The organism is Massilia sp. MP_M2, from assembly GCF_039123635.1.
In the GTDB taxonomy this organism is placed as follows: domain Bacteria; phylum Pseudomonadota; class Gammaproteobacteria; order Burkholderiales; family Burkholderiaceae_D; genus Telluria.
In genome coordinates this window covers 113,784-227,012 of record NZ_JBCHJF010000004.1, presented here as the reverse complement: position 1 = coordinate 227,012, position 113,229 = coordinate 113,784, and the positions used below count along the sequence as shown (strand labels likewise).

General features: G+C 64.9%; 104 protein-coding genes, 1 tRNA gene and 1 pseudogene (2 of these 106 running past the window's edge). 57 read left to right on the top strand and 49 right to left on the bottom strand.

Features of this window, described 5'->3' with window-relative positions; translation table 11 throughout:
• Together RCH14_RS11345 and RCH14_RS11340 are read left to right on the top strand one after the other, a co-directional pair.
• A protein-coding gene (locus RCH14_RS11345; protein WP_343026221.1) for an ATP-binding protein crosses the window boundary here: on the top strand, positions 1–767 show its end. It extends 1,270 nt beyond the left edge of the window; only the last 767 of its 2,037 coding nucleotides appear in the window; its start codon lies off the left edge, out of view; it ends in the stop codon at positions 765–767.
• Positions 764–3,403: an EAL domain-containing protein gene (locus RCH14_RS11340; protein WP_343026220.1), complete on the top strand. Its 2,640-nt coding sequence runs from the start codon at positions 764–766 to the stop codon at positions 3,401–3,403. Before RCH14_RS11345 ends, RCH14_RS11340 begins: the two co-directional genes overlap by 4 nt.
• Here the strand turns inward: RCH14_RS11340 and thiL are convergent.
• A complete protein-coding gene (thiL, locus tag RCH14_RS11335; RefSeq protein ID WP_343026430.1) occupies positions 3,385–4,353 on the bottom strand; it encodes a thiamine-phosphate kinase in 969 nt (322 codons plus the stop codon). The genes RCH14_RS11340 and thiL overlap by 19 nt on opposite strands.
• A gap of 149 nt (positions 4,354–4,502) precedes the next feature.
• Between thiL and RCH14_RS11330 the strand changes: the two genes are divergently transcribed.
• The 5 genes from RCH14_RS11330 (at position 4,503) to RCH14_RS11310 (ending at position 11,425) form a co-directional block, all read left to right on the top strand.
• On the top strand, positions 4,503–6,815 hold the full coding sequence (locus RCH14_RS11330; protein WP_343026219.1) for an NADP-dependent malic enzyme: 2,313 nt from the start codon (positions 4,503–4,505) through the stop codon (positions 6,813–6,815).
• 290 nt (positions 6,816–7,105) lie between these two features.
• Entirely contained in the window at positions 7,106–8,146 is a 1,041-nt protein-coding gene (gene gmd, locus RCH14_RS11325) for a GDP-mannose 4,6-dehydratase (protein WP_343026218.1), read from the top strand.
• Position 8,147: 1 nt separating this feature from the next.
• Positions 8,148–9,098: an NAD-dependent epimerase/dehydratase family protein gene (locus RCH14_RS11320; protein WP_343026217.1), complete on the top strand. Its 951-nt coding sequence runs from the start codon at positions 8,148–8,150 to the stop codon at positions 9,096–9,098.
• Entirely contained in the window at positions 9,095–10,234 is a 1,140-nt protein-coding gene (locus RCH14_RS11315) for a glycosyltransferase family 1 protein (protein WP_343026216.1), read from the top strand. The genes RCH14_RS11320 and RCH14_RS11315 overlap by 4 nt, the downstream gene beginning before the upstream one ends.
• A 12-nt stretch (positions 10,235–10,246) precedes the next feature.
• Positions 10,247–11,425, top strand: a complete 1,179-nt coding sequence (locus RCH14_RS11310; protein WP_343026215.1) for a glycosyltransferase family 4 protein — start codon at positions 10,247–10,249, stop codon at positions 11,423–11,425.
• 395 nt (positions 11,426–11,820) lie between these two features.
• Here RCH14_RS11310 and RCH14_RS11305 read toward each other — a convergent pair whose 3' ends face one another.
• Together RCH14_RS11305 and RCH14_RS11300 are read right to left on the bottom strand one after the other, a co-directional pair.
• Positions 11,821–12,816 (bottom strand): HD domain-containing phosphohydrolase, encoded by a 996-nt coding sequence (locus RCH14_RS11305; RefSeq protein WP_343026214.1) that lies wholly within the window; start codon positions 12,814–12,816, stop codon positions 11,821–11,823.
• A complete protein-coding gene (locus RCH14_RS11300; protein WP_343026213.1) occupies positions 12,813–16,175 on the bottom strand; it encodes an MHYT domain-containing protein in 3,363 nt (1,120 codons plus the stop codon). Before RCH14_RS11300 ends, RCH14_RS11305 begins: the two co-directional genes overlap by 4 nt.
• A gap of 253 nt (positions 16,176–16,428) precedes the next feature.
• On the opposite strand from RCH14_RS11300, the gene RCH14_RS11295 reads away from it, so the two are divergent.
• The 8 genes from RCH14_RS11295 to RCH14_RS11260 all read left to right on the top strand — a co-directional run bounded on the left by RCH14_RS11295 (position 16,429) and on the right by RCH14_RS11260 (position 22,495).
• Positions 16,429–17,184 carry an ABC transporter substrate-binding protein gene (locus RCH14_RS11295; RefSeq protein ID WP_343026212.1) on the top strand — a complete coding sequence of 252 codons (756 nt, stop codon included), beginning with the start codon at positions 16,429–16,431 and terminating at the stop codon, positions 17,182–17,184.
• Positions 17,185–17,299: 115 nt separating this feature from the next.
• A complete protein-coding gene (locus RCH14_RS11290) occupies positions 17,300–17,524 on the top strand; it encodes an acyl carrier protein (RefSeq protein WP_343026211.1) in 225 nt (74 codons plus the stop codon).
• 4 nt (positions 17,525–17,528) lie between these two features.
• Positions 17,529–18,566, top strand: a complete 1,038-nt coding sequence (locus RCH14_RS11285; protein ID WP_343026210.1) for a ketoacyl-ACP synthase III — start codon at positions 17,529–17,531, stop codon at positions 18,564–18,566.
• Between the two features lie 19 nt (positions 18,567–18,585).
• Entirely contained in the window at positions 18,586–19,332 is a 747-nt protein-coding gene (locus RCH14_RS11280) for an SDR family oxidoreductase (protein WP_343026209.1), read from the top strand.
• Positions 19,329–20,081, top strand: coding sequence for an SDR family oxidoreductase (locus tag RCH14_RS11275; RefSeq protein ID WP_343026208.1), 753 nt, complete (start codon positions 19,329–19,331; stop codon positions 20,079–20,081). The genes RCH14_RS11280 and RCH14_RS11275 overlap by 4 nt, the downstream gene beginning before the upstream one ends.
• Entirely contained in the window at positions 20,072–20,719 is a 648-nt protein-coding gene (locus RCH14_RS11270) for an acetyltransferase (protein ID WP_343026207.1), read from the top strand. The genes RCH14_RS11275 and RCH14_RS11270 overlap by 10 nt, the downstream gene beginning before the upstream one ends.
• Positions 20,719–21,867: an aromatic ring-hydroxylating dioxygenase subunit alpha gene (locus tag RCH14_RS11265; protein ID WP_343026206.1), complete on the top strand. Its 1,149-nt coding sequence runs from the start codon at positions 20,719–20,721 to the stop codon at positions 21,865–21,867. The genes RCH14_RS11270 and RCH14_RS11265 overlap by 1 nt, the downstream gene beginning before the upstream one ends.
• Positions 21,857–22,495, top strand: a complete 639-nt coding sequence (locus tag RCH14_RS11260; protein WP_343026205.1) for a hypothetical protein — start codon at positions 21,857–21,859, stop codon at positions 22,493–22,495. The genes RCH14_RS11265 and RCH14_RS11260 overlap by 11 nt, the downstream gene beginning before the upstream one ends.
• Here the strand turns inward: RCH14_RS11260 and RCH14_RS11255 are convergent.
• The 4 genes and pseudogenes from RCH14_RS11255 to RCH14_RS11240 form a co-directional block, all read right to left on the bottom strand.
• The gene (locus tag RCH14_RS11255) at positions 22,492–23,676 is read right to left on the bottom strand and encodes an FkbM family methyltransferase (protein ID WP_343026204.1); all 1,185 of its coding nucleotides are present in this window, start codon (positions 23,674–23,676) and stop codon (positions 22,492–22,494) included. The genes RCH14_RS11260 and RCH14_RS11255 overlap by 4 nt on opposite strands.
• Positions 23,677–23,745: 69 nt before the next feature.
• Positions 23,746–24,981, bottom strand: coding sequence for an FkbM family methyltransferase (locus RCH14_RS11250; RefSeq protein WP_343026203.1), 1,236 nt, complete (start codon positions 24,979–24,981; stop codon positions 23,746–23,748).
• An 8-nt stretch (positions 24,982–24,989) separates the two neighbouring features.
• Positions 24,990–26,174 carry a DegT/DnrJ/EryC1/StrS family aminotransferase gene (locus RCH14_RS11245; protein WP_343026429.1) on the bottom strand — a complete coding sequence of 395 codons (1,185 nt, stop codon included), beginning with the start codon at positions 26,172–26,174 and terminating at the stop codon, positions 24,990–24,992.
• A 144-nt stretch (positions 26,175–26,318) separates the two neighbouring features.
• Positions 26,319–28,343 (bottom strand): annotated as a pseudogene (locus RCH14_RS11240) (tetratricopeptide repeat protein); the annotation flags it as partial.
• A gap of 222 nt (positions 28,344–28,565) precedes the next feature.
• Here RCH14_RS11240 and RCH14_RS11235 point away from each other — a divergent pair.
• Both RCH14_RS11235 and RCH14_RS11230 read left to right on the top strand, forming a co-directional pair.
• Positions 28,566–30,119, top strand: coding sequence for an ATPase domain-containing protein (locus tag RCH14_RS11235; RefSeq protein WP_343026202.1), 1,554 nt, complete (start codon positions 28,566–28,568; stop codon positions 30,117–30,119).
• Positions 30,116–31,384, top strand: a complete 1,269-nt coding sequence (locus tag RCH14_RS11230; RefSeq protein ID WP_343026201.1) for a HAMP domain-containing sensor histidine kinase — start codon at positions 30,116–30,118, stop codon at positions 31,382–31,384. The genes RCH14_RS11235 and RCH14_RS11230 overlap by 4 nt, the downstream gene beginning before the upstream one ends.
• A gap of 159 nt (positions 31,385–31,543) precedes the next feature.
• On the opposite strand, the gene RCH14_RS11225 is transcribed toward RCH14_RS11230, so the two are convergent.
• From RCH14_RS11225 to hutC, 21 genes are all read right to left on the bottom strand, one after another.
• Entirely contained in the window at positions 31,544–32,131 is a 588-nt protein-coding gene (locus RCH14_RS11225; protein WP_343026200.1) for a hypothetical protein, read from the bottom strand.
• The gene (locus RCH14_RS11220; RefSeq protein WP_343026199.1) at positions 32,112–32,495 is read right to left on the bottom strand and encodes a CHAP domain-containing protein; all 384 of its coding nucleotides are present in this window, start codon (positions 32,493–32,495) and stop codon (positions 32,112–32,114) included. The genes RCH14_RS11225 and RCH14_RS11220 overlap by 20 nt, the downstream gene beginning before the upstream one ends.
• A gap of 7 nt (positions 32,496–32,502) precedes the next feature.
• Complete coding sequence (locus RCH14_RS11215) at positions 32,503–32,820, bottom strand: hypothetical protein (protein ID WP_343026198.1); 318 nt, start codon at positions 32,818–32,820, stop codon at positions 32,503–32,505.
• Between the two features lie 1,232 nt (positions 32,821–34,052).
• On the bottom strand, positions 34,053–35,300 hold the full coding sequence (locus RCH14_RS11210) for a phage major capsid protein (protein ID WP_343026197.1): 1,248 nt from the start codon (positions 35,298–35,300) through the stop codon (positions 34,053–34,055).
• A gap of 90 nt (positions 35,301–35,390) precedes the next feature.
• On the bottom strand, positions 35,391–35,600 hold the full coding sequence (locus RCH14_RS11205; RefSeq protein ID WP_343026196.1) for a hypothetical protein: 210 nt from the start codon (positions 35,598–35,600) through the stop codon (positions 35,391–35,393).
• Positions 35,597–36,151 carry a hypothetical protein gene (locus tag RCH14_RS11200; RefSeq protein ID WP_343026195.1) on the bottom strand — a complete coding sequence of 185 codons (555 nt, stop codon included), beginning with the start codon at positions 36,149–36,151 and terminating at the stop codon, positions 35,597–35,599. The genes RCH14_RS11205 and RCH14_RS11200 overlap by 4 nt, the downstream gene beginning before the upstream one ends.
• Positions 36,148–38,601: a DUF3987 domain-containing protein gene (locus tag RCH14_RS11195; protein ID WP_343026194.1), complete on the bottom strand. Its 2,454-nt coding sequence runs from the start codon at positions 38,599–38,601 to the stop codon at positions 36,148–36,150. Before RCH14_RS11195 ends, RCH14_RS11200 begins: the two co-directional genes overlap by 4 nt.
• Positions 38,598–38,930: a hypothetical protein gene (locus RCH14_RS11190; protein ID WP_343026193.1), complete on the bottom strand. Its 333-nt coding sequence runs from the start codon at positions 38,928–38,930 to the stop codon at positions 38,598–38,600. The genes RCH14_RS11195 and RCH14_RS11190 overlap by 4 nt, the downstream gene beginning before the upstream one ends.
• Positions 38,927–39,148: a hypothetical protein gene (locus RCH14_RS11185; RefSeq protein WP_343026192.1), complete on the bottom strand. Its 222-nt coding sequence runs from the start codon at positions 39,146–39,148 to the stop codon at positions 38,927–38,929. The genes RCH14_RS11190 and RCH14_RS11185 overlap by 4 nt, the downstream gene beginning before the upstream one ends.
• Positions 39,145–39,345 (bottom strand): hypothetical protein, encoded by a 201-nt coding sequence (locus RCH14_RS11180; RefSeq protein ID WP_343026191.1) that lies wholly within the window; start codon positions 39,343–39,345, stop codon positions 39,145–39,147. Before RCH14_RS11180 ends, RCH14_RS11185 begins: the two co-directional genes overlap by 4 nt.
• 581 nt (positions 39,346–39,926) lie before the next feature.
• Complete coding sequence (locus RCH14_RS11175; RefSeq protein ID WP_343026190.1) at positions 39,927–40,130, bottom strand: AlpA family phage regulatory protein; 204 nt, start codon at positions 40,128–40,130, stop codon at positions 39,927–39,929.
• 153 nt (positions 40,131–40,283) lie between these two features.
• Entirely contained in the window at positions 40,284–41,006 is a 723-nt protein-coding gene (locus tag RCH14_RS11170; protein ID WP_343026189.1) for a hypothetical protein, read from the bottom strand.
• A complete protein-coding gene (locus RCH14_RS11165) occupies positions 40,996–42,204 on the bottom strand; it encodes a phage integrase central domain-containing protein (RefSeq protein WP_343026188.1) in 1,209 nt (402 codons plus the stop codon). The genes RCH14_RS11170 and RCH14_RS11165 overlap by 11 nt, the downstream gene beginning before the upstream one ends.
• 164 nt (positions 42,205–42,368) lie before the next feature.
• Positions 42,369–42,453, bottom strand: a tRNA-Leu gene (locus tag RCH14_RS11160).
• Between the two features lie 110 nt (positions 42,454–42,563).
• The gene (locus RCH14_RS11155) at positions 42,564–43,031 is read right to left on the bottom strand and encodes a hypothetical protein (RefSeq protein WP_343026187.1); all 468 of its coding nucleotides are present in this window, start codon (positions 43,029–43,031) and stop codon (positions 42,564–42,566) included.
• A 266-nt stretch (positions 43,032–43,297) separates the two neighbouring features.
• Entirely contained in the window at positions 43,298–45,016 is a 1,719-nt protein-coding gene (locus tag RCH14_RS11150) for a glycosyltransferase (RefSeq protein ID WP_343026186.1), read from the bottom strand.
• Positions 45,017–45,156: 140 nt separating this feature from the next.
• Positions 45,157–45,426, bottom strand: coding sequence for a type B 50S ribosomal protein L31 (locus RCH14_RS11145; RefSeq protein ID WP_343026185.1), 270 nt, complete (start codon positions 45,424–45,426; stop codon positions 45,157–45,159).
• Positions 45,427–45,614: 188 nt separating this feature from the next.
• Entirely contained in the window at positions 45,615–46,877 is a 1,263-nt protein-coding gene (gene rho / locus RCH14_RS11140) for a transcription termination factor Rho (RefSeq protein WP_183556196.1), read from the bottom strand.
• Positions 46,878–47,025: 148 nt separating this feature from the next.
• The gene (gene trxA / locus RCH14_RS11135; RefSeq protein WP_343026184.1) at positions 47,026–47,352 is read right to left on the bottom strand and encodes a thioredoxin TrxA; all 327 of its coding nucleotides are present in this window, start codon (positions 47,350–47,352) and stop codon (positions 47,026–47,028) included.
• Between the two features lie 234 nt (positions 47,353–47,586).
• Positions 47,587–47,997, bottom strand: a complete 411-nt coding sequence (locus RCH14_RS11130; protein ID WP_343026183.1) for a response regulator — start codon at positions 47,995–47,997, stop codon at positions 47,587–47,589.
• Positions 47,998–48,076: 79 nt separating this feature from the next.
• A complete protein-coding gene (gene hutC / locus RCH14_RS11125; RefSeq protein ID WP_343026182.1) occupies positions 48,077–48,817 on the bottom strand; it encodes a histidine utilization repressor in 741 nt (246 codons plus the stop codon).
• A gap of 131 nt (positions 48,818–48,948) precedes the next feature.
• On the opposite strand from hutC, the gene ada reads away from it, so the two are divergent.
• From ada to hutI, 8 genes are all read left to right on the top strand, one after another.
• Positions 48,949–50,094 (top strand): bifunctional DNA-binding transcriptional regulator/O6-methylguanine-DNA methyltransferase Ada, encoded by a 1,146-nt coding sequence (gene ada, locus RCH14_RS11120; RefSeq protein ID WP_343026181.1) that lies wholly within the window; start codon positions 48,949–48,951, stop codon positions 50,092–50,094.
• A gap of 97 nt (positions 50,095–50,191) precedes the next feature.
• Entirely contained in the window at positions 50,192–51,859 is a 1,668-nt protein-coding gene (locus RCH14_RS11115) for an amidohydrolase (RefSeq protein ID WP_343026180.1), read from the top strand.
• A gap of 181 nt (positions 51,860–52,040) precedes the next feature.
• Entirely contained in the window at positions 52,041–53,750 is a 1,710-nt protein-coding gene (gene hutU, locus RCH14_RS11110) for a urocanate hydratase (protein ID WP_343026179.1), read from the top strand.
• 4 nt (positions 53,751–53,754) lie between these two features.
• Complete coding sequence (hutH, locus tag RCH14_RS11105; RefSeq protein ID WP_343026178.1) at positions 53,755–55,296, top strand: histidine ammonia-lyase; 1,542 nt, start codon at positions 53,755–53,757, stop codon at positions 55,294–55,296.
• 18 nt (positions 55,297–55,314) lie between these two features.
• Positions 55,315–56,103 (top strand): N-formylglutamate deformylase, encoded by a 789-nt coding sequence (gene hutG, locus RCH14_RS11100; protein ID WP_343026177.1) that lies wholly within the window; start codon positions 55,315–55,317, stop codon positions 56,101–56,103.
• Complete coding sequence (locus RCH14_RS11095; RefSeq protein WP_343026176.1) at positions 56,100–57,458, top strand: formimidoylglutamate deiminase; 1,359 nt, start codon at positions 56,100–56,102, stop codon at positions 57,456–57,458. The genes hutG and RCH14_RS11095 overlap by 4 nt, the downstream gene beginning before the upstream one ends.
• Before the next feature lie 12 nt (positions 57,459–57,470).
• Positions 57,471–58,085, top strand: a complete 615-nt coding sequence (locus tag RCH14_RS11090) for a HutD family protein (RefSeq protein WP_343026175.1) — start codon at positions 57,471–57,473, stop codon at positions 58,083–58,085.
• Entirely contained in the window at positions 58,078–59,280 is a 1,203-nt protein-coding gene (gene hutI, locus RCH14_RS11085) for an imidazolonepropionase (RefSeq protein WP_343026174.1), read from the top strand. Before RCH14_RS11090 ends, hutI begins: the two co-directional genes overlap by 8 nt.
• Positions 59,281–59,528: 248 nt before the next feature.
• Here the strand turns inward: hutI and RCH14_RS11080 are convergent, their stop codons facing one another.
• From RCH14_RS11080 to RCH14_RS11065, 4 genes are all read right to left on the bottom strand, one after another.
• Positions 59,529–60,023, bottom strand: coding sequence for a GNAT family N-acetyltransferase (locus RCH14_RS11080; RefSeq protein WP_343026173.1), 495 nt, complete (start codon positions 60,021–60,023; stop codon positions 59,529–59,531).
• The gene (locus RCH14_RS11075) at positions 60,020–60,958 is read right to left on the bottom strand and encodes an EamA family transporter (RefSeq protein WP_343026172.1); all 939 of its coding nucleotides are present in this window, start codon (positions 60,956–60,958) and stop codon (positions 60,020–60,022) included. The genes RCH14_RS11080 and RCH14_RS11075 overlap by 4 nt, the downstream gene beginning before the upstream one ends.
• A gap of 81 nt (positions 60,959–61,039) precedes the next feature.
• Positions 61,040–61,486, bottom strand: coding sequence for an Mpo1-like protein (locus RCH14_RS11070; RefSeq protein WP_343026171.1), 447 nt, complete (start codon positions 61,484–61,486; stop codon positions 61,040–61,042).
• A gap of 61 nt (positions 61,487–61,547) precedes the next feature.
• Positions 61,548–62,501: a LysR family transcriptional regulator gene (locus RCH14_RS11065; RefSeq protein WP_343026170.1), complete on the bottom strand. Its 954-nt coding sequence runs from the start codon at positions 62,499–62,501 to the stop codon at positions 61,548–61,550.
• A gap of 139 nt (positions 62,502–62,640) precedes the next feature.
• Between RCH14_RS11065 and RCH14_RS11060 the strand changes: the two genes are divergently transcribed.
• From RCH14_RS11060 to RCH14_RS11030, 7 genes are all read left to right on the top strand, one after another.
• Complete coding sequence (locus RCH14_RS11060) at positions 62,641–62,865, top strand: hypothetical protein (RefSeq protein ID WP_343026169.1); 225 nt, start codon at positions 62,641–62,643, stop codon at positions 62,863–62,865.
• Positions 62,862–63,707, top strand: a complete 846-nt coding sequence (locus RCH14_RS11055) for an alpha/beta hydrolase (protein WP_343026168.1) — start codon at positions 62,862–62,864, stop codon at positions 63,705–63,707. The genes RCH14_RS11060 and RCH14_RS11055 overlap by 4 nt, the downstream gene beginning before the upstream one ends.
• Positions 63,708–64,155: 448 nt before the next feature.
• Positions 64,156–65,355: an efflux RND transporter periplasmic adaptor subunit gene (locus RCH14_RS11050; protein ID WP_343026167.1), complete on the top strand. Its 1,200-nt coding sequence runs from the start codon at positions 64,156–64,158 to the stop codon at positions 65,353–65,355.
• Between the two features lie 6 nt (positions 65,356–65,361).
• Positions 65,362–68,544, top strand: a complete 3,183-nt coding sequence (locus RCH14_RS11045; RefSeq protein ID WP_343026166.1) for a multidrug efflux RND transporter permease subunit — start codon at positions 65,362–65,364, stop codon at positions 68,542–68,544.
• Positions 68,544–70,037 carry an efflux transporter outer membrane subunit gene (locus tag RCH14_RS11040; RefSeq protein ID WP_343026165.1) on the top strand — a complete coding sequence of 498 codons (1,494 nt, stop codon included), beginning with the start codon at positions 68,544–68,546 and terminating at the stop codon, positions 70,035–70,037. The genes RCH14_RS11045 and RCH14_RS11040 overlap by 1 nt, the downstream gene beginning before the upstream one ends.
• Positions 70,038–70,294: 257 nt before the next feature.
• Positions 70,295–71,566 (top strand): glucan 1,4-alpha-maltotetraohydrolase domain-containing protein, encoded by a 1,272-nt coding sequence (locus tag RCH14_RS11035; RefSeq protein ID WP_343026164.1) that lies wholly within the window; start codon positions 70,295–70,297, stop codon positions 71,564–71,566.
• A gap of 85 nt (positions 71,567–71,651) precedes the next feature.
• Complete coding sequence (locus RCH14_RS11030; RefSeq protein WP_343026163.1) at positions 71,652–72,161, top strand: DNA-deoxyinosine glycosylase; 510 nt, start codon at positions 71,652–71,654, stop codon at positions 72,159–72,161.
• Between the two features lie 45 nt (positions 72,162–72,206).
• On the opposite strand, the gene RCH14_RS11025 is transcribed toward RCH14_RS11030, so the two are convergent.
• From RCH14_RS11025 to RCH14_RS11015, 3 genes are all read right to left on the bottom strand, one after another.
• Positions 72,207–72,491, bottom strand: a complete 285-nt coding sequence (locus tag RCH14_RS11025; RefSeq protein ID WP_343026162.1) for a hypothetical protein — start codon at positions 72,489–72,491, stop codon at positions 72,207–72,209.
• Between the two features lie 29 nt (positions 72,492–72,520).
• Positions 72,521–73,717: a tetratricopeptide repeat protein gene (locus tag RCH14_RS11020; protein ID WP_343026161.1), complete on the bottom strand. Its 1,197-nt coding sequence runs from the start codon at positions 73,715–73,717 to the stop codon at positions 72,521–72,523.
• Between the two features lie 65 nt (positions 73,718–73,782).
• Positions 73,783–74,640: an HDOD domain-containing protein gene (locus RCH14_RS11015; RefSeq protein ID WP_343026160.1), complete on the bottom strand. Its 858-nt coding sequence runs from the start codon at positions 74,638–74,640 to the stop codon at positions 73,783–73,785.
• Between the two features lie 161 nt (positions 74,641–74,801).
• Between RCH14_RS11015 and RCH14_RS11010 the strand changes: the two genes are divergently transcribed.
• A complete protein-coding gene (locus tag RCH14_RS11010) occupies positions 74,802–75,374 on the top strand; it encodes a DNA-3-methyladenine glycosylase (RefSeq protein ID WP_343026159.1) in 573 nt (190 codons plus the stop codon).
• Here the strand turns inward: RCH14_RS11010 and RCH14_RS11005 are convergent.
• Positions 75,371–77,077, bottom strand: coding sequence for a methyl-accepting chemotaxis protein (locus RCH14_RS11005; RefSeq protein ID WP_343026158.1), 1,707 nt, complete (start codon positions 77,075–77,077; stop codon positions 75,371–75,373). The genes RCH14_RS11010 and RCH14_RS11005 overlap by 4 nt on opposite strands.
• Positions 77,078–77,157: 80 nt before the next feature.
• Positions 77,158–77,619, bottom strand: a complete 462-nt coding sequence (locus RCH14_RS11000; protein WP_343026157.1) for a cache domain-containing protein — start codon at positions 77,617–77,619, stop codon at positions 77,158–77,160.
• Positions 77,620–77,907: 288 nt separating this feature from the next.
• On the opposite strand from RCH14_RS11000, the gene RCH14_RS10995 reads away from it, so the two are divergent.
• The 3 genes from RCH14_RS10995 to RCH14_RS10985 all read left to right on the top strand — a co-directional run bounded on the left by RCH14_RS10995 (position 77,908) and on the right by RCH14_RS10985 (position 82,020).
• Positions 77,908–79,302 carry a lysine 2,3-aminomutase gene (locus RCH14_RS10995; RefSeq protein WP_343026156.1) on the top strand — a complete coding sequence of 465 codons (1,395 nt, stop codon included), beginning with the start codon at positions 77,908–77,910 and terminating at the stop codon, positions 79,300–79,302.
• A 29-nt stretch (positions 79,303–79,331) separates the two neighbouring features.
• Positions 79,332–80,615, top strand: coding sequence for an MFS transporter (locus RCH14_RS10990; protein ID WP_343026155.1), 1,284 nt, complete (start codon positions 79,332–79,334; stop codon positions 80,613–80,615).
• A 79-nt stretch (positions 80,616–80,694) separates the two neighbouring features.
• Positions 80,695–82,020, top strand: a complete 1,326-nt coding sequence (locus RCH14_RS10985; protein WP_343026154.1) for a sorbosone dehydrogenase family protein — start codon at positions 80,695–80,697, stop codon at positions 82,018–82,020.
• A 146-nt stretch (positions 82,021–82,166) separates the two neighbouring features.
• Here RCH14_RS10985 and RCH14_RS10980 read toward each other — a convergent pair whose 3' ends face one another.
• Genes RCH14_RS10980 through RCH14_RS10965 form a run of 4 tightly spaced genes read right to left on the bottom strand, consistent with a single transcriptional unit; the run spans position 82,167 to position 86,418 of the window.
• Positions 82,167–82,493 (bottom strand): hypothetical protein, encoded by a 327-nt coding sequence (locus RCH14_RS10980; protein ID WP_183556231.1) that lies wholly within the window; start codon positions 82,491–82,493, stop codon positions 82,167–82,169.
• A gap of 4 nt (positions 82,494–82,497) precedes the next feature.
• Complete coding sequence (gene ctaD, locus RCH14_RS10975; protein WP_343026153.1) at positions 82,498–85,002, bottom strand: cytochrome c oxidase subunit I; 2,505 nt, start codon at positions 85,000–85,002, stop codon at positions 82,498–82,500.
• Positions 84,999–85,970, bottom strand: a complete 972-nt coding sequence (coxB, locus tag RCH14_RS10970) for a cytochrome c oxidase subunit II (RefSeq protein WP_343026152.1) — start codon at positions 85,968–85,970, stop codon at positions 84,999–85,001. Before coxB ends, ctaD begins: the two co-directional genes overlap by 4 nt.
• Before the next feature lies 1 nt (position 85,971).
• Positions 85,972–86,418 carry a c-type cytochrome gene (locus tag RCH14_RS10965; RefSeq protein WP_343026428.1) on the bottom strand — a complete coding sequence of 149 codons (447 nt, stop codon included), beginning with the start codon at positions 86,416–86,418 and terminating at the stop codon, positions 85,972–85,974.
• A gap of 120 nt (positions 86,419–86,538) precedes the next feature.
• On the opposite strand from RCH14_RS10965, the gene RCH14_RS10960 reads away from it, so the two are divergent.
• The 3 genes from RCH14_RS10960 to RCH14_RS10950 are packed head-to-tail and all read left to right on the top strand — an operon-like array spanning position 86,539 to position 88,400.
• Positions 86,539–87,141: a cytochrome c gene (locus RCH14_RS10960; RefSeq protein WP_343026151.1), complete on the top strand. Its 603-nt coding sequence runs from the start codon at positions 86,539–86,541 to the stop codon at positions 87,139–87,141.
• On the top strand, positions 87,138–87,494 hold the full coding sequence (locus RCH14_RS10955) for a cytochrome c (protein WP_343026150.1): 357 nt from the start codon (positions 87,138–87,140) through the stop codon (positions 87,492–87,494). The genes RCH14_RS10960 and RCH14_RS10955 overlap by 4 nt, the downstream gene beginning before the upstream one ends.
• A gap of 57 nt (positions 87,495–87,551) precedes the next feature.
• On the top strand, positions 87,552–88,400 hold the full coding sequence (locus tag RCH14_RS10950; protein ID WP_343026149.1) for a fumarylacetoacetate hydrolase family protein: 849 nt from the start codon (positions 87,552–87,554) through the stop codon (positions 88,398–88,400).
• 6 nt (positions 88,401–88,406) lie between these two features.
• Here RCH14_RS10950 and RCH14_RS10945 read toward each other — a convergent pair whose 3' ends face one another.
• Entirely contained in the window at positions 88,407–88,964 is a 558-nt protein-coding gene (locus RCH14_RS10945; protein ID WP_343026148.1) for a carboxymuconolactone decarboxylase family protein, read from the bottom strand.
• 130 nt (positions 88,965–89,094) lie between these two features.
• On the opposite strand from RCH14_RS10945, the gene RCH14_RS10940 reads away from it, so the two are divergent.
• Entirely contained in the window at positions 89,095–90,441 is a 1,347-nt protein-coding gene (locus RCH14_RS10940) for an aspartate aminotransferase family protein (RefSeq protein WP_343026147.1), read from the top strand.
• A 98-nt stretch (positions 90,442–90,539) separates the two neighbouring features.
• On the opposite strand, the gene RCH14_RS10935 is transcribed toward RCH14_RS10940, so the two are convergent.
• Genes RCH14_RS10935 through yjgA form a run of 3 tightly spaced genes read right to left on the bottom strand, consistent with a single transcriptional unit; the run spans position 90,540 to position 92,417 of the window.
• Positions 90,540–91,208 carry an alpha/beta hydrolase gene (locus RCH14_RS10935; protein ID WP_343026146.1) on the bottom strand — a complete coding sequence of 223 codons (669 nt, stop codon included), beginning with the start codon at positions 91,206–91,208 and terminating at the stop codon, positions 90,540–90,542.
• On the bottom strand, positions 91,205–91,834 hold the full coding sequence (gene mog / locus RCH14_RS10930; RefSeq protein WP_343026145.1) for a molybdopterin adenylyltransferase: 630 nt from the start codon (positions 91,832–91,834) through the stop codon (positions 91,205–91,207). Before mog ends, RCH14_RS10935 begins: the two co-directional genes overlap by 4 nt.
• On the bottom strand, positions 91,812–92,417 hold the full coding sequence (gene yjgA / locus RCH14_RS10925; RefSeq protein WP_343026144.1) for a ribosome biogenesis factor YjgA: 606 nt from the start codon (positions 92,415–92,417) through the stop codon (positions 91,812–91,814). The genes mog and yjgA overlap by 23 nt, the downstream gene beginning before the upstream one ends.
• A 93-nt stretch (positions 92,418–92,510) precedes the next feature.
• Between yjgA and pmbA the strand changes: the two genes are divergently transcribed.
• From pmbA to RCH14_RS10910, 3 genes are read left to right on the top strand one after another with little or no spacing between them, the layout of a single operon-like run.
• A complete protein-coding gene (pmbA, locus tag RCH14_RS10920) occupies positions 92,511–93,863 on the top strand; it encodes a metalloprotease PmbA (protein ID WP_343026143.1) in 1,353 nt (450 codons plus the stop codon).
• A 9-nt stretch (positions 93,864–93,872) separates the two neighbouring features.
• Positions 93,873–94,112, top strand: coding sequence for a hypothetical protein (locus RCH14_RS10915; RefSeq protein ID WP_258835712.1), 240 nt, complete (start codon positions 93,873–93,875; stop codon positions 94,110–94,112).
• A 19-nt stretch (positions 94,113–94,131) separates the two neighbouring features.
• Positions 94,132–95,028 (top strand): DUF4214 domain-containing protein, encoded by an 897-nt coding sequence (locus tag RCH14_RS10910; RefSeq protein WP_343026142.1) that lies wholly within the window; start codon positions 94,132–94,134, stop codon positions 95,026–95,028.
• A gap of 69 nt (positions 95,029–95,097) precedes the next feature.
• Here RCH14_RS10910 and RCH14_RS10905 read toward each other — a convergent pair whose 3' ends face one another.
• Positions 95,098–96,231 carry a M14-type cytosolic carboxypeptidase gene (locus RCH14_RS10905; RefSeq protein ID WP_343026141.1) on the bottom strand — a complete coding sequence of 378 codons (1,134 nt, stop codon included), beginning with the start codon at positions 96,229–96,231 and terminating at the stop codon, positions 95,098–95,100.
• Between the two features lie 56 nt (positions 96,232–96,287).
• The gene (gene paaX / locus RCH14_RS10900) at positions 96,288–97,208 is read right to left on the bottom strand and encodes a phenylacetic acid degradation operon negative regulatory protein PaaX (protein ID WP_343026427.1); all 921 of its coding nucleotides are present in this window, start codon (positions 97,206–97,208) and stop codon (positions 96,288–96,290) included.
• Positions 97,209–97,308: 100 nt separating this feature from the next.
• Between paaX and paaA the strand changes: the two genes are divergently transcribed.
• The 12 genes from paaA (at position 97,309) to paaZ (ending at position 109,061) form a co-directional block, all read left to right on the top strand.
• Positions 97,309–98,286, top strand: coding sequence for a 1,2-phenylacetyl-CoA epoxidase subunit PaaA (paaA, locus tag RCH14_RS10895; RefSeq protein WP_343026140.1), 978 nt, complete (start codon positions 97,309–97,311; stop codon positions 98,284–98,286).
• A gap of 70 nt (positions 98,287–98,356) precedes the next feature.
• Complete coding sequence (gene paaB / locus RCH14_RS10890; RefSeq protein ID WP_332532214.1) at positions 98,357–98,641, top strand: 1,2-phenylacetyl-CoA epoxidase subunit PaaB; 285 nt, start codon at positions 98,357–98,359, stop codon at positions 98,639–98,641.
• 20 nt (positions 98,642–98,661) lie between these two features.
• Entirely contained in the window at positions 98,662–99,414 is a 753-nt protein-coding gene (paaC, locus tag RCH14_RS10885; protein ID WP_343026139.1) for a 1,2-phenylacetyl-CoA epoxidase subunit PaaC, read from the top strand.
• Entirely contained in the window at positions 99,414–99,926 is a 513-nt protein-coding gene (paaD, locus tag RCH14_RS10880) for a 1,2-phenylacetyl-CoA epoxidase subunit PaaD (protein ID WP_343026138.1), read from the top strand. Before paaC ends, paaD begins: the two co-directional genes overlap by 1 nt.
• A gap of 8 nt (positions 99,927–99,934) precedes the next feature.
• Positions 99,935–101,011: a 1,2-phenylacetyl-CoA epoxidase subunit PaaE gene (gene paaE / locus RCH14_RS10875; RefSeq protein WP_343026137.1), complete on the top strand. Its 1,077-nt coding sequence runs from the start codon at positions 99,935–99,937 to the stop codon at positions 101,009–101,011.
• Positions 101,012–101,044: 33 nt separating this feature from the next.
• A complete protein-coding gene (paaG, locus tag RCH14_RS10870; RefSeq protein WP_343026136.1) occupies positions 101,045–101,836 on the top strand; it encodes a 2-(1,2-epoxy-1,2-dihydrophenyl)acetyl-CoA isomerase PaaG in 792 nt (263 codons plus the stop codon).
• 2 nt (positions 101,837–101,838) lie between these two features.
• Complete coding sequence (paaH, locus tag RCH14_RS10865) at positions 101,839–103,365, top strand: 3-hydroxyacyl-CoA dehydrogenase PaaH (RefSeq protein WP_343026135.1); 1,527 nt, start codon at positions 101,839–101,841, stop codon at positions 103,363–103,365.
• Positions 103,358–103,819: a hydroxyphenylacetyl-CoA thioesterase PaaI gene (paaI, locus tag RCH14_RS10860; RefSeq protein WP_343026134.1), complete on the top strand. Its 462-nt coding sequence runs from the start codon at positions 103,358–103,360 to the stop codon at positions 103,817–103,819. The genes paaH and paaI overlap by 8 nt, the downstream gene beginning before the upstream one ends.
• 18 nt (positions 103,820–103,837) lie before the next feature.
• The gene (paaK, locus tag RCH14_RS10855) at positions 103,838–105,151 is read left to right on the top strand and encodes a phenylacetate--CoA ligase PaaK (RefSeq protein ID WP_343026133.1); all 1,314 of its coding nucleotides are present in this window, start codon (positions 103,838–103,840) and stop codon (positions 105,149–105,151) included.
• A 14-nt stretch (positions 105,152–105,165) separates the two neighbouring features.
• Entirely contained in the window at positions 105,166–106,368 is a 1,203-nt protein-coding gene (gene pcaF / locus RCH14_RS10850) for a 3-oxoadipyl-CoA thiolase (protein ID WP_343026132.1), read from the top strand.
• Between the two features lie 4 nt (positions 106,369–106,372).
• On the top strand, positions 106,373–106,972 hold the full coding sequence (locus RCH14_RS10845; RefSeq protein ID WP_343026131.1) for a phenylacetic acid degradation protein PaaY: 600 nt from the start codon (positions 106,373–106,375) through the stop codon (positions 106,970–106,972).
• A gap of 16 nt (positions 106,973–106,988) precedes the next feature.
• Entirely contained in the window at positions 106,989–109,061 is a 2,073-nt protein-coding gene (gene paaZ, locus RCH14_RS10840; RefSeq protein WP_343026130.1) for a phenylacetic acid degradation bifunctional protein PaaZ, read from the top strand.
• A 263-nt stretch (positions 109,062–109,324) separates the two neighbouring features.
• On the opposite strand, the gene RCH14_RS10835 is transcribed toward paaZ, so the two are convergent.
• A complete protein-coding gene (locus tag RCH14_RS10835) occupies positions 109,325–109,990 on the bottom strand; it encodes an HAD-IA family hydrolase (protein ID WP_343026129.1) in 666 nt (221 codons plus the stop codon).
• A gap of 75 nt (positions 109,991–110,065) precedes the next feature.
• A complete protein-coding gene (gene argH / locus RCH14_RS10830; protein WP_343026128.1) occupies positions 110,066–111,463 on the bottom strand; it encodes an argininosuccinate lyase in 1,398 nt (465 codons plus the stop codon).
• Between the two features lie 187 nt (positions 111,464–111,650).
• On the opposite strand from argH, the gene RCH14_RS10825 reads away from it, so the two are divergent.
• A complete protein-coding gene (locus tag RCH14_RS10825) occupies positions 111,651–112,088 on the top strand; it encodes a GNAT family N-acetyltransferase (protein ID WP_343026127.1) in 438 nt (145 codons plus the stop codon).
• Positions 112,089–112,155: 67 nt separating this feature from the next.
• On the top strand, positions 112,156–113,229 hold the 5' portion of the coding sequence (locus RCH14_RS10820; protein ID WP_343026126.1) for a cyanophycinase. The gene runs 183 nt beyond the window's last position; only the first 1,074 of its 1,257 coding nucleotides appear in the window; it begins with the start codon at positions 112,156–112,158; its stop codon lies off the right edge, out of view.

The following is a 113,229-nucleotide window of genomic DNA, read 5'->3' as shown; positions in this document are numbered from 1 at the left end:
ACCGCGACGAGGGCGCCGTGGTGCTCACGTGCGACCAGTCCACGCCCACGCGCATGCGCCTGTCAATCCAGGATACCGGCAACGGGCTCAATCCCGAGCAGGTCGCAGGCCTGTTCCAGCCGTTCAACCGGCTGGGCCAGGAGTCGGGCACCCAGGAAGGCACCGGCATTGGCCTGGTGGTCACCAAGCGCCTGGTGGAACTGATGGGCGGCGAGATCGGCGTGACCAGCAGTCCCGGCGTGGGCAGCGTGTTCTGGATCGAACTGGCCAGCACCGCGCCGCGCACGTCCAGCCTGGTCGAACGCGCCGCGCCCGCTGGCAGCGGGTCCACGTCGTATGCCTCCGGGTCCGACGCCGCACCGCGTTTGCTGCTGTACGTCGAGGACAATCCTGCCAACCTGCGCCTGGTCGAAGAAATCGTGGCGTTCCGGCGCGACCTGCGCCTGCTGGCGGCGCACGACGGCCACCTGGGCCTGCAACTGGCGCGGGCCCACCGCCCCGACATCATCCTGATGGATCTGAACCTGCCGGGCATGAGCGGCTTCGAGGTGCTGCGCCAGCTGGGCGCGGACCCGGAAACGGCGGACATCCCGGTGATTGCGCTGACGGCCAACGCCATGCCGCGCGATATCGAGCGCGGCATGGCGGCGGGCTTTTACCGCTACCTGACCAAGCCGATCGACATCGAAAAATTTACTGAAGCGATCAACAGCACCCTGGCGGAGAGGCCCGATCTGGCCGCGCCAGGCGAAAGGATCCACCCATGATTTCCCTGTCCGACATGAGACGAGCCCGCATTTTGGTCGTCGATGACGAACCGGTCAACGTGCAGCTGCTCGAATATCTTCTCAAGACCACCGGCTACGAAAACGTCATCTCGACGTTCGACCCGCGCCAGGTCGTCGCGCTGCACCTCAAGCACCGCTTCGACCTGATCATCCTCGACCTGCACATGCCCGGCATGGACGGCTTCGACGTGATGGAGGCATTAAAGCCGCTGGAGAGCGATTCGTGGCTGCCGGTGCTGGTGGTGACGGCCGAACCGGACAAGAAACTGGCGGCGCTCGAAGCCGGCGCGCGCGACTTCATCGGCAAACCGTTCGACACGGTCGAGGTGATGACGCGCATCCGCAACCTGCTCGAGGTGCGCCTGCTGCACCGCGAGTCCCTCGACTACGGCAGCGAACTCGAACGCCAGGTGCGCGAGCGCACCGCTGAACTGGCCCGCTTTCGCGGCGCGATGGACGCCACACCCGATGCGCTGTTCCTGATCGACACGGCCAGCATGGCGATGGTCGACGTGTCCGAAGGCGCCTGCCGCATGCTGGGCTTTTCGCGCGACGCGCTGCTGCGCATCGATCCGGTGGCGCTGGGCCTGGCCTCGCGCACGCAGCTCGAGCGCCATATGGGCGTGGCCGCGCAGGGCGGGCGGCCCGAACCCGACATCGTCGAAACCGACCTGCTGCGCGCCGGTGGCGAAGGCTCGGTGCCGGTGGAAATCAGCTGGAAGCTGCAAGACCCGGAAGGCCAACGCAACGCCCAGCGCATGCTCATTGCCGTGGCGCGCGACATCAGCGAGCGCCTGCAGGCGCAGGAGCGGCTGCGCCATGCGGCCAGCTACGACGCGCTGACCGGTCTGCCGAACCGCACGCTGTTCTTCGAAAACCTGCGCAGCACGATCGAGCTGGCGCAGGACAAGAACTGGCGCGTGGCGGTGCTGTGCATCACGCTCGACCGCTTCAAGGTGATCAACGATTCGCTCGGCACCGCGCCAGGCGACGAGCTGCTGCGCCAGTTCAGCACGCGCCTGGTGCGCTGCGTGAAGGTGCGCGATTCGGTCGGGCGCCTGGGGGGCGATGAATTTGCGCTGATCCTGACCATGCCGCGCGAGCAGCAGGACGCCGTGAACATGGCCAATGAAGTGCGCGAAGCGCTGCGGCTGCCGTTCGACCTGGATGGCCAGCAGGCCGCGCTCACGGCCAGCATCGGCATCGCGATGTACCCGGACGACACGATCGACCCGGGCACGCTCGTCAAGTACGCCGACACGGCGATGGTGCGGGCCAAGGAAGCAGGCCGTGACGGCTACCGCTTCTTCACCGCCGGCATGAACGTACAGGTGCTGGCGCGCCTGGACCTCGAACTGGCGCTGCGCGGCGCCCTTGCGGACAACCAGTTCGTGCTGCACTACCAGCCCAAGATGGAGCTCAATACCGGCCGCATTGCCGGCAGCGAAGCGCTGTTGCGCTGGAACCGGCCCGGCTATGGCCTGGTGTATCCGGCCGAATTCGTGCCGGTGATGGAAGAAACCGGCCTGGTCGTGCGCGTGGGCGACTGGATCATCGACGAAGCCTGTCGCCAGATCGCGGCCTGGAACGCGGCCGGCGTGCGCGACGTGAGGGTGGCGGTGAACGTCTCGAGCCGCCAGTTCGTCGAGGGTGACCTGGAAGAAGTGGTGCGCAGCGCGCTCGAACGCCACGGCGTCGAGGCGGGCCTGCTCGAACTGGAGCTGACCGAAAGCGCGCTGATGCAAAATGCCGAGCGCACGACGGTGGTGCTCACACGCCTGAAGGCGCTGGGGATTCGCATCGCGATCGACGACTTCGGTACCGGCTATTCGAGCCTGGCCTACCTGAAGCGCTTCCCGATCGACAAGCTCAAGATCGACATCGCGTTCGTGCGCGACATCATCACCAATCCGGACGACGCCGCGATCGCGCTGGCCATCATCAGCATGGCGCACAGCCTGCACATGCAGGTGGTGGCCGAAGGCGTCGAGACGCGCGCACAGATGGCCTACCTGCGGCGCAACCGCTGCGACGAGATCCAGGGTTTCTACTTTTCACGCGCGCTGCCGGCCGCCCAGCTGGCTACGCTGGTGGTATCGAACCGCGCCAATCCGGACGAGCCGCCGGAAGTGATCGACAATGTGCAGACGCTGCTCATCGTCGACGACGATATGAACGTGCTGGCCGCGCTGCACCGATTGTTCCGGCGCGACGGCTACCGCGTGCTGACGGCATCGTCGTCGAGCGAAGGCTTTGAATTGCTGGCGCTGTACCACGTGCACGTGATTCTGTGCGACCAGCGCATGCCGGTGATGAGCGGGACCGAGTTTCTCAGCAAGGTCAAGGAGATGTATCCGGAGACGATCCGCATCATCCTGTCGGGCGACACGGGCGTGGAGGCGGTGCTCGATTCGATCAACCGCGGCGCGATCTACCGCTTCTATACCAAGCCGTGGGACGACATGGCGCTGCGCGACAATATCCGGCTGGCGTTTCACCATTACTGGATGACGCATGGACCGTATGACGACCGCAAGGTGCCGCGTGAAGACGGCGATGCCGCGCACGGGGACGCCCCGCACCCGGGCAGCGCACATCACGCACCGCTGAAGTGATCCCAGCCTGACAGCACCAAATCGAGCGCCACGCCGTGCGCATCGACCAGGCGCAGGCCGGGTGCGGCGTCGATGGTGCCAACCCGGGTGACGGGCGTGCCGGCCTGCACCCCCGCCGCCAGCACGGCGGCGCGCGCGGCGCGCGGCGCGGTAAAGCACAACTCGTAATCGTCGCCACCGGCCGCCGTGAAACGCCGCCGCAGTGCCTGTGCCTGCTGCGCCAGCACAGGGCCGGCGGGCAGGGCATCGACGTCGAGCGTCGCACCCACACGCGACACTTGCAGGATGTGGCCAAGGTCGCCCACCAGGCCGTCCGAGATATCGAGCGCCGCATGGGCAACCGGCAGGCTGGCCAGCGCCAGGCCCAGCGCCACGCGCGGCGTTGGCAGGTGCATGCGCGCGGCCGCCTGCGCGTGCAGCAGGGCATCGAGTTCCAGCTCTTTCCAGTAGCCCGCCAATGCCAGCCGCGCGTCGCCCAGTGTGCCCGAGATCCAGATGTCGTCGCCCGCCTGCGCCGCATCGCGCCGCAGCGCGTGGCCCGGCAACAGTTCGCCGAACACGGTGATGCAGATGTTCAGCGGTCCTTTGGTCGTGTCGCCCCCGATCAGTTCGCACCCGTGCGCGTCGGCCAGGGCGAACAGGCCTTGCGAAAAACCGGCGAGCCAGTCCGGGTTGGCTTCGGGCAGCGCCAGGGACAAGGTAAATGCCACGGGGCGGGCGCCCATCGCGGCCAGGTCGGACAGGTTCACGGCCAGCGCCTTGTGGCCCAGCATGCGCGGGTCGGCGCCGGCAAAGAAGTGGCGATTCTCGACCAGCATGTCGGACGAGATGGCAAGCTGGTGGCCCGGCGTGACGGCAAGCAGCGCGCAATCGTCGCCAATGCCCAGGGGCGCGCGGCCAGGCTGGTCGCGCTTGAAGTAGCGCTTGATGAGGTCGAATTCGGAGAGCATGGCCACGATTGTACCGTGGCCCCAATGGCCGGCCAGCACTGGCGATTTTGCTGCAACCGCACATAATCATGTTGAAAATACGTAGTCGTTGCCTAGACCCTGTCTGATAGAATCGAAAGCCCCGTTTCGCACCAGGAAGGCCTCTCAGCATGGATTCGTCATCTGACAAAAAAGAAGAATTGCGTCAGCAATTGCGCCAAGCAGCGCTCGAATATCACCAGTTCCCACGTCCCGGCAAGATCAGCGTCACGCCCACCAAGGGCCTGCTGAACCAGCGCGACCTGGCACTGGCCTACTCGCCGGGCGTCGCGGCGCCATGCGAAGAGATCGTCAAGGATCCGGCCAACGTCTACAAGTACACGGCGCGCGGTAACCTGGTGGCGGTCATCACCAACGGCACCGCCGTGCTGGGCCTGGGCAATATCGGCCCATTGGCCTCCAAGCCGGTGATGGAAGGCAAGGGCGTACTGTTCAAGAAATTCGCCGCGATCGATGTGTTCGACATCGAGATCAACGAAACCGATCCCGACAAACTGGTCGACATCATCGCTTCGCTCGAGCCGACCTTTGGCGGCGTGAACCTCGAAGACATCAAGGCGCCCGAGTGCTTCTACATCGAGCGCAAGCTGCGCGAGCGCATGAAGATCCCGGTCTTCCACGATGACCAGCACGGCACCGCGATCATCGTTGGCGCCGCGATCATGAATGGCCTCAAAGTCGTGGGCAAGGACATCACGGCCTGCAAACTGGTGGTGTCCGGCGCCGGCGCGGCCGCGCTGGCCTGCCTCGACCTGATCGTCGATCTGGGCTTCCCGATCGAAAACATCTACGTGACCGATCTGGCCGGCGTGGTCTACAAGGGCCGCGTCGAACTGATGGACCCGGACAAGGAACGCTTCGCCCAGGACACGCCGCACCGCAGCCTGGCCGAAGTCATCCCGGGCGCCGACATCTTCCTGGGCTTGTCCGCTGGTGGCGTGCTCAAGAGAGAAATGGTCGCGTCCATGGGCCCGAGCCCGCTGATCCTGGCGCTGGCCAACCCGAATCCCGAGATCTTGCCCGAAGACGTCAAAGCCGTGCGCAGCGACGCGATCATCGCCACCGGCCGTTCGGATTATCCGAACCAGGTCAATAACGTGCTGTGCTTCCCGTACATGTTCCGCGGCGCGCTCGATTGCGGCGCGACGACGATCACGCGCGAAATGGAAATTGCCGTGGTCCACGCGATTGCCGACCTGGCCCACGCCGAGCAGTCGGACATCGTGGCGTCGGCGTATGGCATCTCGAACCTGTCGTTCGGTCCGGAATACCTGATCCCGATGCCGTTCGATCCGCGCCTCCTGACCCACATCGCGCCGGCCGTGGCCAAGGCCGCGATGGACGGTGGCGTTGCGGCCCGACCGATCGAGGACCTGGGCGCTTACGCCGAGAGCCTGCAGCAGTTCGTCTACCGCAGCGGCACCTTCATGAAGCCGCTGTTTACGATCGCCAAGAGCGCGCCGGATGAGCTCAAGCGCATCGTCTACGCCGAAGGCGAAGAAGAGCGCGTGCTGCGCGCCGTGCAGGTGGTGGTCGACGAGAAACTGGCGCGCCCGATCCTGGTCGGTCGCCCGGCCGTGCTCGAGCAGCGCATCGAGAAATTTGGCCTGCGCCTGAAACTCGGCGTGCACTTCGATGTCATCAATCCCGATTTCGACGAGCGTTACCGCGATTACTGGCAGAGCTATCACCAGATGGTGATGCGCAAGGGCGTCACGCAAGACCTGGCCAAGCTGGCCATGCGCCGCCGCCACACGCTGATCGGCGCGATGATGATCCACAAGGGCGAAGCCGACGGCATGATCTGCGGCACCTACGGCACCACCCAGATGCACCTGGAATTCATCGACCAGGTGCTGGGCAAGCGCGCCGGCGCCAAGGTGTATGCGGCGATGAACTTCGTCATCACGCCGGAGCGCCAGCTGGCCATGGTCGACACCCACGTCAACGAAAATCCGAACGCCGAGCAATTGGCCGAGATTACGGTGATGGCGGCCGAAGAAATGGAACGCTTCGGCATCGTGCCGCGCGCAGCGTTGCTGTCGCACTCGAACTTCGGCAGCGCCAATTCGGAATCGGCGCAAAAGATGCGCGCCGCGCTGGCGCTCGTGCAGCAGAAGAAGCCCGACCTGGAAATCGATGGCGAGATGCATGGCGACACGGCGCTCGACGCCAAGATGCGCGCCAAGATCATGCCGAACTCGACGCTCAAGGGCGATGCCAACCTGCTCGTGATGCCGAACATCGACGCTGCGAATATCGCCTACAACCTGGTCAAGACGGCAGCCGGCAACGGTATCGCCATCGGCCCGGTCCTGCTGGGCTGCGCGCGCCCGGTGCACATCCTGACCCCGTCGGCCACCGTGCGCCGGATCGTCAACATGACGGCGCTGGCCGTCGTCGAGGCAGTCTCGCTGCGCTGAGCGGTGCTCAATGACACGCGTGGATGGCACCGCCGTCCACGCGCTTGACGACATACTTTGTCTCGGGCTGTCGCCCTTTGTCGCGGCCCGGGGACACTCGTAACAAACCGTAAGCGAGCGGTTTGCCGCGTCATTTTCACGTCATAATTGTTTGCATAACCGTTGTCTGAATTGCACCAAACTCCGGAGCGCGAGCCAATCTGGCGACCCCCTCTGTTACAATCTTCGTTTGGCTGGGCGCGTTTTTCACCATATTGCGCCTGCAAGACCAACTTCAAATCATCCATCATATGCATAACAAACGAGCTCTCATCACCGGCATCACCGGCCAGGACGGTGCCTATCTGGCACAACTGCTTCTCGAAAAAGGCTATCACGTCACCGGCACCTATCGCCGTTCGAGCTCAGTCAATTTCTGGCGCATGGATGAGCTCGGCGTTACCTCGCATCCGAACCTGTCGCTGGTCGAATACGACCTGACCGACCTGGCTTCGAGCATCCGTCTGCTTGAAACGGCGCAGCCGGCCGAGGTCTATAACCTGGCCGCGCAAAGTTTCGTCGGCGTGTCGTTCGACCAGCCGCTGGCCACCGCATCGATTACCGGCCTGGGCGCTGTCCACCTGCTCGAGGCGATCCGTATCGTCAATCCGGCCATCCGCTTCTACCAGGCGTCGACGTCGGAAATGTTCGGCAAGGTGCAGGCGATCCCGCAAATCGAAGAGACCCCGTTCTACCCGCGCAGCCCGTACGGCGTGGCCAAGCTGTACGCGCACTGGATGACGATCAACTACCGCGAGTCGTACGACATCTTCGGTTCGTCGGGCATCCTGTTCAACCACGAGTCGCCACTGCGCGGCCGCGAGTTCGTCACGCGCAAGATCACCGATACCGTCGCCAAGATCAAGCTGGGCAAGCAGGACGTGCTCGAGCTGGGCAATATGGATGCCAAGCGCGACTGGGGTTTTGCCAAGGAATACGTCGAAGGCATGTGGCGCATGCTGCAGGCCGACAAGCCTGACACCTATGTGCTGGCAACCAACCGCACCGAGACCGTGCGTGATTTCGTCAGCATGGCCTTCAAGGCCATCGACGTGACGCTCGACTGGAGCGGCAGCGGCGACAACGAAGTGGCCCACTGCACCGTCAGCGGCAAGCAACTGGTGCGCGTCTCGCCGAAGTTCTACCGTCCCGCCGAAGTCGAGCTGCTCATTGGCGATCCGGCCAAGGCCAGGCGCGAGCTGGGCTGGGAGCCGAAGACCACGCTTGAAGAGCTGTGCCAGATGATGGTCGATGCCGACCTGCGTCGCAACGAACTGGGCTTCTCGTTCTGATATGACGCGCCTGGCCACGGACGATACCAGCGCATTCCCGGGGCTTGCCCCGCTGCGTGAAGGCGAAGGGCGGCGCGCCCTGATCACGGGCCTGCGCGGCTTTACCGGTGACTACCTGGCGCAAGAACTGACGGCTGCCGGCTACCGCGTATTCGGCACCGTGATGCCGGGCGAAGAAGTGGGCCCGGACATGTTCACGGTGGATCTGTGCGACCGCGATGCGGTCGCTGCCATGGTCGCCGAGGTGCGGCCCGATGTCGTGGCGCACCTGGCCGGCATTGCGTTTGTCGGCCATGCCAACGTCGAAGCCATTTACCGCGTCAACGTGGTGGGCACGCGTAACCTGCTCGAGGCGCTTGCCTCGGGCAGTCACCGGCCAAGCAGCGTGCTGCTGGCGTCGTCGGCCAACATCTATGGCAATGCCAGTGTGCCTGTCATCGATGAAGATGTTCTGCCTTCGCCGGCCAACGATTACGCAGTGAGCAAGCTGGCCATGGAATACATGGCGCGCCTGTGGATGGACAAGTTGCCGATCACGATCGTGCGGCCGTTCAACTACACCGGCGTGGGGCAGGCAGACAATTTCCTGCTGCCTAAAATTGTCTCGCATTTCCGCCGCAACGAAGCGCGTATCGAACTGGGCAATCTTGCCATCGCGCGCGATTTCTCGGATGTGCGCATGGTGGCGCGCGCCTACCGCCGCATCCTGGCGGCAGCGCCGGCCGGCGAAGCCTTCAATGTCTGCTCGGGCACGCCGCACTCACTGTCGAACGTGATCGAGATGATGGGCGAGATCGCCGGCTACCGCATCGAGGTGCAGGTCAACCCGGCCTTCGTGCGCGCCAACGACGTGCTGCAACTGACTGGCAGCAATCGCAAGCTCACTGCCGTGGTGGGCGACCTGGCCCCGATGCCGCTGTACGAGACCTTGCGCTGGATGTACCTGGCGTGAACGCCGCAGCGATCAACGTCGGCCTCGGGACGACCATGATCGAACCCGGGCTGACGGGCGGCCGTCTCGATGGCATCGGCGTCTACACCAAGGCACTGCTGCGCCACCTGCCGGCGACCGGCTGCGCCGTCACGCCGTGGTCCTGGCCGCGTGCACGCGGCGGGGCGGCCGGCATCAGCGTCGGCCAGGCCTTTCCCTATTCGTTCGAAACGGCCACGCTGCTCGACCTGGTTACGCCGGCGGCGCACCGCGTTCATATGCCCCTCGACGTGTTCCACGTGACCGACTATCGGGTGGTACGCATGGATTGCCCGGTCGTGGCCAGCCTGCACGACGCGTTGCCGATCAAGCACCCGGAGTGGTGCAATCCGCGTTTGCGCGCGCTGAAAAACCGGCTGCAGGGCAAGGCTGCGCGCAAGGCCGACCACGTGATCGCGCTGTCGCACTTTGCCATTCCCGAGCTGGTCGAGTGCTTCGGCATCGACGAGCGGCGCGTGACGGTGGTGCCGTGCGGCGTCGAAGAAAGCTGGTTGACGCCGCCCGCGCCGGAGGCCACGCGCGCCACGCTGGCGGCCTACGAGCTGCAGCCCGGCTATTTCCTGTTCGTGGGTACGCTGCAGCCGCGCAAGAACGTCGAGCGTTTGCTGGCCGCCTGGCTGATGCTGCCGGCGGCCGTGCGCGCCGAGCGCGCGCTGGTGATCGTCGGTGCGCCCGGCAGCCGCAGCGAAGCCCTGGTGGCCAGCATGGGGGCGGCGCGCGCAGCGGGCGAGAACCTCGTCTGGCTCGATCGCCTGACCGACCAGGAGCAATTGCGCCACTTGTATGCCGGCGCCGGCGTGTTCGTCTTCCCCTCGCTGTACGAAGGCTATGGCATTCCGGTGCTCGAAGCGTTTGCATCGAACGTGCCGGTGGTGGCATCGAATACGACCTCGCTGCCCGAAGTGGCGGGCGATGCGGCCTTGCTGGTCGACCCGCTGTCAGCGGGCGAACTGGCCGAGGCGATGCGCACGCTGGCACAGGACAGTGTTGCGCGCACGCGCTGTATCGCAGCCGGGCGTGCACGTGCCGAACAACTGACATGGCAAAACACCGCACGCCTGACGGCAAACGTGTACCGTGCCGTACTTTCGCAGTAAGCTGAGTTGATTATGCGCGTCCTTCATTTTTACAAGACCTACCACCCGGATTCGGTCGGCGGTGTCGAGCAGGTGATCCGCCAGATGGCCGTGGGCACCGGGCGCCTTGGCGTGACCAACACCGTGCTGTCGCTGTCGCGCCAACAAGACCTCGCGCCGTTCGAGTTCGAAGGCCATATGGTGCACCGGGTTCCGCTCAATGCCGAGATCGCGTCCAACGCCATTTCGGTCCAGTCGATCGGCGCGCTGGCGCGCCTGGCGCGTCAAGCCGACGTCGTGCACTACCACTTCCCGTGGCCGTTCATGGACCTGGCGCACTTCATGGCGCGCGTAAACAAGCCGACGGTGGTCACGTACCACTCCGACATCGTGCGCCAGCGCCACTTGCTGCGCCTGTATCAGCCGCTCAAGCACCGCTTCCTGCGCAGCGTCGACGCCATCGTCGCGACCTCGCCCAATTATCTGGGCTCGTCGACCGTGCTGGCGCGTTATCCGGGCAAGACCAGCGTCATCCCGTTCGGCCTGGACCGCACCACTTACCCGCAGCCCGACCCCGATCGCCTGGCGCACTGGCGCGAGCGGGTCGGTCCCAAGTTCTTCCTGTTCGTGGGCGTGCTGCGCTATTACAAGGGCCTGCACATCCTGCTCGAGGCCGCGGCCGGTACCGATTACCCCGTCGTCATCGTCGGCGCCGGGCCGATCGAGCAAGAGCTCAAGGAACAAGCCGCGCGCCTGGGCCTGAAAAACGTGATGTTCGTCGGCGCGATCGATGAACCCGATAAAGCTGCGCTGCTGACGCTGTGCTACGCGGTCTCGTTCCCGTCGCACCTGCGCTCGGAAGCATTCGGCATCTCCTTGCTCGAAGGCGCCATGTACGGCAAGCCCATGATCTCGAGCGAGATCGGCACCGGCACCACGTACATCAACATCGATGGCGACACCGGCCTGGTGGTCCCGCCATCGGACGCGCTGGCATTACGCGCAGCAATGCGCACGCTATGGGACAACCCCGAGCTCGCCCGCGCGATGGGCCGGCGCGCCGAAGCGCGCTTCGAAGAACTTTTCACCTCCGAGCAGATGGCGGCCAACTACACCGCGCTCTACCACGACCTGATTGCCCGCCGCGCAACCGGCTCGAGCACCACCGTCCTCGAACAAACAGGCGTGAGTTTGTCGCAGACGAAAGTCTGAGACGACGCATCGCAGACGAAAGTCTGAGACGACGCATCGCAGACGAAAGTCTGAGACGACGCATCGCAGACGAAAGTCTGAGCATCAATTTCTTCCTGCTCCAACAATCTCGGCAACACAAATCATGCTCAAAAGCTTTTGAAAAACAATTAGGGTCAGAGTCGAATTGTTTGACAACTTTGAGGAATTGCCCAACAAATCGACTCTGACCCTAATTGTTTTTAGCCAGTTTGGCAGGTAATCTGATGCTCCAAAAAAATTCAATTACCAACGGCATCAGAAACCCCACGCACCGTCGAAAAACCGCCCAAAATAATTAGGGTCAGAGTCGAATTGTTTGACAACTTTGAGGAATTGCCCAATAAGTCGACTCTGACCCTAATTGGGGTTTGGGGTTAGGTTGTTTCGGCCCAGCGGGTGCGGATTTCGCGGATGGCGGGCATGCGGGCGATGAAGAGGTCTACCAGGTGGGGGTCGAAGTGGCGGCCTTTCTGGTCGTGCAGGAAGGCGATGGCGTCGTCTTCGGTCCAGGCTTTCTTGTAGGGTCGTACCGAGGTCAGTGCGTCGAAGACGTCGGCGATGGCCACTATGCGGCCTACCAGCGGAATCGCTTCGCCGACCAGCCCGTTCGGGTAGCCGCTGCCATCGTATTTTTCGTGATGCGTGAGCGCGATCTTGCGCGCCAGCGCCAGCATGCCGCTGGCGTGCTCGCCGATGATCTCGGCGCCGATCGTCACGTGGCTCTGCATGATTTTCCATTCGTCGGCGTCGAGCGGTCCCGGTTTTTGCAGGATGCGATCCGGGATGCCGATTTTGCCCACGTCGTGCATTGGCGCTGCGTGCAGCAGGTCGTCCGCTTCCAGCTCGTTCATGCCGGCCGCGATGCCGAGGATGTGCGAAAAATGGCTCATGCGGATCACGTGCAGACCTGTCTCATTGTCCTTGTACTCGGCCGCCAGGCCCAGGCGCTGGACGATCTCCAGGCGGCTCGCGCGCAGTGCTTCCATGCGCACCAGCGACAGGTGGGTGCGTACGCGTGCGCGCACCACCGGCGGGCTGACCGGCTTGGTGATGTAGTCGACGGCGCCGGCCTCGAACCCTTCCACTTCGTCGGCAGTCTCGGTCAGGGCCGTCACGAAAATCACCGGCACCGAGGCCGTGGCCGGATGGGCCTTCAAGGCCGCGCACACTTCGTAGCCCGACATCCCCGGCATCATCACGTCCAGCAGCACCAGGTCGGGCTGCTCCTGGCGCGCCAGTTCCATTGCGCGGGCGCCATCCTTGGCGAACAGCAGGCGGTAGTGGTCCTGCAGGATCTGGCGCAGCAGTTGCAGGTTGCTCGCTTCGTCGTCGACGGCCAGGATCAGCGGGCGGGTATTCGGTTGATTCATGCGGAAGGATCGTTGGTGGCGTCGCCAGGCGCGCCGTCAGAGGACCCGGTCCCGAGGATGGCCATCACGGCCTCCAGGTGATCGAGGGCGAGATCGAAGTCGAAATCGGCGACCGCCGACTGCACCTGGACCACGCGGGTGATCGCCGGGTGAGCCGCCAGCGCCACGGCCAGGCTGGTCATGGCGCCGTCGTTCAGGGCCCCGCGGCGCAGTGCATCGAGCAGCACGCCGCCGGCGCGCCGCGCGCGCGCCAGGTCGACCATGCCGCCTGACGCCACCGGGGCCGGTGTGGCGTCGGCATTGCCGATCGCGGCCAGCGCCGCCTCGAGCGCATGCGTCGCCACGCCGAGCGCCTCGGCGGCCTGCCGCTCATCGGTCGGCACCGCGTTGGTCGCCTGTTCCAGCGTGGCCAGCGCGTCGGACAAGCGTTCCAGGCCGATGTTGGCGGCGGCGCCGCGCACCTTGTGCGCGAGCATGCGCAGCTGCACGTGCTCGCCGCCCGCGGCATGCAGGCGCATCGCGCCGTCAAGCTGCGCGTACTGGCGGTGGAAGTGTTCAAGGGCCTCGGCGTAGGCATCTTCGCGGTTGCTCCAGCGGTGCAGGCCGGCGCGCCGGTTGAGCACTTCGCGCGGCGCCATCGATACGGCGGCCGTCTCCGCCGGCACGCCGCCTTCAAGGCCGAGCACGCGCGCGATCTCGTGCGACAGCGTGAACCAGTCGACCGGCTTGCTGGCAAAGCCGTCCATGCCGGCGTCCACGCTGGCCTGGCGGTGCTCGGCCAGCACGCTGGCGGTCATCGCGATCACCGGCAGGCGCGCCGTTCCATGGCGCGCCTCGTAGTCGCGAATGGCGCGGGTCGCGCCCAGGCCATCCATCACCGGCATCTGAAAATCCATCAACGCCACGTCGTACTCGCCGCTGGTGGCCAGTTCGACGATTGCGCCACCGTCGCGCGCGGCCGTCATCGTGTGCCCGCGGCGCGTCATCAGGAGCTGCATCAGTTCGAGATTCTGCGGCACGTCGTCGGCCACCAGCACGCGCAGCGGCGGCAGCACGGCGGCGCTGCGCACGCGCGGCGCCTGATTGCCGAAGCGCGCCAGGATCAACGGTACGCGCACGTGGAACGTCGCGCCCTGGCCCGGCTGGCTCTCGGCCCAGATCCGCCCGCCCATCAATTCGACCAGCTGCTTGCTGATCGTGGTGCCAAGACCCGTGCCGCCGAAGCGGCGCGTCATCGATGCGTCGGCCTGGGTGAACGGATCGAAGATCGCGGCCAGGCGATCGGGCGCGATGCCGATGCCGGTGTCGATCACGGCGATGCACAGCTGGTCGCCGTCGGCGCCCACGGTCAAGGTCACGCCGCCGGTGGCGGTGAACTTGATGGCATTGTCGAGCAGGTTGGTGAGCACCTGCCGCATGCGCAGCTCATCGCCACGCAGGCCGGTGGGCAGCGCCGGGTCATACTGGATGTCCAGGTGCAGACCCTTGGCGCGCGCATTGGCCGCCAGCGTCGACGACAGTTCATCGATCAGGGACAGCAGGTTGTAGTCGTTCTGTTCGAGTTCGACCGCACCTTTTTCGAGCTTGGCCGTGTCGAGGATTTCATTGAGCAGCCGTAGCAGGGCGCGGCCGGCGCTGCGCACGGTGTCCAGGTGGTGGCGCTGTTCGACATTGAGTTCGCCATCGAGCAGCACGTCGGTAAAACCCAGAATCGAATTCATCGGCGTGCGGATCTCGTGGCTCATATTGGCCACGAAGGTGGCGCGGGCGGCCGCAGCCTGCTCTGCCTTCTCCTTGGCGCAGCGCAGCGCTTCTTCCATCTCGCGCCGCTCGGTGATGTCGAGGATGACACCATCGAGGTACTGGACGTTGCCTGCCTCGTCCTGCACGCCGGTGCCGTTTTCCCAGAGCCAGCGCACGCTGCCATCGGCGTGCAGCAGGCGGTATTCGACCAGGTACGGCTGGTGTTCGCGCATCGCCGCGCTGGTTGCCTTGCCCACCCGCAGGCGGTCTTCCGCATGGATCATCGCGCCGAACACGCGGCGCGGGGGGCTGCCCAGGAAGTCGCGCGCCGGGTAGCCGGTGACCCGTTCGACCGCTTCGCTGATGAAGATCAGCGGCCAGTCGTCGTTGATCGCGCTGCGGTACGAAATGCCGGGAATATTGCCGATCAGGGAGCGGAACTGCTGCTCGCTGGCCCGCAGTGCGCTTTCCATCGCACGCCGCTCGCTAATGTCGGTCACGAAGCAGACGAACAGGTCCTGCTCGCCCAGCCGTGCATGGCCGATCGCGCCGCGTACCGGGACTTCGTGGCCATCCTTGTGCAGGCACCAGGTCTCGGTGCTGGTGCTGACGCCTTCCAGACTGCCACGCGCCAGCACGGTCAGCACGTTGAAGTTGGCGGCGCGACCACGCTCGGTGAGCAGCAGTCCGATGCTGCGCCCGACGATCTCGCCCTTGCGCCAGCCGAAGATGCGCTCGGCCGAGGCATTGAATTCGGTGATGATGCCATCGCGTCCGACCGTGATCACGCCGTCGACCGTGGTGGTGAGCAGCGCGCGCATCCAGGCTTCGCTGCGAGAGAGATTCTGGAACATCTGGCGATAGCGCAGCAGGCCGTTCACGCCCAGCACGGCCACCGACAGCGCCACCGTGGTCACCGTGATCGACAGCGCCAGGAAGCCGCTGTTGGTATCGGCCGCGCCGCCCGGATCGACCGTGCCCGAGAAGCGGGCAGCGGCCATGCCGGTGTAGTGCATGCCGGCGATTGCGCAGCCCATCACGCAGGCCGACAGCAGCAGGCGGCGTGATTCGGACACCGACTTGAACCGCGACAGGCCGTGGCGCACGCTCAGGGCCAGCGTGGCCAGGATCACGGCCACCAGGATCGAGACCGCGAACGTGAACGGATCGTAGTGCAGCGACAGGCGCATGCGCATGCCGTCCATCCCCGTGTAATGCATCGCGCCGATGCCGGCGCCAACCAGGACGCCACCCACCAGCAAATTCGGCAGGCGCATCTCGGGGCGCGAGATCAGGCTGAGCGCCACCCACGAGGCACCGATGCTGGGCAGCGCTGACAGCAGCGTCGTCCAGTGGTCGTAATGCACCGGCGTGCACAGGTCGAAGGCAAGCATGCCGATGAAGTGCATCGCCCAGACCCCGGCACCGAGCGCCAGGCTGCCCGTGCCAAGGGCGATGGCACGGTGTGTCGGATGGGCGCCGGCCTGGCCGGTCACCTGCAACCCCATCCACGACGAGAAGATCGCCAGCAGCAGTGACAGCGCCACCAGGGTCGGGTCGTACATCCCGTACGTCAGCAGGGATGGATCTTCAGGGACAGCAAACGATGGCAGCATAATGAAAGTCGAGTTGTTATGGAGTAAAAAAAACTTCCATATGGCATTAAAGCAAAGTATCGCATTTTCCGAATTTTCTATGTTGTTGCACGTGAGAATGTTGGATGAATTGTTGTGTTTTGTAGCGTCCAAGCGACCATTTCAGGCTGTTCATTGCGTAAAAATCATGCTCGCTGGTATGCTGGGGGCGCAGTAAACTACCTCCCGTTGCCCTGGTGCGCAGCACCCGTGGCGGTCATTCCAAGAGAATCGAATGCGATTTCAGCAACTCTGCATTGGTCTTGTCATCCTGTCGGGCAGCCTCTCGGCAATGACCGCGGCGGCCACGCCGGCGGCCCCATACCTATCGATCACCACCGAGAGCTCGGCGCCGTCGAGCATGCTCGAGGACGGGCGCGTGGTCGGCATTGCCACCGACAAAATCCGGGTTGTCATGGAACGGGCCGGTGTCACCCACGACATCACGCTGCTGCCCTGGAAACGCGCGTACGCAGCAGCACTTCAGCATGCCAACGGCTGCGTGTACTCGGCCACCCGCACGCCGGAACGGGAAGCCTTGTTCAAGTGGGTCGGGCCGACCGACGTGGCGCAGTGGGTCCTGATGGGGCGCGCCGACCGGACCTGGCGCATCACGAACCTGGAAGACGCGCGCGGTCTGCGCATCGGCACCTACGCGGGTGATGCCCGCGACAGCTATCTGCGCAGCCGCGGCTATGTCGTCGACACGTCGCCCCACGACATGCTCAATCCGCCCAAGCTCCTGCAGGGCCGCATCGATCTGTGGGCCGCCAGCTGGCGCGCGGACAGTGACGTGCTGATCAAGCAAGGCTGGGACAAGCAGATCGTGCCGGTGTTCGTGTTCAACCAGGTCGCCGTCTACCTGGCCTGCAACCGGGACGTGCCCGATGCGCTGATCAAGCGCCTGAATGCCGTGTTTGAAACGATCGAGCGCGATGGCACGGCGCGTGCCATCGAGCGGCGCTACGAGCGGCGTGCTACTTCACGGTGACAGGGCCTTTCGTTTTGATTTATAGTGCGTCTTGATTGTCGCCAATCAAGCGAACTTGTCTTTGGCAACGCTGTTGGCGCTACTTTTCGCATGTACACGATTTCATTAGGTTGCAATGGACACACTCGAGCAATTCGTCGAAAAATTCAAGAACGCGGTCGACTTCCAGGACGATGTGCACCTGACCGGCGAGACCAATCTCAAGACGCTGTCCGAATGGGACTCACTGGCGGCGCTGGGCGTGATCATCATGTTCGACATGGAGTACGACAAGGCGATCACCGGCAAGGATCTGGTCGAGTGCCAGCTCGTGAGCGACGTCTACAAACTGATCGGCTGATCCCATGGCCCAGGCGACTATCCGCAACGTGCGCTATGCCGGCATGGCGTCCTGCGTGCCACGGCGCGTCCTGTCCAACCTGCACGACTGTCCGCCGCAGATCAGGAGCGCGCGCGAACGCGTGGTGCGCAATATCGGCATCGAGACGCGCCGCATCTGCCCCGAATGGCAAACGTTTTCGGACCTGGCCTTCGACGCCAGCGAGCGCCTGCTGGCCGAGCTGCAGTGGAACAAGGACGAGATCGACGCGCTGATCGTCATCACCCAGTCGCCCGACTACCTGATTCCCGCCACCGCCATCATCCTTCAGGACCGCCTGGGCCTGAAGCCCGGAACGATCGCCTTCGACATCAACCTGGGCTGCTCGGCCTATGCCTTCGGCCTGCACGTGCTGGGTGCGATGATGGCCTCGGGCGGTATCAAGAAAGCGTTGCTGCTGGTGGGCGACAAGGCCGCTACCGTGGTCGAGCCGCTGTTCTCGGATGCCGGCACCGCCACCGCGCTCGAATACGATCCGGCGGCCCCGCCGATGTACTTCGACCTCAATAGCGACGGCAGCGGCTACCGCGCCATCATGTTGCCGGCCGGCGGCCATCGCGAGCCGATCGGCCCGCAGCATCTGCTGCCATACAAGGACGAGGACGGAATCCTGCGCAGTCCGGCCGCGCTGGTGCTCGACGGCCCGGCGGTGCTGAGCTTCTCGACGCAGCGCGTGCCGCCCGCCGTGCGCGCGCTGCTGGCGTATGCCGAATGCCCGATCGAGGATGTCGACTACTTCATCTTCCACCAGGCCAACCGGATGATCAACGACACCATCCGCAAGAAGCTTGGCCTGCCGGTCGAGAAGGTGCCGTCGACGCTGCACGACTTCGGCAATACCAGCGGGGCCTCGATCCCGGTGACGATGACGGCGCGCATCCGCGACGCTCTCCAGGGCGGCAAGCACAAGGTGTTGATGTCGGGCTTTGGCATCGGCCTGTCGTGGGGCAGCTGCATCGTCGACATCGACCGCGCCGTGTTCCCGGCGCTGGTCGAATCATGAGCCAAATCGTGAGTCGATCATGAATGCATCGCCGTTCAGCCTTGTCGGCCGGACGATCCTGATCACCGGCGCGTCGTCGGGCATCGGCGAAGCCACGGCCCGCCTGTGCGCAGACATGGGCGCACGCATCCTCGCCTGCGGCCGCGACCATGAGCGCCTGGCGCGCGTCGTTGCCGGCCTGGCCGGCGCAGGCCACCAGAGCATCATCGGCGACCTGACCGATCCGGCCGCGCGCCAGGAGCTCGTCGATGCCGCGCCCAGCCTGGACGGCTGCGTGTTCAGCGCCGGCGCCGCGCAGCTCGCGCCGATGCGCATGGTGACCCAGCGCCACCTCGACCAGCTGTTTGCCGTGAACTATGACGCGCCCGTGCTGCTCACGCAAGCCTTGCTGGCCAAGCGCAAGATCGCCGCCAATGCGTCGCTCGTGTACGTGACGGCGGTGGCCGAACACGTCGCGCCGCACGCCACCGGCATCTATTCCGGCGCCAAGGCGGCGCTGACCGCCACCGTGCGCACGATCGCGGTCGAACATGCGAAACAGGGCGTGCGCGCCAACTGCGTCTCGCCCGGCTACGTCGCCACGCCGATGCTCGATGGCCTGCAAAACGTCATGAGCACGGGCGACAAGGCAGCCCTTGCGCCACTGGGCATGATCGAACCGGGCGACGTGGCCGGCGCGATCGCCTGGCTGCTGGCCCCGGCCAGCCGCTGGGTCTCCCGCACGTCCCTGGTCATCGATTCGGGCTTGACCCTGCACGTGCGATGAACGACGCATCCCTGTTCCAGCATCCGTTCCACCTGCGCGGCAAGACCGTGCTGGTCACCGGCGCGTCGAGCGGCATTGGCCGCGCCGTCGCCGTCGAATGCGCCCGCGCCGGCGCGCGCGTTGTCATCAACGGCCGCGATGCGGTGCGCCTGGCCGCCACGCTCGCCCTGCTCGAAGCGGGGCTTGATCACGTGGCCTGCGCGGCCGACCTGACCGACCCGCCGCAGATGGCGCGGCTGGTGGCCGCGTGCGGCGAGCTCGATGGCGTGGTGCACGCGGCCGGCGTGCATGGTGTGACGCCGCTGCGCATGCTGCGCCAGAGTTTCATGCAGACGGTGCTCGATGCGAATTTTCTCGCGCCGCTGATGCTCACCCAGCAGCTGCTGGCCAAAAAGACGCTGCGCAACGGCGCCTCGCTGGTGTTCATGTCATCGATCGCGGCCCACACCGGCACCGTCGGTGTGGGCCCGTATTCGGCCTCCAAGGCGGCGCTCGAAGGCATGATCCGCCCGCTGGCGCTGGAAATCGCGCCGCGCGCCATGCGCGCCAACGCCATCGCACCGGGCCTGGTCGATACGCCGCTGGTGAACGACGACCGCGCCTGGCTCGACGAAAAGGCCAAGATGTACCCGCTGGGCCTGGGCAAGCCCGAAGACGTCGCGTACGCCGCCATCTACCTGCTGGCCGATATCAGCCGCAAGGTGACGGGCACGCAGTTGCATCTGGACGGAGGCATTCCATGGACGTGACGCCGTGCCTGAAAGAAGCGCTGATCATCAGCGCCGGCGGCTTTGGCCGCAGCGTCTACAACATCATGCAAAGCGACGTCGCCAATGGCGTCGACTGGAAGGTCATCGGCTTTCTTGATAACCGCAGCGACCTGGCGGGTGCCACGCCGCTGCCGGTGCTGGGCGATCCGCTGACCTGGCAGGCGAGAGCGCACGAAGAATTCCTGTGCGCGCTGGGCGAGCCGGCCCAGCGCCGCCGCTTCGCCGCGCCGCTGCTGGCGCAGGGCGCGACCTTCATGAGCCTGCGCACCGGCCTGCACAAGGCGATCGGTGTCGAGATGGGCGCCGGCTGCCTGTTCGAGCCCGAGGTGCGCATGGGCGTGGACACGCGCCTGGGCGACTTCGTGTTCGTCCAGTCGACCAGTGTGATCGGCTACGAAGTGCAGATCGGCGACTACACCACGATCGGCAGTTTCGTGTTCGTGGGCGGTGGCGCGCGGATCGGCAGCGACGTGATCATCCATCCGCACGCGACCATCCTGCCGCGCGTGACGGTGGGCGATGGCGCGATCATCGGCGCCGGCGCCGTCGTCATGGCCGACGTGCCGCCAGGCGTGACGATGATCGGCAACCCGGCCAAGATTTTCAGGTTCAAGTAATGCGTTCACGCATGCCGCCGCAGGCGTACATCGACGAGGCCTGGTTCGCGCGCGAACGCGAACTGCTGTTCAAGCCGTTGTGGCAGTTCATCGGCCTGAAGGTCATGCTCGAGAAGCACAACGCTTTCATTGCGCGTACGCTGTTCGGCATCCCGGTCGTGATCCAGAATTTCCATGGCGAGCTGCGTGCCTTCGAGAACATCTGCCCGCACCGGCAAAATCCCATCCAGGTTGCGCCGCATGGCGTGCGGCCGCTGTTTTGCGGCTACCACGGCTGGAGCTTCGACCGCGAGGGCGCCACACGCATTCCGCACGAAGACGCGCTGTACCGCTTCCCGCAAGAAGAGCGGGCCTGCATCCACCTGCGCCGCTTCGCGCTGGAAGTCGTCGGCAACCTGGTGTTCGTGTGCCTGGCCGAGACGCCCCTGCCGATCAAGCAGCAGTTCGGCGCGGCGATGCTGGCCTCGCTCACGGCGTCGTCACTGGCTTACGACAGCGAAGTGATCATGACGACCTACGAAGGGCACTTCAACTGGAAGCTGGCCTACGAAAACCTGCGTGACGGCCACCACCCGCGTTACCTGCATGCGCGCTCGCTGTACCAGGACGTCAAGTTCGAGGCCAGCATCAGCGAAGAGGGCGTGGCGGGCCTGCGCAGCCTGCAGCAGGCCGGCATCGCCGACCGCAACCGCGCGCTGGGCCTGATGCGCAGCTTCAGCGGCGGCGGGCGCGATGCGCCGATGGCCTCGCCCCCGGACGAGCCGTACCACGCCCACGTCGAGCGTTACCGCGACCAGGACTGGTACTACAACTGGCTGGCGTTCCCGAACCTGCACATCGCGTCGGCCAATGGTGGTCACGCGTTCATCGTCGAGCACCATATCCCGGTGGCGCCCGGGCGCACCGACCTGGTGGTGTACTACCTGACGGCGAAGAAGAAGCAGCCCTACGCGTCGTCGGCAGCGGTTTTGCACGCGCACATGATGGGCACCGATGTCGTCATGCGCGAAGATATCGCGGTGATGGAACAGATCCAGCGCACGCTGCACCCGGGCGCGCGCTCGCCCCACCTTGGCGATTACGAATTCATCAACGCCAGCCTGGAATTCTGGTACCTGGACCTGATGGAGGGGAAATTTGCCTTGTAAGCACGTGATCGGTCATGGGCCGGAACTGGCGCGCGCGCTGGCGGCGTGGCGCTCAGTCGCCCCAGCGGCAGCGCTGGAGCTGCGGCCGCTGGAGATCGACCCGGCCGCCGGCCAGGCCGCGCTGGCGGCAGCGCTGGACGGTCTGGATGGCCTCAATGGCGAGGGCGCCAGCGCCTTCGTCGCGCTCGACGCGCGCTTCCTGAATGGGATGCGCCTGGACCTGATGGCGAGCCTGCGCCTGCGCGGCATCGCCATGCCGGCGCTGGTCGAACCAGGCGCCCTGGTGGCCGCTGGCGTGCGCATGGACGACAATTGCTGGATCGGCGCCGGCGCGATCATCCAGCATGGCAGCCGGATCGGCTTCAATACCGTGATCGGCGCCGGCGCCATCGTCGCTAGTAGCGTCACGGTCGGCCACTCGGCCTGGATCGACGAAGGCGTGGTGATCGGACGCGGTGCACGCATCGGCGCCCAGGTCACGCTCGGCCTGGGCGTGATCGTCGGTCATGGCCGCCAGATCGGCAAGCTGTGCATCGTCGACAAGGCTGGGCGGATCGAGCATGACATCGCCGCCAGGACCTTCATCCACGCGACCCACGCCCAGCCGATCGTGATCATCGGCGCTTAACTGAAGTCCTGGCGGTCCGAGAACAGCAGCTGCGTGTCGTACAGGCTCGATGAGTAGTGGCGCATCGCCACGTGCTGGTAGCGGGTGATCTCGTCCATCGTGGCCAGCAGCTCCGGGATGTCCTTCGCATAGTGGTAGGCCGAGATGGTCATGTCCGGCTTGCAGGCGGCGATCGTGCGCGCGCCGCCCTTGAGCACTTGCGCTTCCCAGCCTTCCACATCGATCTTCATGATCGTGGCTTCGTCGACGACGCTGTCGATGGCCATGATCTTCATCGTGGTCTTGATGCCGCCGCCCGCGAAGTTGCTGCCGAAGCGGTTGTCCGGGTTTTCGTAGAAATCGACTTCGCCATCTTCTGCGCCCAGGCCGGCGAAATACGGGTGCACGTCGGGCAGGTGCGCAGCCAGGTTGCGCAGCGCGGCGAAGTTGGTTGCATCGGGCTCGAATGCATGCACCGCGCGGTACTGGCCGCGCGCGATATGGCAGAAGTGGGCAACCGTGTCGCCGTGCGCCGCCCCGGCATCGATGAAGATGTCGTTCGTGCCGACCTTCAGGCCGGCCTGGGTCGAAAAGCCGTTCATGAATTCACCAAGCGGGAAGGCCGCTTCGATCAGCGGGCGGCGATCGAGCGTCAGGAACGCGCGCAGGCGCGCCAGCAGCGTGGTGCGCGACCAGTCGTCGCTGAAACGTCCTGCCAGCGCGATGAACTGGTCGAGGTTGGCCAGCACGTGTTCGCGTTCCTGGCGCACGGTCTGGTAGGTGTGCACGTTATCCAGCTGGTGCATCGCGTACAGGCAGTCGCGCACCGGCACGCCCTGCGCCGCGATTTTCGCGGCGACCTGCTTGCCCGTCAGGTTGTCGTTGAAATCGATGACGACGACGCGTTTGCTGGCCGAGCGCGCCACCAGGTCGGCGATCTCGATGAAACGCCAGTTGACCCGCAGGGGCAACTGCTGCGCGATGCGGGTGCGCTTTTCGGGCGAGACCGAGAACACGGCGATGCCGGCAAAATTGGGCAGCGATTTGGCGATCGTGTTGGCGCGCAGCGCAAAGCTGCCGGTGTGGTCGCCCAGGAAGTAGACCTCGTCGAACGCGTGCAGGTCGTCGAGGGCGGTATCGGCGTGGCTGGAGAGCGCGCTGAAATCGGCAAGCGTCGCATGGCGAAATGGCTGGATGGTCATGGTGTGTCCTGTGGTTCGTAAGGGTGCGGTCGGGCCAAGATGGCCGTCGGGTTGGTCGTTCGCGGTCGCTCAGTAAAAATACAGACAGGTGTCCCAGCGGTCTTCCGTGTGGTGGCGCAGGCCAATGCGGTAATCCGGGACCAGCGTGTCGATCAGGCGCGGCATGTCGAGCAGGTCGGCCGCGCGGTGGTAGGCGGACAGCATCAGTTTCGGCCGCGCCGTGCGGATCGTTGCGACCGCGCCGCGCAGCGCTGCCATCTCAAAACCTTCGATATCCATCTTGATGATGGTCGGCGCGTCGTCGACGATATCGTCGATGCGCTCGATCTGCACATAGTCGGCCGGAGGGCACAGGTGCGCCCACTCTTTGGTCAGCACCACACCGCCGTGGCTGCCGATATGGCTGAACGGTACGCGGTCCCGATGCTCGCCGACGGCGACCGGATGCAGCGACAGCTTCGCCGCATGCGCGGTGCCGGCAAACTTGCGGATAAAACCCTGGAGGGTAGCGATATTGATCTTGTCCGGCTCGATCATCCAGGCGCGGTCGAAGCGGCCCCCGGTCACGCCGAGCAGCGCGCCAGTGGATTCGCCGATCGAGGCACCGCAATCGACCATCTTTTCGTGCGTCGACAGCGCGAACAGTCCGGAACGGACATACAGCGTCGAATACGGCCGGGCGACATGCAGGAACCACTCGGGATTGCAGGTCAGGTGGAAGGTCAGCACGGCAAACAGTGTCTCGGCCGACGCCGGATCGGCCATGCGCCGCGCGAGCGCCAGGTAGTCGTCGCAGCGTTCGGCGATCGTCGGGCCCCAGTCGGCCACCCGCTCATCGAGCGCGGCGCTCAGGCCGAAGGCCCGTGTGGCCTGTTCGAAGTTCAGGTGGGGCACGCCGTGCTGGCGACACGCCTCGTCGAAAAAGCGGCGCGAATCGTCGGTGCGGCAGGCGTTGACAGCGATGAGGTCCGGATCGCGGCCTGCCATCTCGAGAAAGCGGTCGGTGGAGATGAAGTCGACGCGCAGGAACTGCTCGCCACGGTCGCAGCGAAAGTCGTCGACCACGTGCAGCACGCGCGCGCGGCGCTTGAAGCCGTGCAGCAGGTGCGCGCCGAAGTCGCTGCGCCCGAGCAGCACGACCGGGGTGTCGGCCCCGCGCCGCGCCATGATCTCGCGCACCCGCGGTGGCACGCAGAACAGCGGATCGGCGCGGTATAGCGCCACCGCAGCGAGGAAGGCGGCGCCGGGATCGAACACGCCCAGATCGAGTCGGGTGAGCAGTGCGTCAGGCGTCGGTGAATGCATCGTGGGATTCAGGATGCTGCGAGCAGGCCGACGATGCGCTCGACGTCCTGCGCGTCGAGCGCCGGATAAATCGGAAGGCAGATGACCTGGTTCGCGATCACGTTGGCGTGGGGCAGGTTGGCGGGCGCCGCGGACGGGATGGCGCTGTACATCGGAAAATGGGTGATCAGGGGGTAGAAATACCGGCGCGCGTGGATCCCCGCGTCGTGCAGCTTCTGGTGCAGCGCATCGCGGCTGATGGGATAGGTGTCGCGCACCAGCACCGCGAAGTAGCTGTTGTTGGCGTCGTCGCCCATGTCCGGCATCGGATCGATGCCGGGCACCGCCGCCAGCAGGCGCCGGTAGTGCGCCGCGATCTGCCGGCGCTGCGCGAGCGCGGCGTCGATGCCGCGCAGCTGCAGCAGGCCGAAGGCGGCGCTGACCTCGTTCATCTTGCCGTTGATGCCTGCCGCGACGACCGTCTGCTCGTCCTGGATGCCGAAGTTCTTGAGCAGGTCGATGTGGCGTTTGGTGGCCGCATCATGGCAAATGATCGCGCCGCCTTCGAAGGTATTGAATACCTTGGTCGCATGAAAACTCAGCACCGACAGGTCGCCGTGGCGCAGGATGCTGGCGCCGTCCTGGCGCACGCCGAACGCATGGGCCGCGTCGTAGATGACCTTCAGGCCGTGCCTGCGGGCGATGCGTTCGATGGCCCGGACGTCGCAAGGAATTCCGTAGCAGTGCACCGGCATGATGGCCGTGGTGCGTGGCGTGATCGCCGCTTCGATGCGGGCCGGATCGAGGTTGAACGTGACCGGGTCGATGTCGGCGAAGACCGGCTGCAGGCCGTTCCACAGCAGCGCATGGCTGGTGGCGACGAACGAATACGGGGTCGTGATTACCTCGCCTTCGATGCCCAGCGCCTGCAAGGCCGTCATCAGGGCCAGCGTGCCATTGGCGAACAGCGAGATATGCGCGACGCCCAGGTACTCGCACAGCGCCGCTTCGAGCTGCTGGTGGAACTGGCCGCCATTGGTCAGGAATTTGCTCTCCCAGATCTGCTCGAGGTAGGGAATGAATTCGTCCAGCGGCGGCAGGTGCGGCTGGGTGACGCGGATCAGGGGGGGCGTCGGAGCCAGGGCCGGCGCCGGCGCCGGGCCATTATCCGGTTGCTGATTCAGCGTTTGCTGCGGCTTGTGCTCCGGCGGCATCGGCACGCCGAAGCTGGCGGCCGGCTGGCCCGCGCACCAGCGCCGCCACATCAGGCGCAACGCGTGCTCGACGCTGTCGGCGATCCGGTTCATGTGGCCGGACGTGGTAGGCGGGAAGCGGCCGCGCATGCCGGCGCGTAGCCCGGCCAGCGCGGGCAGGTCGCTGCAGGCGGCCAAACCTTTGGCGGCAAAGGCGGCGGTATCGTGCGCGATGAACTGCGGCAGCGCATTGTGTTCGAGGATGCAGGCCGTCTGGCGTCCGGCGGCGGTCTCGCCCGCGAGCGTCAGCGTCGGCACGCCCATCCACATCGCGTGCAGCGTCGTCGTGCCGCCCGAATACGGGAAGGTATCGAGGCAGATATCGACGTCGTTGTGCAGGGCCAGGTAGTCGTGCATGCCGCTGCGGCCATGAAAGCGCAGGCGCTCCGGCGCGATGCCTTCTTCGTCGAACCACGGCAGCAGGCTCTCGTCGCCGTGATCTGGCAGGCCGGCCACGATCAGCCGCGCAGTGGGCACGGCGCGCAGCAGGCCGGCCCAGGCGGCGACCACGTCGCGGCTGATCTTGCTGAGGCGATTGAAGCTGCCGAACGTGACGTAACCATTGGCCAGCGCCGGGGGCGCGACCACGTCGGGCGCGCCGGCGGCCGGCTGGAACGGCGTCGAGACCGGCAAGCGCACGAGTTTTTCGGTGAACAGGTGGTCGTACTGGCCGGCCGGCAGGATGAAGCGGTCGGTCAGGTAGTAATCCATCGCCGCCAACCCCGTGGTGCCCGGATAGCCGATCCAGGTCGCCTGCAGCGGCGCCGGCTTGCGCGCAAACACCGGCAGCCGGTTGTGGGCGGTATGGCCGGCCAGGTCAATCAGGATGTCGATGCCATCGGCGACGATCTGCGCGTCCAGCGCAGTGTCGTCCAGGCCGGCCACGTCGCGCCACTGTGCCATGTGGCCGCGCAGGCGCGCGGTCACGGCATCGTGCACCGGATAGTTGTAATAGGCGTGCAGCGCCAGGCCGGGCCGGCCCGCCAGGCGCGCCAGCAGCGGCTCGATGAACGCGGCCACCGCGTGGTTGCGCAGGTCGCCCGAGACGAACCCGATGCGCAGGGCGCGCTCGGGCTCAGGCGTGTTGACCCAGGCAGTGCGCGGCGCATCGATGCGCGCTTCGAGCTGCCGCCCGAACGCGCGGTGCGCGGCAAACAGCGCGTCGGGACCGATGCTGCTCACCTGGCTCATGCAGAACAGCATATTGCTGTGCGCATCGGTGTTGTGCGGATCGCGCGCCAGCACGCCGCGGTAGGCCTCAACCGCTTCGAGCGCGCGGCTCTGATGCTGCAGGATCATCGCGAGCGTATTGCCGGCTTGCGCATGGCCCGGATCGAGCGCGAGTGCAGTGCTGGCGCTGGCATGCGCTTCGTTCAGACGCCCGGCATCGAGCAGCGTGAGCGCCATGTGGTTGTGGGCGTTGGCATCGTCGGCCTGCAGCGCAACGGCGCGTTCGAGCACCGCCTGCGCGTCCGCCAGCCGGCCCGCGCCCCGCAGCAGCAAGCCCAGGTTGCTCAGCGCCTCGGCGTCGTCCGGCGCGTACTGCACGGCGACCTGCATCGACTCGAGCGCCTGCAGCAGGTTGCCTTGCAGGTGATGGATGCCGCCCAGCAGCTTGTAGCCGAAAGGATGCTGTGGAAACTGATCGGTCAGGAACTGCGCCGCATAGCCGGCTTCGTCCAGGCGGCCGGACGCAAACAGCGCGGCGGCAGCGTCGATCGTTTCGGGATCCGGCGCGCCGGCCGTGGCCAGCTGCTGTTCGAACGCATCGACCTCCGGCCCGGTCAGGCCGTGGCTGCGCCCCAATGCGATCAATTCGTGCGCAGTAGCGAACTGGCGCGCGGCGATCAGCGCCTCGATGTAGGCCAGCCAGTAGCGCGCTTCGTCCGTGGCGCCCTGCAGGGCCTCGGTCAGGTGCGGGATCGCGGCAGCCAGATCGCCGGCCTCGCGCGCCAGCATGCCCAGGCCAAAGTGGGCTTCGGCATGGCCGGGGGCGAGGTCGAGCACGGCGCGGTACAGCGCCTCGGCCTGCGCCGGCTGGCCGGCGGAGGCTTCGCTTGCGGCGGCCTGCAATGCTTCATCGACGATTTGCCGGACCGCGTCGCTGAGGGGAGTGCGCTGTTGTTCCATGGATGCGGGCGGCGGCCTTTGCGTATCGAGAGAGCGTACAAGAGGTGCAGATGCGACAACCGGCGCGCGGTGGTCGGGGGCGCTGGCGGGATTGTTCTACAGCATCATTCAACACAATAGATCATGGGCTTGCCAGGGTCAAGAATTGGCCGCATGCGACTGTCTTGGGAGCGCAGCATGTGTACATGATAAGCTTCCGCATTCTGCAGAAAAGGTGGGTTCATGAGCGCGTTGGTCAAGACAGGGATTGTGGGGCTGGACGAGATCCTGCACGGTGGTATTCCACGCAATAACAACCTGCTCGTCGAAGGGCCGCCCGGCGCGGGCAAGACGACGCTGGGACTGGGTTTCATCTACCGCGGCGCCGTCGACTTCGATGAGCCGGGTGCCATCGTCTCGTTCGAGCTCGACCCGGCCAAGCTGTTGCGCGACGCCGCCGGCTTCGACTGGGACCTGCAGGGCATGATCGATCAGGGCCGGATCAAGATCATCCAGACCAGCCCGGCCGTGTTGATGAGCGAATTTCGCAGCAGCGACGGCGCGTTCTCGGCCGCGCTGTTGGCGATGGGCGCCAAGCGCCTGCTGATCGACGGCCTGACGCCACTGCGCCTGTACGCCGAAGGCAACGACATCCCGTTCCGCGAAGACGTGCACCTGTTGATCGAGGGGCTCACGCGTCTGGGCGTGACGACGATGGTCACGGCCGAAAAGGACGCGTCGCTGGGCGGCGTGTTGGCACATGAGCGCTTCGTATTCGACACGATCATCTCGCTCACGCTCGAAGAATCGCGCCGCCGCATGCATCGCCGCCTGACGGTGGCCAAGTCGCGCGGCCAGGATTTCATCGGCGGCAGCCACACCATGCGCATCGAGCCGCACGAGGGCGTGCACGTGTACCGCCGCGCCCAGTCGCGCCCGGTCATGTCGCCCGACCAGCCGACCTCGGAAGAACGCCTGTCGACCGGCTCGCCCGCCATCGACAAGATGATGGACGGTGGCATCTACAAGGGCTCGGTGACGCTGGTCAGCGGCATTTCCGGCACCGGCAAGACAGTGCTCAGCGTGCAGTTCCTGAGCGACGCCATCAAGAACGGCCACAAGGCCCTGCTGATCAGCCTGGACGAACACGCACGCCAGTTGATGCGCAACGCCAAGCCCCTCGGCTTCGACCTGCAGGCACTGGTCGATGCGGGCGACCTGTTCATCCATTACGAGTCGCCGCTCGAACTCGAGCTGGACGTGCACTTCGACCGCATCATCAAGCTGGTGGAAAAGGAAGGCATCGACTGCGTGGTGTTCGATTCGATCGCCGTGTATGAGATGACCAGCCGCAGCGAAGTGGCCGATTACCTGTACGCGCTGGCCAGCTTCTTCAAGAACCGGCTGGCCACGACGCTGTTTAATTACGAAAGCCCGGAACTGCTGGGCGTGTCGCAGATCAGCGAAGAACTCAAGGGCTCGCACCTGGTCGACAACATCATCCTGCTCAATTACGTCGAAATTTCCACCGTGCTGCGGCGCGCGCTGGCGGTGCCGAAAGTGCGCGGCAGCCGCAACCTGCAAGTCACGCGCGAATACACGATCGGCGTGGGCGGCCTGAGTCTGTTGGACGACAGCGACAGCAATACCCAGGCCGTCCCGCAACTGCCGTTCTCGTCGTATTACGGCCTGTTGTCGCGGTCCCCATCGCGCCAGAGTCCGATGATCGAGGAAGCCGTCGCCAATGGCGACCCGATGCCCGAGTCGACGCATCAACCGGCTGAAACGAACCGGTGATCGCCGTCGACCTGCCCGACAAGCCGCCCATCGACTGGGACGACTGGCGCGCGCCGCTGCGCCAGTACGCCGAGGCGACCGGACTGGTGACGTCGGTCTACAACACGACCGGCGTGCGCCGCATCGGGCCACTGACCAGCTCGCGCATGTCGACCTTTCTCGCCGGGCAGTCGACGCTGTGGGCCGAGGACGGCCCCGGCACGGCGCTCGAGCGCAGCCTGGTGCGCGACGTCTGCCAGCAGGGCGCACCCACGGCCAGCCAATTCAGCGAAGGCTTCTGCGTGCGCGCGCTGCCGCTGCTATTGCACGGCAATGTGTATGGCGTGCTGGTGTTCGGCTGGCGCTTTGCCGATTTCAGCTCGCCCCTGGCCTGCGAGCGCATCGGCCGGCAGATCGGCGTGTCGGGCCATTTGTTATGGAGCGAGGTGCGACTCGACGCGCCGGTCTCCGCCCAGCGCATGGCCACCTACGAAACCCTGCTGCTTACGCTATCGAGCACGCTTGACCGGCAGCGCGAAACCATCGCCGACCTGACGCGCGTGAGCCGCACGCGCGAGCTGTTCCTGGCGACCGTCTCGCACGAGATGCGCACACCGCTGTCGGCGCTGTCGATGCGCATCGAACTGATGCTGCGCACGATTCCCGACCTGCCAGAGAAGGCCGTCAGCGGCCTGGAATCGATGCGCGTGCACGTGCGCCAGGAGGCCGGCATGGTCGACGACCTGATCGACGCGGCGCGCACGCTGACCGGGCAGATGTCCATCGTGCGCAAGCCGATCGTGCTGGGACAGGTGCTGCGCGAAGCCATCGCCACGGTGGAGCCGCATGCGCATGCCAAGCAGATCCTGATGCAGGTGACACCGGCCGATTACGGCGCGGACATCCGCTTCGAGGCCGATGGGCAGCGCCTGCAGCAGGTGTGCTGGAACCTGCTGTTCAATGCGGTCAAGTTCACGCCGGTCGGCGGGGTGATCCGCATTGGTATCCGCTGTACCGGGGGATGGATCGAGATCGATATCGCCGATTCTGGGCAGGGCATCGAGGCGGACGATTTGCCGCATGTGTTTGGCGCGTTCAAGCTGCAGCAGCATGACAATGCCACCGGGCTGGGACTGGGGCTGTATATCGCGCGGCGGATCGTGGAGCTGCATGAGGGGACGCTCAGTGTCAGCAGTGAAGGGCGGGGACGGGGGGCGACGTTTGCGATTCGGTTGCCGGCTGGGTGGATTGGGCCGTTGGTGCCTGGTGCTCTCGAGGCCAGATAGCAAAAAACCCGCGGCTTTTGGCAAGTGGCACGTCCACGCGCGTTAGCGCTCTTTACGCACGACGGCTTTCGACAAGGTCATGTCGACGAGCGAGTGACTGCAGCGCGATGGAGCTCGAACCGGATCGAGTGGAAGGAGGTGCCGATTGCTTCCGGAAAATCACCGCGTCGCTGCGCGGATCTCTTTGAGAGCATGCCGAACTTCTTCGGGCTGGGCCTCGACACGAATGCGTTGTTTGACCAGCTCTCGCCGGAGCGCGTCTGCGCCACCGTAAGCCTTCGCGAGCCGGGCAGCGAAGTCCGCAGCAAGACGCTGCATCATGTCGAACGGGAACTCGTCGTCGAACACTCTCGCTGAGAAGAGTTGCCGGGCGTCGCCGTCCAGAACTTCGCACTTGTCCCCATTCACGCCAAGAATGAAACCGGAGCCTCCGGCCGTGTACTGCTGGTCAGCGCTTACCGGTTTGCTGTCGACATCGTAACCGTTGAGCAGATAGTACGTCCGCCCGGAAGCGTCGCTCGCTTTGGCGAAGATAAACCACACGCCGGAAATCTCTTCGCTATCGTTCAGCGCATGGCATCCAGACGCCAGCTTGGTGGGGAGCGGCTCGAACTTTACCCGCTCGCGATCATATTGCAAGCCCAACAGCGGCTCTTGAAGCATGCGGGGCGGCGGCGCGCCCAGAGCCGATGCGCACACCATAACGAGCAAAAACGGGGTGAGAAGCTTACGGACGGTAGAAGACATGTGGTGGCCTTTGTTTACGGTATTCCGCTCCGCCCCAAAAATCACGCTGCTTGAAGTCGGATATCCAGATCCGGCCGTCGAATGCCGCGATGTGCCCTGACACGTTCCCTTTGGGGTAAGGTTGAATGACAACGATGTCTCCTTTCATCGGAATAAATGTATCGGAATTCGCCACGTTCAGCCTGTGAAATCCCAGCCTCAGCAGTGTTGGGCCCCAGTTCTTGGCATCGATTGGGTGCGTGCCCCTGGCATGGGCGCCGCCCGCTTCGAGGGCCTCCCGCACATACATCGCGCAACGGGCGATGCTTCGCGGTCTGGCTTTTGTCCTGAGGTGGTGAGTGTAGCGTTCAATATCGACTGGCATGATGACGCTACCCGATCTTGTTCTGCGAGAGATCCCAGCCACACAGCGTCTGACCACCGGCGCCGCCTCCGATCTTTTGCTTGCTGTATTTCCATTTCACCTTCGCGAACGTCAAAGAGAAGGGGTTCTCAGGCAGGCGCGAGGCAGATTCAATGCAGGGAATTGCTTGGCTGACCAACAGGTTTTTGAGCCCGGGCTCGACATGTTTGGGCTCTTTATCGTCACCGTCAGTACGTGTGAACTCGAACTTCGTCTTTGAAACGTAAACGCTGTTTTCCGGTTTCCTTTTGATTCCATTGGTTCGTAGATAAAGGTCGGTCGCCATGGCTTCTCCTACGCATGTATTGAGAAAGCCATTCTTGCGCCTATATGCGAGCTCGTTTTTGGATTGCCTCAAGGAAATCTCACATGTAGCTCGTGTAGCTAGGTAGCTAGTCTCAGGTCTGACATTCGGACACAGCCTCAGCTATGAACGAGTCAAGTCCAGCCTCCAGATTTTCGTTTTGCCCCGGCGCCAATGCCAAGTGATGCAGTTGGAAAAGCTGCTACCTCCTTAGCTGCGCCCTTGAAAAAACGAGCGAGTTTGACTACATCAGAGTTGGTGTCAAAATATCAGACCTGCCCCACAGTGTGTGACCCGCAGTGTGTGTCGCAGAAGACCATGACCCCACAGTGCCATGCGATTCGATTGCCGGTGGGGCGCGCTTGGCTGACGGCGCTTGATGATGCGGAGCCCAGATAGCAAAAAACCCGCACTTCCTGAGAAGATTGCGGGTTTTTAGCGTAATACGAATGCGTGATGCGAGTAGGTGGTGCTCCGGCCGGAATCGAACCGTCCTATGAAGATCGCTCTATGCCTGGGAAAATACCAGCAAAAATACCAGCAACGTATTTTGCTGCTGAGCGCCAGGGGCTAGCGTCACCTGCAAGGCTTGTAGGTTTGCTGCTCTGCGGCGATCGCCTAGAATTTTAGGTGATTGCGAGGCGCTACCCCCGCGCTGGCGCCTGTCGACTAAATTCAAATGATTTGCTGATTTTTAACACGGTTTTAACACGTTTTAACATGCCTATTTTTCGCGCTTTTCAGTTCGTTTCCCCTATGAAGATCGGGTAGTCGCCGGGCCTCATCAGGCCATTTGCTGATTTGATTAACAAAGCCCAAAAGGGGGATTTTTTCTGCGCGTGGGAGGGAACGTGGTGTCGGTCGGAGAGGGTGTTTAAGTTTTGACGCCCCCCGTCATTGCTTCGGGGGTAACTGTCCTTGTTTCAGCCTAGGTGCCTAGCCGATCAGGTGAGCCGGCTTGCCGCGCCTGGCGGCTTGTATGGTGCCTTGGCGCCGCTCAGTGGTGGTCGTTGCTCTGGGTAGGGCGGGAAGGTAGGGGTGCGTGCCACGCGGGAAAGACAGCCGCTGCACGCTCTCGGGGTTTGATGCTGCTGGGCCACTCACCGAGTAACGCCCTGAAACTTTGCTATTGCTGATGACCGTTAATCAACCGTAGTGCCTGCATTGACGGGCGCGCTTTGGCGCCCTGTGTCACTTTTGTGGCACGCCTGCAATCAGCGCACGCCGGTCACTACCGCGAGCGCCTTCGGGTACATCACAGCGATATCGGCGCGCACGTGGCAGATGAAGCCGACTTCACCGGTGCCAGCGAACAGCTCCTTCGCTGGCTGGATGCTGACCTGTTCGCGCATCATGAACAGGACCTTGGAGAAGTCGCCCACGTAGATTTCGCTGCAGTCCGTCGCCGTGCCCACGGTCAGGTTGTTTGGCACCTGGCTGGTGGCGATCATGTTCCAGCTCTCCAGCATCGATGGCTTCTCGATCGGATGGCCGAGGTTGTCGGTCAGGCCGGCGAGGCGCACCAGGGAGCGAGGTGACATGATGGCGGCAGCCGGTTGCGATGCGTCTGCCTGCAGGATGGCTTGCGTTGCTGCCAGCAGGTTGGCATAGCCGTTCAGGGCGGTGCCGTTGGTGCCGTTGGCAACCTTCTGGATGCCTGGGGTATTGACGATGCCGAGCGGCTCGGGCGCGATGCCAGACCCGCGCAGGCCCACGCGGTCCAGCTCCTTGGCGAAGGCCTGGGCGATAGCGATGTTGAGCGCCTCGGCCATGTTCGACGCATCGGCCAACAGCTCGCGGCTGACCTTGAAGATGAACGCCAGGCTCTTGGGCTGCGCTACCACGGCGCGGAAGGTGGCGTCCGACATGGCCACTGCGCCCGACTCCAAGCGCCATTGCGCGTTCGGGATCGTGTCGATGGCGGCGGTGGTGAAGCTCTTGGCGCCGCCGTCCAGCGGCACGATGCCAGCGCCAGCAGACAGCAGGGAGGATGCCGGGACCAGGGCTTCCAGGATGCCCGGCATGACCACACTCGGCAGCAGGAAGCCGCCAGCGGTATCGGTGCCGCTGGACAGGGCGGCTTGCACGGCCGCGTTGGACTTCATCCCGGCCACTCCCCGCACGAAGTCATCGATGCGGATCTCATCGCCAGGCCGGCCGCTGTTCATGGCGCCATACTGCGCGCCGTTGTTCATGGCGCTGTAGTGGGCGCGGATGTCCTTGCTGTTGCGAAGGACTTTGACGTCGCCGCCAGCGTGGTTACTGGTGGGCTCGATCAGATTTTGCATGCCTTTCTGGATTGTCTGGAGCTCGGCTTTGATCGCGTCTCCGCGCGCGACCTCTTTATCGAATTCGATTTGATTCTTTTGACTCCAGCTGGCGGCCGGGGTGGCCTCGAGCATTTTGTTGCAGTTCGTTTGAATCTGGTCGAGTTCGATGCGCAGGTCTTGTAACGACTTCATGGTATTCCCTCTAAGAAAGTGTCTTAGCAGAATCGCGCAATCCGTACTGCGCCACAAGTTGCTATGGGCCGCAGGACGGAGCCAGTCGGTTCAGTACGGTGCAGCTATGGACGCAAGGCGCTTAGCACGTAGCCAATGGTCGAAGTCAGCGCGCGCAATGACCGCGATACCTGGCGTGATTTCAAAGAACCGAGGGAACGAGGAATCCGCTTTGACCATGCGCGCCAGCGTGTGGCGGCTGATCCCGAGTTCGTATGCGACCACTTGGCGCCGCATGTATTGGCTGATGATGGCTGTCATGGGGTAACTCCTTCAATTCTTGTTGCCGGCCTGGTGATGCTGACCGGATTCGTGTGATGTGTGGCCCCGAAGCCCTTGCAGCGCTGCAGGAGGATTGGCAGTTCTCGCGGTACCTCTTGACTACCTAGCCCCGCCTGGCGCCACTGCGAGCAGCGCCGTGATGCCGTTGCGCCCGAGAGGTGCGCGCACTCCAGGCACACGCGCCGATCGTCACGCTGACAGTCCCGTAGCGCCAGGCGATCAGCCAGTGCCGTTGCAGTGACCAGGTTCAAGTCGCGATCGGTGAACAGCGCCAGCCGGGCGGTGTAGATATCGACTGCATCGAAATTCTGGATATGGTCAGGCGGGGTACCTACAGAAACTACAGAAACCCCCTCCGTCGTTTTCGTAGGGTCGCTATCCGGCGCTGCTTTTTCAGGCATCGAAAACCGGATACGCTCAGGCGGGGTACCTACAAAACCTACAAAAACCCTTTTCGTAGGTTCTGTAGTTTTTGTAGGGTCGCTAATTTCTGAGGAATCCGCGTCCTTCAGGCGGGCCAGCCAGCTCATGGCTCGCCCCCTGGCAGTGCCGCTGGGTTGACCACGTAGCGCGCGCTTGGCCTGCCACGCCCGTGTGCATCGGTCGACGTTTGAACGTCTTGGCGCAACCAGTCGTATTCGCACAGCGTGTCCGCTGCTTTGCGCACCGCGTCGGGGCTGTTCAGTCCGGACCATCCTTTCTGCGCTACCTGGCGTGGCGTGAACTCGTTGCCGAGTGCGCCGGCCCGGATGCGCTTGAGCAGCACGACAGCGCCACCGATTTCCGGAACCATCGCCGCCGAGTACAGCCGGCCCGCATGGCTGCGCAGGTACTCACTCCAGGCCAGCGCGCGCAGCAGCTCTTGCACATCAATCAGGCCACCGCTGTCCGGCGTGTCGACCAGGGCGAACACCAGCGCCAGCGCCGGCACCAGCTTGCGGTACTTGGCCAGGTGCGATTCCATCGCCGGGTGCAGCTCGCCAGTCTTGAGCTCCTGTTCGAAGGGAATCCGCCACTCCACGAAAATCTCCTGCGCTGCCGGCGTGAACCGCCATACGGCCGGGTCGGTGTCGCTGGCAGACTCGAGCGTGGACAGGCGATTGAACACGTCCCATGCGGCCTGCTTGGCCGGCGTGTCGGGCCATTGGTCGACGTGCCGGAATTCGCCGTGCGTGTCAGGCCATACCGTCAGGCCGAAGCGTTGCAGCAGACCATCGTCGGCGCTGCCGCCCGATACCGCGCCGCGCACATACTCTTGAACGCGGCCAGGCTGAATCCCGCCGATCATCGACAGGCACACTCGCGGGATATGGATCGTGCCGCGCCCGATTCGGTCGAACGTGTAGCCCTGGTTGCCGTCATAGCTTTGCAGGTAGAACGCCCTCGATCCCTCCTGGCCCTGGCGGTCCATGCCAGTGAGCAGCCCGTACAGCTCATCCCGATAGGACAGCGTGCCCCACGTGTTCACGCGCAGCAGCTCGCCCAGTTTCTCCACGGTTGCATCGTTGACGATGAAGCGCCGCGGCGCCGGCTCTCCCTCGACCTCGACCGGCTGCAGCAGCGCGCGCGCAGCGTCCGGGTTCTTGCTGGCCAGCGCCTTTGCCTTCTTCTCGTTGTCGGCGCCCTGCATCTCGGCCACGCGTTGATCGATCGTCCAGGCATCGTGTGCGGCCTGCCACCGGTCGAACTCGTCCACCTGGAGCCGGTTCAACGGCTTCAAGGCCTCACTGAGCGCGGGACTCTTCATCACGCCAGGCCGGCCGACGATCAGGCCCCACAGGTTCGGCACTACCTGCCAGTCGTCACGCTCCTTCGGCCGCACCACGGCGCGCGCGCCAATCAGGCTGGATAGCGCCACCACGGCGCCCACCGCTGCGAAGTCAGGCGGGCACTGCATCCGGTGCGCGATGTCCATTACCCAGCCACGCAGCGCCAGCGGCAACAGTTCGGCATCGAAGGGCATCACGGGCGGCAGGGTGTCCGGCAGCGGCGTTGGCTCTGGCCAGGTATCCGAGTGGATCATCGATCGTTCGGCCGTCACGCTCGTAGCTGAGCGGATTTTTCCGGTGAGCTGGACGGCCGCGCTGACCGCCTCTGCAACTGCCTGTTTCCCTGAACTGGCGAGCATGTCGTTGAAGTCGGTCGAGTCGCGGTCGTCAGCATGGAAATCCGGTACCGCCAGCCAGCCGCCCACCGCCTGCGCAGCAGCTTTCGCGCAGGCCATGCCCTTGTTGCCGCTGGCGCTGTAGCGATCGTCATCGGCGCACACGATTATGCGGACGCCGGGCAGTTTGTCGCGCAGCGCCCGGGTGACTGGCTCCAGGTTCCCGGCATTGAAGGCCACCGCCACGGGATAGCCGGTAGCAGCGTGCAGGCTGGCGCCAGTGGCGAAGCCTTCGCAGACCAGCAGCGTATCGGTGCGCTCGCCGAAGCTGTAATAGCAGCCCTTGACCCTGCCATGTGACTTGAGGCGCTTGGTGCCGTCCTCATAGATAAACTGCAGGCTCGTGACCGTGCCGGCGGCGTCACGGATCGGGACAATCAGGGTGCGCTTGTCCTTGAACTCTTTCAGGCCGTACGGCTTGATCTGCTTGCGCACGCAATACGGGTTGTCGTCCGTGGCATCGCGTGCATTGGCCAGAACCTGCACGCACACCGCCGCTGCTTCCTGCTCAAGCTGCAGGCGCGTGAACTCGGCAATTTGGCGAGCCTTGGCTATCTTGGCCTGATACTCGGCGCGCTCGGCCGGCGTCAGCACCTGGTCGGACTTGCCGCACCACTTTTCTGACAGGTCGGTTTTCCAGTTGCCGAACGCGCCGGCCGGCACGCCGTCCGCGTACAGGATGTACCAAGCCGACTTCTTTCCCTTCTCGTCAGCAGCGTCAAAGCGGTGGCGCTCGCCATCAGCAACGATCTCGGGCGGCGCCAGGTCATAGGCGGCCATCGCAGCACCGAACTGAGCTTCGATATTGGTCATCATTTGCGCTCCTTGACGCCGTATTTATTCAGCCAATCGAGGCGGTCGGAAGCGTGGTTAGCGAGCAAGCACGCCGTAGCAGCAGCGAAGCGAGTCAGGTAATCGGTGTCCACCGAGTCAAGCGTGGGCGATTCTTCGTCACCGGCGTTGCAGTCTTCGTTCATCTCGCGCGTCAGGTTGCTGGCGCTGGTCATCTCGATGCAGACCTGCAGGCCCCGAGCAACGTCCATCGTCAGGGCGACGAACTGCGCCGCGCTGTCACCCCTGAGCTCTTCGCGCAGGAAGGAGTAGGGCTTGTGCGATGCTGGTGTTGTTGGGATGCGGGCGCTCATGCTTTCACCCCCATCATGCCGGCGACAGTGGCCACAACTTCATCGGCCATCTGCTGGGCGAGCCACAGGGTGTCGTCGGGGCCGTCCTTCGGCTGGATCAGCACCAAGAGGTTGGCCAGCTGGCGCGCGCGCATCAGCGCATGGTCGCCTACGTCCACGGCTGCAATGCGCAGCTGGGCGTAAGGCGTCGTCACGATGGTTTCGATAGCGGCGTTCATGCTGCACCGCCGTTCAGGGCGGCCAGCGCCAGCGCCAGGTCGTCGGCCAGGCTGGCAGAGACGGCGATTGCGTCATCTTGGCCAGCAGGCGGGAGGATTGCATAGACGCCGAGCATGGCGCCAATGGTGTCAGCGATGCCGGCGAGGCGGCGGATGTGTTCGATGTGGGAAATTACGGGCGTGATGGTGCTTGGCATGGTGATACCTCTTCGGGTGGCGTTTACACCGCCTTCCGTCGCCAAACGGGGGGGGCGGCAAATAGTAAGGTTGGCGAACCGGCACCCAAAGCCACCGGCATACCCGAAGGTATCCCTACTACTGCCGCCCATTGAATGGGCGAACGAGGTCAACACACGTAAAAAAACCGCCTTGCGCGGTCTGTGCGCTTTGGGTAATGTCCGGTCGCCAAACCAGGTTCCCTCTTTTTCGGGAACGCTTTTAGCATAGGCGGGGGACGTTGTGCCGTCAACAGAATTTTTTTGTATTTGGTCAGGCGGGGTGCCTACAGAAACTACGAAAAGGGTTTTTGTAGGTTTTGTAGGGTGGTCGCCTGACCATATCGGGGAAAATGAAGGGTCGTTTGCGCGGGAATCGACATTTCTGGCCGAACCTGCCATGGAGCCTACGAAAACTACGGAAAGGGTTTTCGTAGTTTCTGTAGGTACCCCGTTAGGCACATCCTTAAAAATCGAGCGGTGCTGCTTCCGGCCGGCTGACCCGCCGCGAAGGGTCGAGTTTGAAACGCAACCCTTCGGACGAAATTCGTACGCAGTGCACATCATGCTGCACCGCCTGCGCGCTTGGCCAGGAACGCATCGACCTCGGAGGCGTCCCAGACCGTTACGGACTCGCCCAGCTTGAATGGCTTCGGGAACTTGTTCTCACGAACCCAGCGCCAGATGGTTGCTGGGCTCACTGGCAGCTTGCCGGGCTTTCCCTTGGTGGTCGCCAGTTCGGCAATTCGAATAACTTGTTGTGACACGATGCACCCCTAAAAGATACTCCGCAATCTGCTGCGGCACGGGATGAATCATTGTCGAAATTAATAAGGCAGAACAGGTGGGTGGGCTTAGAAAACTCACCCGGCCGCATTTCGAACAACGGGGGGTGAGTTTTAAATGGAGGGGTGGATGAGTTAGGCGTCGGGGGTGGGTGGGGGGCCACCGTCCACTTTCCAATTGCATATCTTTGCCACCTCTTCGATAGCGGTTTTATTCATGTCGCCGGCATTGTGGCCATGGGCTTTGCTGCCACGTTTATGCGCCAGATTGAGCGCCACGTAATTGTGCTCTAACCATGCTTTCATAGCCGCTTGAGGCATTTTTCCCCTGTGGAGAGATCCATCTTCCATTGCCTCCCAAGCCAGAACCGCCGCAGCCAATTTTGCCGAATATCTCGGGTTGGATGGGTCGAGGTAAGCCGGGCGGGTCGCAGATTTTTGGTGGGTTATATTGGGGTAGTCCGTGTACTCAATTTCGCTACGCTCTTGAAGGGATTCAGGTAGTGCGTAGTCTGGCAACTGATATTTGAACAGGTGAAATAGTTCCTCTCTCATCCAGCCTACCAGTGCAGGATCAATTTCCCCGACGTTGGTTTTTACGACTTCTAATTTATTAGTCTGGATAATGGCCTCTAACAATATTAAAAGATCGAAGGCAGATTCTTCGTCATCCAGTTCCTCTTCCTTTGCATCCCAATAAACATCGGGAGTGTTTTTGGATATTCTTTTTAATGTACGAGCAATATCGGAGAATGAATCCCCCGAATCTTCTGAAAGTTTTATCAATGCCTCCTTGGCGCTGATAAAAAGATTCTTTTGGCTTGCATTCAGCGCCGAGAAAAATCCCTTATTCGGCATGGTTCACCTTTTCTGTTCGCAGGTTATCTAAGTAATCGGCCCAACGCTGCATCATTTCGCGGCGCGCGGGCAGGTGGGCGGTCCGGTTGTAGGCGCGGCCGTTGGTGTCGCGCACCGCGTGCGCCAGCTGGTGCTCGATCAGGTCGACGCGCTCGCCCAGCACTTCATCCAGGATCGTGCGGGCCGTGGCACGGAAGCCGTGGCCGGTGATCATGTCCTTGTCGTAGCCCATTGAGCGCAGGCTGGCGTTCACCGTGTTTTCGCTCATGCATCGATCGCCAGTGCGGATGCTGGGGAACACGTACTTGCCTTGGCCGGACATCGGATACACGGCGCGCAGGATCTCGACGGCCTGGCGGGCCAGCGGTACCACGTGGTCGACACCCATCTTCATCTTGGCGCCAGGTATGCGCCACTCGCCGGCGTCCAGGTCGATTTCGACCCACTCCGCGGCGCGCAGCTCGCCAGGTCGAACGAAGAGGAGCGGCGACAGCTTGAGCGCCGCCTGGGCGTACGGATGGCCGCTGTAGGCGTGGAGCGCGCGCAGGAGCGGCGCTACCTCGGCCGGATCGGTGATCGCCGCATAGTGAGCCTTGGGCACGGCCGACAGAGCGCCGCGCAGGTCTGCCGTGACGTCACGCTCGGCCAGGCCGCTAGCCACGGCGAATCGGAATACCTGGCCACATAGCTGCTTGATCTTGTGCGCCGACTCGATCGCACCCCGGGCCTCGATCTTCTGCAGCATCACAAGGACGTCACGTGGCCCGATAGCCGTAATCGGCCTGGCGCCGAGGATAGGGAATACGTTCCGCTCGAGCCAGGACGTGTTCTTTTCGAGCGTACTCTCGGCCCGGTCGGATGCCACTTTCGCCAGGTAAGCACGGGCAACGCTCTCGAAGTCATTCAATGCGGCGAGCTTCTTGGCGGCGCGGCCTTCGCGTTTGGCTTCCATCGGATCGATGCCGTCACTGATTTGCTCGCGTGCTGCGTCCCGCAGCTTGCGCGCCTTTGCCAGACTGACGGTGGGGTAGACGCCAAGCGCCAGGGTCTTCTGCTTGCCGTGGATCCGGTAGTTCATGCGCCAGTACTTGCCTACCCGGTTGACGAATAGGTACAGCGCCAGGCCGTCCGTGTGCTTGTCGCCGGCTGCGCTGCCAGAATGCTTTACCTGGCGAACGAAGGTATCTGTGAGGGCCATGATGGTAGTTGCGTGATGGTCTTTTTTGAAATCCCCACAGAACTACCATCAATTTTCTGCCCTGGGATAACTTTTGATGAGACAGCATAGCACAACAAAAAACCCGCGCTCTCTATGAGAAACGCGGGTTTTGGCATTCAGTGATACATGTTGCGACAGGGTAATGGTGCCTCCGGCCGGAATCGAACCGGCACGCCTTACGGCGCTTGATTTTGAGTCAAGTGCGTCTACCAATTCCGCCACAGAGGCCCAATCGCAGGCGGGCATCTTAGCACATCGATTGCTCAGCTGGCCAGTGCGCCGCGAAATTCGCTGTGCGCGCTGCCAGATGGACACGCCAGCGGCAAGTGCCACGCTGGCTAACACGTCATCCGATGCTGCAACAACCGCAAGCTCCCCATCGGCCCGACGATCTCCAGCACATGCTCGCGCACCGCGACATCGATCGCGCCTTCCTGCCCGCGCAGCCAGGGGCGCGGGCGGAAATAGCGGATGTTGGTGCTGTCGGCGGTGGTGCGGCGGTAGCCAAGTGCTCCAAGCGCTTCATCGACCCTGTCGATCATCTGACAGACATCGACACGGCTGCGCATTTCGAAGCGGCCCGGGGCCAGCATGCAGATGGGGAGCAGGCCGCCCACGACGGCGGGCACCACCAGAAAGGGCATCGGGATAGCGGGATCGATCAGGTGGAGCGCCAGTACCAGCAGGGGCAGCCCGGCCAGCAGCGTGAGCGCCCATGGCAGCGACTGGCGCCAGGTGTCGATGCGCTGCAGGAAATCAAGGCGTTTCCTGATGCGCTCGATTTCAGAAAATGTCACGCTGTTCATGGTGCTCTCCCTGGCTGCCGGCATTCGTCCGTGTTCGCGCCGATCAAGAAAACTGGTGCAATATCCAGCCGACTATTAGTTGAATCGTCATTGACCTGATCATTGTGACGAGCGCTTAGTGGCTGACGTTTGACTGCGCGCAAACACGCATTCGTTGAAGCCAGCTTCTCATAAAGACAACACTGGCCGCGCACAGGTGGTTTTTGGCCAGTTCATTTACCCGGAACGAATAAGCCGCACAGAAGTGCGGCTTATCGGGGAAGTACTCAGGGTTTCTGGCGGAATAGCCGGAAGCGTTCGTCGCGGTCCGATGCGCGCCGGCCTTCCCACAGCGGGGTTGCGTCGCGCACGTTCCATTTAGGTAGCAGGGTGGCGTCGCGGCGGTTGCGCAGGCTGTCCTGCAGCAGCACGTAGTCGCACTTGCCGCCGGCAAGCGTGACGAACGGCAGGCGGCCGTAGAAGGCCAGCGAGGCGCGTTGGGCCGCGCCGACGTTGGTGGCGATGCAGTTCGCGTCCGCCGGCAGGCGGGCGGCGATCTGCTGGGCCACGCCGGCGTAGCTCTTGCCGTAGTTCAGGTCGGGCAGGAACAGCGTCATCAAGAGCACCCACAGCAGGATCAGGCCGCCCGAGGACAGCACCACGGCGCGCCACAGCACCGCCGGCTGGCGCGACAGGCGCCAGTGCACCAGCATGATCCAGCCGACGCTGGCGCCGGCCGCGACGATGAAGGTGACCACGCCGATTTCGGGCGTGAAGCCCGGCACCAGCTTGAGCGCGTTCTTGGCCAGCTGCGCCGGCCAGCCGGTCAGCTTGGCGATCCAGAACAGCCAGATGATCGCGCTCAGCATCGTCAGCACCATCACCGAGAACCAGTCGATGGCGTTGATCGCGCCGCGCTTCATCGTCGGCAGGCCGAAGGCGGCCATCAGGGCCAGCGGCGGCAGCATTTTCAGAAAGTCGCTGTTTTCCGGCGACGGGTCGGCCAGCAGTTGCAGCACCAGCGCCAGGAAGAAGAACACGGGCAGCACGATGTGCAGCATCTGCTGACGGCGCCAGGCCCAGATCGCCCACAGGGCGAACGGCCAGGCTGGCCAGAAGAACCAGATGCCGATCCGGAAGAAGGCTTTCAGCGCTGGCCAGCCGGGCAACCCGATCTGGTGCGCGTTCCAGTCGAGCCAGTCGGCGACGGGCGACAGGCCATAGGGTTGCAATACCGTGGCGGGTACGATCCAGATCAGCGTGAGGCCGAAGCCGACACCAGCGGCAACGGCCAGGTCGCGCAGCGCGCGTGGGGTGGGCAGCTCGAGGTAGCGGCTGCAGGCGAACAGTGCCACGAGCAGCACCAGCGGTGGCAGGAAGCCTTGCGTGAGCGTCAGCGCGCCAAGGGCGATGCCCACCAGCACCGCATTGCGCGTGCTGGCGAGTTCGACGTAGCGCACGGCGCGGTACAGGAAGAAGGCCAGCAGCGCGCCCTGGAGGGTCGCTGCGAGCGTCAGGTGGCTTTGCAGCAGCAGGCCAAGGCTGCCGAGATAGATCAGGACGGCGGTATCGCCCAGCGTGCGGCCGTAGTCGTCCGGCTCGGGCTGGCCGCCGAAGGCCAGGCGCAGCGGTTGCGCTTCGGCGCGCCGGCCCAGGTGGAAGGCGGTGTACCAGAGCGACATCGTGCCCAGCACGAAGATGCCGACGGTCGAGATACGGGCGGCGAGCACGTCGCCCAGCAGCCAGCCGAACAGCTTGATGCACACGGCGCCGAGCCAGAACGCGAGCGGGCCTTCGTCGACACTGGCAAGGCCTGCGATGTTCGGATATAGCCAGTCGGCCAGCGTGCCATGCGCCATCGTCCACATGATGCCGAAGCTGGCGGCGTCTTCCTTCCACAGGTCGCGGCCGATCAGGCCTGGCAGGATGTAGAGCAGGCCCAGCGCAAGCAGGGCCCAGCGGGGCAGTGCCAGGGTGGCGGCGGCGGGAAGACGGACTGGTTTCATCGATAAGTCTGATGGCAGAAATGAGCGCGTAGTATAGCCGCGAAAAAAAAGAAGCCGGGTAAGCGGCTTCTTTTTTGAAGCCGGCAAAGCCGGCTGTCTGGCCAAAGCCGGTTAGGGCTTTGACGGTATTACATGGGCAATTAGCCGTTGGCGACCGAGGTCTTCGAACCAACTGCGCCGAACTTCTGGCGGAATTTCTCGACGCGACCAGCGGTGTCGACGATCTTGTGCTTGCCGGTGAAGAACGGGTGCGACTCGGCCGACACCTCGATCTTGACCAGTGGGTATTCTTTGCCTTCGTGTTCGATCTTGTCGCGCGTGTTGATGGTCGAGCGCGTGATGAACTTGAAGTCGCACGACACGTCATGGAACACGACGTCGCGGTATTCTGGGTGAATTTCAGTTTTCATGGTCTTGCTTTCTATTGAGTAGGTAGCCAAACAGCACTTCGTCGGTCGTCTCGCTTCTTGACCCGATTGCCGCTCACTTGCCAGGGTTGGGCAGAACCGGCGATTATAAATTGGTTTTCACCTTCCGGCAATGCCCAACAAAAAAGGCAGCCCGAAGTCTGCCTTTGCGCGTGATGCGTTGCGGTGGCTTAGCCGCCGCGGCGCATCATGTCGAAGAACTCCACGTTGTTCTTCGTTGCGCGCATCTTGTCGAGGATGAATTCCATCGCTTCGATCTCGTCCATCGAGTAGAGCAGCTTGCGCAGGATCCAGATTTTCTGCAGCTGGTCCGGCTTGATCAAGAGCTCTTCGCGACGGGTACCCGATTTGTTCAGGTTGATCGACGGGTAGACGCGCTTTTCGGCCAGACGGCGCTCGAGGTGCACTTCCATATTGCCGGTACCCTTGAATTCTTCAAAGATCACGTCATCCATGCGCGAACCGGTTTCGATCAGCGCGGTCGCGATGATGGTCAGCGAGCCGCCTTCTTCGATATTACGGGCCGCGCCGAAGAAGCGCTTCGGACGCTGCAGCGCGTTGGCGTCAACACCACCGGTCAGGACCTTGCCCGAGGCAGGAATCACGGTGTTGTAGGCGCGCGCCAGGCGGGTGATCGAGTCCAGCAGGATCACGACGTCCTTTTTCATTTCGACCAGGCGCTTGGCTTTTTCGAGCACCATCTCGGCAACCTGCACGTGGCGGGTCGCTGGTTCGTCGAAGGTCGAGGCGACGACTTCGCCGCGCACCGAACGCTGCATCTCGGTCACTTCTTCCGGACGTTCGTCGATCAGCAGGACGATCAGCGTGACGTCGGGGTGATTCGCCGTGATGGCATGCGCGATGTGCTGCAGCATGACTGATTTGCCGGACTTCGGCGACGCCACCAGCAGGCCGCGCTGGCCCTTGCCGATCGGCGAAATCAGGTCGACGATGCGGCCGGTGATGTTTTCGGCACCGTTCATGTCGCGCTCGAGGCGCAGCGGCTCGTTCGGGTGCAGCGGCGTCAGGTTCTCGAACAGGATGCGGTGCTTCGAGGCCTCAGGCGATTCGCCATTGACCTTGTCGACCTTGACCAGTGCGAAATAACGTTCGCCGTCTTTTGGCGTACGCACTTCGCCTTCGATCGAGTCACCCGTATGCAAGTTGAAACGACGGATCTGCGACGGCGAAATATAAATGTCGTCGGTCGAGGCCATATAGCTCGCATCAGGCGAGCGCAGAAAACCGAAACCGTCCGGCAGCACTTCGAGAGCGCCGTCGCCGAAGATCTGTTCACCGCCTTTTGCGCGCTTCTTCAGGATTGCAAACATCAATTCCTGTTTGCGCAGGCGGGCTGCGTTGTCGATATCGAGGCCGATTGCCATTTCCAGCAGCGCGGAAACGTGCATCGCCTTCAGTTCAGATAAATGCATGTGTTTGGGTGACCCGTGACGGGTAAAAAAGGTAGGGGAGGGAACTGCGTGGGTTAATCAAGGCGGGAAGGTGGCAATGAGCCGTGGGCCCTCCCGGCCGGGAGGCGATGACGCGGGCGCGTCGTCGCCGATTATTGTATCAGGTGAATCAGATGTTGCCGTCGATGAAGGCGGTCAATTGACCTTTTGCCAGTGCGCCGACTTTTTGCGCAGCGACTTCGCCATTCTTGAACAGGATCAGGGTCGGGATGCCGCGGATGCCGAACTTGGCTGGAACAGCCTGGTTGGCGTCGACGTCCATCTTGGCGATCGTGATCTTGCCGCCGTATTCCTTGGCGACTTCTTCGAGGATTGGGGCAATCATCTTGCAAGGACCGCACCACTCGGCCCAGAAATCGACCAGCACCGGCAGCTCGGATTTGAGCACGTCGGATTCAAAGGATGCATCGCTGATGTGTTTGATGTTTTCGCTCATGGTTTCCTCAATAAGAGGTAATAACTGTGATTAACGCCTTGAGACAGGACATGCGGAACGTCTCGACCGGCTACCGGGGTATCTTCCTGTGTTGCTTAATATTGTTACTACACAATGGTGGAGGCACTGTGTGCGAAATTCAATATTGGAAGAACGGCTAGAGGGTGTCAGGCGGGGAATGAGGCGAATAATACCGCATTTTTTTGAAAAGTGTTTAGCCGCTTGTACAAAAATTCAACAGGTCAGTGCTGCGCGCAACTGGTTTTGTTCAAGCGGCTTGCGAAATGAACCGACCACCTGCAGCCCCAGCGCGCGCGCCAGCTCGCCAGCCGCTTCGCGCACGCCGTCTTCCAGCGCTGAAATCAGGATCACCTTGCCCTGATACCCTTGCGCTGCTGCGGCTTGCAGGAATTCGATGCCGTCCATTTCAGGGAGCATCAGGTCGCAGATCAGCACATCGGGCATGGCTTGGTCGAGGCGCTGCAGCGCAGTGCGCGCCTCCGTTTCGAGCACGACCGTACTGGGCCCGCATGCGACCAGCATTTCTCGCATCACTTCGAGCAGCAGCGGATCGTCGTCGAGCACGAGCACGTGCAGGAGCGCTTGGGTGGCTGACGCGTTGGCGGCTTGCGATGGCGTGGTCATACTTGATGGGGAAGGGGATGGCTATTCCGCCAGATGGCCACAGTGTGACATGGTTTATTGTCTGTTTGCATGATTATTTTCAAACGCTGCCCGTGAAGCGGGCCAGATGGCCTGGATGCCACAAGGTGGCCACCGAGGCAATTCGGCCGGCCGACGTCGTGCGCCGGTGCAGTACCAGACATGGCGCGCCCGGCGCGATGCCCAGGCGCAGCGCCGTTTCGCCCGATGCCGGCAGGGCCTCGATGGCGTAAGTGGCGCCCTGCAGCGGCGCACTTACCATCAGGTGTTCATTGGGCGTGATGCTGGAAAAATCCTGTTCCAGGTAGGCCGGGGCGCAGCCCGGATTGACCCAGCGGTCTTCGAGCTGGATCGGCACATCGTTCTCGAAGTGGACGATCAGCGAGCGATACAGCGTGCTGCCGGCTTCGAGAGCAAATTCGGCGGCCAGCAGCTCGTCAGCAACGCCGGCCTCGAGCACCAGCACGCGGCTGGTATGCTGCTTGCCGCGTTCGCGGATCTCGTCGGCGATATTGCGGATCTCGACCAGCGTGGCCTGGTACTTCTGGGGCGCGACATACGTGCCCGAGCCCTGGCGTCGCACGAGTACGTGCTCGGCGGTGAGTTCGCGCACGGCGCGGTTGACCGTCATGCGCGAGACGCCGAACAGGCGCACCAATGCCTGCTCGGATGGCACCAGGTCGCCTTCTTTCCAGCGCCCGGCCGCGATTTCGCCGACCAGATAATCCTTGATTTGCCGGAAAATGGGTGCTTTGTCCGGGGGGCTGTCTTGCAGGGGATCGTGTGTGGTCCTTGGGTCCAAGCGGTTCTCCGAAGTGACGGCCTGTCTGACCAGCCAAGATTCTAGCATTCGGATTCGAAAGCAAGACCCGGCGTGCATGGCCCCGGCCATGGCGCTACGATAGGTTTGCCGCCTGACCTCTGGAGAAGACCATGACCGCTACCGCACCTGCCGCTGCAATCGCCGATGCCGATGCCGATGCCGAAGCCGATGCCGGCGCCGGCGCCGACAGCGCCGATCTGCGCTGGGCCGCCGTGCAGGGGCGCGATCCGGCCTTTGATGGCCGCTTCGTGTATTCGGTGCGCACCACCGGCGTGTATTGTCGGCCCTCGTGCCCTTCGCGTGCGGCCCTGCGCGCCAATGTGGCGTTCCATGCGGGCCCCGATGCCGCCGAAGCTGCCGGTTTTCGGCCCTGCCTGCGCTGCGCGCCGCACCTGCCGCCGCTCGCCGAGCGCCAGCGCGAAGCCGTTGCGAGGGTGTGTCGCCTGATCGATGCCGCCGACGAAGCGCCGGACCTCGACAGCCTGGCGCAGGCCGCCGGCATGAGCCGCTTTCACTTTCACCGCGTGTTCAAGGCGCAGACGGGGATCACGCCGAAAGCGTATGCGGCGGCGCGGCGCGCCGAGCGCGTACGGCGCGAACTGGCGCAGGGCGCGCCGGTACTCGATGCGCTGTTCGACGCCGGCTACGGCTCGAGTACGCGCTTCTATGCAGGGGCGCATGCGGTGCTGGGCATGGCGCCGGCGCACTACCGGGCCGGCGGGCCCGGTGAGACAATCCGCTTCGCCATCGGACAGTGCTCGCTGGGGGCGATCCTGGTGGCGGCGACCGCGCGCGGGATTTGCGCGATCCTGATCGGCGACGCGCCGGCCCCGTTGCTGGACGATCTGCAGGCGCGCTTTCCGCAGGCTGCGCTGGAAGGCGCCGACGCTGCGTTTGGGCAGACAGTGGCGCAGGTGATCGGCCTGGTCGAGGCGCCGCGCATCGGACTGGACTTGCCACTGGACGTGCGCGGCACCGCATTCCAGCAGCGCGTGTGGCAGGCGCTGCGCAGCATCCCTGCCGGTCGCACGGTCAGCTATGCCGAACTGGCCGCGATCGTCGGCGTGGCCGGCGGCGCGCGCGCCGTGGCCGGGGCCTGCGCCGCCAATCCGGTGGCGGTGGCGATTCCCTGCCACCGCGTGGTGCGCACTGGCGGCGCGCTGTCCGGTTATCGGTGGGGGATCGAGCGCAAGCGCACGCTGCTCGAACGCGAGCAGCAGCAGGAGCAGAAGCCGGCAGCATCCAACCCGGGTTGAACGGGCGCCGGTGCTATGCCGGGCATGCAAATTTCGATACACTCTCCCGAGCTGCGCCCACGAGGCGCGGGATCCCAACCGACGGAGAAAACCACGCATGCGCGCACGCTTGACCCCCCTGTGTTCCCTGATCGTCCTGGCCGTTGCCGGCAGCCTGCCAGCCCACGCCGCGACCCTGATCGACAACGCCAACGGCTATACCCTCACTACCAAGGGCGACCTGGTGCAGTTCACCGCGATCGCCTTTGACGACGCGGGCCGCATCATCGCCGTGGGCGCCAGCGCGGATGTCGCGGCCAAGGCGCCGCAGGCCAAACGGATCGACATGGGTGGACGCACGCTGCTGCCCGGCCTGATCGACGCCCACGGCCACGTGTTCGGCCTGGGCCAGCAACTGACGCAGCTCGACCTGTTCAACAGCACTTCGCTGGCCGGCGCGCTCAAGTCGATCGGCGAGTACGCGGGCGCCAATCCCGGGCACCCGTGGCTGCGCGGGCGCGGCTGGAACCAGGAAAACTGGAAGCTGGGGCGCTTTCCCACCGCCGCCGAACTCGACGCCGTCGTGAGCGACCGGCCGGTGTGGCTCGAACGCGTCGACGGCCACGCCGGCTGGGCCAACAGCCGCGCACTGGCGCTGGCCGGCATCACGAAAGCCACGCCCGATCCGGTCGGTGGCAAGATCGTGCGCGACGCAAATGGCGAAGCGACCGGCGTCCTGGTCGATACCGCGCAGGATTTGCTGACCAAGGTGCTGCCGCCGCAGACCGAGGCCGAATCGCGCACGATGCTCGATCGCGCCCTGAGCGAACTGGCGCGCGTGGGCTTGACCAGCGTGCACGATGCGGGCGTGGACGTGACCCAGGACCGCCTGTACCGTGCCTACGCCGATGCGGGCAAGCTGACGACGCGCGTGTACGGCATGATCGGCGGCGCCGGCAAGGATTTCGATGTGCTGGCCAAGAACGGCCCGCTGAACGACTACGGCAACGGCATGTACGCGCTGCGCGCCGTGAAGCTGTATTCGGACGGCGCGCTGGGCAGCCGCGGCGCGGCGCTGATCAAGCCGTACAGCGATGACGCGCATTCGCACGGCCTGCTGTTTTTCAAGAGCGGGCAGATGGACACCCTGATGACGAAGGCCATGCGCCGCGGTTATCAGGTCAACGTGCATGCCATTGGCGACGCCGGCAACAAGCAGATCCTCGACATCTATCAGAAAGAAGTCTCCGCAACCAGGAGCAGCGCGCAGCGTCACCGCATCGAGCACGCGCAGGTCGTGCAGCCGCGCGACATCCCGCGCTTCAAGTCGATCGGCATCATCCCGTCGATGCAGCCAACCCACGCGACGTCCGATAAAAACATGGCCGAGACCCGCGTCGGCCCGGAGCGCATCAAGGGCGCGTATGCCTGGCGCACGTTCCTGCACCAGGGTTCGCGCATCGCCTGCGGCTCGGACTTCCCGGTCGAAGCGGCCAATCCGTTCTTCGGCCTGCACGCCGCCGTCACGCGCCAGGATGCGCAGGGCCAGCCGGTGGCCGGGTGGTACCCGAACCAGGCGATGTCGCTGAAGGAAGCGTTCCGCTGCTTCACGCTCGACGCCGCCTATGCCGGGCACCGCGAAGACAGCCTCGGGTCGCTCGAAACAGGCAAGCAGGCCGACTTCATCGTGGTCGACCAGGACTTGTTCAAGATGCCGACGTACGACATCCACAAGACGGGCGTTCTCGAAACCTGGGTGGCAGGCAAGCAGGTCTTCAAAAAGTGATTCGATAGGGTTGTATAGACAACCTGAATGAGGTACCGTGGACGGATTCTGCGTTCACGCGGGGACGGTTGGCGCCAACCCATTCGGTAGGGTGGACGGATTTCCGTCCACGCGGTGATGGTTGGCAGCCAAATCATCCGGCAAGCACGCGGAGCCCCATCCCTGACCCGAAGGAGCCGCCATGTCTCAAGATGCCTGTCTCATCGACGATCCCCGCTTCGACCCCTCACGCGTGATCCAGGCGCCGCGCGGCACGACGCTCAGTTGCAAGAGCTGGCTGACCGAAGCGGCCTACCGCATGATCCAGAATAACCTCGACGCCGAGGTCGCGGAAAACCCGCAGCATCTCGTTGTCTACGGCGGCATCGGGCGCGCGGCCCGCAACTGGGCCTGCTACGACCAGATCCTGGCCAGCTTGCGCGAGCTCGATGACGACCAGACCCTCCTGATCCAGTCCGGCAAACCGGTGGGCGTGTTCCAGACCCACGCGGACGCCCCGCGCGTGCTGCTGGCAAATTCCAACCTGGTACCCAAGTGGGCCGACTGGGCGCATTTCAACGAACTCGATCGGCGCGGCCTGTTCATGTACGGCCAGATGACGGCCGGCAGCTGGATTTATATCGGCACGCAGGGCATCGTGCAGGGCACTTACGAAACCTTTGCCGAAGCAGGGCGCCAGCATTTTGGCGGCGACATGCTCGGGCGCTGGATCCTGACAGCGGGCCTGGGCGGCATGGGCGGCGCGCAGCCGCTGGCCGCGAGCTTTGCCGGCGCCGTCTCGCTCACCGTCGAATGCCAGCAAAGCAGCATCGATTTTCGGCTGCGCACGCGCTACCTGGACAAGCAGGCGCGCGATATCGACGAGGCGCTGGCCCTGGTTGCGCAGCACACGGCGCAGCGCGAAGCCGTCTCCATTGGCCTGCTCGGCAACGCCGCCGACGTGCTGCCGGAACTGGTGCGCCGCGCCAGAGCCGGCGGCATCAAGCCCGACCTGGTGACCGACCAGACCTCGGCCCATGACCTGATCAACGGCTACCTGCCAAGCGGCTGGAGCGTGGCCGAATGGCAGGCCGCGCAGCGCGACCCGGGCCAGCACGCGCGCCTGACGCGCGACGCGGCGGCGTCGTGCGCGCAGCACGTGCGCGCCATCCTCGATTTCAAGGCGATGGGCTGCCACGCGGTCGACTATGGCAACAATATCCGCCAGGTGGCCAAGGACGAAGGCGTGCAGGATGCGTTTGACTTTCCTGGTTTTGTGCCGGCGTACATCCGGCCGCAGTTCTGCGAAGGGCGCGGGCCGTTTCGCTGGGTGGCGCTGTCGGGCGACCCCGAAGACATCTACAAGACCGACGCCAAGATCAAGGAATTGTTCCCGCACGACGCGCGCGTGCACCGCTGGCTCGACATGGCGCGCGACCGTATCGCGTTCCAGGGCCTGCCGGCGCGCATCTGCTGGCTGGGCCTGGGCGAACGCCACCTGGCGGGCCTCGCGTTCAACGAGATGGTGCGCACGGGCGAACTGAAGGCGCCGATCGTCATCGGGCGCGACCACCTCGACACCGGCTCGGTCGCCAGCCCCAATCGCGAAACCGAAGCGATGCGCGACGGGACCGATGCGGTGTCCGACTGGCCGCTGCTCAATGCGCTGCTCAACACGGCCGGCGGCGCCACCTGGGTCTCGCTGCACCATGGCGGCGGCGTGGGCATGGGCTATTCGCAGCACTCGGGCGTCGTCATCGTGGCCGACGGCACCGACGCCGCCGCAAAACGTCTGGCGCGCGTGCTGGTCAACGACTGCGGCTCGGGCGTCATGCGCCACGCCGACGCCGGCTACGACACCGCCATCGACTGCGCCCGGCGCAATGGCCTCAATCTTCCGATGATCAAATAAACCCATGAACGACTTCATTCTGCAACCCGGCCAACTGGCCCTGGGTGACCTGCGCGCCGCCTGGAGCGCGCACACGCCATTGACCCTGGCCCTTGATGCCTGGGGCGACATTGCCGCTTCCAGCGCGGCCGTCGCTGCCATCGTCGCCAAAGGCGAGCCGGCCTACGGCATCAACACGGGCTTTGGCATCCTGGCCAAGGCCCATATCCCGGTCGAGCAGCTGGCCACGCTGCAGCGCAACCTGATCCTGTCGCATGCGGTGGGTACGGGGCCGCTGATCGACGACCAGATTGTTCGCCTGATCCTGCTGACCAAGATCGGCAGCCTGGCGCGCGGCTACTCGGGCGTGCGGCCACTGATCGTCGAGACGCTCATTGCGCTGTACAACGCCAACATCATGCCGGCCATTCCGGCGCAGGGATCGGTCGGGGCATCCGGCGACCTGGCGCCGCTGGCGCACATGACGCTGGCCATGCTGGGCGTGGGCCAGGTACGCCACAACGGCGTGCTGGTCGATGCCGGCGATGCGCTGGCGGCGGCCGGCATCGCACCGGTCGTGCTGGGCGCGAAAGAGGGCCTGGCGCTGATCAACGGTACGCAGGTCTCGACCGCGCTGGCGCTGCACGGTTTATTCCTGGCCGAGCGCCTGCTCGAAGCGGCGATGGTCACCGGCGCGCTGTCGGTCGACGCCGCGCGCGGCAGCGACGCACCGTTCGACGCCCGCATCCACGCGGTGCGCGGGCAGCCGGGCCAGATCGCGGCGGCCGCCATCTACCGCGAGCTGGTGGCCGGCAGCGCGATCCGCGCCTCGCACCTGGTCGGCGACGAACGCGTGCAGGATCCGTACAGCCTGCGTTGCCAGCCGCAGGTAATGGGCGCGGTGATGGACCTGATCGGCAATGCCGGCCGCACGCTGCTGATCGAGGCGAATGCCGTCACCGACAACCCCTTGCTGTTCACGGATGGTGATGCCGGCGTCATTCTTTCTGGCGGCAACTTCCATGCCGAGCCGGTGGCGTTTGCCGCCGACTCGCTGGCGCTGGCCATCGCCGAAATCGGCGCACTGGCCGAACGCCGTATCGCGCTGCTGATTGACGCCAACCTGTCCGGCCTGCCGGCGTTCCTCGTGCGGGAGCCGGGCCTGAATTCCGGTTTCATGATCGCCCACGTGACGGCGGCGGCGCTGGCGTCCGAAAATAAATCGCTGGCCCATCCCGCCAGCGTCGACAGCCTGCCGACGTCGGCCAACCAGGAAGATCATGTCAGCATGGCCACCTTCGCGGCGCGCCGTCTTCACCAGATGGCGCACAATACCTGCGTGATCGTGGGCATCGAATTGCTGGCCGCTTGCCAGGGCATCGAGTTCCACCGTCCGCTGCGCACTTCGCAGACGCTGGAATCCGTCCACGCGCAGCTGCGCGCGCAGGTCGCGCCGTACGATGCCGACCGCTTCTTTGCGCCGGACATCGAGGCGGCGCGCACGATGGTGTGGCAGGGGGCAGTATCGGCGTCGTGCAAGGCGCTGTTTACGACGCTGCATCCGTAAATCAACCAGGGAGTTGCAATGGAATTCCGCTTCAAGGCAGGCAGGCTTCCCATGCTGGTATCGATGCCGCATGCGGGCACCGATATTCCCGACGAGGTGGCGGCCAGCCTGGCGCCGTGCGCGGCTGCGCGCGCCGACACCGACTGGCATTTGCCCGAACTGTACGGTTTTCTCGAAGAGATGGGCATCTCGACCATCTCGGCGCGCTGGTCGCGCTACCTGATCGACCTGAATCGCCCGCCCGAAAACACGAACCTGTATCCGGGCCTGGATACCACCGGCCTGTGCCCGCTCGATACATTCGGGCGCGAGCGTCTGTACCGCGCCGGCATGGAGCCGGATCAGGCCGAGGTGCAACGGCGCTTGGAACGTTACTGGCAGCCGTATCACACGCAGTTGCGCGCGGAACTCGACCGCCTGAAGATGGAGCACGGGCGCGTGGTGCTGTGGGACGCGCACTCCATCGCCTCGGTCGTCCCGCGCTTTTTCGACGGCACGCTGCCCGACCTGAATTTCGGCACGGCCGACGGCACATCCTGCGCGCCGGGCCTCGAAGCCGCAGTGCTGGACGTGGCGCGCGCGCAGGAGCGCTTCTCGATCGCGCTCAATGGCCGCTTCAAGGGCGGCCACATCACGCGCCACTACGGCGCGCCGGCGCTGGGCGTACATGCGATCCAGCTCGAGAAATGCCAGTACCTGTACATGAACGAGGCGCCGCCGTTCGCGTACCGGCCAGCGGTGGCCGCAACGCTGCAGCCGCTGCTGCGCGACATGGTCAAAGCCGCCGTGGATTGGGTGCGGCCATGACAGCGCTGTTCGCGCGCCACGCGCTGCTGCCGCAGGGCTGGCAGCGCGATGTACTGCTCGAATGGGACAGCGGGGGCGACCTGACGCAGGTCGCGCCCGGCGCGCGCCCGCCCCTGAACGTGGCGCGCGCCGAGTACGTGCTGCCGGGGATGGTCAACCTGCACTCGCACGCGTTCCAGCGCGCGCTGGGCGGCCTGACCGAAACGGGCAGCGAAGGCCCGGACAGCTTCTGGACCTGGCGCGACCTGATGTACCGCTTCGCCGCGCGCATCACGCCGGAGGGGATCGAAGCCATCGCCGCGCAGCTGTTCGCCGAGTGCCTGCGCCATGGCTACACGTCGGTCTGCGAATTTCATTATCTGCAGCGCGCTGTCGATGGCGCCAGCTATGCGCGGCCCGCCGAAACCGCAGAGCGCGTGGCCGCGGCCGCCCAACTGGCCGGCATGGGCGTGACGCTGCTGCCGGTGCTGTACAGCCATGCAGGTTTCGGCGCGCAGCCGCTCACGCCGGGCCAGGCACGCTTTCGCACCGACGTCGACGCCGTGCTGGGCATCGTCGATGCATTGGCGCCGCTGCGGGGTGGCCAGTTTGAGGTGGGCGCCGCGCCGCACTCGCTGCGCGCGGCCGGCATCGATGCGATCCGCGCGCTGGCGGCGGGCCTGCCCGCTGCACGGCCGCTCCACATCCACATCGCCGAACAAGAGACCGAGGTGGCGCAGTGCATCGCGCACACGGGCCAGCGGCCCGTGCAATATCTGCTGGACCAGATTGCACCAGACGCGCGCTGGTGCCTCGTGCACGCGACGCACCTGGATGCGGCAGAAGTGACGGCGCTGGCGGCCAGCGGCGCCGTCGCCGGCCTGTGCCCGACCACCGAGGCCAATCTGGGCGACGGCCTGTTCCCGCTGGCGCCCTATATCGCCGGCGGCGGGCGCTTCGGCATCGGCAGCGACAGCCATGTTTCGCAAAGTCCCGTCGAAGAATTGCGCTGGCTCGAATACGGCCAGCGCCTGCAGCACCGGCAGCGCAATGTGGCGCACGTGCCAGCGCAGCGCAGCGTCGGCGACTATTTGTGGCAAGCTGCGTTGACCGGTGGTGCGCAGGCCACTGGCCGGCGCGTCGGTGCGCTGGCGGCAGGGCGGCGCGCCGACCTGCTGGTGCTGGACGCCCAGCATCCGAACCTCGACGGCGTGGACCACGCCGAGGTGCTTGGCCGCATGGTATTTTGTGGTAACGATAACCTCGTGCGCGACGTGCTGTGCGGCGGGCGCTGGGTCGTGCAGGGCGGCCGCCACCGCGCGCAGGAGGCGATTGCCGCGCGCTACCGCCAGGCGCTCAGGGATTTGCGTTCTTAAAAAGGTGACCACATGACTGTCTTGATTCCGTTTGCAGGCCTGGCCCCGGTACCGTGGAAAAACGGCGGCGGCAACACGACCGAGATCGCAATCGGCCCGCTCGATGCGGGCTTCGACGATTTCGACTGGCGCGTCAGCCTGGCCACCATCGCCGAAGACGGCGCGTTCTCGCAGTTCGAGGGCGTCGACCGCACGCTGGCGCTGGTCGACGGCCACGGCATGACCTTGCAGATCGATGGCGAGCCGACCCTGATCACGCATGCCGAGCCGGTCGTGGCGTTCGACGGCAGCTCGGAAGTGCGGGCCAAGCTCAATCGCGGGCCGACGACCGACTTCAATGTCATGTCGCGCAGCGAGCGCTGTTATCACCAGTTCGGCCGGCGGCGCCTGAGCGGCGACTCGACGTTCATCGCGCGCGCCGAGATCACGGTGCTGTTCCTGGCCGAAGGCGACAGCCTGCAGCTGGCCAGTGACAACGAGCGCATTGGCCTGGTGCGCTACGACGCGGTGGTGCTCGACCAGGGCACCGTCTGGACGCTCGAGGCGGGCCAGGCCACCATCTATATCGTCGACGTCCACTATTATTCCGACGATGATGATGACGACGACGCGGGGATGTATGACTGACCTGCTGTTGTCCAACGTGCATCTGGCCACGATGGACGACGGTTACGGCGTGTTGCACGACGCCGCGCTGGCGGTCAAAGATGGCCGCATCGCCTGGATCGGCGCGCGGCGTGATGCGCCGCCGGCCGCGCGCGAACACGACTGCGGCGGCGCCTGGCTCACGCCCGGCCTGATCGACTGCCACACCCACATCGTCCATGGCGGCAACCGCAGCGACGAATGGGAAGCACGCCTGAACGGCGCCACCTATGAAGACATCGCGCGCCAGGGCGGCGGCATCATGGCCACCGTGCGTGCCACGCGCGCGCTGGGCATCGATGCGCTCGTCGCTGCCAGCCTGCCGCGTGTGAAGGCCTTGCTGGCCGAAGGCGTGACGACGCTCGAGATCAAGTCGGGCTATGGTCTCGCGCTGGATGCCGAAGAACGCATGCTGCGCGCGGCGCGCCGCATTGGCGAACTGCTGCCCCTGCGCGTCGTGACCACGTTCCTGGGTGCGCACGCGCTGCCGCCCGAATTCGCGGGACGCGCGGACGACTACATCACCGATGTCTGCGACGTCATGCTGCCCGCGCTGGCGGAGCAGGGCCTGGTCGATGCAGTCGATGCGTTTTGCGAGCGCATCGGCTTTACCAACCCGCAGAGCGCGCGCGTGTTCGACAAGGCACGCGCACTGGGCCTGCCGGTCAAGCTGCATGCCGAGCAGTTGTCCGACCAGGGCGGCGCTGAACTCGTGGCGCGCCATGGCGGTTTGTCGGCCGATCATCTGGAACATCTGAGCGAACAGGGCATTGCCGCGATGGCGCGCGCCGGTACGGTGGCTGTGCTGCTGCCCGGTGCCTATTACTATCTGCGCGAAACAGTGATGCCGCCGATCGCCGGCTTGCGCGCCGCCGGCGTACCGATGGCGGTGGCCACCGACTGCAATCCCGGCACCTCGCCGCTGACGTCATTGCTGCTGGCGCTGAACATGGCGTGCACGCTGTGGCGCCTGACGCCGCAAGAAGCGCTGCTGGGCGTGACCGTGCACGCGGCGCGTGCGCTCGGTCTGCAGGGCGAGATCGGCACGCTCACGGTCGGCAAGCGCGCCGACCTGGCGTTATGGAACATCGCGCGACCTGCTGATCTTGTCTACGCGATCGGCTTCAATCCCTGCAAAGCCGTCATCCATGGTGGTGTCTTTCGCACCATCGGCTGAGCTTTTGATCGCCCGCAAAGCCATCATCTGCGTTTCAAAGAAGATGAATTTCCCGCCTTGTAAATAAAACGGTGACCGCCGTAAGCAAATGTAAGGCTTAATCAATCGTTAAGGATCGCTGGCTATAGTCCTTCTCGTGATTCAACTTCTCCCCTCCCCATTTGCCAAAATGGGTTTTCCCACGGCGCCAACGCGTCGTGGGTTTTTCTTTGTCGGTCGGGTTTGAAGCGTTGCCGTCATCGGCAGAATCAGCTGCGCTCGGCCAGCGCCGTCAGGCTTTCACCCGTCACGCGGCAGATGCGCCACTCGGGCATCACGTCAGCACCCATCGCCTTGTAAAAATTGATTGCAGGCTCGTTCCAGTCAAGCACCGACCATTCGAAACGCCCGCAGCCGCGCTCAACGGCCAGCTGCGCCAGCCGTTGCAGCATGCGCGTGCCGATGTTCTTGCCGCGATGCGCTTGCTTCACATACAGGTCTTCGAGATACAGGCCCTTCTTGGTGAGGAAGGTCGAGAAGTTATGGAAGAACAGTGCGAAGGTGACGACCTCGCCGTGTTCTTCGCCGACGATGGCTTCGCACGACGGGTGGGTGCCGAACAGGCCTTCGTGCAGCAGGGCTTCGGTGGCCACGACCATGTGTTCGAGTTTTTCGAACACGGCCAGTTCCACGATCATGGCGTGGATGTGGGTGACGTCATCAGGACGGGCAGGGCGGATGGAAAACGGGGCAGCAAGGGTCATGGCGATTCGATGGGATTGTTCAGGTTAGCGGATTGGACACTCTTCGGTGCGGGTGCGCGCACGGCCCAGGCCACGCTCGCCAGGCACACGATCATGCCGAGAAATTCAAGCGCGCCGGGCCGGTAATCTTCGAGCAGGACCGACAGCAGCACCGACAGCACCGGCGTGACGACGCCGATGTAGACGGCCTTGTTGGCACCGATGCGTGCGATCAGCGTGAAGTAGGCGAAGAAGGCGACGACGGAGCCGAAGATCGACAGGTAGAACAGACCGGCCCAATAGGTGCCGCTGTCGGGCAGCGTGAAGGCGTCGCCGTTCGCGACCGACCACAGCGCCACCATCGACGCCCCCCACAGCATCGACCACGCCATCGTCAGCGGCAGGTTCGCGCACTGCTGCTTGACCTTGGCGACGACGATGCTGCCGGCCGAGCTGGCCATGGTCGCAGCCAGCGCCAGCACGACGCCCGCGATGAAGTGACCGTTGCCGCCGGCCTGGATCGCCTGCCAGGCGTCGCCGATCGCGTGCCAGAACAACAGCGCGACGCCGGCCGTGGCGGCTGCGCCGCAGGCCCAGGTGCGGCGGTTGATGGCGGTGCCGAAGAAGAGGCGGCTCCAGATGGGTGTCCAGAACACCATCAGCGCAAACATCACGGCCACCAGGCCGGAGACGACGTGCTGCTCGGCGTGGTAGGTGCAGATATACGAGATGCCGAAGGTCAGGCCGCCCTGCAGCGCCATCCAGCGGTGCGTGCGCCATGGCAGGCTCAGGCGTTCGCGGCGCACGAGGCATACGGCGAACAGGGCGGCGGCGGCAAGGAAGAACCGGTAGGCCACCGACACCGCCGGCGCGGTGTGTCCCAGTTGCAGGGTGATGGCCCAGAAGGTCGAGCCCCAGATCAGGGACGCGATGATAAACAGGATGGGGGAAGACATCGCGGGAGTATAGATGGCCCGCCACGTTCCTGTCGGCATCAGCTCATCGACCGGCGTCCCCGATGTAGTAGAAATGCAACATCACCAGGCAACCCGGATGCGCCGGTACAGGATGCTCAGCACGAACAGCGGCCCGATCAGCAAGAAGCGCAGATCGTCGAAGAACGATGGCTTCTTGCCTTCGATATGGTGGCCGACGAACTGGCCGATCCAGGCCGCCACGAACACCCCGATCGCCGTCGGCAACACGGTCCCGTCCGGCAACATGGCCAGCAGTGCCAGCATGGCGCCGGCCATCACGGCCATGCCCATGGCGAACCTGCGCGACAGCTTGCTGTAATACACCAGCGCCACCGCCACGACCAGCAGCGGCACGACGGGATGGAGCGCCCACAGGATGCCCAGCAGGCTGAACACGATTGCCGGAATGCAGACGATGTGGATCAGCTCATTGACGGGATTGCGGTGGCTCTCGCCATAGCGCGCCAGCAAGACATCGATGGCGCGGGGCGTGGATGCGGTGTGCATGGCGGCGTCTCCTGGTATTTTGTAAGGACGATTCTACCGCTGCTGTCCCCCGTGCGCCGGCCTATCTGTGCGGCAGCGCCGGGATGGGCGCCGTGGTGTCGGCCGGCTGCATGCGCAGATGGGCATGGTTCGCGAACAGCTCGGACACCCATTCGACGAACACCCGCACCTTGGCGGACAAATGGCGGTTGTGCGGATACACCACGTGCACGGGAATCGGATCGCAGCGCCACTCCGGCAGCAACCGCACCATCTTGCCGGTAGCGAGCTGCTCGGACAAAAGATAGTCGGTCATATTGATCACGCCCAGGCCGGCCAGGCCCGCCTTGATATACGCATTCGAATCGTTGAGCGCGATGGCGCCGGGCAGCATGACCTCGATGCGCTCGCCGTCGCGGGTAAAGTCCCAACCGCTGACCTTGCCCGACTTGGAAGAAAAATAATTGACGCAGCGATGGCGCTCCAGATCGTTCGGATGCAGCGGCATGCCGAAGCGCTCGATATACGAGGGCGCCGCACAGGTGACGAAATTGATCACGCCAACGCGGCGTGCAATCAGGCTACTGTCGATCAGGTCGCCACCGCGCACTGCGCAGTCGACGCCTTCCTCGACCAGGTCGACCGGACGATCGGTGCTGCCCATCTCCAGCGTGATATCGGGGTAGCGCGCGAAAAAATCGGGCAGGGCCGGAATCAGGATCTCGCACGTCAGGCCGGTGGGTGCATCCACCCGCAGCCGGCCACTGGGGCTGAAGCGGTGGCGTGTGAGCGATTCTTCGGCGTCGCGCACGTCCGACAGGATCCGCACGCAGCGCTCGTAATAGGCGGCGCCGTCCGAGGTCACGGACACATGGCGGGTCGTGCGATGCAGCAGGCGCGAGGCGAGCGACGTTTCCAGTGCCTGAATCAGGGTCGATACGGTTGCCTTGGGCATTTGCAGCGTATCGGCGGCGCGCGTGAAGCTGCCCGCATCGACGACTTGCACGAACACTTCCATGGCTTGCAGCTTGTTCATCCGGGTTTTCAGTCAAAAATCATGCCATTGTTCAGGAATCTGAACAATCAATTCGGTATTGCCATCTTTATCCGATTGTAGATCAAGATTATTATGTGTGCATCGCAACAAATTTTTACTTGAGAAGACGGAGCAGGACATGAGTATTCGAGACGGCATTTTTACCACGGTTGCAGTCACGCTTAGCGGCGTCGCGCTGGCGGGATTGCTTTGCACGGATGCTTACTCCCGCGCCGCCGGCGCCGAAGCACGCGGTGTGCGGGCGCTGTCGATGCAGATGCAGATGCAGATGAGCTGCGTGGGCGATTGCGCCATCGTCGACGAACGCATCGTCGAACTCGAGCTCGGGCGGGTCGCGCGATGAACGCCGTGGGCGGTGTCCCGGAGCGCGCGCTGAAAGTACGCGACCTCGAGGTCGCGGGCGCCACCGGGCCTCTGCCTGCGCGCCTGTACGCCGCCGGCCCGGCCGCCAAGCGCGACATGCTGGTCGTGTTCTACCACGGCGGTGGCTTCGACAGCGGCGACCTCGATGAGGCGGACGACTTCCTGCGCTCGCTGGCCGAATGCGATCATCTGCCGCTGGTACTGGCGCCGAGCTACACGCTGGCCACCGTCAGCCCGTTCCCGGCCGCCGTCGAGGATGCGCATGCGGTCCTGCAGTGGGCCAAGAAGAACAAGGCCAAGCTCGGCTGGAACGGCAAGCTCCTGGTGACGGCCGGCATCGAAGCCGGCGCCAACCTGGCGGCCGTGTGCGCGCTGATGTCGCGTGACCGTGGCGGCCCGGCACTCGCCGGCCAGATCCTGGTCATGCCGATGCTCGACCCGGCCCTGAGCACCGGCTCGATGCGCCAGCTCACGCAATGCTCCGACCGCGAAAAGGCCGCCACGATCTGCGCCGAAGCCTATCGCGGCTATTTGCCCCACGCAGCCGACCGCTCGCATCCCTATGCGGCGCCGCTGCATTCGAGCCGCCTGAAGAACCTGGCGCCGGCGCTGATCCTGTCAGCCGAAGACGATCCGCTGCGCGACGAAGCCGAGCTGTATGGCGCAAAACTGATCAATGCCGGCATCTGCACCACGGTGCGGCGCATGGCGCCAGCCGACCTGCAAGACCCGAATGGTCGCAATGAGTGCGCCTGCAAATGGCAGGCGATGGGCGAGATCGCCAACTTTCTGGCACGGCTGGAAGGGCGGCAGGGGGCTTGATGCAGCCGGGGTGTTCCGATTACGTCATCACAACAATGACGTAGGGTGGGCGGGTTACCCGCCCACGCGTTCAACGAACGATGGCGTGCCACAACCGGATGAGTTTGAACGCGTGGACGGCGTAGCCGTCCACCCTACGATGCTGCAGCCAGAACGGTAAGTAAGAGTTCATCACAATAAGAAAGTGCGAATGAATCACAGCACCCAGTCGCAGCATCTGCCTTGCAGCTAACGCACGGCCATCCGCCGGACTAAGCCACCGGCTCTACATCAGATAACGGGAATTTTTTCCACGCTTCGGCGCGGAAGGGGATTCGTTTTGCCTGCGTTTCGTCTGGCCCCACACGCCAGCAACGCGGGACGAGGTTCTATTGTCTTTTTTTTATCGTCGTATTTCATCGTCGTATTTCATCGTCGTATTTCATCGTTTCTAATAAGAGGGTTAATCATGAATAACCAATCAGGGATGGGCAAACTGCGCGTCATCATCGCCGCGCTGGCAATCGCAGGTCTCGCGGGCGCCGGTCTGACCGGCTGCGCGGATGCCACCAGCAACGACGCACCGGCAGCGGCAGCACCTGGCGCGCCGCCAGTCACGAGCGCGGTCGTCATCCAGCGCGCCGTGACCGAAACGCAGGAATTCTCGGGTCGCCTGGAAGCGATCGAAGTCGTTGCAATCCGTCCCCGCGTGTCGGGTTACATCACCGCCGTGAACTTCAAGCCGGGCGCCGAAGTGAAAAAGGGCGAGGTTCTGTTCGTGATCGATCCACGGCCTTACCAGGCCGAAGCGGACCGTACGAAGGCCGTCGCCGCTGCTGCGCAGGCACGCGCCGGCCTGGCCCGCCTTGAACTGCAGCGCGCCGAACTTCTGCTGGCCGACAAGGCCATCGCCCAGCGCGAGTTCGACGAACGTTCGGCCGGCCAGAAAGAACTGGATGCGAGCGTGCGCGCCGCCCAGGCTGAACACGAAACAGCGCGCCTGAACCTGGCCTACACCCGTGTCACCTCGCCGATCGACGGGCGCGTCTCGAAGGCCGAGATCACCCTGGGCAACCTGGTGGATGCTACTGCGGTCCTGACCTCGGTGGTCTCGCTCGAGCGCATCTATGCCAGCTTCGATGGCGATGAAGCCACCTACCTGCGCGTGTCGCGCCGCACCCATGCCGGCCAGCCGGTGGACGTGAAGGTGGGCCTGGCCGGCGAAGAAGGCTTCCCGCACAGCGGCAAGCTTGAATTCGTCGACAACCAGTTGGACAGCCGCAGCGGCAGCGTGCGCATGCGCGCCACGCTGGCCAACACCGACCGCGCGCTGGCGCCGGGCCTGTTTGCCCGCGTGCAGATCGCCGGCGGCGCGCCGACCCCGCAGATCCTGATCGTCGACCGCGCCATCAACACCGATCAGGACCGCAAGTTCGTCTACGTCGTCGACAAGGACGGCAAGGCCGAATACCGCAGCGTCAAACTGGGCCCGCTGGACGACGGTTTGCGCATCGTGCGCGAAGGCCTCAAACCTGGCGAAAAGATCGTCGTCAACGGCCTGCAGCGCGTGCGCCCGGGCGCCCCGATCGCGGCGCAAGTCGTGCCGATGGTGGCCAACGCGGCACCAGCAGCGGCAGCGGCCACCCCAGCGGCTGCAACGGGAGCATAAATCGCCATGAACTTTCCTAAATTCTTTGTCGACAAGCCGATCTTCGCGGTCGTGCTGTCGGTGATCATCTTCGTCGCCGGCCTGATCTCGATCTTCATGCTGCCGATTTCCGAGTACCCGGAAGTCACGCCGCCATCGGTGGTGGTGCGCGCGCAGTATCCGGGCGCGAACCCGAAGGTCATCGCCGAAACGGTGGCCACGCCGCTGGAAGAGCAGATCAACGGCGTCGAAGACATGCTGTACATGTCGTCGCAAAACACGTCCGACGGCGCGCTGGCGCTGACCGTCACCTTCAAGATCGGCACTAATGTCGAGCAGGCCGAGACCGCGGTGCAGAACCGGGTCCAGCGCGCGCTGCCACGGCTGCCCGAAGAAGTGCGCCAGATCGGCGTGACGACCGTGAAGTCGTCACCGAATCTCACGATGGTGGTCCACCTCAATTCCCCGGACGGCCGCTACGACGACCTGTACCTGCGCAACTACGCGGTGCTGAACGTGAAGGACCAGCTGGCCCGCATCAAGGGCATGGGCGAAGTCCAGCTGTTCGGCTCGGGCGACTACGCGATGCGTATCTGGCTCGATCCGCAGAAAGTCGCCGCGCGCGGCCTGACTGCGGGCGACGTCATCGACGCGATCCGTGAACAGAACGTGCAGGTCGCAGCCGGCGTGATCGGCCAGGGCCCGGCCAAGGACGCCGACTTCCAGCTCACCGTCAACACGCAAGGCCGCCTGCAAAGCACCGACGAATTCGGGGACATCGTCCTGAAAACCAATGCCGAAGGCGGCACCACGCTGCTCAAGGATGTTGCGCGCATGGAGCTCGGTTCGAGCTCGTATGCACTGCGCTCGCTGCTGAACAACAAGTCGGCCGTCGCGATCCCGATCTTCGCCGCCCCTGGCGCGAACGACCTGCAACTGTCCGCCGACGTGCGCACGACGATGGAAGCGCTGTCGCAGGAGTTCCCGGAAGGCGTGAAGTACTCGATCGTGTATGACCCGACCCAGTTCGTGCGCGAGTCGATCAACTCGGTCATCGTGACGCTGTTCGAAGCGGTCGTGCTGGTCGCGCTGGTGGTCATCATCTTCCTGCAGACCTGGCGCGCCTCGATCATTCCGCTGCTGGCCGTGCCGGTGTCGGTGGTCGGTACCTTTGCCGTGATGCTGGCCTTTGGCTTTTCGATCAATACGCTGTCGCTGTTTGGCCTCGTGCTGGCCATCGGCATCGTGGTCGACGATGCGATCGTGGTGGTGGAAAACGTCGAGCGCAATATCGCCGACGGCTTGAATCCGCGCGACGCCACCATCCAGGCCATGAAGGAAGTCAGCGGGCCGATCATCGCCATCGCGCTGGTGCTGTGCGCCGTGTTCGTGCCGATCGCGTTCGTCTCGGGCCTGACCGGCCAGTTCTATCGCCAGTTCGCACTGACCATCGCGATTTCGACCGTGATCTCGGCCTTTGCCTCGCTGACGCTGGCACCGGCCCTGTCGGCTGCCTTGCTGAAACCGCACAATGCGCCGAAAGACCGCCTGACGCGCATGATCGACGCCGTGCTGGGTCGCTTCTTTGCCGCCTTCAACCGCTTCTTCGGCCGCTCGTCGGTGCGCTATGAACACGGTGTGAAAGGTGTCCTGCGTCGTAAGAGCGCTTCGGTTGCTGTCTACCTGGCGCTGGCCGTGGCTGCGGTGTTCATGTTCAAGGCGGTCCCGCCGGGCTTCGTGCCACCGCAGGACAAGGCGTACCTGATCGGCTTCGCGCAACTGCCGGACGCCGCCTCGCTTGACCGCACCGACGCCGTGATCCGTCAGATGTCGAAGATCGCCCAGGAGATTCCCGGTGTCGAATCGTCGATCGCTTTCCCGGGCCTGTCGATCAACGGCTTTACCAATGCGCCGAACGCCGGCATCGTGTTCGTGGGCCTCAAATCGTTTGATCAGCGCAAGGACAAGGCGCGAAGCGCCGAGGCCATCGCCGCCGAGATCAACAAGCGCATGGGCGCCGTCGAAGATGCGTTCGTGATGGTGCTCTCGCCGCCGCCGGTCAATGGCCTGGGCACGACGGGCGGCTTCAAGATGATGATCGAAGACCGCGGCAACGTCGGCTACGAAGAGCTGAACAAGGCAGTGCAGGCGCTGACGGCCAAAGCGGCGCAGACGCCGGAACTGGCAGGCGTGTTCTCGGGCTTCCAGATCAATGTGCCGCAGCTGTACGCGGACATCGACCGCGTCAAGGCCAAGCAATTGGGCGTGCCGCTGGCGAGCATCAACCAGACCTTGCAGGTGAATCTGGGCTCGCTGTACGTGAACGACTTCAACCAGTTCGGCCGCACCTACCAGGTGCGGGTGCAGGCTGACGCGCCGTTCCGTTCGCAGCGCGAGCAGATCGAGCAGTTCAAGGTGCGCAGCAATACGGGCGAGATGATTCCGCTGTCGTCGATGATGCGCGTGAAGGATACCTATGGCCCGGACCGCGTCACGCGCTACAACGGCTATGTCTCGGCCGAGATGAATGGCGGCGCCGCGCCCGGCGTGTCGTCCGGCCAGGCGCAGGCGGCGATGGAACGCATCGCGAGAGAAGTGCTGCCGAAGGGCGTGTCGTACGAATGGACCGAGCTGACCTACCAGGACGTCCTGTCCGGTAACACGATGATCTATGTGTTCCCGCTGTGCGTGCTGCTGGTGTTCCTGGTGCTGGCGGCCCAGTACGAAAGCTGGACGCTGCCGCTGTCGGTGATCCTGATCGTGCCGATGTCGATCCTGTGTGCGCTCATCGGCGTCAAGCTCACCGGCGGCGACAACAATGTGTTCACGCAGATCGCGCTGTTCGTGCTGGTCGGGTTGGCGTCGAAGAACGCGATCCTGATCGTGGAATTTGCGCGCGAGCTGGAAGACCATGGCCGCAGCGTGGTCGAGGCAGCACTTGAGGCGAGCCGCCTGCGCCTGCGTCCGATCCTGATGACGTCGATCGCGTTCATCGCCGGCGTGGTGCCGCTGGTGTTTTCGAGCGGCGCCGGCGCCGAGATGCGCCACGCCATCGGTGTCGCCGTGTTCTGGGGCATGCTGGGCGTGACCTTCTTCGGCCTGTTCCTCACGCCGCTGTTCTACGTGTTGCTGCGCTCGCTGGCAAAGCGTTTTGAAAAACCCGTGCACGCCGCCCCTGCGGTGGCGCGCAGCGCTGAAGGAGTGCACTGATGAATACGATGATTGCCAGGGGCGTCGCGCCCCTGCTTGCAGCCCTGCTGCTCACGGCCTGCGCCACGCCCGACTTCGTGCAGCCGCACGTGGCCACGCCGGACGCGTTCCGCGAGTCGCAGGCACCAGCGCCGGCGGCGGAAGTGGCCGGCATCGACGGCGCGCGCTGGAAACCGGCGCAGCCGGCCGAGCAGCAGCCGCGCGGCCAGTGGTGGCTGGCCTTCAACGATCCGGCGCTGACCGCGCTGATCGAAGAAGCCGCCGCCAACAATGCCAACCTGTCGGTCGCGGCCAGCCGCGTCAAGCAGGCGCGCGCGATTGCCGGCATCGCCGAAGCGGATCGCAGCCCGCAGGTGGGCGTGGGCATCGGCGCTCAGCGTGCGCGCCTGTCGCCGCGCGAATCGAACCTGCCGCAAGGCGTGGGTACCGAGGCTTACACCAGCTACAGCGCGCGCCTGTCGGCCAGCTACGAGGTCGATCTGTTCGGCCGCGTGGCGGCCGGCGTGTCGGCGGCGCGGGGCGATGCGGCGAGCTCCGAAGCCAACTTCCGCTCGGTGCTGCTCGCCTTGCAGGCCGACGTGGCGCAGACCTATTTCAGGCTGCGTGCGCTCGATGCCGAACTGGTGACGCTGGCCGATACGGTGCGCCTGCGTGAAGAAAGTATCAATGTTACGCAGCGCCGCTTCGACCTGGGCGATATCGGTGAATTCGATCTGTCGCGCGCCCGCACCGAGCTGTCCACGGCGCGCGCCGAAGCCATCGGCGTGCAACGCCAGCGCGCCACGACCGAGCATGCGCTGGCGGTCTTGCTGGGTAAACCAGCGGCCGCCTACGTGGCCGGCCCGAGCCCGCTGCTCGATGCGAGCCTGATGCCGGCGATTCCTGCCGGCCTGCCGTCGTCGCTGCTCGAGCGCCGGCCCGACATCGTCGCCGCCCAGCGCGCGATGGAAGCGTCGAACGCCCGCATCGGCGTGGCGCGCGCCGCGATGTTCCCGGCCTTGACCATCAATGCCGATGGCGGCGGCGTGGGCGGCGTGTTCTCGGAAGTGTTCAAGTGGAGCAGCCGTTCGTGGGTGCTCGGGGCCCTGGCCTCGATGCCGATCATCGACGGTGGCCGCAACCGCAACAATGTCGTGCGCAGCGAAGCGGTGCTCGAGGAATCGGTGGGCACCTATCGTCAGAGCGTGCTGGTGGCGTTCGCCGAGGTCGAGGACAACGTGGCCGGCCTGCGCATCCTGGCGGGGCAGGCCGGTGAGATCGACGCGGCCGTGGTGTCGGCCCGCCGCTCGGCCGACCTGGCGCAGAAGCTGTACGACGCGGGCCGCTCGAGCTATCTCGAGCTGCTCGACGCCCAGCGCAACCTGGCCGTGGTCGAGCGCACGGCGGTGCAGCTGCGCGGTGACCGCGCGCTGACGACGGTGGCGCTGATTCGCGCGCTGGGTGGCGGCTGGGATGCGGCGCAGCCAGTCAATGCGGCGGTGGCGCAACGCTGATTTTTAACGACGAGAGTTGTTTGCCCTTGGCGGCGGTGCGCGTGAGAGTGCCGCCGCTTTTTTTCGCTTGTGTAGCAAAACTACAAAAATATTCGGATTCAATTGACTCCGTTAAACGGCGGGAACAGAATCTGTTGGCCAAAAGTGTCCGCTCAGAGACCATGGCAACCATTTACGTAGTTTATCTACGTGGTCAGCATTGCGTTCGTCGATGTCTTGACAGACTGAAACATATCAATTCCACCGGAGGAGACAAAATGAAGAAAAGCATCATCGCCATGCTTGCCACCAGCGTTGTGGCACTGAGTAACCCGGCCCTCGCCGCCACCCCGCCTGCCCAGTCGGGCAATAGTTCTGCCGTGCTGCTGCAGGGTTTCCACTGGAACTCGTCGAGCGCCAGGAGCCCGAACTGGTACAACACCTTGCAGGGCAATGTGGGCGAGCTGAAAACCATGGGCTTTAGCCATGTCTGGTTCCCGCCGCCGTCCGATTCGGCGGCCTCGCAGGGCTATCTGCCGCGCCAGCTGAACAACCTGAATTCGGCCTATGGCAGCTCGGCCGAGCTGACCAACGTCGTGCGGGCCTTCACCAACAGTGGCATCAAGGCGGTGGCCGACGTCGTCGTCAACCACCGCGTCGGCACCACCGGCTGGTCGGATTTCACCAATCCCAACTGGACCGTGTATTCGATCGTCAACAACGACGAGTGCAACTGCGGCCTGGGCAGCGCCGATACGGCGCTCGGCTTCAATGGCGGGCGCGACCTGGACCACCGCAACGTCGGCGAAGTCCAGAACGGCATCACCACGTGGCTGAACTACACGCTCAAACCGGTGGGCTTTACCGGCATGCGGGTGGACTATGTGCGCGGCTTCAGCCCCAGTTACGTCGGGCAGTATGCCAATGCCTTCAACGCCGAATTCTGCGTCGGCGAGCTGTGGAACGACCTGAACCTGAACAACGTCGATGCGCACCGCCAGGAAATCATGAACTGGATTAACGGGACGAGTAACAGCTGCGGCGCGTTCGACTTCACCACCAAGGGCCTGCTCAATGACGCGCTGGCCAACGGCAATTACTGGCGCCTGAAGGATGCTTCCGGCAAGCCGCAGGGCGCCATCGGCTGGTGGCCGGCGATGGCAGTGACGTTCGTCGACAACCACGATACCGGGCCGTCGGAAAGCTGCGGCAACGGCCAGAACCACTGGGCGGTGCCATGCGGCGCGGTGATGCAGGGCTACGCCTATGTGCTGAGCCACCCGGGCATTCCAACCGTGTACTACCCGCACATCTACAACTGGGGCCTGAAGACGCCGATCGCCGCGCTGATGGCGGCGCGCCGGGCAGCCGGTGTGACCTCGACGTCGCCAGTGGCGATCCAGCAGGCGGCGCAGGGACTGTACGCGGCAGTCGTCACGGGCAACACGCGCCAGCTCGCGATGAAGATCGGGCCAAACGCCTGGAGCCCGGCCGGCACGGGCTGGGTGCTGCAGACGTCGGGCAGCAATTACGCGGTGTGGATGAAGTAAGGATCCGCTGTGTGTGACGTACCGGCTGCCGGCCACGGCGGCCGGTCGTCGACGTGCTGCGGCTGGGCGCCGCTACAATGGCTCCATGTCCATCGCATCTGCTTGTGTTCCTGTTCCACCGCTCACCGGCCTCGCGCCCGTGATCGACGTTACTACCCGCATTCTCGTGCTGGGCAGTTTTCCGGGCGCCGCGTCGCTGGCGGCTGGGCAGTATTATGCGCATCCGCGCAATCTACTGTGGCCGATCCTGTCGCACCTGACGGGCGAAGACCTGGCCGGCTTGCCCTACGACGAGCGCCTGCCGCGCCTTTTGGCGCACGGCATCGGCTTGTGGGATGTGCTGGGTGCCTGCGAGCGCAAAGGCAGTCTCGATTCCGCCATCCGCGCACCGGCCGCGAACGATTTCGCGCGGCTGCGCGAGCGTTGTCCGCTGCTTGAAACTGTCGGCTTCAATGGCAAGACGGCGGGCAAGTTTGCACAGCAATTTGCCGACGCCGGCTATCGGACGGTCCTGCTGCCATCGACCTCGCCCGCGTATGCGGCGATGCCGTTCGCGCAAAAGCTGCTGGCCTGGCAGCGCTTGCTGGCGGACTGACGGCGCTGAGTCGTTCCACGCGGGGGAGCGTGCAGATTGTGTCGCTTATTTGCGCCATGCTGTCTTGCTACGCCTGGTTGCTGCGGCATCTGTCAGGCGGCTGCGCAGGAAGGCGCGCACGTCGTCGGCCGCGTGGCCCTGGCTCTCCGCCAACATCTCTGCTCTGGCGTCACGAGCGTGTGCAACGAAGGCAGCACGCTTCTCGACCGCATGGACGGCTTGCCGGATTGCGTCGACCATGAATGCATGCGGTCTGATGCCAAGCACGTGCGCAGCATCGATCGCGCGCTGCTTGAGTTCATCGGGAAGTCTCGGTGAGATCGTTGACATGGGATTGTGCCTCGTTTGTGCGCGCCGTTTTACCGGATATGCGTCCCGGTCCCCGCCGCGATCTTCCGCAGATACGCGAGCTTCGCCGCATACACTTCGCGCATGTCCTGGCGCGTGCTGTGATCGACCGCCAGCGCGATCTGTTCACGTGCCTCGCGCACGTGCCCCAGCTGCAGATGGGCCACGCCCAGCCAGAACCGGAACTCGTCGTTGTAGGGCGCGCGCCGCACCTCGCGCGCGAAGTGGGCCACTGCATCGTCATACCGGCCGGCCTTCAGCGCGACCGTGCCCAGATCAAAATAGTGGTATGACGGCGTCGGATCGACCGCCGCGATGCGCGTGGCCAGCGCCGCCGCTTCCAGCGGCCGGCCGAGCGCCACCAGCACCGGCTGCAGGTTGCGCAGCACCGAGAGGTTTTCGGGTTCGCGCACCAGCGCCGCCTGGAACGCACGCTCGGCCAGCGCCGCTTCGCCATGGCGCTGGTAGATCACGCCCAGCGTGTTGAGCGTGCTCGCCATGCCGGGCCGCGCCAGTACGGCCGCGCGCGCCCACCAGTAGGCGTCGTCGCGCCGGCCCTGCACCAGCGCCTCGGCGGCGCGGTTGTTCAGGAAGAGGGCGACGATGTCGTCTTCTTCGAGCTCGCGCGTGCGCAGGCGCGCGGCCTCGTCGCGCGGGATGAAATCGACGACCAGCACGCGCTGCGGGTGGTAGCCGCGCGGCGCGTCGGCCGGGCGTTCGCCCAGGTTGACGTTGATGTGAGAACTGGACAGGTACAGGCCCGCAGTGCGGCTCCAGGTGTTGTCGACGTCCACGCTCTGGAACCGCACCGGCATGCCGAGCTCCTTGGCAAAGGCGGCGGTCATGATCACCAGCGACAGGCAGTTGCCCATGCGCGCGGCGTAGGTCTGGCTGGCGGTGCGGGTGATGGTCGATTCGTACTCGAGCTTGAGGTCGGACTTGCTGTAGAGCGCATCGACCAGGCCGTGCTGCATGCCCTTGACGCGCAGGCGCGACGTGAATGCGCTGCTGTTGAGGTATGTGCGCATCGCGGGGCTGAGCGCGAACAGGTCGTGCGCGCCGATGGGTTCTGACGGTGGCGCGAAGCGCGCATCGGCAAACAATGCCGCTGGTGGGGCAGGTGAAGGATCGAGGCTGGCGCAGCCGGCCAGCAACATGGACAACGACAGCCAAACGAGCGACAGCCAACCGAACAAGACCCCGCGCATGGCGCCTCCTGCAAACGAGCGTACCGACAAGGCAGTATCCGCTCCCTTGCGGGCGAAGTCAAAGCTCAGTCTTCGTGAAACGCTTCCAGCAGTTCGTCCATGATCTCGGCGGTTTCTTCGTCGGACATTCCCAGATACGCGCAGGCGGCGACGCCGCCCTTGTTCCATTCGTTCGACTCGGCGTGGCCCTGGTAGCGGCAGATCGCGTTCTCGGCCAGCAGCGACAGCGCGATCAGCGAGCGTACCGGTCCCGCAGTGGCGGCATCGTCGATCACGGCGTAGTCGTGATGGTGCAGGATGGCCCAGGCCACGTTGTCGGACAGCCCCCAGTTGCGGGCCAGCAGGCAGCCCATCGCGGCGTGGCTGGTCGAGTGGCGCTCGTTCTCGAGATCCGTGAACGGGCGGTGGGCTTCCATCGACGCCGCGCCATAGGTCACGTCGTAATCCTTGAAGCGGTCCATCAGCAGCGGCACGCCGGTGTCGCAGAACAGGCCGAACGTGTGCGCCACGTCGGCCTCGCCCATGCGCAGGCGGCGGGTCAGGAACACCATTGCATGCGCGCGGCGGGTCGAGAGGTCCCAGAAGTTGGCCAGCGCGGCGCTGTTGACGGGAATTGCCTGGCGCGCCAGCAGTCCGGTCATCAGGGCCGCCACCTGGTTAATCCCCAGGAACAGGATGGCCTGCTCGATCGACTTGGCCTTGCGCCGGCCGCCATAGACGGCCGAATTGGCCAGCTTGAGCAGGGCGCCGGACATGCCGACGTCGCTGGCCACAATCCTGCCGATGGCGTCGGGCGATGGATCGTCAGCCGCCAGCTCGCGCTGCAGGTCGGCGAGCAGGCTCGGCCGCGGCGGAATGCGGATCGACTTGATCAGGGCATCGACCTGGTCGGTTTGGGGGGCGTACTCGACGACGGTATTCATGAAATGGCGGGGCGCGAGAGAGTATCTCGGACGTTGCGGGGGAGCGTGTCACTATACGCGAGCCGACCAAATATTGCAGCAAGGCAATGTACAAATCGACTGGTTCATGTGGCAATTCCACCATAGCGCCAAGGCACTGACGTGCGCGCTAGAATCGTCGCATGGCCATTTCGACAATTGCAGGAATTGATTTTTCAGCCGATGCCGCCACCGTGGCGCGTCAGCTGATCGGCGTGACGGTGCTGCTCGATGGCGTTGGCGGGCGCATCGTCGAGACCGAGGCGTATGACCGCGAAGACCCGGCCTCGCATGCGTTTGCCGGCGAGACCGAGCGCAATGCTTCGATGTTCGGCCCGCCCGCGCATGCCTACGTCTACCGCTCGTATGGCATTCACTGGTGCCTGAACTTCGTGTGCCGCCACGCAGGGCATGGCGCCGGGGTATTGATTCGCGCGCTGGAACCGGTGGCGGGACTGGACATCATGCGCGCGCGCCGCGCTGCGCTTGATGAGCGCGCGCTGTGTTCCGGGCCGGGCAAATTGTGTCAGGCGCTGGGCGTGACGCGTGCGCACGATGGGATGGCGCTGGCGGGTGCGTCGTTTGCCTTGCTGCCGGCAGCGCCGGGACTGGTCGTCGTGGAGGGCGCGCGCATCGGCATCTCGAAGGCGGTCGACGTGCCGTGGCGTTTCGGCCTGGCCGGCTCGCGTTTTCTGAGCCGGCCAATTCGTCGCTAAGCGGACCCGCGGCGGCGCGCTGTCGCTGGCGGCAGGGCCGGCACCGGCTTCGCGCGCATCGTGCTGACGCGGCTGCGCCGCTCGGCCACGCCCTGGAAGCCTGCCGCCAGCGTGTCCTCGGGTTGCGCGTCCACCTCTTCTACCTCGCTGTTGTCCGGCGCGATGCGGAAGATCGCGACGGCCCTGGCCAGGTTGACGGTCTGCTCGTGCAGGCTTTCGGCCGCCGCTGCGGCTTGTTCGACCAGCGCCGCATTCTGCTGCGTCATGCTGTCCATCTGCCCGACCGCGCGATTGACGTCGGCGATGCCGTCGGCCTGCTCGGTGCTGGCAATGCTGATGCGGCCGATGATGTCGTTCACCTGGCGCACCGACGAGACGATGTCGCCCATGCTGGCGCCGGCTTCGCTGACCGACGCGTTGCCCCGGTCGATGATGCTGACCGAGTCCGCGATCAGGCCCTTGATTTCCTTGGCCGCTGCCGCCGAGCGCTGCGCCAGCGTGCGCACTTCGGACGCCACCACGGCAAAGCCGCGCCCCTGTTCCCCGGCGCGCGCCGCTTCCACCGCGGCATTCAGCGCCAGGATATTGGTCTGAAACGAGATGCCGTCGATGACGCCGATGATCTCGACGATCTTGCGCGAGCTGGCCTGGATCGATTCCATCGTCGTCACCGCGCCTTGTACCGCCTGGCCGCCGCGCGCGGCCAGCTGCGCCGCTTCGGCTGCGAGCTCGGACGCCTGGCGCGCATTGCTGGCGTTGTCCTTGACCGCCATGGTCAAGGTCTCCATCGTGCTGGCCGTCTGCTCGAGCGAGCTGGCCTGCATCTCGGTGCGGCTCGACAGGTCCATATTGCCGGTGGCGATTTCCTGCGACGCCGTGTCGATCGAGCGCACCGCCGTCATCACGCTGCGCAGCGCGGCATTCAGGCGCGCGATCGTGTGATCCAGCGCGCGACCGGTGTCGGCAATTTCGTCGCGGCCCTGCGCGCCCACCGGCGGGGCATCGAGCCGGCCTTCGGCCAGTTCGCCCACCGAATGCGCGATCGAATGGATCCCGGCCAGCATGGCGCGCCGCACCAGCATCGTCACCGCCAGCGACAGCGCGATCGACAGCAGCACCAGGCCCGCCATGGTGCCACCGAGCGTGCGAAATTCGGCCCTGGCGGCGGCGTAGGCTTCCTGGTTCATGGTCTTTTCGATCTGCGCCAGTTGCGTCAGCGCGGCGTCGAGCGCGCCGAACTGCTGCTCGGCCTTCTGCATCGCATTGGTGGCGATCGACTGGTCCACGGCCGCCATCTCGATTGTTTCGCCGATCGCCTTGCGATAGCGTGCCAGCGCCGCCTGCGATGCCTCGACCGGTGCGCGTTCTTCGCGCTCGGCGGCGTGCGCGAACTTGCCCAGTTTGTCGCCGATGGCGGCGTGCCGGCGGCCGATGTCGGTCGTCAGCGCGCTCAAGCGGTTCTGGGCGAAGCTGCCGTTGGTCCAGGCCAGCAACTGGTAGGCGCTGGCGTGGGCGAAACGCGCCTCGCCGGCGACGTCGGCCACCGCCTGCAGGCGCGCCGCGCGCACCTGCACCATGTGTTCCAGCGAAGCGTTCTGGCGCACCATGCCGTAATAGGCGGCGCCCGACAGCATGGTCAGCAGCACGAGCACGAGGCCCGGGGCCAGCAGCAGTTTCTGGCCGATCCGCAGTTTGTTCAGCATGGGTTACTCCACAAAAAAAGCTGCCATCGCGGGCAGGGCGACGGCAGCGACAACAGGGGATGCGCGAGGCCGGCGCAGGCTCATTTCTTGTAGATGCCCGCTTCGAGCACCACGCCGTCGACCAGCAGGATGTAGGTGGTCTTGGGCTCGATCTTGCCGGTGGTCGGATTCTTGTACTGGTAATCGACCCAGCCCTTGCCCTTGGCGGCGGCCAGTTCGATGATCTCGCGCCGGTACTTCTTGCCGTTCGCATCGGGCACGTCGGTCAGGTCCTTGCCGACGATCGACGGGTTGTACGGGTGGGCCAGCACGATGCCGGTCTTGACGTCGCGCAGGTCGATGTACAACGGGCCCTGGACGAATTCAGGGTCCTTGGCGTTGATGCGTTTCATCATTTCATTCTTGCCCTTGGCCTTGATCAGGGCCGCGCCGCGCTCGGCCATGGCGATGGCGTCCTTCTCGGTCGGTTCATTGGCCAGGGCGGCGGTCGATGCCAGCCCCAGGCACAGGGCGGCGGCAGTGGCAGTGGCGATCAGTTTCATGGTGGTGTGTCCTTTCGCGTTAAATGCATCAGAAATATTGCTTAAGTGCATTCACTACTCTAGCGGCGCGTGCCCGTGCCGGATTGCGCGCGCACAAGGCCTTGGAAATCGCCCGGCCGACGTTGCGCCGATGCCGCACTTTTTCCTACAGCAGCCCGTGATTGTCCTATTCATGTTGTCAGACACCGTCTCATTGATTGATGGCAATTGCTGTCCGTTCGGTCTCCCTAAGATGGGTTCTTTCCGGCAATCCGCCGGCTTTCCCTTCGTCTTCTTCTGGAGATCTTCGTGAACACGACTGCAACGACGCCTACCAAGTTCAAGCCCTTCACGCGCCAGTCGATCGTGACCGCGCGCCAATGGGCGTGGCTCACGCCCGAGCTGCAGGAAGCCGTGCAGGTGGTCTCGCACGTGCTGCCGTTTCGCACCAATGCGTATGTGATGGATACGCTGATCGACTGGTCGCGCGTGCCGGATGATCCGATCTACCGGCTGACGTTCCCGCACCGCGACATGCTGCCTGGCCCTGAATACGAGCAGCTGCGCGAGCTGGTGCTGGTCAGGAAGGACGACGCCGCGATCGCGCGCCTGGTACACGCGATCAGAATGCGCATGAACCCGCACCCGGCCGGCCAGATGACGCACAACGTGCCGCGCGTGAACGATGCGCCGCTCAAGGGCTTGCAGCACAAGTACAAGGAAACGGTGCTGTTCTTCCCGAGCGCCGGCCAGACCTGCCACGCCTATTGCACCTTTTGCTTCCGCTGGCCGCAGTTCGTTGGCATGGACGACCTGAAGTTCGATGCGCGCGAGTGCGGCGAACTGGTGGACTACCTGAAGGTGCACACGGAGGTCACCGACGTCCTGATCACCGGGGGTGACCCGATGATCATGAATACGCGTTCGCTGGCCGAATTTCTCGAGCCGCTCCTGATTCCCGAGCTGGACCACATCCAGAACATCCGCATCGGCACCAAGGCGGTCGCGTACTGGCCGCAGCGCTTCGTGTCGGACAAGGACAGCGACGATCTGATGCGCCTGTTCGAGAAGGTGGTCGCCAGCGGCAAGAACCTGGCCATCATGGGCCACTACAACCACGCAGTCGAACTGCGCGCACCGATCGCGCAGCAGGCGGTCAAGCGCATCGTCGGCACCGGCGCCACGCTGCGCATGCAGGGCCCGCTGATCCGCCACATCAACGAAGACCCGAAAAGCTGGGCCGAGCTGTGGACCACGGGCGTGCGCCTGGGCGCGATTCCGTACTATATGTTCGTCGAGCGCGACACCGGCCCGCGCGATTACTTCGCACTGCCGCTGGCGCGCGCCCACGAGATCTTCCAGGAAGCCTATTCGATGGTCTCTGGTCTGTCGCGCACCGTGCGCGGACCGTCGATGAGCGCCTTTCCCGGCAAGGTCGTGATCGACGGCGTGGTCACCATCAATGGTGAAAAGCTGTTCGCGCTGCAGTTTTTGCAGGCCCGCAATCCAGAATGGGTGCGGCGGCCATTCTTTGCCAAATACGATGCCAAGGCGACCTGGCTCGATCACCTGAAACCGGCGTTCGGGCGCGATCATTTCTTCTTCGAGACGGAAAGCGGCGGACCGCTGCGGGGCGCCGGCGGACGCGTGATCCCGCTGGTGCCGGCCGGCCAGCGTGGCCACGCCCAGCCCGACGCAGCGTAACCGTACGACGCTCAGCGAGAGCCCGCGCCATGCAGCCCGCCGCCACCTCCATTGCACCTGCTCCGGCGCGCCTGTCCGGCCTGGCGGTGTTCGTGTACGTGTTCGTGCCGTTCGCGCTTGGGCATTACCTGTCTTCGCTGCTGCGCAACGTGAACGCGGTGCTGGCATCGCAACTGGCGAGCGCGCTCGCGCTCACGCCGGCCCAACTGGGGCTGCTCACCAGCGCGTTCTTCTTTGCGTTCGCGCTGGTCCAGCTGCCGGTCGGGATGGCGCTGGACCGCTACGGGCCACGCCGGGTGCAGGTCACGATGCTGCTGGTGGCGTCCTGTGGCGCGGTGCTGTTCGCGCGCGGCGGGGGCTTCTGGAGCCTGCTGGTGGCGCGCGCCGTCATGGGGTGCGGCCTGGGTGGCTGCTTTATGGCGGCGGTCAAGGCCTTGTCGACCTGGATCGCACCAAGCCGGCTGCCGTCGGTGCACGGCTACCTGATCGCCGTGGGCGGCATGGGAGCGGCCAGCGCCACGATGCCGGTGCGCGCGATGCTCGAGTACACCGACTGGCGCGGCCTGTTCCTGCTGCTGGCCGCACTGGTCGCCTGCACGGGCCTGCTGATTGCGCTGCTGTACCCGAAGCCTGACGACGCGGTGCCCGGCCACGGCCCCATATCACCGGCGTTGCAGGTGCTACCGGCGCTGCGCGAGGTCTGGCGTGCGCCCGGTTTTCGCGCGGTCGTGGCGCTGGTGCTGGCGCCGCACGCGGTGTTCTTCGGTGTGCAGGGCCTGTGGATCGGGCGCTGGCTGGCCGACGTGGCGCTGTACCCGGAAGACGCCGTCGCCTACCTGCTGTACCTGGGCATGGCGGCGGTGGTGTTCGGCGCCATCGCGGTGGGGATGATCACCGAGTGGGCCGGGCGGCGCGGCATGCCGCCACTCGATGTGGCGGCGGCCGGCATCACGATGTTCGTGTTGATTCAGGCGGCGTTCGTGATCGGCTACCGGCCCAGCTTTCCGTGGCTGTCGGTGATGTTCACGCTGGCGGGCACCGTAACCGGCATCGACTACGCGATCGTGGCCCAGTCGATGCCACGGGCCCTGACCGGCCGCGCCGCCACGTTCCTGAACCTCTTGATCTTCATCGGCGCCTTCCTGGTGCAGGCCGGGTTCGGCGTGGTGATCGGGTTGTGGCAGCCCGACCTGCTGGGCCACGCGCCCGCCGCCGCCTACCGCTGTGCATTCGCGCTGCTGGTGCTGATCCAGGTGCCAGGGTTGTGGCAGTATGCACGCCGCCGCAGTGGGGCGCTGTCGCGCACCACCTGATATTGCTTGGGCGTAACGAACATGGTTTAGTGTTTTGTCAATATAATATTTCCCCACTATGTATTTTTTGGGGAATTCCATGCGACATCATCTTCCGCGCCTGTGCGCCGGCGCCACCATCCTGTTGCTGGCCGCCTGCGGCGACAAGTCGACGCTGCCGCAAGGCGCCGACGTCGGGCCGCAGCCCGAGCTCAAGGCGCCCAACAAGACCCTGATCCCGACCGTCAACATCGCCAAGGCCACCGGCTGGCCCGCGGGCGTGATGCCCACGGCGGCGGCCGGCCTGGAAGTGAACGCCTTCGCCACGGCGCTCGACCATCCGCGCTGGGTGTACGTGCTGCCCAACGGCGACGTGCTGGTGGCCGAATCGAATGCCCCGGCCAAGCCGGACGCCGGCGGGATTCGCAACTGGATACAGGGCAAGGTGATGGCCCGCGCTGGCGCCGGCGTGCCGAGCGCGAACCGCATCACGCTGCTGCGCGATGCCGATGGTGACGGCGTGGCCGAGCTGAAAACCGTCTTCCTGAAGAATCTGCATTCGCCGTTCGGCATGGCGCTGGTGGGCGACATGCTGTACGTGGCCAATGCCGATGCCATCGTGCGCTTCAACTACAAGGAAGGCGCCACCGAGATCACGGAGGCGGCGCAGCCGGTCGCGCCGCTGCCGGGCGGGCTGAACCACCACTGGACCAAGAACATCATCGCTAGCCAGGATGGCAAGAAGCTCTACGCCACGGTCGGCTCGAACAGCAACGTCGCCGAGAATGGCATGGACGCCGAAAAGAACCGCGCCGCGATCCTCGAAGTGGACCTCGCCAGCGGCGCAGGTTTTGGCAAGGTTCGCGTGTTCGCGTCTGGCTTGCGCAATCCGAACGGCATGGCGTGGAATCCGGACACGGGCGCGCTGTGGACGGTCGTCAACGAGCGCGATGAAATCGGCAGCGACCTGGTGCCCGACTACCTGACGTCGGTGAAAGAGGGCGGCTTCTATGGCTGGCCGTACAGCTACTACGGCAAGAACATCGACGCGCGCGTCAAGCCGCAGCGCCCGGACCTGGTGGACAAGGCGATCGTCCCCGACTACGCGCTGGGCGCACACGTGGCCGCGCTGGGCCTGACGTTCTATGAAGGCACGCTCCTGCCGACCCAGTACCGCAACGGCGCGATCATCGGCAACCACGGTTCCTGGAACCGCAAGCCGCGCTCGGGCTACAACGTCGTGTTCATTCCGTTCAGGGATGGCATGCCGAACGGGAAGCCAGTCGACATCCTCAGTGACTTCGTCAACAAGGATGGCGAGGCGCAGGGGCGGCCGGTGGGCGTCGCCGTGGACAAGAAAGGCGCGGTGCTGGTGGCTGACGATGTTGGCAACGTGATCTGGCGGGTGGTGCCGGACGCCGGCTGATTGCCAGTTGATCGCCAGTTCGTAGGGTGGACGGCTTCGCCGCCCACGCGGTGATGGTTGGCGGCCAGATCATCCGGCACGAGACGGGAAACGCTGTCGATCACCGCGTGGAAGGCGAAGCCTTCCACCCTACCGATGCCAGATCCTCAAGCGCAGCCTGTGACCAGCAGCACCGGAATCCCGGTCCACGCCACCGCCACCACGGCCAGCACCGCGCTGGCCGCACCCACGTAATCCACGAACTCGTCGGATCCCTGGCGCAGGCGCTTGCCGGCCAGGGCGCCGACCCACACGCACGCCGCCATCGACAGCAGCGTCGCGCCGCCCAGCAGCCACGGGTTAGGACCCGCAGCGCGCAGCGCGCCCGGCGTGCACTGGCTCGCCGCGACGATGTACGCAAACGCGAAGTGCGCGCCCCAGATCAGCAGGGGCAGCGAGGCGCGCGTGGCGCGCGAAAAGAAATGGTCGCTCATCGCATCACTCCATCACCAGCAGCAGGCCGCGGATCACCAGGAAGCCGGTGAGGCCCTGCAGCGTCACGTAATGCCAGATCAGCGCGATATTGTCGCGTGTGGCGCGGTTCTCCGGGACGATCATGCCGCGCCAGGCACGCACGCACAGGTAAGGGGCGGCCAGCAGCAGCACGAACAGCATGAGGCCCTGGAAGCCGAGCAGGATCGAGATCGACGCGCTCCATGTATCGCGGGTGCCGTCCAGGTTCACGAGGCGCCAGCTGTAGACGTCGACGCCGAAGGCAGCGGCAGTGAAGGCCAGCGCCACGATCAGCACCCACGGCGTGAGCTTGTTCGACACCCGGTCGCTGAGCCACACCAGCGCGGAGCCGCCCAGCAGCAGGCCGGCCGACAGCATTGTCCATGCCCAAGCCGGCAGCGATGCGCCTGGCGGTGGGCAGATCTGCAGCCGCATCGACGTGTGGATGTAGACGTAGGCGAACGAGCAGTAGATCAGGAACAGCACGATCAGCATGATGAACGTGCCCCACCACGAGTGCGACGCCGTGCCGCGCGCGCCGATCGGCAGCGTGATGCCGCCGCCGATGTCGGCCTCGCGCATCGGCACCTTCTGGTCCGACTGCCACAGCCAGGCGATGATCGAGCCGATGGCGATCACGCCGCAGATGGTCGCCAGCAGGTTGGCCTTGACGGTCAGCAGCAGGAAGAAGCCGGCGGTGCCGAAGGCGCCCAGCACGGTCAGCCAGCTGTCGCCCGGCAGGATCATCAGGTAGGTTGGTTTGGCGCTGACCGGGCTGGTGGCGATGGTTTCGCGGCGGCCGGTGACGGTGTTGGGCAGGTAGTGGCGGCCTTCGGCGACTTCCTTCGACAGCGTCGGCTGGTCCCACAGTGGATCGTCCGACGTGATGATTGGGATGCTGCGGTTGCCGTAGTCTTCCGACGGCAGCCACTCGAGCGTGGCCGCATTCCACGGATTGCCCACCTCCTTGGTCGGACGGCGCAGCGTGCGCGTGGCGTCGACGATCATGAGCAGGATGCCAAGGGCAAACGTGAACGAGCCCAGGGTCGAGATCATGTTCAGGGCATCCCAGCCCATCTCGCTCGAATACGTGTAGACGCGGCGCGGCATGCCGAACAGGCCGGTGATGTGCATCGGGAAGAAGCTGATGTTGAAGCCCCCGAACAGCAGCCAGAAGGTCCATTTCGACAGGCGCTCGGACATCGTGTTGCCGTTGATGAGCGGGATCCAGTAGTAGATTGCGGCAAACACCGGGAACACCATGCCGCCGATGAGCACATAGTGCAGGTGGGCCACGATGAAGTAGGTGTCGTGCACCTGCCAGTCGAACGGGATCACGGCCACCATCACGCCGGTCAGGCCACCGAGCACGAAGATGAACATGAAGCCGAGCATGAACAGCGTCGGCGCATTCATTTTGATGCGGCCGCTCCACAGCGTGGCGATCCAGCCGAACACCTGGATGCCGGTGGGGATCGCCACGGCCATGCTGGCCGCCGAGATCAGGCTCATTTCAATGACGCCCAGGCCGGCCGTGAACATGTGGTGCGCCCACAGGCCGAAGCTGAAGATGCCCACGCCGACCAGCGCGACGACAATCGCGCGGCGGCCCACCAGGCGATTGCCGGCAATCGTCGGGATCATCGTCGAGATCATGCCGGCGGCCGGCAGGAAGATGATGTAGACCTCGGGGTGGCCGAAGAACCAGAACAGGTGCTGCCAGATGATCGGGTCGCCGCCGCGTTCGGGGTCGAAGATCGGCAGGTTCAGCGCGCGCTCGAGTTCGAGCAGCGCCGTGCCGGCAATCACTGCCGGGAAGGCGATGATGATCATCACGCCCACGACCAGCATGGCCCACGCATACACCGGCATGCGGCGGAGCAGCATGCCCGGCGCGCGGGTGAACAGGATGCCGACGATCAGTTCGATGGCACCGGCAATGGCGGAAATCTCGATGAAGCCGATCCCCAGCAGCCAGAAGTCGGCGTTCAGGCCGGGCGAATACTTCATGCCCGTCAGTGGTGGGTACATGAACCAGCCGCCGTCCGGCGCCAGGCCCCAGAACAGCGTGCAGAAGAAGGCCAGGCCACCGAAGGCGTAGCACCAGAACGCATACGCGGACAATCGGGGGAACGGTAAATCGCGCGCCCCCAGCATATTGGGCAGCAGGTAGACCGCGATCGCCTCGACGATCGGGATCGCGAACAGGAACATCATCACGGTGCCGTGCATCGTGAAGATCTGGTTGTAGGTGCCGGCCGAGACCAGGTCGTTGTCCGGTACCGACAGCTGCACCCGCATGATCAGGGCCAGGATGCCGGCCAGGATGAAGAACAGGATCGCCGTGCCGATGTACAGCAGGCCGATATTGGTGTTGTTGACCGATTTGAAGAAACCCAGGCCAGTCGGGGTTTTCCACACGGCGTTGAGTTTCTCCAGCTCCTCTGGCGGGCGGGGGGCGGAGTTGGGCAGGGTTGCGTCGCGCGTCATTTCAGGTGCTCGAGGTAGGTGGCCAGTGCGCGCAGGGTCTCGCCGTCCAGGTCCGGGGAAGGCGGCATGAAGACGCCCGTTTTGAGGGCTTGCGGGTCGGCGATCCAGCCGGCCAGCGTACCGCGGTGATTGCGCAGCGTGCCGGCGGCGATGTGGCGGCGGCTGCCGATGTGCGTCAGGTCGGGGCCCAGGCGCGGCGCATCGGCAATCCGGTTTTCATCCAGGTGCGGCGCGACATCGGTCACGCCGCGGATCGTGTGGCAGGTCTGGCACTGCTGCGCAAGGAAGGCGTCGCGGCCGCGCTGCAGCACCGTGGTGTCGGCCGGCACGGCTAGCTGGGCCTGGCGCGCGAGCCAGGCGTCGAATTCGGGACGCGGCAGGGCGATCACGTGAAACGCCATGCGGGCATGCTGCTCGCCGCAGTATTCGGCGCACTGGCCGCGGTAGGTGCCCGGCTTGTCGGCGCGCAGGTTCAGGCCCGTCACGCGGCCCGGGATCATGTCGCGCTTGCCCGCCAGCGACGGCACCCACAGGCTGTGGATCACGTCCGACGCGGTCAAGCCCAGGTACACCGATTCGCCGACCGGTATATAGATTTCGTTGGCGCTGATGATCTCGCGGTTGCTGGCCGGGTCGCGGTAGCGCACTTCCCACCACCACATCTTGCCGGTCACGGAGATGCTCAATGCCTTGTGCGAGGTTTGCGGCACCAGTTGCGCGGTGCGCCAGGTGCTCCAGGTGAGCAGCGCAGTGAGCACGATCACCGGGAACGCGATGCCGGCGCCCAGGATCCAGACACCGGGCGTGATCGGGCGCGCCTGGCGCCGCATGGCCAGTGCGAGCAGCCCCATGACGATGGCGAAGATCACCGCGCCGCCGACGAACAGGACCCACGTGAACTGGTAGATGATGGCCGCGTCGGCGCCGGCCGGATGCATGACGGACTGGATGTCGCTTATTGGCGTCATATTATTTGAGCGAATACATGAAAGCGGCCATGTGGCGCGCTTCGTCGTCGCTGATGCCGAGCGCCGGCATCAGGGTGCCGGGTTTCACGGCGGGAGCATTTTGCAGGAAGCGGATCATGTTCTCGGGCTGGTTCGGAATGCTGCCGGCGATGTAACTCATGCGGCCCATGGACTGCAGTGACGGACCGGCATCGCCGTTCGGACCTTGTACTTCGGGGATGAAGTGGCAGGCGGCGCACTGGTACTGCTGCACCAGCAAACGACCGCGTTCGGGGTCGCCCCCGGCAACGCGCGAGGCGGGTTCTTCCTTTGCGCAGCCGCTGGCCAGGGCAGCGCAGACGAGCAGGGCACCGCTACTCAGACCGCTACTCAGACCGCTACTCAGACCGCTACTCAGACCGCTACTCAGACCGCTACTCAGGCCGCTATTCAGGCGCGCTCTCAGCACAGGAAGCAAGCGTTGGTGTTGACGAGATGGGTTGCGCACGGTTGATTTTTCGTGAAAAAGCGATGGCTTTTATAATACAAGGAAAGTAGATGTCATTTTTTCAACTGGACGCCCTAGGCTATGCTATCTAATCGCGCACGACTTATTGTCAAGACCATGGTGCTGACCCTGTTCGGCGCAGGCGCGATTGGGGCGGTCGGTGGCCTGATCGTGCTGCGCGGGGGCTTCTATGACCTGAGCGCGATCACGCAGCATTACGCGCTGGTCTATACGGTCTTGGGCGAGGGCATGCAGTACTCGGTGCAGAACCATGCGCGCGAGGTCGTGGTGCCGCCCAATCTGAACACGCCCGAACGCCTGCAGCGCGGCGCGCTCGTCTACCAGGCCAATTGCGTGCAATGCCATGGTGGGCCAGGCGTGGCGCCCAGCACGATCGGCATGAGCATGCAGCCGGCCCCGGGCCCGTTGGTGGATGCGGATGTCAACTGGAAGACGCGCGAGCTGTACTGGATTACCCGCAACGGCATCAAGATGAGCGGCATGCCCGCCTGGGAATACCACCTGAGCGAACCGGATATGTGGGCGGTGGTGGCGTTCGTGGGCGCCATGCCGGGCATGACCAGCCAGGACTTCAAACGCATGACGGCGGGCGGTGCGGTCCCACCGCATGTCGAACAGACAGCAACCGGCCGCGCACAGCAGGGTCAGGAAGGCCAGCCATGAAATCCACGATCACCGTCATCCTTGGCTTGTCCGCGCTGCTGGCCGGCTGCGCCCCGAAGCTTGCGCCCGGCCTCGTGGGCGACCCGGCACGCGGCAAGATCGCCGCCGCGCAATACGCCTGCCATTCATGTCACGTGGTGCCGGGGGTGCCCGGGTCCGACGTCCGTGTGGGCCGGCCACTCGACGCGCTCGCGCAGCAGCGCTACATCGCGGGCAAGCTGCCCAATACCCAGGCCAACCTGGTGCGCTGGATCCGCGACCCGCAGGCGATCGATCCGGGCAACGCGATGCCGAACATGGGCGTGAGCGAGCGCGATGCGATCGACATCAGCGCCTACCTGCTGAGCCACTAACGCATTCATTGACACCATTCGTTGGTATCATTCGCGTTTTTCTACAGGAATGACATCATGAGACTGGTGCGCTATGGCCGTCCGGGCAAGGAAAAGCCGGGCCTGTTCGATGAAGAGGGGCGCCTGCGCGGCCTGTCCGGGATCATCGACGACATCGATCCGTCGCAGCTGTCCGACAAGGCGCTGCGCAAACTCGCCAAACTCGACCAGAAAACGCTGCCGCTCGTGCGCGGCAATCCACGCCTGGGCGTGCCGGTCAAGGGCATCGGCAAATTCATCGGCGTGGGCATGAACTACCTGGACCACGTGCGCGAAACGGGCGCCCAGGTGCCGACCGAACCGATCTTCTTCACCAAGGCGATCAGCGCCCTGAATGGCCCGGACGATCCGATCCAGCTGCCGAAAGGCTCGAAGAAAACCGACTGGGAAGTCGAACTCGGCGTGATCATCGGCACGCGCGCCCAGTACGTGAGCGAAGAAGACGCACTCAAGTTCGTGGCCGGGTATTGCGTGGTGAATGATGTGACTGAGCGCGCCTATCAGTTCGAGATGGGCTCGCAGTGGGACAAGGGCAAAGGCTGCGATACCTTCGGCCCGGTCGGCCCGTTTCTCGTCACGCGCGACGAGATCCTCGACGTGCAGGACCTCGACCTGTACCTGGAACTGAACGGCAAGCGCATGCAGACCGGGAACACGGCCAGCATGATCTTCAGCGTCGCGCAGCTCGTGAGCTACGTGTCGCGCTTCATGACGCTCGAACCGGGCGACATCATCACCACCGGCACGCCGCCGGGCGTGGGCATGGGCCGCACGCCACAGCGCTTCCTCAAGAAGGGCGACCAGCTGCGCCTGGGCATCGCCGGTCTCGGCGAGCAGCAGGCGGACGTCGTGGCGTATCCGAAGTAAGCAGTATCAGGGCGGGCCGCCGTGCGGCTCGCCGATATCAGGTACGGCGGTCCTTGCCGTATTCATCACCATCGCCAGCAGCGTGTAGTACCCGCAGATCCCCATCAGATCAACCGCGCCCTGTTCGCCGAACAGCGCCAGCGCATCCGCATATACGCGGTCCGGTACCGCCTTCGTCTCGTGCAGCGCGATGCAAAAATCGTGCACTACCGCTTCGTCGACCAGCATGCCGGCAGGCCGTTCGCGCGCCGCAATGGCCGCGATGACGGTCGCCGGAATCCCCGCCTGGGCCGCGATCGGCGCATGGATCGCCCATTCAACCGCCTGGTCCCACTGGCGCGCCGTGACCAGGATCGCGAGCTCCGACAGCCGCACGCCAAGCGCGCTGCGGTAGCGCAGGTACTCGCCCATGCGCTGCGCATGCAGCATCAGTTCGGGACTGCGCAGCAGCGGCACGAACGGGCCGTAGACGGCGCCGCGCGGGCCGTCGATGATCTCTTGCGCGGCGGCGCGCTGGGCTGCGGTCAAGGCGTGATCCGGGATGGGGCCGAGACGTTCATTCATCGAGCATACCCGCCTGTTGTATCGAAATTGAAAGCAGGAAAATATTCGCACGCCCCGCGTTAAAAATCAAAATAAGTGCTTCGGAGCACGCTTATCGTCAAGCGTTGAGCCAACGCCGAGGGAGCCGTCCATGAGCCACATCATCCACCGCAACCTGCGCCAGATGCCGCCCACGGCGGTCGGCGGCGAGGGCATCGTGCTGCGCGACAGCAGCGGCAAGACCTATCTCGACGCCAGCAGCGGCGCGGCGGTGTCGTCGCTGGGCCATGGTCACCCGGATGTCATCGCAGCGATGCACCGCCAGATCGACCGCTGCGCCTACGCCCATACGGCGTTCTTCACCACCGACGTGGCCGAGCAACTGGCCGAGCGCCTGATCGCCGGCGGGCCGCAGGACATGGGCGGCGTCTATTTTGTGTCCGGCGGCTCGGAAGCGATGGAGACCGCGCTCAAGCTGGCGCGCCAGTACTGGGTCGAGGCGGGCGAGCCGCAGCGCACGCAATTCATCGCGCGTCGCCAGAGCTACCACGGCAACACGCTTGGCGCGCTGGGCGTGGGCGGCAACGAGTGGCGCAAGCGCGCTTTTGCGCCGCTGCTGAAAGAGGCGCTGCGGGTCGCGCCCTGTTATGCCTACCGGGGCTGCAGCGAGGGCCTGTCGCTCGACGACTACACGGCCGGCCTGCTCGACGAACTCGAAACGGCGGTCATCAAGGCCGGCCCCGACACCATCATCGCCTTTGTCGCCGAGCCGGTGGTGGGCGCCACCGGCGGCGCGATCCCGCCCACGCCGGGCTACTTCCAGGGCGTGCGCGATATCTGCGACCGGCACCGCATCCTGTTCATCGCCGATGAAGTCATGTGCGGCATGGGCCGCACCGGCAGCATGTACGCGATCGGGCAAGAGGGCGTGGCGCCGGACATCGTGGCCGTGGCCAAGGGCCTGGGCGCCGGCTACCAGCCGATCGGCGCCGTACTCGCGCACGAGGCCATCGTCGACACGCTGCGCCAGCGCAGCGGCATGTTCCAGCACGGGCACACGTATATCGGCCATCCGGTGGCGACAGCGGCGGCGCTGGCGGTGCAGCAGGTGATCGAGCGTGACGACCTGCTGGCGCAGGTACAGCAGCGCGGCGCGCTGCTGCGGAGCATGCTGAACGATGCGTTTGGCGCGCACGAGCACGTGGGCGATATCCGCGGGCGTGGGCTGTTCCTGGCGCTGGAATTCGTGCGGGACCGTGAGACGAAGGCCCCGTTTGCGCCGGAAGTCAAACTGCACGCGGCGATCAAGGCCGAGGCCATGGCGCGCGGCTTGCTGGTGTATCCGATGGGCGGGACGATCGATGGCCAGCAGGGTGACCACGTGTTGCTGGCGCCGCCGTTCATCGTGACGCCGGGGGAGTTGTCCGAGATCGTGGCGCGGCTTGCTGATGCGGTGGAGGCAGCGGTAGGGCGGACGGCTACGCCGTCCGCGCGGTGATGGTTATCGGCGCCGTTGCCGTGCCGGATGATCTGGCTGCCAACCATCACCGCGTGGATGGCGCAGCCATCCACCCTACGATTCATTGGCGTGCGGTGTTACGCCACGACCTTGCGAATCCACTTTGCGATGTCCTGCACCTCTTCGAGGCACAGCGTGTGCTGCATCGGATACGCATGCCACTCGACCTGGTACCCGAGCGCCTCGACGACCTTGCGCGAATCTTCGGCGCGTGCAAACGGCACGACCGGATCCTGCACGCCGTGCGCCATGAAGATCGGCGTGCCCAGGCTCGCTTCGCTGCGCTCGGCGCCAGCCACGCTTGCCAGCGGCAGGTAGCCGGACAGGCACAGCATGCCCGCCAGTTTCTCGGGATGGCGCAAACCCGTCTGCAGCGTCATCGCGCAGCCCTGCGAGAAGCCGGCCAGGATGATGCGCGAGGCCGGGATGCCGCGCGCCTTTTCGCGGGCGATCAGCGCCTCGACCTGCAACTGCGATGCGCGCAGGCCGCCTTCGTCTTCGCGCCGCGTGAGGTCGGTGGCGACGATGTCGTACCACGAGCGCATCACGTAGCCGCCGTTGATCGTCACCGGCATCGTGTTCGCATGCGGGAACACGAAGCGGATGCCCGGCAGGCCGGTCAGGTCCAGTTCGCGCACGAGCGGCACGAAGTCGTTGCCGTCGGCGCCCAGGCCGTGCAGCCAGACGATGGCGATGGTCGGATTGGGGGCGGTCTCGATTTCGATATTGTCCAGCAGCTGGGTCATGGTGTCTTTCGCAATGCCGATTTGGGGCGGAAGGTCTGGCTCACCGCAGGATTGGTTTCCATGTACGGGCCACCGATCAGGTCGACGCAGTAGGGCACGGCCGCGAAGATGCCACCGACGAGCGTGGCACCGGCATCGTCCCTGAGGCCTTCGAGCGTTTCCTTGATCGACTTGGGCTGACCCGGCAGGTTCATGATCAGCGCCGCATGGTCTGCGGTTTCACGGATCACGGCCGTCTGGCGCGACAGGATCGCGGTCGGCACGAAGCGCAGGCTGATCTGGCGCATCTGCTCGCCGAAGCCCGGCATCTCTTTGGTGCCAACTGCCAGCGTGGCCTCGGGCGTGACGTCGCGCCGGGATGGACCGGTACCGCCGGTGGTGAGCACCAGGTGGCAGCGCGCCGTGTCGACCAGCTCGACCAGCGTGGCTTCAATGGCCGCGCGCTCGTCAGGAATCAGGCGCGTCTCGATCCGGTACGGCGTTGTCAGTGCGCTGGCCAGCCAGTCGGTCAGCGCCGGGATGCCCTTGTCTTCGTAGACGCCGCCGCTGGCGCGGTCGGAGACAGAGACAAGGCCGATCACCAGCACATCGTCAGCGACAGCGTTACTCGTCGTCGGACTCGTCATCGTTCGCTTCTTCGTCGGCAGCGGCAGCGGCGTCGGCTTTCTTCTTCTTTTGCAGGTCCTTGAGGATCTGGAAGATTTCGCGGAAGGCTTTCGGTGGCTTGGATTCGGCCACTTCCTTGCGCGCGTTGCGAATCAGGGTGCGCAGGTGCTGGACGTCGAGCTCGGGGTTTTCTTCGAGCAGCACGGTCAGCGCCGTGTCGTCCGACAGCAGCTTGTCGCGGCGGCGTTCGAGCGCGTGCAGCGACGCTGTTTCGGCCTTCGACGCGCCTTTCCAGCTGTCGATCGTGCGCTGGATGACGGCGACTTCTTCTTCGTTCAGCGTGCGCATTTTCTTGCCGACGAATTGCAGCGCGCGGCGCCGGCCTTCGTGGTTGGTGATGCTCTGGCACGTGAGGATGGCATCGCGCACGTCCTCCGGCATCTCGACGCGCTTGACGCGGTCGCGCGCCGCTTCGACAAGCTGCTCGCCGAGCTTTTGCAACTCGTTCGACTGGCGCTTGAGCTCAGACTTGGAGGGACGGTCGTACTCTGGTTCGAACTCGTTGGACTGGAAGCCCACCGAGCCGCGATTTGGATTAGGCATGATTTGGATGATTTGATTGGCGCTGGGCCGATCAGTGAAAACAGTAAACGGCTGCTATGATAACTGTTTTAGGGCCGGCCACGAAAAACACAGATGAACGATACCCCTTTTACGCACACTCAGGATCAGCTGAAACAGCTGGCGCGCGACATGCTGGCCCTCGCGCGCGCGCAGGGCGCGTCCGACGCGGCGGTCGAAATCAGTGAAGGGAGCGGCTTGTCGGTGTCTGTGCGTAAAGGCAACATCGAGACAATCGAGCAAAACAAGGACAAGGGCCTGGGCATCACCGTCTACTTCGGCCAGCGCCGCGGCAACGCGAGCACGTCCGATTTTTCCGCCGACTCGCTCAAGGCCACCGTCGAAGCAGCGTCGAACATCGCGCGCTTTACGGCCGACGACGACTGCGCCGGCCTGCCCGACGCCGACCTGATCGAAACCGCGCCGCGCGACCTGCGCCTGTTCTACCCGTGGCAGATCTCCACCGAACAAGCCGTCGAGCTGGGCCAGCGCTGCGAAGCCGCCGCGTTCGCCGTCGACAAGCGCATTACCAATAGCGAAGGCGCCAGCGTCTACGTGCAGCAGTCGCACTTCGTCGCCGCCAATTCGCGTGGTTTCCTGGGCGGCTACCCGTTCTCGCGCCACACGATCTCGGTCGCGCCGATCGCCGGCAAGGGCAACGGAATGCAGCGTGACGACTGGTACACGTCGTCGCGCGACCCCAAGCAACTGGCCGCGCCTGAAAAAGTCGGCCGCTACGCCGCCGAGCGCGCGCTGGCACGCCTGAATGCGCGCAAGCTCAGCACCCGCACCTGCCCGGTGCTGTTCGAAGCGCCGCTGGCCGCAGGCCTGTTGGGTGCGTTCGTGCAAGCCGTCTCCGGTGGCGCGCTGTACCGCAAGTCCACGTTCTTGCTCGACATGCTCGGCAAACAAGTGTTCCCATCGCATATCCAGATCGTGGAAGACCCGCACCTGATCGGCGGCGTCGGCTCGGCCCCGTTCGATGACGAGGGCGTCAAGACCGTGCGCCGCAAGGTGATCAGCGATGGCGTGCTGCAAGGCTATTTTTTGTCGTCGTACACGGCGCGCAAGATGGGCATGCCAACGACCGGCAACGCCGGCGGCGCGCACAACCTCGACATCGTCTCGAGCGCCACTCGCCGCACCGATGACTTCGAAGGCATGCTGCGCAAACTCGGCACGGGCCTCTTGGTTACCGAACTGATGGGGCAGGGCGTCAATTACGTTACCGGCGACTATTCACGCGGTGCATCCGGTTACTGGGTCGAGCAGGGCGTGATCCAGTACCCGGTCGAAGAAATCACGATCGCCGGCAATATGCGCGATATGTTCCAGCAGATCGTTGCCGTCGGCACCGACACGCTGGTTCGCGGCAACAAGACCACGGGCTCGATTCTGATCGAAAACATGGTCATTGCCGGCAACTAAGGAAAACGCATGACCCGCTTCGTTCGCATCGACAAGGAAAGCAGCCCCAAGACGGTGCTGCTGAACCTCGACCTGGTAGCCACCGTGGAGCTCGCTCCCCAATCCGATCTGCTCAGCTCAAGCGGGGACAGCCGCAAGGTGTATGCCACTTTCCTGGCGCCGGATAAAACCGCGATCGCTACCCTGCATTTCGACAGCAGCAGCGACGCCAATGCCTGGGTAAAGGCACATCTGGGCGTCGATCTGTAACCTACCTAGAGGATCGCGCATGGCCACCATCGAGTTGTACCGAGCATTCGACTTCCGTACTGCCCAGGACTGGGAGTGGACCATTACCGAGGCGATCCAGAATCGCATCACGATCGAGGGTGCGGGCAACAGGCAAACCTTCAGCGGCGACTTTGCTTATCTCGGCATCGACCGGGTGGCCGGCAGCGTCACCGGCACATCCTATTTCCAGAACGACGCCGAAGTCTACCGCGTCTCGAATGCACAACTCGATGCCGGCCGGATCGCGCAATTCGCGCGCAACGAACTCGATACCCAGCAGACCTACGCCTATGTGCTGTCGGGCGCCGACACTGTCATCGGCAGCGCCGGCAACGATTTTCTCAATGGCTATGGCGGCATCGACACCGCGGTCTATAGCGGCACGGCCGCCAGTCACACGGTCCGTGGCAGCGACAGCTCGTTCGCGGTCACCGGCGCTGCCGGCAGCGACACCTTGACCAACGTGGAGCGCCTGGCCTTTAGCGACAAGCACATCGCCATCGACGTCGGTGCCAACGACAATGGCGGCACCATCTACCGCCTGTACGAGGCCGCGCTGGACCGCGCCCCCGACCCGGTGGGCCTCGGGTACTGGATGGACCGCCTTGACGATGGCGCGAACATCGTCGACATCGCCGCCGGCTTCATCGGCAGCGCCGAATACGCCAGGCTGTATAGCGGCGTGACCAGCAATACCGAGCTGGTGACGAAGTACTATACGAACATCCTGGAACGTGCACCCGACGCGGGCGGCCTGGCCTATTGGTCCGGTCTTCTCGACAGTGGGAAAGCAAGCACCGCGCAGGTGCTCGACGCGATCAGCGACAGCGCTGAAAACATCGCAGCGGTCGCGCCGCTCATCGCCAACGGCTTCGAGTACGTGCCGTACGGCTGACGCTCTGCGTGCAGCTGGCATAAAAAAACGCCGTCGATCCGACGGCGTTTTGCATTGCGCAGGTGGGTGTTATTTGCGCGCGCGGATCGCGTTCAGCACCGGTTGCAGCACCGCAGCGCCCAAGCGCGCGCTGCGCGCGCCATCCCAGCCAACGAGTGGATCCGGGTCGTTCGCATTGTCCTTGAACGGCAGCTCGAGCGTCAGCGACAGGGCGCCGAAGGTGTGCGTGATGTGCGGCGAGCCCATGGTCAGGGTCTGGTCGGTGTAAGACGTCTTGCCGTAGCCGTGCACATCCTGGAAGTCCGGGCTGGCGACCTTGAAGTCGGCGATGAAGCTGGCCTGCGCCGCGCCTTGCTCGGGCGTGAAGTTCGGCAGCGACTCGCTGCCGGCCACGAACACGTACGGCAAGCCTTCGTCGCCGTGCACGTCCAGGCACACGTCCACGCCCGTCTCGTGCATCTTCTGGCGCACCAGAAAGACTTCCGGGCTGCGCTCCATGCTCGGATTGCGCCACTCGCGGTTCAGGTTCGCACCGGCGGCATTCGTGCGCAGGTTGCCGCGCACCGAGCCGTCCGGGTTCATGTTCGGCACCACGTAGAACACCGACTCTTTCAGCAGCTGGCGGCCGAACGGGTGGGCCGGATCGAGCAGCGCATCGAGCATGCCTTCGACGAACCATTCGGCCATCGTCTCGCCCGGGTGCTGGCGCGCGATGACCCAGACCTTCTTTTTACCTTCGGCCGGCTCGCCGATCACCAGCATGTTCAGATCGCGGCCGTCGACGGTCGAACCCAGGTCGAGCATGCGCACGTTCTCGGCCATCTGCGCGCGGTCGAGCAGCTCGAGGTGGCGTTCCCACGAATACGGCTCGAAGTAGGCGTAATACACGCTGTCCATGCCGGGCGTGTGCTCGATGGCCAGCACGCTGCCGTCGAACGACGTCGGCACGCGGAACCAGTTCACGCGGTCGTAGCTCGCCATCGCCTGGTAGTTTTCCCAGCCGGCCGGATAGGCGGCCTTGCCGGCATTGAGCAGGCGAATGGTGCAGGCTTGCCCTTGCGCGCCCTGCAGGCGGAAGTAGAACCACTGGATGATGTCGGCGTGCGAATCCTTGCGGATGTTCAGGTCGATGGCGTTCGCGCTCGTGGCGTTCACGACCTCGATGGCGCCAGCGTCGAATTGGCTGCTGATCTTGATAGACATGGTGTTGTCCTGTGTTGGGAAGACGTCAAAGAAGAAATGATACCGCTTTCGCCGCGCTACTGTTGCGCCAGCCCGCCGAAGCGGCTACGAAACGCCGCATCCGCCTCGGGCGTGGCCGCATCCTCGACGCGCAGCATGGCCAGCACGTGCTGCTCGGCGCGTTCGTGGCTCAGTTGATAAATGGTGCGCGCCAGCGCATACGCGTCGGTGCCCGGCCACGGATCGGGCAGCAGGGGCAACGGCAGCATCGGGTCGTGCAGCTGCACCCGGCGGTAGGCGTGAATCAGTAAGGTGCGGATCGCGAACGCGTGCGCCGGGCTGACGTCGCCGCGCGCCAGCAGGGCCGGCAGCGGGGCAAACGTCTCGATGAAGCCGCGATACCCGAGCACCACCGCATCGAGGTTCCAGCAGTCGCCGACCAGTTCGGGCAGTGGGCGCGAGCCGGCATCCGGCACTTCATCGGCCTGGCACACGAACACGCGCCCTTCGGCGCCGGTGCGCGCGAGGATGTCGCGCAGCAGGCCGCGGTCGGGTGCCGGATGCGCCATCACGCCGCTGGCCAGCATCGCGAAGCCTTCCCATTCGAGTTCCTTGCGCACCAGCGCGCGCAGGTCGCTGTCGATGCTGCCGTTGGTGGCCAGCACGAACGTCCAGCGACCATCCCAGTCCTGCCCGGGCGCGGCGTAGATGCGGCGGTTGGCGCGCTCGAAGCGCGGCAGCGCCGTCGGTGCCAGCGCATAGCGGCTGCGCCGACCTTCGCGGCTGGCCGTCAGCCAGCCTTCCTGCACCAGCCGGAACACGCTGGTGCGCACCAGCCGGTCGTTCACGCCGAGGGGCGCCAGCAGCTCGATCATGCTGCCGAGCCAGAAGGCACCGCCGTGGGGCGCGATCGCGTCGCCGCAGATCGTCATCACCAGCGACTTGTGGCGCGGTGGATCGGTGGCCAGGCTGAGGGCGATCCACTGGGTGCTGGTCATGTCATTCACGATCGGGCTCGATATGATTCAAAATTATTGTGTACTTAGGATTTTTTGTATCGTATTATGATTCGCACAGCTTTTGCAACGGGAGAGATCCATGTACGCACAATTGGTGGAGACAGGCCTCAACAAAGTCCGCACAGAACAGGACATGAGCGCCGAAGAGCAGGCCTTCCAGGCGCGCATCGACGCCGGGATCAAGATCGAACCGAAGGACTGGATGCCGGAAGCATACCGCAAGACGCTGATCCGTCAGATCTCGCAGCATGCCCATTCCGAGATCGTCGGCCAGCTCCCGGAAGGCAACTGGGTCACGCGCGCGCCGACCCTGCAGCGCAAGTCGGTCCTGCTGGCCAAGATCCAGGACGAGGCCGGCCACGGCCTGTACCTGTACAGCGCCGCCGAGACCCTCGGCGTCTCGCGCGACGAGCTGCTCGCTGCCCTGCACTCGGGTAAGGCCAAGTATTCGAGCATCTTCAATTATCCAACCCTGAGCTGGGCCGACATGGGCGCGATCGGCTGGCTGGTCGACGGCTCGGCGATCATCAACCAGATCCCGCTGTGCCGCTGCTCGTACGGGCCGTATGCGCGCGCCATGGTCCGCGTCTGCAAGGAAGAATCGTTCCATGCGCGCCAGGGCTACGACATCATGATGGCGCTGGCCAGGGGCACGCCCGAGCAGAAGGCGATGGCGCAGGATGCGCTCAATCGCTGGTGGTGGCCGTCGCTGATGATGTTCGGCCCGTCCGATGCCGAGTCGGTCAACAGCGCGCAGTCGAGCGCCTGGCGCATCAAGCTGTTCTCCAACGACGAACTGCGCCAGCGCATGGTCGATCAGACCGTGCCGCAAGCCGAGTACCTGGGCCTGACGGTACCGGATCCCGACCTCAAATGGAATGCCGAACGCGGCTCGTACGACTTCGGCGCGATCGACTGGACCGAGTTCTACGACGTTTTGAAAGGCAACGGCCCGTGCAACCGTGAGCGCCTGCGCACGCGTGTAAAAGCATGGGACGACGGTGAATGGTTCCGCGACGCGCTGGTGGCGCACGCCGACAAGCGGGCCGCTGCGTAGGGTGGACGGCTCTGCCGTCCACGCGTCCAAACCACATTGGCACTGACGTACACGCCAAACGGAGACAATAATGAGCAAAGAATGGCCCCTGTGGGAAGTCTTCATCCGCAGCCAGCACGGCCTGGCCCACAAGCACGTCGGCAGCCTGCACGCCCCTGACGCCGAGATGGCTGTCAACAATGCGCGCGACGTCTACACGCGCCGCAACGAAGGCGTCTCGATCTGGGTCGTGCGCGCCGCCGACATCGTCGCCAGCAGCCCGCACGACAAGGCCTCGCTGTTCGAGCCGGCCAACAGCAAGGTGTATCGCCACCCGACCTTCTTCCCGATGCCCGAAGAAGTCAAGAACCTGTGAGCGCGCCGGAGACCAATCCCATGGATGCAAGAATCGACTACCTGCTGCGCCAGGGCGACAACGCCCTGATCCTGTCGCAGCAACTGTGCCAGTTGTGCGGCAAGGGGCCGGCGCTGGAAGAAGACATGGCGCTGTCGAACGTGGCGCTCGACCTGCTGGGCCAGACCCGCATGTGGCTGTCGTATGCCGCCGAACTCGAAGGCCAGGGCCGCGACGAAGACCGCCTTGCATTCCTGCGCGACAGCGGCGAATACCGCAACTGCATCCTGCTCGAGCAGCCCAACGGCAGTTACGCCGATGTCGTCATGCGCCAGTTCCTGTTCGACGCGTGGCATTACTTCCTGATGGATGGCCTGACCCGTTCGAGCGACCCGCGCATCGCCGAGATTGCGGCCAAGTCGCTCAAGGAAGTCACCTACCATTTGCGCCGCAGCGGCGACCTGGTGGTGCGCCTGGGCGACGGCACGGCCACCAGCCACGCGCTGATGCAGAGCGCGCTGGACGACCTGTGGATGTACAGCGGCGAGATGTTCCTGTACGACGCGGTCGATGATGCGATGGTGGAGCAGGGCGTGGCACCGGCTGCCGGGCCACTGCGCGAACAGTATCTCGCTCATGTCGCGGAAGTGCTGAACGAAGCCACATTGACCATGCCATCGCCCGACGCCTGGATGCAGCGTGGCGGAAAGCAGGGCCGGCACAGCGAGCGCCTCGGCTTCATCCTGGCCGAGATGCAGTTCCTGCAGCGCGCCTATCCGGGCGCGGCCTGGTGATGACCGCGCTGGCCGTCTCGGTCGAGCAGGTCTGGGCCTGGCTGGGCGAGGTCGCCGATCCTGAAATCCCCGTCATCTCGATCGTCGACCTGGGCATCGTGCGCGATGTGGCGCTGCAGCTTGATGAGTGCGTGGTCACGATCACGCCCACGTATTCGGGCTGCCCGGCCATGACCGTGATTGCCGACAGCGTTGGGAACGCACTGCGCGCGCATGGCATCGAGCGCGTGCGCATCGTCACGCGCCTGGCGCCCGCCTGGACCACCGACTGGATGAGCGATGCCGGCAAAGCCGCGCTCACCGGCTACGGCATCGCGCCACCCGTGCAGCAGGCGATCGACATCAGTGGCCTGCACGCCGGCATCCGCCGCCGCGCCGCGCCAGCCGTGAGCTGCCCGCATTGTGGTTCGGCCCACACACAACTGACCAGCGAATTCGGTTCGACCCCGTGCAAGGCGCTCTACAAGTGCCTCGCGTGCCGCGAGCCGTTCGATTACTTCAAGTGTCATTAAAGCCCAGCATGAGCCAATTCCATCCACTCACCGTCAGCAAGGTGAAGTACGAAACGCGCGACGCCGTGTGCGTGACCTTCGACGTGCCGCCGGCATTGAAAGAGACCTTCGCCTACCGTCAGGGCCAGTACCTGACGCTGCGCGCCACGATCGATGGCGAGGACGTGCGTCGTTCGTACTCGATCTGTTCGGCGGTACAGGACGACCAGCTGCGCGTGGCGATCAAGCGCACGCCCGGCGGCCAGTTCTCCAGCTGGGCCAACGACAGCCTGCAACCGGGCGCGCAGCTGGACGTACTGCCCCCGAGCGGCAACTTCAACGTGCCGCTCGACGCGGCCAGCGATCGCCACTACCTGGTGTTTGCCGCCGGCAGCGGGATCACGCCGATCCTGTCGATCGTCAAGACCACGCTGCTGGCCGAGCCGCGCAGCCGCTTCACAATCGTGTACGGCAACCGCGCTTCGTCGAGCGTGCTGTTTCGCGACGAACTCACCGACCTGAAAGACCAGTACATGGACCGCCTGCGCCTGGTCTACGTGATGAGCCGCGAGCAGCAGGACATTGAACTCTTCAACGGCCGCATCACCGAAGACAAGTGCACGCAGTTTTTGCGCCAGTGGATCGACATCACGGCCATCGATGTCGCCTTCATCTGCGGCCCCGAAGACATGATGCATGGCGTCTCGCGCGCGCTGCAGGCGGCCGGGCTGGCCAAGGAGCAGATCCGCATCGAGCTGTTTGCTGCGAGCGCGCCGACCCGCGCGCGCGCGCCGCGCGCGCTCGCCGCCAGTGCGCGCCAGCACACCGAAGTGACCGTGATCATGGACGGCAGCGCCGCCAGCTTCACGATGGACAGGGACACCGAATCGCTGCTGGACGCGGGCCTGCGCGCCGGCATCGACATGCGCTATTCGTGCAAGGGCGGCGTGTGCTCGACCTGCCGCTGCAAGGTGCTCGCTGGCGAAGTGGAGATGGACGTGAACTACGCGCTGGAAGACTACGAAGTCGCGCGCGGGTTCGTGCTCAGCTGCCAGAGTTTTCCGGTGACCGACAAGGTGGTGGTGGATTTCGATATCGCCGAATAGCCGCGCGCAACCAGAACAAAAACGGAGACCACGATGAACTACGACAGCATCCAGTTCAAGGCAGAAGGCGGCGTCGCCGTCCTGACCCTGAACCGCCCCGATCGCCTCAACAGCTTCACCCGCGCCATGCACCTCGAAGTGCGCGATGCGCTCGCCCGCGTGCAGGCCGACCCATCCGTGCGCGTGCTGGTGCTGACCGGCGCCGGCCGCGGCTTTTGCGCGGGCCAGGATCTGGCCGACCGCGCCGTCGATCCGGGCGCGCCCAGTGTCGACCTGGGCGCCTCGGTCGAAGAGTTCTACGCGCCGCTCGTGCTCACGCTCAAAAACCTGCCGATGCCCGTCATCTGCGCCGTCAACGGCGTGGCTGCCGGCGCCGGCGCCAACCTGGCGCTGGCCTGCGACATCGTGCTGGCCGCCCAATCGGCCAGCTTCATCGAAGCGTTCAGCAAACTGGGCCTGATTCCCGACACCGGCGGCACCTGGCATTTGCCGCGCCTGATCGGCCCTGCGCGCGCGATGGGCCTGGCCATGCTGGGCGAAAAACTCAGCGCCGAAAAAGCCGAAGCCTGGGGCCTGATCTGGCGCTGCGTGCCCGACGCGACGTTGATGGACGAAGCGCTGGCCATGGCCGAACACTTCGCCGCCGCGCCGACCAAGGGCCTGGCATTCACCAAGCGCGCCTTCCAGGCCAGTTACGCCAACACGCTAGAACAGCAATTGCAGCTCGAAGCTGACATGATGCGCGAACTCGGTAACAGCCACGACTACCGCGAAGGCGTCGCCGCGTTCCTGGCCAAGCGCGCGCCGCAATTCAAGGGAGCGTGAGGATGCAGTCACTGCCGCCACATTCCACCATCGCCGTCATCGGCAGCGGCGCGATGGGCGCCGGCATCGCCCAGGTTGCGGCAACGGCCGGCCATCAGGTCCTGCTATTCGATACCCGGACCGGCGCCGCCGACCAGGCCATCGCGCAGATCGGCACCACCTATGCGCGCCTGGTCGCCAAGGGCCGCATGGGCGCCGTCGAATCCGATCTCGCGCGCGAGCGCCTGCGCCGCATCGATGCCTTGCACGAAGCGGCCGGTGCGGTGCTTGTCATCGAGGCCATCGTCGAAGACCTGCAGGTCAAGCGCGCGCTTTTTTCCGCGCTCGAAGCCGTCGTTGCCAGCGACTGCATCCTGGCGACCAACACGTCGTCGATTTCGGTCACGGCGATCGGCGCGCAACTGGCGCATCCCGAACGCCTCGTCGGCATGCATTTCTTCAATCCGGCGCCGCTGATGGCGCTGGTGGAAGTGGTGAGCGGTCTGGCAACGGGGCGCAATGTCGCGCAGGTCGTGTATGCCACCGCCGAAAAATGGGGCAAAAGCCCCGTGCATGCCAAATCGACGCCCGGCTTCATCGTCAACCGTGTGGCCCGCCCGTTCTATGGCGAGGCCTTGCGCCTGCTGCTCGAACAGGCGGGCGACGTTGCCACGCTCGACGCCGTCATGCGCGAGTGCGGCGGGTTTCGCATGGGCCCCTTCGAGCTGATGGACCTGATCGGGCATGACGTCAATTTCTCGGTCACCAATTCGGTGTTCGCGGCGTACTTCGGTGACCCGCGTTTCACGCCATCGGTGCTGCAGCAAGAGCTGGTTAATGCGGGCTTTTTGGGCCGCAAGACGGGGCGCGGGTTCTATCGCTATGGCGATGGCGTGGAAACGCCGGTCGTGCAGTCCGAAGCAGCGTGCGACCGCCCGGCGGCGGTCAAGTACGCGGGTGCGCCCGGCAGCGTCGATGCACTCGTCGCGCGGCTGCAGGCTTCCGGCATCGAGCTGACCGAGATCGAAGCCGCACCGGGCCTCTACTGCGGCGGCGCGGCGATCCATCTCACCGACGGGCGCAGCGCCACCGAGCGCGCGCAGGCGGATAACGGGCGCGACACGATCGTGTTCGACCTGCTGTTCGACGCCGCCACGGCGCCCCGCATCGCGCTCGCACGCGCTGACGGGTGCAGCGATGACGCCTGGCGCGCTGCGGTTGGCCTGTTCCAGGCCGCCGGCTTTGTCGTCACGCGCCTGGACGACGTGCCGGGCCTTGCCGTGATGCGCACGGTGGCGATGCTGGCCAACGAAGCGGCCGACGCCGTCCACCAGGGCGTGTGCAGCGCGCGCGCCGTGGACATCGCGATGCAGAAGGGCGTGAATTATCCGCGCGGGCCGCTGGGCTGGCTCGATGCGATCGGCATGGGTCAGGTCGTGACCGTGCTGGCGAACCTGGCGGCCACGTATGGCGAAGACCGCTACCGCGTTTCGCCACTGCTGCGTCGCAAGCTGGCCGCCGATCCGCAGGAGGCGCGTTTTCATGCTTGATGGTCAGCAGACGCAGGTAACGGCCCACGCCCAGGCGCTGGCCGAACTGGCCGGGCGCACGATGTTCGAACGCGACCCGGCGAGCAGGGCGCTGGGCATGGTGCTGGCCGAGATCCGCCCCGGTTATGCGCGCATGACGATGACCGTGCGCGCCGATATGCTCAACGGGCACGCGACCTGCCACGGCGGCTACATCTTCATGCTGGCCGACAGCGCCTTTGCCTTCGCCTGCAACTCGCACAACCTCAGTACCGTGGGCGCCGGCTGCACGATCGACTATCTCGCACCTAGCCATGCGGGCGACGTGCTGGTGGCCGACGCCATCGAGCAGGCGTTGCAGGGTAAAACCGGCGTCTACGACGTCACGGTGAAGACCGCGGACGGGCGCACCATCGCGCTGTTTCGCGGCAAGTCGCATCGCATCGGCGGCACCGTGGCACCCGTGGACGCCTGAACCACAAGGAGTCGACAGATGGTCCAACACCTTCCCGCACCGGGCGACCTGGAACCGATCGAGCGCGCCAGCCGCGACGAATTGCAGGCGCTGCAACTGCAACGCCTGCAATGGACGTTGCAGCACGCGTATGACAACGTGCCGCACTACCGCGCCGCGTTCGACGCCGCAGGCGTGCACCCGGCCGATCTCAAGACCCCGGCCGACCTGGCCAGGTTCCCGTTCACCGAAAAGAAAGCCCTGCGCGACAACTACCCGTTCGGCATGTTCGCCGTGCCGCGCGAGCAGGTGGTGCGCGTGCATGCCTCGTCCGGCACCACCGGCAAGCCCACCGTGGTCGGCTACACGCAGAACGATATCGACACCTGGGCAAACATCGTGGCACGTTCGATCCGCGCCGCCGGTGGCCGCCGGGGCGACCTGGTACACATCGCCTACGGCTACGGCCTGTTCACCGGCGGCCTGGGTGCGCACTACGGCGCCGAGCGCCTCGGTTGCACGGTGGTGCCGATGTCGGGCGGGCAGACCGAGAAGCAGGTGCAGCTGATCTGCGACTTCAAGCCATCGATCATCATGGTCACGCCGTCGTACATGCTCAACATCATCGAGGAATTCGCGCGTCAGGGGCTGGATCCGGCAGCGTCGTCGCTGCAGGTCGGTATCTTCGGCGCCGAGCCGTGGACCGATGCGATGCGGCGCGAGATCGAGACGCGCGCCGGCATCGATGCGGTCGATATCTACGGCTTGTCGGAAGTGATGGGCCCGGGCGTGGCCAGCGAATGCATCGAGAGCAAGGATGGCCCGGTGATCTGGGAAGACCATTTCTACCCCGAGATCATCGACCCCGACACGGGCGAGGTGCTGCCCGATGGGCAAGAGGGCGAGCTGGTATTCACGTCGCTGACCAAGGAAGCGCTGCCGATCATCCGCTACCGCACGCGTGATCTCACGCGCCTGCTGCCGCCAACGTCGCGCGCGATGCGCCGCATGGGCCGCATCACGGGACGCTCGGACGACATGCTGATCATCCGCGGCGTGAACGTGTTCCCCAGCCAGATCGAGGAACTGGTGCTGCGCATGCCGGCGCTGGCGCCGCACTACCAGCTGGTCGTGGCGCGCGACGGCCACCTCGACACGCTCGAGGTGCTGTGCGAGCTGCGCGATACGCTGCTCGCGCCGGACGCCATCGAGGCGCAGGCGCGCGAACTGCAGCACTGCATCAAGACCTATGTCGGCGTGACCACGCGCGTGCGCCTGCTGCCGCCGCAAGGCATCGAGCGCACGCTGACCGGCAAGGCCCGGCGCGTGGTCGACGGCCGTCCCAAACAATGAACAAGGAAACCAGCATGCTTGACGCTTTCATCTGCGATGCAATCCGCACGCCCTTTGGCCGCTACGGCGGGCTTCTTTCGACCGTGCGCGCCGACGACCTGGCCGCGCTGCCCATCGCCGCGCTGATGGCCCGCAACCCCGGCGTGGACTGGGCCCAGGTCGATGATCTGTTCTACGGCTGCGCCAACCAGGCGGGCGAAGACAACCGCAACGTCGGCCGCATGGCCGCGCTGCTGGCCGGGCTGCCGCAGGACGTGTCGGCCAACACGATCAACCGCCTGTGCGGCTCCGGCATGGACGCCATCGGCACCGCCGCGCGCGCGATCAAGGCCGGCGAAGCGCACCTGGTGATCGCGGGCGGTGTCGAAAGCATGACGCGCGCGCCGTTCGTCATGGGCAAGGCCGACAGCGCGTTTTCGCGCGCGGCGAAAATCGAGGACACGACGCTCGGCTGGCGCTTCGTCAATCCGCGCATGAAGGCGCAGTACGGCATCGACTCGATGCCTGAAACGGCCGAAAACGTGGCGCGCGAATTTGCCGTGAGCCGCGCCGACCAGGACGCGTTCGCGTTGCGCAGCCAGCAGCGCTGGGCGCACGCGCATGCCGCTGGCGTCTTCAGGGACGAGATCGTGCCGGTCACGCTCCAGGGCAAGAAAGAAACGCGCGTGGTCGACACCGACGAACAGCCGCGCGCCGATTCCAGCCTCGAGGCGCTGGCGAAGTTGAAGGGCGTCGTGAGCCCGGACGGCTCGGTCACCGCCGGCAATGCATCGAGCCTGAACGACGGCGCCTGCGCGCTGCTGCTGGCGTCCAGCGAGGCCGCGGCGCGCCATGGCTTGACCCCGCGCGCCCGCGTGATCGGCATGGCGACCGTCGGACTGGCGCCGCGCATCATGGGCTTTGGCCCGGCGCCGGCCGTCAGGAAGCTGCTGGCGCAGACGGGCCTGAGGCTGGACCAGATGGACGTGATCGAATTGAACGAGGCATTTGCGGCGCAGGGCCTGGCCGTGCTGCGCGATCTTGGCGTGCCGGACGACGCGGCGCACGTGAACCCGAATGGCGGCGCGATCGCGCTGGGCCATCCGCTGGGCGCTTCCGGTGCGCGCCTCGTCATGACCGCGGTGAACCAGTTGCACCGCACGGGCGGGCGCTATGCGCTGTGCACGATGTGCATCGGCGTCGGCCAGGGTATTGCCCTGATCGTTGAGCGGGTCTAGCCGAATGGTCAAAGTCTATGAAATCGATGGCGTGCGGCCCGTCGTGCATCCAACCGCCTACGTGCATCCCTCGGCCGTGTTGATCGGCGACGTGATCGTCGGCCCGCGCTGCTATATCGGCCCGTGCGCAAGCCTGCGCGGTGACTTCGGGCGCCTGATCCTGGAGGAAGGCGCCAATCTGCAGGATGCGTGCGTGATGCACGGCTTTCCGCTGGAAGATACCGTGGTCGAAGTCGATGGCCACATCGGCCACGGCGCCGTGCTGCATGGCTGCCGCGTGGGGCGCAATGCGATGGTCGGCATGAATGCGGTGGTGATGGACAAGGCGGTCGTGGGGGCGGAATCGATCGTCGCCGCCATGAGCTTCGTGAAAGCCGGCATGGTGATCCCGCCGCGCTCGATGGTCATGGGCACACCGGCCAAGGTGGTGCGTGCTTTGACCGATGACGACGTCGCGTGGAAGAGTTTCGGCACGCGCCAGTACCACGAGCTGGCCGTGCGCTCGCTGCAGACGATGCGCGAAGTCGATGCCGACACCGCCGTGGCGCCGGAGCGTGGCCGCATTGCTTTCGACACGAGCGCGCTGCACACGCCGAAGTCCTGAACCTACTGGAGATTACATGGGCCACATCCCGACACTGCAAAGCCTGATCGCCGGCCGCTGGCACGGCGCCACATCGCACACGCCGCTGCACAGTGCGCTCGACAGCACCCTGATCTATCACACGCACGCCGAGAAGATCGACTTCGACGAAGCGCTGACCTTTGCGCGCAAGACGGGCGTCAAGGCGCTGATGCGCCAGACGTTCCAGGAGCGAGCGGCGGCGCTCAAGGCGCTCGCGCTGTACCTGATGGAGCGCAAGGAAGAACTGTATGCCATCTCGCACCTGACGGGCGCCACGCGCCAGGATAGCTGGGTCGACGTCGAAGGCGGCATCGGCACGCTGTTTGCGTACGCCAGCATGGGTTCGCGCGAGCTGCCGTCGTCGAATGTGCTGCACGAAGGTCCGGCCATCGCGCTGGGCAAGGGGGGCGGCTTTGCCGGCACCCACATCCTGGTGCCGCGGGGCGGCGTGGCGGTGCACATCAACGCCTTCAACTTTCCGATCTGGGGCCTGCTCGAGAAGTTCGCACCGAGTTTCCTGGCCGCGATGCCGTGCATCGCCAAGCCGGCCACCGCCACCAGCTACCTGACCCACGCGGTGGTCAAGATGATGGTGGACTCGAACCTGCTGCCCGATGGCGCGCTGCAGCTCGTGATCGGCAGCACGGGCGACCTGCTCGATCGCCTCGGCGGTTTTGACGCTGTCACGTTCACCGGTTCGGCCGACACCGCCGCGATGCTGCGCGCGAACGAGAATCTGATCCGCGCATCGGTGCCGTTCACGGCCGAAGCCGACTCGCTCAATTGCGCAGTGCTGGCGCCCGACGTCACGCCGTCCGATCCCGAGTTCGACCTGTTCATCAGGGAAGTCGCGCGCGAGATGACCGGCAAGGCGGGCCAGAAGTGCACGGCAATCCGGCGCGTGATCGTGCCCGAAGGGCTGGTCGACGCGGTCGGCGAGCGCTTGCGCGAACGGCTGGCGAAGGTCACGGTGGGCGACCCGAAGGTCGAGGGCGTGCGCATGGGCGCACTGGCCTCGATGGACCAGCACCGCGATGTGAGCGCGCGGGTCGAGCTGCTCGCGCGCGGCAACGAGGTGCTGTTCGGTGCAGATGACGGGTTCAAGCCGGTGGGCGAGAACGTCGCCAGCGGCGCTTTTTTCTCGCCCACGCTGCTGTTGTGCCGCAATGCGATGGTCAACGAGGCCGTGCACGACGTGGAAGCCTTCGGCCCGGTCAGCACCCTGATGACCTACGGCGACATCGACGAAGCGCTCGAACTGGCGGCGCGCGGCAAGGGCAGTCTGGTGACCACCTTTGCCACAAAAGATCCGGCGCTGGCCGCGTACGCGGTGCCGATCGTGGCGGCGTCGCACGGCCGCGTGCTGATCCTCGACCGCGAGGCGGCCGTGGACAGCACCGGCCACGGCTCGCCGCTGCCGCAACTCAAGCATGGCGGGCCAGGGCGCGCCGGTGGTGGTGAAGAACTGGGCGGCATTCGCGCCGTGAAGCATTTCCTGCAGCGCGCCGCGGTGCAGGGCTCGCCCACGATGCTGGGCGCCGTCACGGGCGAATACGTGCGCGGCGGCGCGGTCAAGGAGAGCGAACTGCATCCGTTCCGCCGGCATTTCGAAGACCTGGAAGTCGGCCACTCACTGCTGACGCACCGGCGCACGGTGAGCGAGGCCGATATCGTCAACTTTGGCGGCGTCTCGGGCGACTATTTCTACATGCACTTCGACGCCATCGCGGCCAAGGACACGCAGTTCGGGCAGCGCATCGCGCACGGCTACTTCGTGCTGTCGGCGGCGGCGGGCCTGTTTGTCTCGCCCGCGCCGGGGCCGGTGCTGGCCAATTATGGACTGGACAATCTGCGCTTCGTGGCGCCGGTGGCGATCGGCGACACGATCCGCGCGCGCCTGACCTGCAAGCGCAAGGTCGATCGCAACCGCACGGACGAACAGGGCCGGGGGCAGGGCGTGGTGGCATGGGACGTGCAGGTGACCAACCAGCGCGATGAGCTGGTGGCCAGTTACGACATTTTGACGCTGGTGCAGAAGCGCGCAGTGGACGAATCCCCGCGGCATTGAGCGATCCGCGATCCGTGGCACGACGCCGTGCGTTGAACGCGTGGACGGCGCAGCCGTCCACCCTACGTGCCATGCCACGCGTTTAACATGCCACGACCAATCGATAATGTGTAGGGTGGACGGGTCCCCCGTCCACGCGTTCAACGTGCAGCGACCAATCGATGATCGGTAGGGTGGACGGGGCCCCCGTCCACACGTTCAACATGCAATGACCAATCAATGACCGGTCACATGACGCCGTGCGTCGAACGGCTTGAACAAAATTACGAGCGCGTGCGCTGCAGACGCAGCAAGCCGTCAGCCGTGCGGATCGCGCGCAAATCGTCGTAATCGGGCACGCCCGTCACGTCGGTCTCGACCGGGTGCTTGTGCGTGGCGGTGACCATCACGCTGTCCATGCCGGCGGCGGCCGCCGATTGCAGGCCGGCCAGCGTGTCTTCGAACACGAGGCATTCTTCCGGGCGCATGCCCAGCTTCTCGGCGCCGAGCAAAAACGGGTCCGGCGCCGGCTTGCCGTGTTTGACGTCTTCGGCTGCGACCAGCACCGGCGGCAGCGGCAGGCCGGCTGCGGCGATGCGTGCCTGGGCCAGCGCGCGCGGCGCCGACGTTACGATCGCCCAGCGCTCCGGTGGCAGCGTGGCCAGGAAGGCGGCCACGCCGGCAATGGCTTCGATGCCGTCGACGTCGTCGATTTCGGCCAGCGTGATGCGGCGCGCTTCTGCTTCGGCGTCGATGTCGGGCAGGCCCAGGCCGCGCACGGTGTCGATGCTGCGCTTGCCGTGGATCGTCGGCAGGAACACGTCGACGTCCAGCCCATGGCTGCGCGCCCAGTCGGCCCAGACCCGCTCGGCGGCGATGATCGATGTCAGGATGGTGCCGTCCATGTCGAACAGGAAGGCGGCGTAGTCGCGTGCGGGCAATGCGGTCATGGCGTCATCAATCTAAAAAGGCATAAAAAAGCGGGCCGGGGCTGTGCAGCGCCGGCCCGCTTGTGCGGTGTTAAATTACCCGGCCAGCTGCTTGCGCACACGCTCGATGGCGATGCGCACCTGGTTCGGCGCGGTGCCGCCCACGTGGTCGCGCGCGGCCACCGAGCCTTCGAGCGTGAGTACCGCGAACACGTCCTGCTCGATCAGCGGCGAGAACGTCTGCAGCGTTTCGAGCGACATCTCGGACAGGTCGCAACCGGCCACGTCGCAGGCGCGCACTGCATGCGCCACCGCTTCGTGGGCATCGCGGAACGGCAGGCCGCGCTTGACGAGGTAGTCGGCCAGGTCAGTTGCCGTGGCATAGCCCTGCAGCGCCGCGGCGCGCATATTGTCGGCCTTGACCGTGATGCCCGAGGCCATGTCGGTGAAGATGCGCAGCGTGTCCATCACGGTGTCGATCGTGTCGAACAGTGGCTCCTTGTCTTCCTGGTTGTCCTTGTTGTAGGCCAGCGGCTGGCCCTTCATCAGGGTCAAGAGACCGATCAGGTGGCCATACACGCGGCCGGTCTTGCCACGGGCGAGCTCCGGCACGTCCGGGTTTTTCTTTTGCGGCATGATCGACGAGCCGGTGCAGAAGCGGTCGGCGATGTCGATGAAGCCGATGCGCGGGCTGATCCACATGACCAGTTCTTCGGACATGCGCGAGATGTGCATCATCAGAATCGCTGCAGCGGCCGTGAACTCGATGGCGAAGTCGCGGTCTGACACTGCATCGAGGGAGTTATGGCACACGTCGTCGAAGCCGAGCGTTTTGGCCACGCGCAGGCGGTCGATCGGGAAGGTGGTGCCGGCCAGTGCGGCGGCGCCCAGCGGCAGGCGGTTCACGCGGCGGCGCGCGTCGAGCATGCGCTCGGCATCGCGGCCGAACATTTCGACATAGGCCAGCATGTGGTGGCCAAAGGTGATCGGTTGCGCCACTTGCAGGTGCGTAAAGCCCGGCATGATCGTGTCGGCATGGCGTTCGGCGAGGTCAGTCAGTGCGCCGCGCAGGCTGGCGAGCAGCGTGACGATGTCGTCGATCGCGGCGCGCACGTACAGGCGAATGTCGGTGGCAACCTGGTCGTTGCGCGAGCGGCCCGTGTGCAGGCGCTTGCCAGCGTCGCCCACCAGTTCGGTCAGGCGTTTTTCGATGTTCAGGTGCACGTCTTCGAGGTCGAGCAGCCACTCGAAGGTGCCGGCGTCGATCTCGGCCCGGATCTGCGTCATGCCGCGTTCAATTTCAGCGCGGTCGTGTTCGCTGATGATGCCTTGCGCGGCCAGCATCTCGGCGTGCGCCAGCGAGCCCTCGATGTCGTGCGGGGCCAGGCGTTTGTCGAAGAAGACCGATGCGGTGTAGCGCTTGACGAGATCCGACACGGGTTCGGAGAAGCGGGCAGACCAGGCTTCGGCTTTTTTGGAGAATTGTTCGGTCATGGTGGGATTCCGGTTGGGGATCCCTTGATTATAAACTGCGCTGCCTGTGCGCCATGCGGCGTGGCTGCCCGGCCTCGCAGGCAGGCTCGCAGGCGGGGCGTGGCGAAATCCGGCGCGGCACGCCACATCGCCGCTTGCGTTGGTACCAATCGGCGCTAGAATGACTTTTTGTCACCTTGTCCAGGCCATGATGACGAACGATTCCAGCTTCGAGGTCAGCACCGACCAGACCCGTCTCGACATTCCGATGATCTACCGCTTCCTCAGCGAGCAATCCACCTGGGCCGTGGGTATTTCGCGGCCCGTCGTCGAGCGCGCCATCGAAAACTCGCTGTGTTTCGGCGGTTACCTCGATGGTCGCCAGATCGCCTTTGCGCGCGTGATCACCGATTTCTCTACCTTCGCCAACCTGGTGGACGTGTTCGTCGTGCCGGAATCCCGTGGCTGCGGCTATGGTAAACAATTGATCGGCGTGGTGCTGCGGCACCCCAGTCTGCAGCAATTGCGTCGCTTCACGTTGGCCACATCGGATTGCCACAGCTTGTACGAACGCTTCGGCTTTACCCCACCGTTGCGTCCAGAGACATTGATGGAGCGTTACTTTCCCAACATCTACTTATCCTGAGCGCACTCAACATGGCGACGTGAAACTGGAATCAGGCTTACTCTGATGACTTATCAGGGGAAGTCGCATGTTCCAATTTGTCGTCCGCGTTGTTGTCCATACCACGCTCGTGCTGGCCGCCGTCGCCGGCGCCGGCATCAATAGCCACGCCGCTGAGTCGGCATCTGTATCACCGTCAGCGTCAGCGCAGCCGAAGGGCTCGCTCGTCATCATCGGTGGCGCGCTGCGCGATGACAACGACGCCGTCTGGACGCGCATCGTGCAGCTTGCCGGCGGCAAGAATGCCCGCATTGCGGTCTTCGCCTCGGCCTCGGCCAGCCCCGAACGGGCCGGCAACTATCTGATTGAACGCCTGAACCAGCACGGCGCCAACGCGTTCTTTGTCCCGGTTGCCGAACGCCTGGACGGTTCCGACGTGCGTGCTGCCGCCGAAGATCCGGCGCTGGTTGAGGCGGTGCGCTCGGCTGGTGGCGCCTACTTCTCGGGCGGCGACCAGGCGCGCATCACGAACGCCCTGCGCCGGCCCGACGGCAGCAACACGCAATTGCTCGACGCGCTGTGGGACATGTACCGGCGCGGCGGCGTCATCGCCGGTTCGAGCGCCGGCGCCGCCATCATGAGCGCCACGATGTTCGGCCATCCGCGCTCGGTGCTGGGTACGCTGCAGCACGGCGTGGCGGACGGCCGCCAGATCACGCGCGGCCTGGGCTTCATCGGCGACGACGTCTTCATTGACCAGCACCTGCTGGTGCGCGGGCGCTTTGCGCGCATGCTGCCGGCAATGCTGGCCAAGGGCTACAACATCGGCCTGGGTATCGATGAAAACACGGCGATGGTCGTGGGCCCGAAGCGCGATGTCGAAGTACTCGGCTATCGCGGCGCGCTGCTGGTTGACCTGAGCAACGCGGCCACGCGCGACGGCACCTTCAATCTCAGTAATGGCCGCCTGAGCTATCTCGATAACGGCGACCGTTTCAACCTTGATAGCAAGGTGTTCACGCCGGCGCCCGAGAAAGTGCGCGGCAAGCTCGACGCCAACAAGCCGTACTGGCGCGGTCCGTTGTTCTCGGCCGATATCCTCGGTAACGGTACGGTGGTCGACCTGATGTCCAAGCTGGTCGACAGCGACCAGCCGGATGCG

What these genes read in the sequence shown, in the direction of transcription:
- RCH14_RS11340 (WP_343026220.1), top strand. Translation starts at nt 764, where the DNA reads ATGATTTCCCTGTCCGACATGAGACGAGCCCGCATTTTGGTCGTCGAT.
- thiL (WP_343026430.1), bottom strand. Translation starts at nt 4,353, where the DNA reads ATGCTCTCCGAATTCGACCTCATCAAGCGCTACTTCAAGCGCGACCAG.
- RCH14_RS11330 (WP_343026219.1), top strand. Translation starts at nt 4,503, where the DNA reads ATGGATTCGTCATCTGACAAAAAAGAAGAATTGCGTCAGCAATTGCGC.
- gmd (WP_343026218.1), top strand. Translation starts at nt 7,106, where the DNA reads ATGCATAACAAACGAGCTCTCATCACCGGCATCACCGGCCAGGACGGT.
- RCH14_RS11320 (WP_343026217.1), top strand. Translation starts at nt 8,148, where the DNA reads ATGACGCGCCTGGCCACGGACGATACCAGCGCATTCCCGGGGCTTGCC.
- RCH14_RS11310 (WP_343026215.1), top strand. Translation starts at nt 10,247, where the DNA reads ATGCGCGTCCTTCATTTTTACAAGACCTACCACCCGGATTCGGTCGGC.
- RCH14_RS11305 (WP_343026214.1), bottom strand. Translation starts at nt 12,816, where the DNA reads ATGAATCAACCGAATACCCGCCCGCTGATCCTGGCCGTCGACGACGAA.
- RCH14_RS11300 (WP_343026213.1), bottom strand. Translation starts at nt 16,175, where the DNA reads ATGCTGCCATCGTTTGCTGTCCCTGAAGATCCATCCCTGCTGACGTAC.
- RCH14_RS11295 (WP_343026212.1), top strand. Translation starts at nt 16,429, where the DNA reads ATGCGATTTCAGCAACTCTGCATTGGTCTTGTCATCCTGTCGGGCAGC.
- RCH14_RS11290 (WP_343026211.1), top strand. Translation starts at nt 17,300, where the DNA reads ATGGACACACTCGAGCAATTCGTCGAAAAATTCAAGAACGCGGTCGAC.
- RCH14_RS11285 (WP_343026210.1), top strand. Translation starts at nt 17,529, where the DNA reads ATGGCCCAGGCGACTATCCGCAACGTGCGCTATGCCGGCATGGCGTCC.
- RCH14_RS11280 (WP_343026209.1), top strand. Translation starts at nt 18,586, where the DNA reads ATGAATGCATCGCCGTTCAGCCTTGTCGGCCGGACGATCCTGATCACC.
- RCH14_RS11275 (WP_343026208.1), top strand. Translation starts at nt 19,329, where the DNA reads ATGAACGACGCATCCCTGTTCCAGCATCCGTTCCACCTGCGCGGCAAG.
- RCH14_RS11270 (WP_343026207.1), top strand. Translation starts at nt 20,072, where the DNA reads ATGGACGTGACGCCGTGCCTGAAAGAAGCGCTGATCATCAGCGCCGGC.
- RCH14_RS11265 (WP_343026206.1), top strand. Translation starts at nt 20,719, where the DNA reads ATGCGTTCACGCATGCCGCCGCAGGCGTACATCGACGAGGCCTGGTTC.
- RCH14_RS11255 (WP_343026204.1), bottom strand. Translation starts at nt 23,676, where the DNA reads ATGACCATCCAGCCATTTCGCCATGCGACGCTTGCCGATTTCAGCGCG.
- RCH14_RS11250 (WP_343026203.1), bottom strand. Translation starts at nt 24,981, where the DNA reads ATGCATTCACCGACGCCTGACGCACTGCTCACCCGACTCGATCTGGGC.
- RCH14_RS11245 (WP_343026429.1), bottom strand. Translation starts at nt 26,174, where the DNA reads ATGCCGCCGGAGCACAAGCCGCAGCAAACGCTGAATCAGCAACCGGAT.
- RCH14_RS11235 (WP_343026202.1), top strand. Translation starts at nt 28,566, where the DNA reads ATGAGCGCGTTGGTCAAGACAGGGATTGTGGGGCTGGACGAGATCCTG.
- RCH14_RS11225 (WP_343026200.1), bottom strand. Translation starts at nt 32,131, where the DNA reads ATGTCTTCTACCGTCCGTAAGCTTCTCACCCCGTTTTTGCTCGTTATG.
- RCH14_RS11220 (WP_343026199.1), bottom strand. Translation starts at nt 32,495, where the DNA reads ATGCCAGTCGATATTGAACGCTACACTCACCACCTCAGGACAAAAGCC.
- RCH14_RS11215 (WP_343026198.1), bottom strand. Translation starts at nt 32,820, where the DNA reads ATGGCGACCGACCTTTATCTACGAACCAATGGAATCAAAAGGAAACCG.
- RCH14_RS11210 (WP_343026197.1), bottom strand. Translation starts at nt 35,300, where the DNA reads ATGAAGTCGTTACAAGACCTGCGCATCGAACTCGACCAGATTCAAACG.
- RCH14_RS11205 (WP_343026196.1), bottom strand. Translation starts at nt 35,600, where the DNA reads ATGACAGCCATCATCAGCCAATACATGCGGCGCCAAGTGGTCGCATAC.
- RCH14_RS11200 (WP_343026195.1), bottom strand. Translation starts at nt 36,151, where the DNA reads ATGAGCTGGCTGGCCCGCCTGAAGGACGCGGATTCCTCAGAAATTAGC.
- RCH14_RS11195 (WP_343026194.1), bottom strand. Translation starts at nt 38,601, where the DNA reads ATGATGACCAATATCGAAGCTCAGTTCGGTGCTGCGATGGCCGCCTAT.
- RCH14_RS11190 (WP_343026193.1), bottom strand. Translation starts at nt 38,930, where the DNA reads ATGAGCGCCCGCATCCCAACAACACCAGCATCGCACAAGCCCTACTCC.
- RCH14_RS11185 (WP_343026192.1), bottom strand. Translation starts at nt 39,148, where the DNA reads ATGAACGCCGCTATCGAAACCATCGTGACGACGCCTTACGCCCAGCTG.
- RCH14_RS11180 (WP_343026191.1), bottom strand. Translation starts at nt 39,345, where the DNA reads ATGCCAAGCACCATCACGCCCGTAATTTCCCACATCGAACACATCCGC.
- RCH14_RS11170 (WP_343026189.1), bottom strand. Translation starts at nt 41,006, where the DNA reads ATGCCGAATAAGGGATTTTTCTCGGCGCTGAATGCAAGCCAAAAGAAT.
- RCH14_RS11165 (WP_343026188.1), bottom strand. Translation starts at nt 42,204, where the DNA reads ATGGCCCTCACAGATACCTTCGTTCGCCAGGTAAAGCATTCTGGCAGC.
- RCH14_RS11155 (WP_343026187.1), bottom strand. Translation starts at nt 43,031, where the DNA reads ATGAACAGCGTGACATTTTCTGAAATCGAGCGCATCAGGAAACGCCTT.
- RCH14_RS11150 (WP_343026186.1), bottom strand. Translation starts at nt 45,016, where the DNA reads ATGAAACCAGTCCGTCTTCCCGCCGCCGCCACCCTGGCACTGCCCCGC.
- RCH14_RS11145 (WP_343026185.1), bottom strand. Translation starts at nt 45,426, where the DNA reads ATGAAAACTGAAATTCACCCAGAATACCGCGACGTCGTGTTCCATGAC.
- rho (WP_183556196.1), bottom strand. Translation starts at nt 46,877, where the DNA reads ATGCATTTATCTGAACTGAAGGCGATGCACGTTTCCGCGCTGCTGGAA.
- trxA (WP_343026184.1), bottom strand. Translation starts at nt 47,352, where the DNA reads ATGAGCGAAAACATCAAACACATCAGCGATGCATCCTTTGAATCCGAC.
- RCH14_RS11130 (WP_343026183.1), bottom strand. Translation starts at nt 47,997, where the DNA reads ATGACCACGCCATCGCAAGCCGCCAACGCGTCAGCCACCCAAGCGCTC.
- ada (WP_343026181.1), top strand. Translation starts at nt 48,949, where the DNA reads ATGACCGCTACCGCACCTGCCGCTGCAATCGCCGATGCCGATGCCGAT.
- RCH14_RS11115 (WP_343026180.1), top strand. Translation starts at nt 50,192, where the DNA reads ATGCGCGCACGCTTGACCCCCCTGTGTTCCCTGATCGTCCTGGCCGTT.
- hutU (WP_343026179.1), top strand. Translation starts at nt 52,041, where the DNA reads ATGTCTCAAGATGCCTGTCTCATCGACGATCCCCGCTTCGACCCCTCA.
- hutH (WP_343026178.1), top strand. Translation starts at nt 53,755, where the DNA reads ATGAACGACTTCATTCTGCAACCCGGCCAACTGGCCCTGGGTGACCTG.
- hutG (WP_343026177.1), top strand. Translation starts at nt 55,315, where the DNA reads ATGGAATTCCGCTTCAAGGCAGGCAGGCTTCCCATGCTGGTATCGATG.
- RCH14_RS11095 (WP_343026176.1), top strand. Translation starts at nt 56,100, where the DNA reads ATGACAGCGCTGTTCGCGCGCCACGCGCTGCTGCCGCAGGGCTGGCAG.
- RCH14_RS11090 (WP_343026175.1), top strand. Translation starts at nt 57,471, where the DNA reads ATGACTGTCTTGATTCCGTTTGCAGGCCTGGCCCCGGTACCGTGGAAA.
- hutI (WP_343026174.1), top strand. Translation starts at nt 58,078, where the DNA reads ATGACTGACCTGCTGTTGTCCAACGTGCATCTGGCCACGATGGACGAC.
- RCH14_RS11080 (WP_343026173.1), bottom strand. Translation starts at nt 60,023, where the DNA reads ATGACCCTTGCTGCCCCGTTTTCCATCCGCCCTGCCCGTCCTGATGAC.
- RCH14_RS11075 (WP_343026172.1), bottom strand. Translation starts at nt 60,958, where the DNA reads ATGTCTTCCCCCATCCTGTTTATCATCGCGTCCCTGATCTGGGGCTCG.
- RCH14_RS11070 (WP_343026171.1), bottom strand. Translation starts at nt 61,486, where the DNA reads ATGCACACCGCATCCACGCCCCGCGCCATCGATGTCTTGCTGGCGCGC.
- RCH14_RS11065 (WP_343026170.1), bottom strand. Translation starts at nt 62,501, where the DNA reads ATGAACAAGCTGCAAGCCATGGAAGTGTTCGTGCAAGTCGTCGATGCG.
- RCH14_RS11060 (WP_343026169.1), top strand. Translation starts at nt 62,641, where the DNA reads ATGAGTATTCGAGACGGCATTTTTACCACGGTTGCAGTCACGCTTAGC.
- RCH14_RS11055 (WP_343026168.1), top strand. Translation starts at nt 62,862, where the DNA reads ATGAACGCCGTGGGCGGTGTCCCGGAGCGCGCGCTGAAAGTACGCGAC.
- RCH14_RS11050 (WP_343026167.1), top strand. Translation starts at nt 64,156, where the DNA reads ATGAATAACCAATCAGGGATGGGCAAACTGCGCGTCATCATCGCCGCG.
- RCH14_RS11045 (WP_343026166.1), top strand. Translation starts at nt 65,362, where the DNA reads ATGAACTTTCCTAAATTCTTTGTCGACAAGCCGATCTTCGCGGTCGTG.
- RCH14_RS11040 (WP_343026165.1), top strand. Translation starts at nt 68,544, where the DNA reads ATGAATACGATGATTGCCAGGGGCGTCGCGCCCCTGCTTGCAGCCCTG.
- RCH14_RS11035 (WP_343026164.1), top strand. Translation starts at nt 70,295, where the DNA reads ATGAAGAAAAGCATCATCGCCATGCTTGCCACCAGCGTTGTGGCACTG.
- RCH14_RS11030 (WP_343026163.1), top strand. Translation starts at nt 71,652, where the DNA reads ATGTCCATCGCATCTGCTTGTGTTCCTGTTCCACCGCTCACCGGCCTC.
- RCH14_RS11025 (WP_343026162.1), bottom strand. Translation starts at nt 72,491, where the DNA reads ATGTCAACGATCTCACCGAGACTTCCCGATGAACTCAAGCAGCGCGCG.
- RCH14_RS11020 (WP_343026161.1), bottom strand. Translation starts at nt 73,717, where the DNA reads ATGCGCGGGGTCTTGTTCGGTTGGCTGTCGCTCGTTTGGCTGTCGTTG.
- RCH14_RS11015 (WP_343026160.1), bottom strand. Translation starts at nt 74,640, where the DNA reads ATGAATACCGTCGTCGAGTACGCCCCCCAAACCGACCAGGTCGATGCC.
- RCH14_RS11010 (WP_343026159.1), top strand. Translation starts at nt 74,802, where the DNA reads ATGGCCATTTCGACAATTGCAGGAATTGATTTTTCAGCCGATGCCGCC.
- RCH14_RS11005 (WP_343026158.1), bottom strand. Translation starts at nt 77,077, where the DNA reads ATGCTGAACAAACTGCGGATCGGCCAGAAACTGCTGCTGGCCCCGGGC.
- RCH14_RS11000 (WP_343026157.1), bottom strand. Translation starts at nt 77,619, where the DNA reads ATGAAACTGATCGCCACTGCCACTGCCGCCGCCCTGTGCCTGGGGCTG.
- RCH14_RS10990 (WP_343026155.1), top strand. Translation starts at nt 79,332, where the DNA reads ATGCAGCCCGCCGCCACCTCCATTGCACCTGCTCCGGCGCGCCTGTCC.
- RCH14_RS10985 (WP_343026154.1), top strand. Translation starts at nt 80,695, where the DNA reads ATGCGACATCATCTTCCGCGCCTGTGCGCCGGCGCCACCATCCTGTTG.
- RCH14_RS10980 (WP_183556231.1), bottom strand. Translation starts at nt 82,493, where the DNA reads ATGAGCGACCATTTCTTTTCGCGCGCCACGCGCGCCTCGCTGCCCCTG.
- ctaD (WP_343026153.1), bottom strand. Translation starts at nt 85,002, where the DNA reads ATGACGCGCGACGCAACCCTGCCCAACTCCGCCCCCCGCCCGCCAGAG.
- coxB (WP_343026152.1), bottom strand. Translation starts at nt 85,970, where the DNA reads ATGACGCCAATAAGCGACATCCAGTCCGTCATGCATCCGGCCGGCGCC.
- RCH14_RS10960 (WP_343026151.1), top strand. Translation starts at nt 86,539, where the DNA reads ATGCTATCTAATCGCGCACGACTTATTGTCAAGACCATGGTGCTGACC.
- RCH14_RS10955 (WP_343026150.1), top strand. Translation starts at nt 87,138, where the DNA reads ATGAAATCCACGATCACCGTCATCCTTGGCTTGTCCGCGCTGCTGGCC.
- RCH14_RS10950 (WP_343026149.1), top strand. Translation starts at nt 87,552, where the DNA reads ATGAGACTGGTGCGCTATGGCCGTCCGGGCAAGGAAAAGCCGGGCCTG.
- RCH14_RS10945 (WP_343026148.1), bottom strand. Translation starts at nt 88,964, where the DNA reads ATGAATGAACGTCTCGGCCCCATCCCGGATCACGCCTTGACCGCAGCC.
- RCH14_RS10940 (WP_343026147.1), top strand. Translation starts at nt 89,095, where the DNA reads ATGAGCCACATCATCCACCGCAACCTGCGCCAGATGCCGCCCACGGCG.
- RCH14_RS10935 (WP_343026146.1), bottom strand. Translation starts at nt 91,208, where the DNA reads ATGACCCAGCTGCTGGACAATATCGAAATCGAGACCGCCCCCAATCCG.
- mog (WP_343026145.1), bottom strand. Translation starts at nt 91,834, where the DNA reads ATGACGAGTCCGACGACGAGTAACGCTGTCGCTGACGATGTGCTGGTG.
- yjgA (WP_343026144.1), bottom strand. Translation starts at nt 92,417, where the DNA reads ATGCCTAATCCAAATCGCGGCTCGGTGGGCTTCCAGTCCAACGAGTTC.
- pmbA (WP_343026143.1), top strand. Translation starts at nt 92,511, where the DNA reads ATGAACGATACCCCTTTTACGCACACTCAGGATCAGCTGAAACAGCTG.
- RCH14_RS10915 (WP_258835712.1), top strand. Translation starts at nt 93,873, where the DNA reads ATGACCCGCTTCGTTCGCATCGACAAGGAAAGCAGCCCCAAGACGGTG.
- RCH14_RS10910 (WP_343026142.1), top strand. Translation starts at nt 94,132, where the DNA reads ATGGCCACCATCGAGTTGTACCGAGCATTCGACTTCCGTACTGCCCAG.
- RCH14_RS10905 (WP_343026141.1), bottom strand. Translation starts at nt 96,231, where the DNA reads ATGTCTATCAAGATCAGCAGCCAATTCGACGCTGGCGCCATCGAGGTC.
- paaX (WP_343026427.1), bottom strand. Translation starts at nt 97,208, where the DNA reads ATGACCAGCACCCAGTGGATCGCCCTCAGCCTGGCCACCGATCCACCG.
- paaA (WP_343026140.1), top strand. Translation starts at nt 97,309, where the DNA reads ATGTACGCACAATTGGTGGAGACAGGCCTCAACAAAGTCCGCACAGAA.
- paaB (WP_332532214.1), top strand. Translation starts at nt 98,357, where the DNA reads ATGAGCAAAGAATGGCCCCTGTGGGAAGTCTTCATCCGCAGCCAGCAC.
- paaC (WP_343026139.1), top strand. Translation starts at nt 98,662, where the DNA reads ATGGATGCAAGAATCGACTACCTGCTGCGCCAGGGCGACAACGCCCTG.
- paaD (WP_343026138.1), top strand. Translation starts at nt 99,414, where the DNA reads ATGACCGCGCTGGCCGTCTCGGTCGAGCAGGTCTGGGCCTGGCTGGGC.
- paaE (WP_343026137.1), top strand. Translation starts at nt 99,935, where the DNA reads ATGAGCCAATTCCATCCACTCACCGTCAGCAAGGTGAAGTACGAAACG.
- paaG (WP_343026136.1), top strand. Translation starts at nt 101,045, where the DNA reads ATGAACTACGACAGCATCCAGTTCAAGGCAGAAGGCGGCGTCGCCGTC.
- paaH (WP_343026135.1), top strand. Translation starts at nt 101,839, where the DNA reads ATGCAGTCACTGCCGCCACATTCCACCATCGCCGTCATCGGCAGCGGC.
- paaI (WP_343026134.1), top strand. Translation starts at nt 103,358, where the DNA reads ATGCTTGATGGTCAGCAGACGCAGGTAACGGCCCACGCCCAGGCGCTG.
- paaK (WP_343026133.1), top strand. Translation starts at nt 103,838, where the DNA reads ATGGTCCAACACCTTCCCGCACCGGGCGACCTGGAACCGATCGAGCGC.
- pcaF (WP_343026132.1), top strand. Translation starts at nt 105,166, where the DNA reads ATGCTTGACGCTTTCATCTGCGATGCAATCCGCACGCCCTTTGGCCGC.
- RCH14_RS10845 (WP_343026131.1), top strand. Translation starts at nt 106,373, where the DNA reads ATGGTCAAAGTCTATGAAATCGATGGCGTGCGGCCCGTCGTGCATCCA.
- paaZ (WP_343026130.1), top strand. Translation starts at nt 106,989, where the DNA reads ATGGGCCACATCCCGACACTGCAAAGCCTGATCGCCGGCCGCTGGCAC.
- RCH14_RS10835 (WP_343026129.1), bottom strand. Translation starts at nt 109,990, where the DNA reads ATGACCGCATTGCCCGCACGCGACTACGCCGCCTTCCTGTTCGACATG.
- argH (WP_343026128.1), bottom strand. Translation starts at nt 111,463, where the DNA reads ATGACCGAACAATTCTCCAAAAAAGCCGAAGCCTGGTCTGCCCGCTTC.
- RCH14_RS10825 (WP_343026127.1), top strand. Translation starts at nt 111,651, where the DNA reads ATGATGACGAACGATTCCAGCTTCGAGGTCAGCACCGACCAGACCCGT.